Raw genomic sequence first — 115,343 nt, 5'->3', positions numbered from 1 at the left:
CGCATCTGCTCGAGCAGTTGCAGCGACAGCCGCACGATGTACGACTGCTTGTGCTTGGTAGCGGCGACCGTCACATCGCCGACGAGTTTCGGCAACTGGCTGGTGAGTTCGCCAATTTTCTATTTATCGATGGCTACAACGAACCATTATCGCTGCAGGTTTTCGCTCAGGGCGATCTGTTTTTGATGCCCAGTTCATTCGAGCCCTGTGGCTTAAGCCAATTGTTGGCGATGCGAGCCGGGCAGGTCTGTTTGGTGCACTCAGTTGGAGGTCTGAAAGATACCGTGGTGCCGCAGCAGCACGGTTATGGATTTAATGGCGATGATCTTGACCAGCAAAGCCAGCAACTGCTGGCCACGGTTGAATTGGCGCTGCGTCAATTTGGCAGCGACACCTTTTCCGAGTTACAGCGTCAAGCTCGGCAGCTGCGGTTTGATTGGCAGCGGCAACTGCCAATCTACATTGATAAGCTGTATGGCTAATACCATTCCCACAAAAATTATTTAACCTACTAATATTAAAGACTAAATCATTTAAAGGCTTAGATGTGGTTGGCGGTGAATGCAATTCCATTAGCGGTTCGTGTTGCGTTCAGCCTGTTTTGTTGGAATATCCATCTGAATTTATTAGACGGTAACCCAAATTGACTACAAACCCCGTCTATAGCCACAAAAGTAAATTATAATTTGCTCAGGATTTAGGGTGCAGCGTAGGCAAAACTGAGTCATGCGCAGTAATAGCTACTCTACGCTGATGCTAATTTGGGACAAGGACGCACCATGAAGCAACTCGCCACATTATTGTTAATCTGCTGTTCATTGCCACTTGCGGCGGATGTCTACAAGTGGATTGACGAAGGCGGTAACGTTCATTACAGCCAGATGGCGCCACTGGATGGTGACAAAGCGGTTGAACGATTCGTTGGCGCCGATGAACGCGGTGGTAATAAAACTGTGGTGATTCGCTTGCCGCCGTCACACCAGCGCTTAAGTAACAGCGCTACCGAACTGGCGGTTCGGGTAATGGAAGACAAACTGGGACTGGCGTACGACAGTGAAGCGTTAAATTGCCACGGTGCGGTAGATAACATCACCGCCAGTTTAGATAGTGTCAATCAAACTGCTCAAGCTCGGTTTAAAGAGGGGCTGATCAACGACATCGAACTGGAGCGGATCCAAAACATGGTGCGGGTGCTTAAGCGTCAAACCAGTATCCGTCATTGCCAAAACTCGGTGACCTCGCAAAAGGCGTTTTATACCTGCATGTCGAATGGCTATAGCCATGTAGTGGCTTGTTTGAACAAGCATCAGCCGACCTGATTTAGTAAACCTTTGTGGTGTTAAAACCGATGGCAATCGCCATCGGTTTTTTTATTTTTAGCCTTCGCCGTTGCGGTACAAATGGTACAGTTACCCGGGGCGTGTTGACGTTTTGTGTTCAGAATTTGGTCGAGGATAGCGGCTGTCAATCAAGGATTGCGATTGAAGGCCTAGTGGTTCTACGTCGAAATCGTATGACGAAGAGTGACACCTGCTGGTCCGACCCTGCAAGGCGCCCTTCAATGACGAATGAACAGTAAAGTTGCCTAACCAAGTTCAACTGACTGTCAAAATTAGCCAATGACGGGCGCAAAAATATATTGCAAAGGTCAACACGCCCCATTTTTTAACGCTTTCTTTGGCTCTGATGCCAACGCGATAGGAGTAACCGTGGCCCAAGCTGTGTTTACCACCGGCAGTACCCTGCGACATATCTTGGTGATGACCTTCACCAGCAGCATCGGTTTGATGACCATGTTCACCGTCGATCTGGCGGACATGTATTTCCTTAGCTTACTTGGCCAGCAAGAGTTGGCTGCGGCAATTGGCTTTGCCGGTACCTTATTGTTTTTACTGACCGCGATCGCCATCGGCTTGAATATCGCCATGGGCGCAATGGTCTCTCGCGCCGAAGGCGGCCGCGACCGCCAAGCGGCGGCGCGCTATTGCACCAACGTGGCAATTTTGAGTGCGATCATCGGTGTGGTTACCGCCATTCCGGTGTGGTGGTTCTTGCCGGAATTGTTGACGCTACTTGGCGCGAAAGGGCTGACCCATCAATACGCCTTGGAATACGGTCGGATCCTGCTGCCCAGCAATGTGTTTTTAGCGGTCGGGATGGGTGGTGCTGCGGCACTGCGGGCGGTTGGCGCTGCCAAGTTGTCGATGTATGCCACTATGGTTGGCGGCTTGGTTAATGCGGTACTCGATCCGCTGTTTATCTTTACCTTCGATTGGGGCTTACACGGTGCGGCATGGGCATCGGTGGTGGCGCGGGTGGCCATTGTGGCAATGGCGTGGATCCCACTGTATCGCCGCTTTGGTTTGGTTGCGCCGCCGTCGTGGTCGCGCTTTGTGGCTGATCTGCGGCTGGTGATGACCATTGCCTTGCCGGCAATGCTTACCAACCTGGCTACACCGATTGGCAGTAGCTACGTGATGAAGTCGATGGCAGCCTATGGCGATTCGGCGGTGGCAGGTGCGGCAATCATTGGCCGCTTAGCGCCGGTGGCGTTTGGCTTTGTGTTTGCTTTAAGCGGTGCCATTGGCCCCATCATCGGCCAAAATGCTGGCCAGCAAAATTATCAACGTGTGCGTGAAGCGATCCGCAACGCATTGTTGGTCAACCTCTGTTACGTTGCTGTCGTATGGTTGCTGTTGATAGTGGCAGCTGAACAGATTGTGCAGCTGTTTGATGCCAGTGGTGACGCGGCGGAGTTGATAACGTTCTACCTTGATTTTTTGGTTGGCGGTTTTGTGTTCGCCGGCACGTTATTTATTACCAACGCCTGTTTTAATAATTTGAATCGTGCCCACATCGCTACGGTATTTAACTTCGCTCGCGCCTTCTTGGGTACCATTCCGGCGGTGTATCTGTTGTCTGCGCTATTTGGGGCCAAAGGGGTAATGGCCGGAGAGATGGTCGGCGTGGTGGTGTGGTCGCTGCTGGCGGTTTGGTTGGTGCACCGCACCGTCAATCAGATAGAAGCGGGCGTAACGCCGGAGAAGACCGAGGTTGACGAACTGTTCGAGCCGCTGGAGCGGGATGAAACCTGCCCTTGGGCGTACAGCTCTGGGCAGACCCAGTTACACCAGCAATGTCATTCACACAGCGACTGCGAAACCGCTGAACGCCCTGCAAGGTAGAGTATTTCGATGAATTTAATGACCTGGTTGTCGTTGGCGACCATCTGTGTCTTGGGGGCGGTTAGCCCTGGCCCCAGCCTAGCGTTGGTGATTAACAATACCGTTGCTGGTGGTACCCGTCGCGGTCTAATGACGGCAATCGGGCATGGTGTTGGGGTCGGTCTGTACGCCCTGATCACAGCTTTGGGGTTGGCAGTAATCATCAAACAAACGCCGATGCTATTTAGCGCCATCCAATATGGCGGTGCGGCGTTTCTGCTTTATACCGCGGCACGGATATTGCTTAGTAAATCGCAACCGCAAAGCGGCGATAACTCGACGGCGGCAACAGCGCACTCTGCCAGTCGATTTGTTGGCTTTGGTGGCGGCTTTATGGTGGCGTTTTTAAATCCTAAATTGGCGTTATTTTTCTTGGCGCTGTTTAGCCAGTTTGTGTCACCGGAGCAAGGGTGGTGGCAGCATCTGATTATGATGCTGACCGCCGGCGGTATTGATGCCCTCTGGTATGCGGTAGTGGCCTTAGGGATTGGCGGCACGGGCTTGTTGGCGATACTGAAGCGCCATCAAGTTTGGGTTGACCGACTCAGTGCGATGCTGTTTATCGCCCTAGCGTTGGTGGTGATCATCAGCTCCTAAGGCGATAAAGGATGATTCAAGGAGAGAGTAGTTGATGGTAAACGTGAACCAAGCGCAAGCCTTAGCTCAGGTTAAAGCGCCAGTAACGACCGATTGTTGTGGTGCTAAATCGAGTGCCGTGACTTTGGCGCCGCCGGTGTCAGCGGCGGCGGATACGGTGACCTTAAGTGCCGAGGCTCAAGCGTTGGCCAAAGCGGATGTGGATAACCGGGGCGTAGTAGAGGATGCCAAGATGTTCACCTATGCCGCGCTTGGCATCGATCATCCAGAGCCGGCGCTAAAAGCTGAAGATGACGCTTACAAAGCCGGTCAGGCGGTTGGCGCTGCAGCCAGTGTGGTCGGTATGGGATTACTGTTGTAATTTGGCTTTAGATTTGAAAACGCCCCGCTGGCGATAACATCAGCGGGGCGTTTGTTTTTGGAGATTGAAGCTCAGTTATGACGATACTTAATTGCCGAGGCGATGAACCTCACGGTAGTGGTCTACCCAATACGCGGTAGCGCCACAAATCGCCACTGGCATTAAGATCAGGTTAACCAGTGGGATCATCGCTAACAGTGCGCAGGTTGCGCCGAAGCTAAAGGCACGCCAGCGCTGCATCTTAAGCGCCGCTTTCATCCGGTCAAACGGTACCTTGTGGTTATCAAATGGGTAATCTAAGTACTGGATTGCCATCATCCATGCGGTGAAGGCGAACCACAAAATGGGGCCGACTACCGGGATCAAAAACAGCAGGATCAAAAACAGCAGCGCTCGCGGCAAGTAATAGCCGAGTTTAGTCAGTTCGCGGCCAATCAATCGTGGCGTATCTTTTAATAGGTCGACCATCCCGCCGCTGGAGAGATCTTCTCCGGTCAGTTTTTTCTCAACCTGTTCGGCCAGCAGACCATTAAACGGCGCGGCGATAAAGTTCATCACTGTGGTGAACAGGTAAGAGGCGGAGATCACAATCGACAAGAACACCAGCGGCCACAAAATGAAGTCGAGCCATTGCAGAAACTCCGGTAACCACGCCACCAGTTGCGCCATCCACAGATCGATCTGTTGAAACAAAAAGAAGAAGGCGAGGGAGAACAGCAGCAGGTTGATGGTTAGCGGGATCATCACGAATCGCTTCAGTCCCGGTTGGCGGATAAGTTCCAACCCCTTTAACAGATATTGCACCCCACTGGCGCCGGCCGGTAGAACAGATTGCATACAAACAACTCTAAAACAGACAGATATCCAACATTGTGGTGTTCGGGTGGGCAATCGGTCAACGGCAAGCTGTTACAAAAAGATCCGGCTAGTGGTATCTTGGCCGCTGATTTTTCTCTTGTAGTTTCGGTTATTTTCCCTTCTTCGCATGCGGCTCAAACAGATAAAACTTGCTGGCTTTAAATCCTTCGTCGAGCCAACCAAAGTAGCCTTTCCCGATCCGATGACGGCGATTGTCGGTCCCAACGGTTGTGGTAAATCCAACATCATTGATGCGGTGCGTTGGGTTCTAGGCGAAAGCAGCGCCAAGAACTTACGTGGCGATGCCATGACCGATGTGATCTTCAATGGCTCAACCAGTCGCAAACCGGTGTCCTTGGCTTCGGTCGAGCTGGTGTTTGATAACAGCGATGGCCGGCTTGAAGGCCAGTTTTCCAGCTACAGTGAAATCTCGGTCAAACGTCAGGTTAATCGCGAGGGGCAGTCGTTCTATTTTCTGAACGGTGGCAAGTGCCGTCGTCGCGATATTACCGATCTGTTTATGGGCACCGGTTTGGGGCCGCGCAGCTATGCGATTATTGAACAGGGCACGGTGTCTCGCCTGATCGAGTCTAAACCACAAGAGCTGCGGGTGTTTATCGAAGAGGCGGCGGGGATCTCACGCTACAAAGAGCGTCGCCGCGAAACCGAAACTCGCATTCGCCATACCCGCGATAACTTAGAGCGGTTAAATGATATTCGTCATGAACTGGATGAGCAGATCGTTAAGTTGCAGGCGCAAGCGACCACCGCCAGTCGCTATCGAGAGCTTAAAGCCGATGAACGCCGTCTGCATGGTGAGGTGTTAGCGCTGCGCTGGCGGCAAGCGGATCACCAGAGCAAACAGCTGGATCAGCAGATCGTTAATCTACAAGGACGCCAGCAGCAACTGCAGCAGCACCAAAGTGGTGATCAGCATCGACTGGAGTTACTGCAAGCCCAGCAGCGCACGCTGACCGCCGATGAGCAACAACAGCAACAGCAGCAATTGCAGTTAACCGCTGCCATTAGCGCCGCCGAGCAGCAGCAACAGCATCAGCAGCAGCGCCAATTGCAACTGCAAGCGGAGATTGAGCGCGAGCAGCAGCATTTTGCCAATTTGGCCCAGCAGCAACAGAACTTGCAGCTAAGCCAACAGGCACTTGAGCAAGCGTTGCAACAATCGGCACCGCTGCAGCAGTTGCTTTGCGCCAATGAACAAAGCTTGCGGCAGCAATATCAGTTGCTGGAGCAGCAGCAAGAGCAAGCCGAAGCGCAGCGTGATGACGCCCGCACCAAACGTGAACAGGCGCAGCAACAGCAGCAGCAACTCGAAAACCAAACGGAATCGGTGCAGCGCGACATTGAACGCTTAACGGCGGCGCAGGTTCGCGCTTCGCAACAACTGACACTGTTGGATCTGGCGACGCTGGAAAGCGCCATTGAGGTGGCACAGTTTTCCATTAGTGATGCGGAACAGCAGCACCAGCAGGCGCAGCAACAGGTTGACCAATTAACCGTAGAAGTAGCGGCTGTCGATCAGCAGCGACTGAGTGCCAATGACGAGTTGTTGCAACAGCAGCAACAACTGTCGTCGAGTCTGGCGGAACAACAAGCATTAACCACGCTATTACGTAATCGGCAACAGGCGTTACCGCCAGAGTTAGCGGCGCTGCCACGACTTTGGCAACAGCTGAATATCGAGCCGCAGTGGGCTGCGGTAGTGGAAGCGTTGCTACAACAGCCGCTGCAAGGGGTAATTAGTGCCGAATCGCCGCAATTAAGCACAGGTGTGTTCTGTTTTACTGATGCGCCAGCGCCAATCGAAGTGGCGGCGACGTCACTGCTTAATCGGGTGCGTTGTGGTTACAACTTGGCGCCGTGGTTGGCACCGATCCACTGCGCCGACAGTGAGGCTGAGGCGCAGCAATTGCTGCAGCAGTTGCCAGCGTCACAGGCGGTGGTATTAGCCGATGGCCGCTGGTTTGGCCATGGGATCTGCGGCTTGCTTGGCGATGGTGAGCAACAGCCGTTAACTCAACTGCAAGCTCAGCTTGAGCAAAACCAACTTGCCGTTAGCAGTCAGCAACAGACGGTCGCTGCAGGTAAAGCGCAGCAGGCGCAGTTGCAGCAGCGGTTAACGGCATTGCAGCAGAGCCTTAAACAGGCCCAGCAAACGCAGCAAAGCAGCTATCAACAGTTGCTTAGCCAGCAAGGTTCGCTGGATAAATTAACTCATCAGCTGCAACTGGCACAGCAGCAGCAACAACAACTTAAGCAGCAACTTTCTGCCACTAGCGAAGAGCTGGCTAAGGCTCAAGGTCAGCGGCAGCAACTTACGCTAGAGCTGCAGCAGGCCAGTGTCAGTCAAACCCAAGCGCAGCAGCGCTGGCAGCAACGGGCTGATCATCTGGTGGAGTTGCGCCATCAATTGAAACAGCAACGACAAAAACTGGATGATCTGAATCAACAGGTGCAGCAAGCGCAGTTGCAGCAGCAGCGGGATCAGGCGCAATTGGCGGCGCTGGCGGACCAACTCGCCAGTACCCAAGGGCAGAGCCAACAGCTGCAACAGCGAATTAATGACGCTAAGCAACAGTTAGATGATCTGCTGGCACCGCAGCCCCAGCAACGTGCTGAATTGCAACAGCTGCGGCAGCAACAAAGTGAGCAGCAACAGCAGTTGCAACAGCTGCAGCAGCAACAGGCGCAGTTGGATGGTCAAGTTAAAGCGTTGCTGGGGGCAAATCGCGATCAACAGGGACAGCAATCGAAGCTGCAGCAGCAGTGCAATAAGCTGGAACTGCAGCGCGAAGGCTTGCGGGTACAAGCCCAAGGCTATCTGGATCTGTTGGCGGAAGCGCAGTTATCACTGAATGAGCTGCTGCCACAACTCGCCAGTGACGCCACCTTAACCCTGCGCAGTTCGCAATTGTCGGAAGTTAAAGTGCAAATTGAGGCGTTGGGGCCAATTAACTTGGCGGCGATCGAGGAATTTGACAGTCAGCAGCAGCGGCAGAACTACCTAACGGCGCAAGACAGTGATCTGCGGGAAGCACTGGATATGTTGGAGGGCGCTATCCGCAAAATTGACCGCGAGACCAAAGCACGCTTTAAGGCAACCTTTGATGCGGTCAATCAAGATTTGGCGGGGTTGTTTCCGAAGGTATTTGGGGGCGGCAGCGCCAGTCTGGAACTCATCGGTGACGACTTACTCGACGCCGGTGTGACCATCATGGCGCAACCGCCTGGTAAGAAGAATAGTACAATTCACCTGCTGTCGGGTGGCGAGAAAGCGCTAACAGCGTTGTCATTAGTGTTTGCAATTTTCCGCTTAAATCCGGCACCATTTTGTTTATTAGATGAAGTAGATGCGCCGCTGGACGACGCCAACGTAGGTCGCTTTTGCCGATTGGTTAAAGAGATGTCGGAAACGGTGCAATTTATCTTCATCAGTCACAATAAGGTGTCAATGGAGATGGCAGATCGTCTCACCGGCGTTACAATGGCAGAGCCGGGATGCTCTCGCATTGTGGCGGTGGATATAGAAGAGGCCGCAGCATTGGCCCAAATCGAATAACGACAAGGTTTAGCGTCTTTATGGATGACATGCGTATCGTCTTTCTGGTGGTTGGCAGTATTGCCATCACCGCTCTGATGATCCACGGCTTTTACACCGTGCAGAAGAACAAGCCCAAGCCACAAAATCGGCGTACCCCGCCGGCCAAAGGCAAGCGCAGTGACGCCAAGCCAGTGCAGCAACCAACGGTTAAAGCAACGGCCAACCGCAGCCATGAGCCATCAATTAATCTAAGCGACGACACGCTGGATGAGCCAAGCAAACCGGTGCAAGCCAGTTTGCTAAGTGAAGAGCAAGCGCCGGTGCCAGAGCAGCAGCCAGAGCAAGTGGTTGTCCGTGCAGCGGTTCGCCAAGAGCCAAAATTAGTTGAGGCGGTGCCAGAGGAGCAGATCGAACTGGAACTGCCACCGGCGCCAACCGCTGACATCGCCGCCACCGAGCCAGTCACAGAAGATGCGCTTGCAGCGCAAGTCGATGAGCCACAGGCTGCTGAAGAGCAGCAAGGCGATGTGCTGGTGCTGTACGTTGTTGGCAGCGAAGGCGAGCCAATTCGTGGCGGTGAGTTGCTGCCAAATCTGATCACCATGGGCTTTAAGTTTGGCGATATGGATATTTTCCATCGTCATCAACACAGTGGCGGTAACGGTCCGGTGCTGTATTCACTGGCGAACATGCATCAGCCAGGGGTGTTTGACCTTGACTCGATGGAGCAGCTGACCACCAACGGGGTGGTGTTGTTCCTGCAGTTGCCAAGCAGCCACGATGCCCGCGTGGTGTTCTCCACCATGCTTGGCAATGCCCAAGGGTTGGCGGATATGCACGGCGGCCATGTGCTTGATGACCAAGGTCAGCCATGGACCGATGCCGCCTACGAAAGTTACCTACAGCGGATCAAGCAGACAGAGTGTGTCTCGGCCTGATCCCCAGACTTTACAAAGGCCGCTGCATGCGGCCTTTTTGCTATTTGAGATGACCCCATGAGCCAATCCGTGCAACAGCAGATTGATGCGCTGTGCCAACAACTGACCGAATACAACTACCAGTACTATGTGTTGGACAATCCAACCATTCCCGATGCTGAATACGATCGTTTGCTGCGTGAGCTACAGCAGCTAGAACAACAGCATCCGCAGCTGCTGCGTGCCGATTCGCCAACCCAGCGAGTCGGTGGTTTGCCGTTGGCACAGTTTACCCAAGTCACTCACTTGCGACCGATGTTGTCGCTGGATAATGCCATGAACGAGGCGGAGTTCAGCGCCTTCCATCAGCGCTTGGTTGATCGTCTTGGTAGCAGTGAGGTGGCGTATTGTGCCGAACCTAAGTTAGATGGTATTGCGGTCAGTTTGTTGTATCGCGATGGCGTGCTAGAGCGGGCGGCCACCCGGGGTGATGGCACCACCGGTGAAGACATTACCCACAACGTTAAGACCATTGGCGCGGTGCCGCTGCGCCTGCACGGCGATGACTACCCTGAACTGCTGGAAGTTCGCGGTGAAGCCTTTATGCCGAAGGCTGGCTTTGCGGCGATGAACCAAAAAGCCCACGCCGCTGGCGAAAAAACTTTTGTTAATCCACGTAATGCCGCCGCTGGCAGTTTGCGTCAATTGGACAGTCGCATTACCGCATCACGACCGCTGGCGTTTTATGCCTATGGCGTCGGCGAAGTGGCGGGAGCGCGCACGCCAATGGCCGATGGTCACTATCAGCAGCTGCAACAACTGAAAGGCTGGGGGTTACCGCTGTCGTCGCTGGTGCAACTGGTTGATGGTGAGCAGGGTGCCTTGGAGTTCTTTCGTCAAACCGGTGCCGAGCGCGATCAACTTGCCTACGAAATCGATGGGGTGGTGATCAAAGCCAACCGCATCGATCAGCAGCAACAACTTGGCTTTGTGGCGCGGGCACCGCGCTGGGCTATTGCCTGTAAGTTTCCGGCGCAAGAAGAGCTGACCACCCTGCGTGATGTTGAATTCCAAGTGGGCCGTACCGGTGCGGTAACGCCAGTGGCACGACTGGAACCCGTGTTTGTCGGCGGCGTGACCGTCTCTAACGCGACCTTACATAACGCCGATGAGATCGCCCGTCTTGGGGTGATGATCGGCGATACGGTGATCATTCGCCGTGCCGGTGATGTGATCCCGCAGATTGTGTCGGTGGTGCTTGAGCGTCGTCCTGCGGATGCCAAAGCGATTGAGATCCCAACCGCGTGTCCGGTGTGTCAGTCGAAAGTGGAACGCTTTGAAGGCGAAGCGGTATCACGCTGTTCTGGCGGCTTGTTCTGCGAAGCCCAGCGCAAAGAAGCGATCAAACACTTTGCCTCACGTAAGGCGTTGGACGTTGACGGTTTGGGCGACAAGCTGGTGGAACTGTTGGTTGACCGTGAACTGGTGCAAACCCCAGCGGATCTGTTCAAGCTGTCGGCATCCACCTTGACCATGCTGCCACGGATGGGGATCAAATCCGCCGAAAAGTTGGTAAAAGCGCTTGATGCCGCCCGTGAAACCAGCTTGCCTCGATTCCTATACAGCTTGGGTATTCGCGAAGTGGGTGAAGCGACCGCCGCCAACCTGGCGCGCCACTTTAAACAGTTGGATGCCATCGCCGCGGCCGAGGTCGATACCCTTGTTGAGGTTGATGATGTCGGTGATGTGGTGGCGAAACACATCTACTACTTCTTCCGCCAACCGCACAACCAAGAGGTGATTGCGGCGTTAACAGCAACCGATGGTGCCAACATTCATTGGCCGGAGATTGCCGAAGTGGCCGCTGATAGCCAACCACTGCAAGGACAGACGTGGGTGCTGACCGGTACCTTAAATCAGATGGGCCGCACCGAAGCCAAAGCCGCGCTGGAAGCTCTTGGTGCTAAGGTATCCGGCAGCGTATCGAAAAACACCCATACGCTGGTGGCTGGTGAAAAAGCCGGTTCGAAGCTAACCAAAGCCAGTGAACTAGGGGTTGCGGTGCTGGATGAACAAGGCTTGCTTGACCTGCTAGCGCAACACAACTGATGGTAACTACCGCATTGATGGCAACGTCAATGCGGTTTTTTTAAGGAAGAAATGATGTCTCACAATGCGTTGGCTATCACAGGCTGCGGTTGGCTTGGGCTTGAGTTAGCCCTGCAACTGAAGCAGCAGGGCTGGCAAGTCAGTGGTTGCAGCCGTAACCCTGAAACCTTGGCCACCCTTGATAATGCCGGGGTGACTCCAATAAAGCTGGATCTGGGGATGGCGCTGGACTGCGACAACCCGCAGGCGCTGTTTTGCTGCGATACCTTGCTGATAAATCTGCCGCCAGGGCGCCATCAACAGGACAACCGCTATAGCGATCGGCTCCAGCTGTTGTGTGATGCGGCCAAGGCTCATGGCGTAACCCAAGCACTGTTTGTTAGTTCCACCGCGGTTTATCAAGATGGCAGTGATTACCCCGTAGTAGATGAGGGCAGTCCGCTGGCTGACAACCCGCGAGCGCTCACCATGCTCGATGGCGAAGCGGTAATTGAGGCCAGTTTTGAGCGGTGGATGATCCTCCGCCCCGGTGGCTTGGTTGGCGGTCAGCGCCACCCGGGCCGGTTCTTGGCGGGACAGCAACATCTGGCCGGTGCCGCCGCACCAGTTAACCTAGTCCATCGCGATGACGTTATCGCGGCAATTAAGTTGCTGTTGAGCCAACCGCAATGGGGGGAGATCTTCAATCTTGCTGCGCCGAAGTGGCCAAGCCGTGGCGAGTTTTATCCCGCTGCTGCGCTTAAACTGGGGCTTACGCCACCAAGCTTTAGTGATCAACGACAAACTGGTAAGCGGGTAAGTTCAGCCAAGCTACAGAGCCTTGGCTTTGAGTTTAGCTACCCCGAGCCGCTGTCGATGCCACCGCTGACAAACGCTTAACGTAAAGGATTGGTAAAGGCCGGAACTTCACGGGCTGCACCAGTCTAAGCCAGTGTGATTAGATAGTGTTGAGGTAAAACCGATGAAACAAACGTTGCCTATTTTGGCACTGACTTTAGCGTCGTTATTCAGTGTCAACGCGCTGGCCGGTTATATTGAAGTCTCCGGCAGTGCGGCCATCGAGTTAGTGCCAACCACGGCGCAGTTAACTGGCAGTGTGGTGATCACCGCCGCCAATCCTACGGCGGCGAAAGAGGGCGCCGATGCGGTGATCGCCAAAGTGCTTAACGCGTTTGATCAGCAGGGCATTAGCCCACAGCAGTATGATGCCGGACAGCTGCAACTGGGGCCGCAGTATCAATACGACAAACAAACTCGCGAGTTGGTGGGCTACCAGGCTAATCGTGAAGTGAACTTACAAGTACCGACCAGTGATGTCGGGATCTGGCTGGCACAGTTTGCCGAGTTGGGGCTAACCCAGATTGATACGCCGCGATATCAGGCACAACTCAGTCAACAACAACGGGCGCAGCTGCTGCAAAGCGCTCTGGCCGATGCTCGTAGCAAGGCCGAAGTGTTGGCGTCAGGCAGTCAGCAGCGTTTAGGCGCGGTCGAACAGATTGAAGAGGTAAGCTTTAGTGCGCCAAGACCGATGCTGAAGGCAACCATGGCCAATGCCGAAAGTTATCGTGCCGGCAGTGAAACCGAGCAAGTGCAGCTTCGAGTACGCTTTGAATTGAATGACTAAGACGGTCAACTTGCCTAAAAAAGCCGCGATAGCGTAAGCGTCGCGGTTTTTTATTGGTTAGCTTGATCTGAATGGGTATTAGCTGTTGGCGGTGGCACTAAAGTGGTAAACAAGATTCAAGTTGTAATGGAAGACCACGATGTTGAATAACACCACAACACTCCCAGAGACCATGATTGCGGTGCGGTTGATAGGCCACGGTGGCCCTGAAATGCTGCAATACGTAACCGACCAACCGCTGCCAGCACTGCACGATGATGATGTGCTGGTTAAAGTCGCTGCTGCTGGTGTCAATAACACCGACATTAATACCCGTACTGGCTGGTACTCTAAGGGCGATCATAACGATGCAGACGCCGGCTGGAATGGCAATGCCCTGCAGTTGCCGCGGATCCAAGGGGCAGACGTCTGCGGTCAGATTGTGGCAGTCGGTCGCCACGTCGATAGTAGTCGTATTGGCCAGCGGGTGTTGATTGAGCCCTGCATTCGCCACAACGATGGCCAAGCTTTGGCGCATCCTTGGTACTTTGGTTCGGAATGTGACGGTGGTTTTGCCGGTTACACCAAAGTCGCTTCAGTACATGCGCACGCCATCACCAGCCCATTATCCGATGTTGAGTTGGCTTCGTTTCCCTGTTCCTATTCCACTGCCGAAAACTTGCTGACTAAAGCGGCGGTACAACGCGGTGATCGAGTGTTGATCACTGGTGCGTCCGGCGGTGTTGGCTCGGCGGCGATTCAGTTAGCGAAAGCCCGTGGGGCGCAGGTGATTGCACTAACCTCAGCAGCCAAAGCGGCGGAGTTGCAGCGGATCGGCGCGGATCGCACCGTTGAACGCTCTCAGTCACTGCTTGAGACATTGGGTTGTAACCAGGTTGATGTGGTGATTGATCTGGTCGCAGGGCAGATATTCCCACAACTGCTGGAGGTGCTTAAGCCGCACGGCCGTTATGCCGTGGCTGGTGCCATTGGCGGCGCCGAAGTGAGCTTGGACGTGCGCACGCTGTATCTGAAAGATTTAAGCTTTTACGGTTGTACGGTGCTGGAGCCTGAGGTGTTTGCCAACTTGGTAAAACGCATTGAGGCGGGGCAGCTGCAACCCTTGGTGGCGCACACTTTCGCGCTGGCTGAAATTAGTCAAGCGCAGGCGCTGTTTCAGCAAAAAGGCCACATCGGCAAGATTGTGCTCAAGGTCGACTGATACTAGGGCGTGTTGACGTTTGGTGCTGAGAATTTGGTCGAGGATAGCGGCTGTCAATCGAGGATTGCGATTGAAGGCATAGTGGCTCTACGTCGAAATCGTATGACGAAGAGTGACAGCTGCTAGTCCGACCCTGCAAGGCGCCCCTTCGTGACCATCGAACAGTAAAATTAACCGATCAAGTTCAATTTGCTGTCAAAAGTGGCCAATAATGGGCGCAAAAATATATATCAAAGGTCAACACGGCCTAATAATTAGGGCGCTCAATCGAGCGCCCTAGCTTATGCGGAAAAACGAGTCGGTTGATGGCGCTGCCATGCTTCTTCATAAAGAGCGCGGCTGTAGCGCTTTAATCGAGTGATCTTGGCTTGCTCCCACGGGGTTAACTCACGTCGTTGCTGCGCGGCTTTGCGTTCAATATCTTGGCGCTGCATGTAGGCGCGGTGTTCTTCCCCGGTTTTGATCTGCTGGATCGCTTCGAGGTGAATTTGCACCTCAGCCACCATCTGTGAGTCTTGTAGGCGTAACAATACTTTTAAATCCCGATAACCGTTGGCTTTGGGATCTCGAAAGCGATTGAGCAGCGAGATCACATTCGCTTGTTGGCGCAACTGCTCGTAGATGGCGATTACGCCACACAGATCCCGAGCAACTAGGGTACCGCGGGCTAAATCGGTAAGTTTTCGGTGTTGGCCGTTGAGTTCACCAATAACCTTATCTCGCGCTCGGGTTAAGCTTTTGACCCCAGGGATCACCGCTTGCGATTGGGTTGCTTGGGCAATGTGATTCAGCAGTTGGTTGAGCTCTCGCTGCGCCATAAACGCCAGATGATGCAGTTGCGCAAAGCTCAGATCAGGTTGCAGCAGATTGGTCGTATCAAACGAATGAAACTGATACAGCCGCTGGCTGGCACTGTGAAAACGTTCAGCGATGGCCGTTGGCCATGGATGACTCAGTGCTAAAGAGTGTACGGAGTTCAAAACGACACCATTTAAATGACGCCAAAGGCGTGGATATCGTTAGCTTATCGGCGACTAAGTTTGTTGCAATGTTGTGATGGTGGAACTTTGAAGTGCGACTCAGAAAGACAGAAAACCCGTTTTATCGGGCAAATTAACTTGATTGTCACGACACTATTAACACGGTGCTGTGGTGGCACCGTGTTGTTGTGTTTGGCTCGAGGGGTTTAAATTATTTTTTTAGCCAATTCCAATTCTTGCAGAGCGATAACCGCTTGGGTGCGATTGCGCACGCCCAGTTTTCGGAAAATGGCGGTGGCATGAGCTTTGATGGTCGCTTCAGAGACATCGAGATCGTAGGCGATCTGCTTGTTAAGCAAGCCCTCGGCAAACATCTGCAACACCTTGTACTGCTGCGGTGTTAGATCGGCAATGCGGCTGCCCATGTCTTGTTCAGCAGCGACGGCGGCGTGATTAAACCCGGGCGGTACGTAGTTATCACCATCAAGCACTTGGCGAATCGCGTTGGCAAATTCAGTTGGTGGTGCGGACTTGGGGATAAAGCCCTGACCATCGTACTGCAGCGCTTTGCTGATGGTGGCATCGTCTTCGTGAGCCGAGATCACGACGACTGGGATCGCCGGGTAGTGGCTGCGTAGATGGATTAGGGTCGAGTAACCGTGACTGCCGGGCATATCCAAGTCCAACAGCACCAGATCCGGTTCAATTTGGCCTAGGCGTTGGTCAAGGGCGTCGGCGCTGTCGGCTTCGGTCCAAATTGCGTCAATTTCGCCGCTAAGCGCTTGTTTCAGGGCATTACGAAACAGTGGATGGTCGTCGGCGATAACGATAGAGAGGGCGTTTTCGGTCATGGGCAGTCTTTTTTGATTGTTCTGCCCTTAGTTGAAACTAATTTGCATAAAAAGTCACCCCGTGCGACTGCAAAGGGTGACTGATTTTAATACGCCTTTAGTCTAATGCGATTAGCTCTGATTGCGGCGGTTCCGGCTGGCGCTGGCCAGCTTTTCCAGCAGCTCGGCGCTCTCGTCCCAACCTAAGCAACCATCGGTGATGCTTTGCCCGTAGGTTAATGGCTTGCCCGCTTCAACTTGTTGTTGGCCTGCAATTAAGAAGCTTTCGGCCATGATCCCGGCGATTTCGCGGCCGTGAGGCGCTTGCATCTGTGCCATTACGTCGTCGGCTACCAGCAGTTGACGCTGGTGCTGCTTCAAGCTGTTGCCGTGGGAGAAATCGATCACCAATCGCGGTAATACGCCACTGGCAGCCAGTCGTTCACTGGCATCAATCACATACTCTGCTTGGTAATTTGGTTGTTTGCCGCCGCGCAAAATGACGTGACCGTATGGGTTACCGTGAGTGCGGTAAACGCTCATCAGGCCATCTTTGTCTGGTGAGTAAAAGATGTGCGGTTCACGAGCGGCGCGAACGGCATCAATGGCGATCTTCATATTGCCATCGGTACCATTTTTAAAGCCAACTGGGCAGGACAGCGCCGAGGCCATTTCGCGGTGGATTTGACTTTCGGTGGTGCGCGCGCCGATGGCGCCCCAAGTGATCAAGTCGGCGATGTACTGACCGTTGACCATATCCAAGAATTCGGTGGCAATTGGCAGCTGTTTCTCGGCGATCTGCACCAGCAGTTGCCGCGCCAACCGCAGCCCTTTGTCGGCGCAGTAGCTGCCGTCCAAGTCTGGATCGGAAATTAGCCCCTTCCAACCAACCGTGGTCCGTGGCTTTTCGAAATAGACTCGCATTACCACCAAAAGATCATCGCGATACTTCTGCTGCAAGGTGACGAGTTTATCGGCGTAGTCAAGCGCCGCCTGAGGATCGTGAATAGAGCAGGGGCCGATGATTACCAGTAGCCGGTCATCCTTGCCTTCAAGGATCGCCTCTACGTCGCGTCGGGCCCGTACCAGATTGTCGGCGGCAGCGTCGGACAGCGGAAACTCCGCAGCCAGTTGTGCCGGCGAAATCACCTTCGACAACAGCGTTGTCCGAAGTTCGTCGGTTTTTATGGTCATGGTATGTACAGAATCTTGCTAGCCGCAGCGTTGCGGCAAAATTGCAACCAGTATACCCAATGCCAATGTAAACAGCCGCAGTTATCTTCGTTTGGGTTAAGAACTGGCTAAGAACCGTGCGACATTGACCGCAGTTGGCTAAGTTAGTAGCAGACCTAACCTTAAGGAGAGCAAGATGAAACGCTGGATAGCTGGATTGATTATGACCTTTTCGTTACTGCCTGCTACCGCACTGGCACATTGTCAGGTGCCTTGCGGGATCTATGATGATTATGCGCGGGTGATGTTAATGTTGGAGGACGCGGCCACCATTGAGAAGGCCAGTGCGCAGATGAAAGCGCTGGCGGGCAAAACCGATCCGCAGTCGGTTAATCAGATGGTGCGTTGGGTAAATAATAAAGAAAGCCACGCGCAAAACGTGATTGCCACCATTTCCGATTACTTCTTAACCCAACGGGTTAAACCATCACAAAAGGATTATGCCGAACGGTTAGCCAAACACCATGCGGTGATTTTGGCGGCGATGAAAGCTAAGCAACAAGCGGATGGCAAAACTGCCGCTGCACTGACCGCAGCGGTGGCGGAACTGAAAGTTTATTACCCCGAGCATAAGCATTGATGATTAGTCAGCAGTGGACAGTTGTAAGTTATTAGCTGACAGCTGTCAGTTGTCGGTTGCGCTGACGGGGCGGGTTACCGCTGAGCTACTGATAACTAATGTCTATCAAGTATCAGCTGCCTAGAAATAACAAGGGCACCGTTAATGGTGCCCTGTTTGTTTGGCTTAGAACATCTTCCGTTCAAGTCCGGTCTCGGACAGGATCTTGGTGGCGATCTCTTCGACCGAATGGAAGGTGGTGTTGATAAACGGAATGCGGTGTTTGCGGAACAGCATCTCCACCTCTTTTACCTCCATTCGGCATTGGCGTAACGAGGCATAGGTACTGCCTTCTAGTCGCTGATTGCGAATTTCATGCAAGCGCATCGGATCGATGGTTAGGCCAAAGATCTTATGCTTGAACTTCAACAGATCTGCCGGCAGCTTCAGGTTATCCATATCTTCAGCAATAAACGGGTAGTTGGCCGCTTTGATGCCGAACTGCATCGACAGGTACAGGCTCGATGGGGTTTTACCGCAGCGTGATACCCCAACCAGAATCACATCAGCCCGATCAAGGTTTTTTAAGGTGATGCCATCGTCGTTGTCCATCGCGTAGTGGATGGCATCGATGCGATCGTTGTAGGCCGCGTTGGCGATAGAGTGAGTGCGATGGGTCTTCGGCTCGGCTTTAACGCCTAATTGCTGCTCAAGTGGCGCCACAAAAGTGTTAAGGAAGTCATAATCTAGCGCTTCCGAGGAGTAAATAATGCTTCGGATCTCCTGATTTACAATGGAATGAAACACCAGAGGGCGCTCTCCCGTTGTAATAAAACAGTCATTTAGTTGCTTTTTAACCTGTTCTGCTTTTTCGATAGTTTCTACAAAAGGGATGGTTGTTTGTTCAAATTTGATAGGAAATTGCGACAAAACGGCATGTCCGAACACCTCTGCTGTGATCGCTGTCCCATCTGAAATATAGAAGACCTTACGTCCCATGAACCCCTCTCTTAGGAATATGTAGTAATAAAATTACAAGATAAATTAGGCATTTACCGTCGCTTTTTGGGGAGTGTAGAATGCCAGCGCCCAACAGTGAATGGGCACCAACTAAAACTGCGGTTATTGAGGATAGAACTGTGACCCAATATGTACTCTGGTATCAGGAACTTGGCATGCATGATGTCAACCAGGTTGGCGGTAAGAACGCTTCTCTGGGTGAAATGATCAGTAATCTGGCCAGCGCTGGTGTACAGGTACCGGGTGGTTTCGCGACCACTGCCGATGCATTCAACGAATTTCTTGAGCAAAGCGGCCTGAACGAGAAGATCTATTCCGTTCTGGACACTCTGGATGTGGACAACATCGAGGCGCTGACTCAAGCCGGTAAACAGATCCGTCAATGGATTATCGATACCCCGTTCCAAGCTAACCTGAACGACGCCATTGAAACCGCCTACGCAGAACTTTCTGCCAACGGTGGTGATGAAGTGTCGTTTGCGGTTCGTTCATCTGCCACCGCCGAAGATATGCCAGACGCATCCTTTGCGGGTCAGCAGGAAACCTTCCTCAACGTTCGCGGCATCGCGGCGGTTAAAGAAGCCATTCACCACGTATTTGCTTCTTTGTTTAATGACCGTGCGATCTCCTACCGTGTACACCAGGGCTACGACCATCGAGGCGTAGCCCTTTCTGCAGGTGTTCAGCGCATGGTGCGCTCCGACAAGTCTGCCTCTGGTGTGATGTTCTCCATCGATACCGAATCCGGTTTTGAAGATGTGGTGTTTATCACCTCTTCTTACGGTTTGGGCGAGATGGTGGTTCAGGGCGCGGTAAACCCTGATGAATTCTACGTACATAAGCCAACTCTGGCGCAAGGCTTTAACTCAATCGTTCGTCGTAACTTGGGTTCTAAGCTGGTGCAGATGGTGTACTCCGGCGATGAAGCTCACGGCAAACAGGTTGAGATCATCGACGTTGAGCGCGCAGCTTCTACTCAGTTCTCTATCACCGATCAAGAGGTGATGGACTTGGCTAAGCAAGCGGTAATCATCGAGAAGCACTACGGTCGTCCAATGGATATCGAGTGGGCCAAAGATGGCTTGGATGGCAAGCTGTACATCGTACAAGCGCGCCCAGAAACCGTACGTTCTAACGAAGACGCCAAAGTAATCGAACGTTTCAACTTGGCATCCCGTTCTGAGGTGCTGGTTGAAGGCCGTGCCATTGGTCACAAGATTGGCGCCGGTACCGCGAAGGTATTGGACTCGATCGAACAGATGGACATGATCCAACCTGGCGACGTGTTGGTTACCGACATGACCGATCCAGATTGGGAACCAATCATGAAGCGCGCGGCGGCGATCGTAACTAACCGTGGCGGTCGTACCTGTCACGCGGCGATCATCGCTCGTGAACTGGGTATTCCAGCCGTTGTTGGTTGTGGCGATGCCACTGCTAAGATCGCCAATGGCAGCCAAGTGACTGTATCTTGTGCCGAAGGCGACACCGGCTTTATCTACGACGGTAAACTGGAATTCGCCGTGACTGAATCTCGCGTTGATGCGCTGCCTGAGCTGTCGATGAAGATCATGATGAACGTTGGTAACCCAGATCGTGCTTTTGATTTTGGTCGTTTGCCAAACGAAGGCATCGGTTTGGCTCGCTTGGAGTTCATCATCAACCGGATGATCGGTGTGCACCCGAAAGCGCTGCTGAACTTGGCGGATCAAGACGCGGCTACCCAAGCTGAAATCGCGGAAATGATGCACGGCTACGACGACCCACGTAACTTCTACGTGTCGCGTCTGGCAGAAGGGATCGCTACTCTGGCGGCGTCGGTATACCCGAAACGCATCATCGTTCGTATGTCTGACTTTAAGTCTAACGAATACGCTAACTTGGTTGGTGGTAGTCGTTACGAGCCACACGAAGAGAACCCAATGCTGGGCTTCCGCGGCGCTTCTCGTTACATCGACGACAGCTTCCGTGACTGTTTCGCACTGGAGTGTGAAGCGGTTAAGCGTGTCCGCGATGAGATGGGTCTGACCAACGTTGAAGTGATGATCCCATTCGTTCGCACCGTGGCTGAGGCTGAAGCGGTGATCGCCGAGATGGCCAAGAACGGCTTGAAGCGTGGCGAAGATGGCCTGAAAGTACAGATGATGTGTGAACTGCCATCAAACGCCTTGCTGGCGGATCAGTTCCTGGATCACTTCGATGGTTTCTCTATCGGCTCTAACGACATGACTCAGCTGACTCTCGGTCTGGATCGTGACTCCGGTATCATCAGCCACCTGTTCGATGAACGCGACCAAGCGGTGAAAGCGCTGCTGTCGATGGCCATCAAGGCCTGTAAGGCACGCGGCAAGTACGTTGGTATTTGTGGTCAGGGTCCATCGGATCACGAAGACTTCGCCCAGTGGCTGTACGAAGAGGGGATCGACTCGGTATCTCTGAACCCAGACACCGTGGTGGACACCTGGTTGTACCTAGGCAAGAAATTTAAATAATCCAGATTGATTATTTGATAATGCTGTAAGCACAAAAGAAGCCGCGCTATCGCGGCTTCTTTTTTTTATTCTATCGGACAGAATTTAGAAACTGGGTGAGGCACTGCATTCAACCCAGACGTACTGATCGCCGCGTAGTAAAGGCGATCGGCAAGGAAGTGATATGTTACCGGCGTTACACCCAGAGGCGGCGCTAAAGCCGCAGTACCAAGCCTACCTGACCGCCCTAAAAGGGGCCGGTTTCAGTGGGGTTATTGAAAGTCGCTATGGCCATCGCATCAATCATGCGACTGACAACAGCATCTACCAGCTGTTGCCGCAAGCGATCATCGCCCCGAAATCCGTTGAGGATCTGCAGATCGCGCTGCGTCTGGGGCAAACCCCAGCTTACGCTGACATCACCTTTAGCGCCCGTGGTGGTGGTACTGGTACCAATGGTCAAGCGCTCAACGATGGCATCATCGTCGATACCGCACGATTTTTAACTCAGGTGATTGAGGTTGATGGCGAATCTCACCAGGCGCAGGTTCAGTGCGGGGTGATTAAAGATGCGCTGAACGATCAGCTAAAACCCCATGGGCTGTTTTTCTCTCCGGATCTGTCGACCTCCAACCGTGCCACTATCGGCGGGATGATCTCCACCGATGCCTCCGGTGCCGGTTCTCTAGTGTACGGCAAAACCTCGGATCATGTACTTGGGATCACTGCGGTGCTGGACGATGGCTCGTTGCTGGTTACCGAACCGTGGGATGCGGAGGCTCGTGCTCAGCTGACCGGTCGCGCCAAGCAATTGGCCGAGTCGGTGCTGCTGTTGTGTCAGCAACAGCAAGCGGCAATCGAAGCGCGCTTTCCCAAACTCAACCGGTTTCTGACCGGTTACGATCTGAAGCACTGCTACGATGCCAACAATGACGTACTGGATCTGACTCGGCTGCTGTGTGGCGCCGAAGGCACTTTAGGGTTTGTTGTTGAAGCGCGGCTGGGGTTGACCCCAATTCCTGAATCACGGGTGCTGGTGAATATTCAATACGACAGTTTTGATAGCGCCTTACGGGATGCGCCGGCGCTGGTTAACGCCAGTGCTACGGTGGTGGAGACCATCGATGCCACGGTGCTTGGTTTTGCCAAGCAGGACGTCAGTTGGCACAGTGTCGCTGAATTGATCGAGCCAAGCGACCACAGCGACCGCTTTGATGGCATCAATATGGTCGAGTTTGCCGGCGAGCCGGATCAGGTCAACGCCAAAGTGGCTAACCTGCTGGCGCGGCTAGACAGTAAACCGCCGTCGATTTTAGGCTATCGGGTATGTCGCGACCTGGGGGAGATCAGCCGCGTTTACGCGATGCGCAAAAAAGCCGTTGGCTTACTTGGGGCGGCCAAAGGGGCGCGTAAACCAATCGCGTTTGCTGAAGATACCGCGGTACCACCAGAACATTTGGCGGATTTTATCGTCGAATTTCGCGCGTTGTTGGACGCGCAGCAGTTACGTTATGGGATGTTTGGTCACGTTGATGCGGGCGTGTTACACGTGCGTCCTGCACTGGATCTGGCCGATCCGGCCGATGAGCAACTGCTGTATCAGTTGTCGGATCAGGTGGCAGAGTTAACCCAAAAATATGGTGGGTTGATGTGGGGCGAGCATGGTCGTGGCATTCGCTCTAAATATGGGCCCGAGGTGTTTGGCGAACTGTTTATTGAGCTGCGGCGGATCAAAGGCTGGTTTGATCCGTCTAATCGCCTAAATCCGGGTAAAATTTGTACGCCGCTTGGCAGCGATGCCGAGATCCTGCCGTTGGAGACCAGCAGTCGTGGCAGCTTTAATCGGCAGATCAGCCCAATGAGCCGCGAACAATATGAACGGGCGATCCGCTGTAACGGCAACGGTTTATGTTTTAACTATCAAAAACAGACGCCGATGTGCCCATCTTATATGGCCAGTGGTGATAGGGTGGAAAGCCCGAAAGGCCGCGCCGATTTGATGCGTGAATGGCTGCGACTGCTGGCTGAGCGAGGCGTCGATCTAAGTGCCTATCCGCCGCGGCCAGCAAGCTTTTGGCAGCGGGCGAAAAATACCTTGCAGCACAGTGATGATTTTTCCCATGAGGTATATCAAGGGATGCAAAGCTGTTTGGCTTGTAAAGCCTGTTCTGGGGCTTGTCCAGTCAAGGTTGATATTCCAACGTTGCGCTCTGAGTTTTTGCATCACTACTACCGCCGTTATCTGCGACCGCTGAAAGATCACTTGGTTGCTGGGCTGGAAGATACCTTGCCGCTGCAAACCAAAATGCCCAAGCTGATTAATGCACTGAGCCAAAATTGGTTGAGCCGCTGGGCATTAAAACATTCGCTTGGCTACGTTGATGCCCCGGCGTTAAGTGTGCCGATTTTACGCGATCGCATCGCCGCGCAACCGCAAACCCTAGGCGAGTTAGAAGCCGAACTTAAAGGGATGAGCGAGGCGCAAAAACAGCGCAGCGTGTTGTTGGTGCAAGATCCCTTTACCAGCCACTACGATGCGCAGGTGGTGGCGGATGCACTGGCACTGCTTAGTGCGTTGGGCTTTGAGGTGCGGTTAGTGCCGTACCTGCGGCACGGTAAGCCACAACACATTAAAGGATTTTTAGATCGCTTCCGCCATACCGCCGCGACGACCACTGAGGCGCTTAACCGGCTGGCGCAGTTTGGGGTGGCGATGGTCGGGGTCGATCCGGCGATGGTGCTGACCTACCAAGACGAGTACGTCGAGGCGTTGGGCGCTAGCGCTATCCGTTTTGAGGTGCAACTGCTGGCGCCGTTTTTGCTGCAGCACCTTGATAATTGGCAACCGCGCAGCGCCCATGGTCAACAGTTCCGCCTGATGGGGCACTGCACCGAGAGCAGCGTTGCGCCGCAAGGGGCAGGGCAGTGGCAGCAGCTATTTAGCCACTTTGGTGCGCAACTGGAAACGGTCAGCGTTGGCTGCTGCGGCATGGCAGGCACCTACGGTCATGAGATTGGTAATCTGATGCGCTCTAAGCAGTTGTACCAGATGCACTGGGCCGAGCGGTTGCATGGTGGTACCGGCGAAGCGCTGGTAAGCGGCTACTCTTGCCGCAGTCAGGTTAAACGATTGGACAATCGCCACCTGCGCCATCCATTGCAAGCGTTGTTGCAATTGGTCCAACAGGAGCGCGAATAGATGCTAGAGCGGCTGGTTAAACAGATTGGTGAGCACCCCAAGTTGGATCAATGGCAGCCGCCGCTGTGTGGTGACATTGATATTAATATCGATGGCGATGGTCGTTGGTACTGCCAAGGTGCGCCAATGCAGCGACAGCGGTTGGCGCAACTGTTTGCCAGCGTGCTGCGCTGCGAAGCCGATGGTCAATATTATTTGGTGACACCGCAGGAAAAATGGCGGGTGCAAGTGGCCGACCTGCCATTTGTATTAACCGATTATCAATGCGTCGGCGGCACGGTGCGATTCACTGGCACTATGGGCGTGGTGGTTGAACTGTCGGCGGCGCACCGTTGGCAACTGCGGGATGGCTTGCCGGCGGTTGAGTTATGGCATGGCAACTGGGCACGGTTGTCGCGGCCACTGTACTACCAGTTTGCCGAACAGGCCGAACTGCGTGATGGCTGTTACGGTGTAGATCTCAACGGCCACTGGTGTGTGTTGGGACTCGACTGAAATTCATCTATTTGAACTTGCGCCTGAATTACTGCCAAGTAGGTAGTGATTTAGATCACGGCGGTCAATCTATTAATACGATCCAATCGGTTATTTATTGGCATCCGTGAAGCGCCTCCCGTTGCTGAATTTGGCTCAAGCGACTGTGGCCAACTTCACGCATACTATGGCTATCGAATGAAGTTGATTAATCCGATAGTCACCCAAGCCGAGAGATCGTCATGCTTAGCAGTACCATTTTGTCGTCGATGTTCTGTTTTGCCAGCGCTGCCCGCCATCTGAGCTTCACCAAAGCAGCAGAAGAGTTGCACCTAACTCAAAGCGCGGTTAGCCATCGCATTAAAAAATTGGAAGACCAACTTGGTTTTAAGCTGTTCCTGCGATTTAACCGGCGGTTACAGCTAACCGAACAGGGGCAAGGGTTGCTGGCGGTACTAGATAGCTCCTTGGGGGAGCTTGACGGTGCCATTCGTGATCTGCGCCAGCAAGAGTTCACCTCAAACGTTAATGTCGCGGTGCCACATAGCTTTGCTCGTTGTTGGTTGGCTGAACGTTTGGGCGATCTGCATTCGCAGTACCCTAAGTTAACCTTGAGTGTCCGTGCCCAAAGCCGTGCTACCGACTTTTTGACCGAAAAAGTCGATGTGGCGGTGTATTACGATCGTCCAGAGCGTCATCATCTGCATCAGCAATTGCTGTTTGATGAATTGTTGGTGCCGGTATGTTCCAAAGAGTACGCTGACGAACACAACCTTTGGCAAAATCCCGATGCGCTCGGCAGTTGCTTATTGCTGCACGATGAGCGCGCCTGGCCAGGCGCCGATACCCACGATGAATGGCGCTATTGGGCCAGTCAGGCTGGGCTGGATCCGCTGGCGGTAGCGCGCGGGTTTGTGTTTAACCGCTCCGATCTTGGCTACCGGGCGGCGATGTCAGGACAGGGAGTTGCCATCGGTCGTTGGCGGATGGTGGCGCCTCAGGTAGCGCACGGTAATCTGGTGGTGCCGATCAATACCTTTGTTAAAGCGGAACAGGCTTACATCACCGTCTGCCACCCCGATCGCAAAGAGGTGCCTGCAATCAAAGCGATGTTTGATTGGTTGCATGAACAGTCGCAGCAAAGTGAAGCGGTGATGACCGCCTATAAGCAACAGCTAAGCTTTGATTAGGGCGTGTTGACCTTTGTCGTATATTTTTGCGCCCATTATTGGCTACTTTATGATAGCAAATTGAACTTGTCCGGTTTGTTTTGCTGTTCCAAGGTCACTGAGGGGCGCCTTGCAGGGTCGGACTAGCGGCTGTCACTCTTCGTCATACGATTTCGACGTAGAGCCCTGATTTTGATTTCAGAAGAGAGGGCCTTCAATCGCAATCCTCGATTGACAGCCGCTATCCTCGACCAAATTCTCAACACCAAACGTCAACACGCCCTAGTTAAGCGACAGCCGAAAACGCCGAGGTATTTGCCTCGGCGTTTTGGTATCTACATAACATTCTGATAGCGTTAGGGTAAATAATGCACAACAGGCGCCACTGGTCTGCTCTGTGTATGCCGTTCATGGCGTTAGCCTATGCGCCGTTTTATCGACAGCTTGGACCGTTATGCAGATTGAACTTCGCTACGCGCAGATCCCCTCAAACGTTGGCTTATTGTTAAAAGCCTTTCTAAAAAAAGCCAAAGGGGCACCACTGCCTGCTGCCAAAGTCGTGGTGGCTGATTTTCGTCTGGATGCGAAGCAGTTAGCCAGTTACAACAGTTACTGTGGTTTTGCCGCAGAGGCGATGCCGTTGAGTTTTCCGTTTGTGGCGACTCAGCCGCTGCAATTGATGTTGTTGTGCCAGCCGCAAGTTCCGGTAACGCCGCTGGGGATGATCCACCTTGGTGTCGCCTTCGAGCAGTTTAAGCCGTTTGCGCTAAATCGCAGCTACCGCTTTGAACTATCGGTCGGCGAGCAAGTTCACAATGAACGCGGCCTTGAGTTTGAACTGGTCGGTGAATTCTTTGACGACAGCGCTGACGATGCGGCGCTGGTTAGTCGTTATCAGTCGCGCTGTTTTATTAAGATCCCAGGCCCCAAGAGTGATACTCGCCCAGCCCGTGAACGTCGGGTTAACCGTGACTGGCAGATGTTGGCACCACTGCAGTTGGATGCGGCGCAGGCTCGGGGCTACGCTCGTCTATCTGGTGACTTCAATCCAATCCATCTGCATCGCTGGTTGTCTAAGCCATTTGGCTTTAATGAACCGATCGCCCACGGCATGTATATGGTTGCCAAGGTACTGGCGGCGGCGCCACAGGATCTGACCCAAGCGGCGTTCGAGTTTAAACGGCCGGCACTGCTGCCGATTTCAGGTGAGGTGGAACACAGCGATGGCGCACTGCGATTTGTCAACGATAAACGCAAACCGTTGCTGGAATGCGTTTGCGGTTAGCCGCGATGGCTAACTTGGCACATTAACAATGTTGCTGATTTCGGCGCTTGAATTTTCTTCTAACCTTTAGATTTTACTCGGTCGCAAGGATGTGAAGATGGCTATCCACTGTCCCACTTTTGATAATCCAATCAGCGCTACTTGGCTGGAGGAGTTAGTAGGCAGTCGGGGTATTGGCCGCTTAATGGCACCGCACAACAACTTGTTAGAGCAAAGCGACACCCCCAATCTGCGTCAGTGCTGGCAAGCGGTGGCCTCGGCCGAAGTGGTCGCCGCCGGTTACAGTAAAAACCACGCGTATCTGCCAAGCGCGGCCCGTCATTGGCTTAATCGGCGCCAAGGGCGCTATTCACGCCGCTGTAAAATTACCGCAACCCAAGTGAATTTGGCGCGTAACTCGTTAAAGCGGGCGATGGCCGCACCGTCAATGCGCGATTGGTGCGCCGCCCATCCAGACGATAACCGTTGGCAACAACAGTTGTTGCAGCGCCTATCAATTTAGAGGCTGTTTAGCTTTAGCCGACGACCGATCTTTCGACAGAAATTAACAAGCCGACCAGTTTGGTCGGCTTGTTGGTTGTTGGCCTTGGTTTAGAACGCCGAGCGTTTGTACTGGCGATATTCCGGCTGCCAGAAACTTTGCTCAATCGCTTCGCGCAGGTGATCCAGCTTTACTCGCATCGCCACGCCATCTTGCATTGCCGCTTTACCCACCGCAAACGCGATCTGTTTCGATACCTCTTGGATCTGTTCGAGATCCGGCAGCAATGGTCCTTCGCCTTTCATTGCCAGCGGCGAGCATTCCGCCAAGGCCCGACTGGCGGCCATCAGCATGTTGTCGGTAACCCGCTCGGCACTGGCTGCCAACACGCCCAAGCCAACGCCGGGGAAGATGTAGCTGTTATTGCATTGGGCAATCGGATAAACCTTGTCATCAACCACTACTGGCGCAAAAGGGCTGCCGGTGGCAACCAGTGCGCGGCCGTCAGTCCAGCGGAGAATGTCCTCAGGGGTCGCTTCAACGCGGCTGGTTGGGTTGGACAGCGGGAATACGATGGGCTGGGTGTGATTAACCGCCATGGTTTCGATGATCTGTTGGGTGAACAGACCAGGGGCGCCAGAGACGCCAATTAACACCGAAGGTTTGGCGTTTTCGACCACCTCTAGCAATGAGATATTGTCGCTGGCGGTCTGCCACTGGGCGGCCAGATCTTGTGGCTGCACCAACTGCTGCTGGAAGTCCAACAGATTAGGCATGCCATCTTGCAGCAAGCCCCAACGGTCCACCATAAAGATCCGCGCTCGGGCGGAGGCCTCATCCAGCCCTTGTGACACCATCTCGGCAATGATCGCCTCAGCAATGCCGCAACCGGCGGAGCCTGCACCCAAGAACGCGATGGTTTGCTCGGTCAGTTCCGAGCCCTGCGCTTTACAGGCGGCCAGCAAGCTGCCTACTGTCACCGCCGCCGTACCTTGAATGTCATCGTTGAAGCAGCACATTTGATCTTTGTAGCGATTCAGCAGTGGCATGGCATTGCGCTGAGCAAAATCTTCAAACTGCACCAAAGCATTAGGCCAACGGCGCTTGATCGCCTGCATTACGGTATCGACAAAGGCATCGTACTCTTCGCCGCTGATGCGGTTGTGGCGAGCCCCCATGTAAACCGGATCGTTTAACCGCTGTGGGTTGTCGGTGCCAACATCCAATACGATCGGCAGGGTGTAGGCGGGGCTGATACCACCACAGGCGGTGTACAGCGACAATTTGCCGATAGGAATGCCCATGCCGCCAATGCCTTGGTCGCCAAGACCCAAAATACGCTCGCCGTCGGTGATCACGATGACCTTAACGTTACGGCCGATGGCGTTGTACAGCACCTCATCAACGCGGTCGCGATCTTCATAGGCGATGAACAACCCGCGCGAACGACGATAGATGTTGGAGAACTGCTCGCAAGCCGCGCCCACAGTTGGGGTGTAGATGATTGGCATCATCTCGCTGATGTGATCTTGCACCAATCGGTAAAACAGGGTTTCGTTGGTGTCTTGAATGTTGCGCAGGTAGACGTGGCGATCCATGTCGTTGGTGAAGGCGCGGTATTGTTCAGCGGCACGCGTTACCTGTTCGTCGATGGTTTCTACCGCCTTGGGCAGCAGGCCGTGCAGGTTAAAGTCGCAGCGTTCGTCGTCGGTAAATGCCGAGCCTTTGTTAAGCAGTGGTGATTCCAGCAGTACGGGGCCGGCGTAGTGGATAAACAGCGGCCGTTTATTATCGTCCATGTCGAGCCTTGATGGTTCAGAAGCGGTGGTGGGGAAGTGGGCGGATCTTACCATGGGGAGTTACTCGCTGGGATCGTCAGTGGCTATCGAATTGATCAGCTAGCGGACTGATCTGTTTCCAAATTTATCAATCGATACGCTGCTGTAATTAAGGCGGCGAAGAATAATAAAGTTCGGCTGGACAAGGAACATTTAGTCGCGGTTAACCATGCCATTGGCGCCTCAACTGGCGCTTGTTTGTGCAGTGACTGGTGCCGTAGCCGTCACAACACCGGTGGCAGCGGCCGACTGTAGCCCCGGCGCTGTGGCCCCAAAATCGACGGTGGCGATTCAGCTTGCGGTAGGACGTTGTCTGGGTGCCGCTGATAGGCGCTGCGGTACCGCAGTTGCCACAGTTGTTGCTTGTCGTCGCGGTAGTCGACCTCTTTGGTATTGCTGAAGCTATCGCCACTGCGTCTTAGGGTGTAGCGTACGGTAATTGGCCGGTCGCCTTCGGTATCGTGGTGCTCCTGCACTAATATCCAGCTTTGTTGGCTTAACTGTTGTAACGCGACAGTTTGGCTTTGGAAGGTTTTCAAGCGCCCGCCGCGAACGTAGGCGACCTGTGCCGGGTTAGTTAGGGTACGAATGGTAAAGGTATCAATTGCCAGATCAGGTGAGCTGAATTGGCGATGGATAAACAGGCTGCTGTTATCAATGCTGGCACTTACCTGTAACTGCAGTGGCTGCCGCACCAGGCGGCCACTGCCCGGTTCGATGAATTCCATCTGCCCGAACCAGTGCCCTTGCAAGGAGAGCAAGCTTTGCTGCTGAGCATCAAGCGGTTTGGCTGCATACAAAGGCAGCGTGACCGACAGTAGCGCTAGTACAAACCAAAAAGACGGCATGGGCTGGTACTCCGATAGACCTGTGTTTAAGGGTAGTGGCAACAGCGATTTGTGAGGCAAATGATGACGGTCAAGGACAGACGGCATGCGCCAGTCAACAAACGACAACTCTTTGGTTGGGCGATGTTTGATGTCGCTAATTCAGCTTACACCACGGTGGTTATCACTTTGGTTTACAGCGCTTTTTTTGTCGGCTTCATTGTTCCGGCGGACAGTGGCTACGGCAACCGTTATTGGGCATTGGCGATTGGCATTTCCAGTCTATTGTCGATGGTGTTGGCGCCGCTGGTCGGCTGCATTGCCGATCAGTTTGGTGGTAAGAAACGCATGCTGTTGGCGACCATGTGGTTGTGCAGCTTAGCAACCGCCAGTTTGTACTGGGTTGAACCCGGTGCAGTGTGGTTAGCGGTGTGGTTGTTGGTGGTAAGCAACTGTTGCTGGATGTTGGGGGAGAGCCTATGTGCCAGTTTTCTTACCGATATTAGTGAGCCGCGCCATATTGGCTGGATCTCAGGCTTAGGTTGGGGCATTGGCTACCTTGGCGGTTTGGCCAGCTTGATGTTGGTGCTGTTTGTGGTGATAACCAGTAGCCCCAACCAATTTGATGCCTACGTTCATGATAACCAGCTGGCGATGGTGGTGGTGGCGGGGTTTTTTTATTGTCGCGTCGTTGCCAACCATGGTGTGGCTAAAAGAGCCCAAACCGTGGCAAGGCCAGGTGGCGACCTCGATACTAAAGCGTACCTGGCGGCAATTTGCCGCAACCACCACGTTGGTAAAACAGTTACCGGTGCTGTGGCGGTTTTTGTTGATCTTCACCGTATACAGCGCCGGTATGGCGACGGTGATTAAATTCTTTGGGATCTACGTTGAGGGGGAGTTAAGCCTTAGCGACAGAGAAAAAACCACGGTGTTTTTGGCGTTGCAACTGTCGGCGCTTGTTGGTGCCATCGGTTTTGGTTTGCTGGAACGGCTGGTGGGTTCCAAGCGGTTGGTGATTTATACGCTGTGTTGGTGGCTACTGGGACTTATCGCGATTCATCAACTGCAGGCGCTATCGATGTGGTTATCGGTCGAGTTAAATCGGCTATTTGTGATCTGTACGGTGATCGCCGGTGCCGGGTTGGGGGCGACTCAAAGCGCCAGTCGCACCTTGGTGGCACTGTTGGCCCCGAATGCGCATTCGGCGCAAATCTTCGGCTATTGGGGCTTGTTCTCTCGATTGGCCGCGGTGCTTGGCACAGGGGCGTTCGCGCTGGTGGCTGATCTATTGTCACTGCGACAAGGGCTGTTGGTGATAATGGCGTTTTTTGCGGTTGGGGCACTGTCGATGGTGATGCTGCCAGTGGCACAAGGACGGACTCAAGCATCGGCGTTCCCAGCTAAAATTAGCTAACCACAGTCAAATAGAGGGAAGGGCGTATGCTATTGCGTGAACAGCAAAGCGGTGACTTGGTCGAGGCAATCGGAGAACAGGATCTGATCAATCCATTTGTCGAACGGATAGAGGTGCAACTGAGCCCAGGCTCGCCAACGGCCAAGTTGCAGTGGTGCGACAAGGCCAATTTGACCTTTCCATCCGGCGAACCGTTACCCCAGTGTTGGCAAAATGGTCATCTGCTTGGCGACTAGGGGGTGTTGATCTTTGGCGTTTAGTGCCAACGATTGGATAGTCCAATCACCGTTATCGGCGTGATCTGGGTCGCAACAACTGGAGCCCCTGCCGAGGTTAGAGGTATGATATCTCCGAAATTTATTACATCGTCGGAACCCACCGGCGAACAGCCCTGCGGGCGGGATGCCCATCGGAGACAGATATGGCCGTTATTCGTAAGCAAGACTTTATCAGCTCGGTCGCTGATGCATTGCAGTACATTTCCTACTACCACCCTAAAGATTTTATCGATGCCTTGGCAAAAGCGCATGAGCGCGAACAAAACCCCGCGGCCAAAGATGCCATTGCGCAGATCTTAATCAATTCGCGGATGAGCGCCGAAGGGCGCCGGCCACTATGCCAAGATACCGGTATCGTCACCTGCTTCGTTAAAATTGGTATGCAGGTGCAGTGGGACAGTGATATGACGGTACAGCAGATGGTGGATGAAGGTGTTCGTCAAGCGTACTTGAATCCCGATAACCCATTGCGTGCCTCGATTGTGGCTGATCCGGCCGGAGCCCGAAAAAACACCCGTGATAACACTCCTTCGGTGGTTCACATCGAGATGGTTGCCGGCGGCGAAGTCGAGGTGATGTTGGCGGCCAAAGGCGGTGGCTCGGAAAATAAGTCGAAAATGGCGATGCTCAACCCTTCCGACAACATCGCTGATTGGGTAATTAAGACTTTGCCTACCATGGGCGCTGGGTGGTGTCCTCCGGGGATGCTCGGCATTGGCATTGGCGGCACCGCCGAAAAAGCTGCGGTACTCGCCAAAGAGTCGCTGATGGGGCATGTGGATATTCATGAACTGCAAGCGCGTGGTCCGCAAAATGCGGAGGAAGAACTGCGCTTAGAGATCTTCGAGCGCGCCAATCAGTTAGGAATTGGTGCGCAGGGATTGGGCGGCTTAACGACCGTTCTGGATGTCAAAATCAACTCGGCACCGACTCATGCGGCGTCCAAGCCGGTGGTGATGATCCCCAACTGTGCGGCGACTCGCCACGTGCATTTCCATCTCGATGGCAGCGGCCCGGCGCAGTTGCCGGTACCGGATCTTAACGATTGGCCACAGGTGACCCAAGAGATTGGCGATAACGTTAAGCGAGTAAACCTCGATAGCCTAACCCGTGAACAGCAACAGAGTTGGCAGGCCGGCGATGTGCTGTTGCTTAGCGGCAAGATCCTAACCGGTCGCGATGCTGCCCATAAGCGGTTAAAAGAGATGCTGGATAGCGGCCAAGGGATGCCAGAGGGCGTCGATTTTAGCGGTAAGTTTATCTACTACGTTGGTCCGGTGGATGCCGTTGGTGACGAAGTTGTTGGCCCAGCAGGGCCGACGACGGCGACTCGAATGGACAAATTCACCGAGCAGATGCTGGCTGAAACCGGTTTGATGGGGATGATCGGTAAGGCTGAGCGCGGCCCGGCAACGGTGCAAAGCATCGCCAAGCACCGCAGTGCCTACTTGATGGCAGTGGGCGGCGCGGCCTATTTGGTGGCGAAGGCGATCAAGGCGGCGCGGGTAGTGGCATTTGCAGATTTAGGTATGGAAGCCATCTACGAATTTGAAGTCAAAGATATGCCAGTAACGGTCGCGGTTGATGCCGATGGCAATAACGTACATGAGAGCGGACCGGCGTTTTGGCGTGGTGAGATTGCCAAGATGGCGTAAATGATAAGCAGGTTCTAACGAAAGCAAAACGGCAACCGTGGATCTGATAGCGGTTGCCGTTTTTAGTTGGAGTCGAGCAATACTGCGGTTTAAGCGCCGCAGGTAAGAAATTCAACGTACATGCAATGATGGAATACCCAAGCGGTAGCGACTGAGGTAATAACGGTAAGGCAAAATACGATAGCGGGTTTTAAATCACGGGTGGATAATAATAAAAAGGTCGCAACGCCAGTAACTAACGCCAAAATAGCGCTGAAAGTAATGATCGCAGTTTGCACCTTTTTAACCCCGTGGATATAAAACGTAAGTGTGCGTCATTAAAAAAGAAACGGGTTTGTCATGCTAGCTAACAAACCCGTTTCTGGGCGGTTTCTACCAAATTTAATTAAGATCCACGACAATTATTACCCTGGTGAATTGGCGGTCGTGATCTTACGCATCGACTGGTTATCGATTGCGCTATTTTGACAGCGTGGCGTTCAGTTCTAACACAGTTAGAGCGCCTTCGCGGCGTTCAATCTGACACTGCAAATCCTCTGGCGCAATGTCGACATACTTGCTGATCACTTCCAAAATCTCGCGCCGCAATGCCGGCAGATAGTCCGGCTGATCCCGCTGCGAACGCTCATGGGCGACGATGATCTGCAATCGCTCTTTGGCGGTCTGTGCACTGGTTGCTTGCTTGTCGCGTTTAAAGTAATCCAGTAAAGCCATGTTTAGTTCCCTCCAAACAGTTTCTTCAGCCAGCCTTTTTTCTCTACATCCAAAAAGCGCAGTGGTTTATCTTCGCCCAGCAGTCGCGATACCGCATCCTGATAGGCTTGGCCAGCGTGGCTGGTCTCATCCATGATCACCGGCAGACCTTTGTTGGAGGCGTTTAACACCGAGCCACATTCTGGGATCAACCCCAGCACTGGGATCGCCAGGATCTCTTCAACATCCGCCAGGCTAAGCATCTCTTGGGAGGCCACTCGTTCTGGATTGTAACGGGTCAGTAGCAAGTGTTCTTTGACTGGCTCAAGCCCCAGTTCGGCACGGCGAGAGCGGCTTTGCAGCATGCCAATGATACGGTCACTGTCGCGTACTGAAGACACTTCAGGGTTGGTGGTGACGATCGCTTCATCGGCAAAATAGAGCGCCATCATCGCCCCGTGTTCGATGCCAGCAGGGCTGTCACAGATGATAAAGTCAAACTGCTGTTTTAGCTGTTCAAGTACCTGTTCGACACCGGATTGAGACAGGGCGTCTTTGTCGCGGGTTTGGGAAGCGGGAAGGACATACAAGTTGTCGTTGCGCTTATCCTTGATCAGTGCCTGATTTAAAGTGGCTTCGCCGCGGATAACGTTGACGAAGTCATACACCACGCGGCGTTCGCAGCCCAAGATCAGATCAAGATTACGCAAGCCGATATCGAAGTCGATAACCACGGTGCGGTGCCCACGCAGTGCAAGGCCCATAGAGATAGAAGCGGAGGTGGTGGTTTTGCCAACCCCACCTTTACCGGAGGTGACAACAATGATCTTAGACATAGTGAGTTACTGCCGTAGTTGAATCGGTTGGTGGATCAGCGCTTGATCTTGGAGTGAAGTCATCAGCGCTTGTCCCCATTGGCTGGGTGCAAACTGTTCACTGAGCTGATAATGACCAGCAATAGAGAGCAGTTCAGCTTGTTGGTTGTGACAGAAGATCCGCGCTTGTTCTAGGCCATTGGCACCAGCAAAGGCACGGCCTCGCAAGGTGCCGTATACGTGAATACTGCCGTCGGCGACGATCTCAGCGCCGGTACTAACAGCGCCAAGTACAATCAGATCACCACCTTCGGCATAGATCTGTTGCCCAGAGCGCACCGGCAGGCTAATGACCTTGGGCGGAACCAGTGGTGTTTGAGTTTGATCGCGGCTGCGTTTGAACAGCGGCAAGCCGAGATCCCGCGCTTGCTGTTGCTGCTGTTGTTGTTGGCTCTCTATCGCCATTGGTGCTAAACCCGCTTGACGGGTCATGCTGATGACATCGCACAGGGGTATTTGTTGACTAAGGCGGTTAAGATCCAGCACCACTGGCATTTGCGCGAACAACTTCGGGGCTTTGCGAATATGATCCGCCAATTGTTGTTGCAGTGATTGCAGGTCGGCACCGCACAAGGTCAGCACCGATAGGGTAAAACCACCGCCCTTAAATTGGATTGCATTGGCATCCATCTGCTTTCAAAACCTCTGATAGCAATCAAGTACGCGAACGTGGTGGACGTGCAAGCGTAGGGTAATCAAGGGGACAAATTGGTCGTGCGGCAAAAGCGCTGCGAGCAGCGGCAACAACTAAGCTAAGTTGCTCAATAGCGGCGACAAAATTGCGATATCGCATGGTATAGTGGGGTTATCTTATTTCGCAAGGCCGAAGCAGCGTAAAATCGGTAAAATGATGATTTGTGCAGTATATAAAAGCAGCAAGAAGGCTGATACCTACCTTTACGTCAATAAACGTGATGATTTTTCTGATGTTCCAGAGCAATTGATGGCGCTGTTTGGGGTGCCAAAGTTTGTTATGGTGTTACCCATCGAAAAGCTGATGCAACTTGGTCAAGCTGACATAAACAAAGTGCGTAACGAATTGGCAGAAAAGGGGTTCTTTTTACAGTTGCCACCGCCAAAAGAGGATATGCTCAAACAACATCGGCGCCAATTGGGGCTGGATGATTTGCCCCGCAGAGACAACTAAAGTTGAGGACATGATGATCACAAGGATGCTGTTGGCCAGCAGTTTGCTGGCGACTAGTGTGGTTGCGGCAGAGCAGCCAAGCTTTGAAAGCTACGTGGCGCAGTTGAAGGTTGAGGCCAAGCAAAATGGCATCTCTGATGCCACCATCAACTCGGCGTTTGACGGCATCAAACTGTTTAAACGTGCCATCGCTGCCGATCGCAGTCAGCCTGAACACAAAAAGACCCTAGACACTTACTTGCCGCAAGCGGTGCCGCAATGGAAAGTAGAAAAGGCGATCAAGCTTTACAACGAGCATTTGCCGCTGCTCACTGAGATTGGCGAAAAATATGGGGTGCAACCACGGTTTATCGTAGCGTTGTGGGGCATTGAGACTAACTTTGGCAGCTATACCGGTAACTATTCAGTGGTTGGTGCAACTACCTCGTTAGCTTACGAAGGACGCCGTGAAGCCTTTTTCAAAAAGCAACTGTTCGCGGCATTGGAGATCATCGAAGCCGGTCATATCAGTGCCGATAAGATGAAAGGCTCTTGGGCCGGGGCGATGGGGCAGACTCAGTTTATGCCAACCTCGTTTTTAAGCTATGCCGAAGATTACGATGGCGATGGTCGCAAAGATATCTGGGGGACCTTGCCTGACGTGTTTGCTTCAGCGGCGAACTACCTGCAAAACGTCGGTTGGGATCCCGATAAAACTTGGGCTCGGCAAGTTTCGGTTACCAGTGAGATCGCCGAAGAGGTTAAAGGGCTCAAGGTTAAAAAGAGTCTGGCAGAGTGGCAACAACTGGGCGTTCGAAAGTGGGATGGTGGCGATCTGCCCAATGCCGACATTGAAGCGTCACTGGTGTACCCAGACGATGAATCTGGCCGTATCTACTTAGCTTATTCTAATTACGATGCGTTGATGCGTTGGAACCGCTCCAACTACTTTGCGGTGGCGGTTGGTTACCTGTCTGATCGGATTAAACTGGGACGATAGCAAACGCTACCTCTTAAGCAGAAACAACGCCGAGCTTGCTCGGCGTTTTTTGTGTTGAGGCGACGACAGGGCTGGAGTCGTCGCGGCTTTTCGCTATAATCTTCGCCCTCGTAAATTGCAGTAGAGTATCGCTATGTCTGAATCGACCCCGTTTTGGCACAAACCCTTGTCAGAGATGACCGAAGAGCAGTGGGAATCGCTGTGCGACGGCTGCGGCAAGTGCTGCCTAAACAAGTTGATCGACGATGATACCGACGAAGTGTACTTCACCAACGTCGCTTGCCAGTTGCTGAACCACAAAACCTGTCGCTGTAATAAGTATCCACAGCGATTTAAGTATGTGCCTGAGTGTCTGAAAGTGTCGGTCGAGAACCTTGAGGAGTTGTACTGGTTCCCGCCAAGCTGCGCCTATCGTCGTCTGCATGAAGGCCGTGGCTTGCCAAGCTGGCATCCGCTGTTGACCGGCAGTCAATCGGCGATGCACGCCAGCGGCATGTCAATTCGCAACAAAGTCTTGGATGAGCGTGATGTTGGTACCGACAGTCAAGTGTTGATGGGCTGTATCGCCAGTTGGCCAGCCAAAGATCTTGATTAACGTGATAGAAACCGGCCAGTTGGCCGGTTTTTGTTTGGCATTAACGGGGAGCGAGGTTTGCGGCAGGTTGGCGAAACGGCTGGCTTAGCAATACCAGCAACGCAATCACCAAGTAGACGATAAAAGTAATCGCCATCCACTGCGCCATAGTTAATCCCAGTAACAGCCAGCTGTCTTCGCCACATTGGGCATTGGGCAGAAAAAATTGCGGTAACCACTGATGCAAAGGTGCCCAATCGGGGAAGTTGGGGATGTAATCGCAGGTCGGGCCAAACAGGCCAAAATCAGCAGTGCCGGCTTGTTTTTCGATAAGGGCAAGCGACTCTCGTAAGCCAAAGCCTGAACTGATCAACCATCCTACAAGACCAATTAGTCTAGCCCCAAGATAGTGCGGCATCATCAAGGCGATGGCGCTGGAGACTAACACCCCTAACACCGCGACGCGAATGTAGACACACAGTAAACAAGGTTCAAGTTGCTGGTAGTGTTGAAACCACAAAGCGGTGACAAACAGCGAAAGCGCAGAAAGCAGTAGCAATCCCCAACTGACGCGGCTTTTGCTGAACTGTCTTAGTTTTTGTAGCGGCAGTTTCATAATTACCAAATGTAAACAATATGTATCTGTTGTGACCGCAACTTTATCATTTGGTTCGTAAGTTTAGGTAATAAAAAAGGCGCCAATAGGCGCCTTTTTGTGTGCAACTTTGAGTTTGCCGACAGAGATTAGTGGCCGCTAGAGATAGCGCCTGGGATCTCAGTAGCCATCTTCAGGATGCCAGAGTCGTACATCGCCTGAGTAGCAAAGTCTAGGAAGCCAGTCTGGATTGCCAGCAGACCAACCAGGGTCAGAACGATGGTGTAAGGCAGAGCCAGAATTACCATGCGACCGTAAGACAGGCGGATCAGCGGTGCCAGAGCGGAGGTCAACAAGAACAGGAATGCAGCCTGACCGTTCGGGGTAGCAACGGATGGCAGGTTAGTACCGGTGTTGATTGCAACTGCCAGCTTTTCAAACTGTTCCAGAGTGATGCGACCGTCCAGCAGGGCGGCTTTCACTTCGTTGATGTATACGGTACCAACGAATACGTTGTCGGAAACCATCGACAGCAAGCCGTTAGCCAAGTAGAACATCACCGCCTGAGTTTTACCTTCGAAGGTCAATACCCAAGTGATCACCGGGGTGAACAGGCCTTGATCGATGATCACGCCCACAACCGCGAAGAATACTGCCAGCAAAGCAGTAAACGGCAGCGCTTCTTCAAACGCTTTACCCAGAGAGTGCTCATCGGTGATGCCGTTAAAGGCAGTACACAGAATGATCACCGACAGACCGATTAGACCCACCGCTGCCAAGTGCATCGCTAGACCCAGAACCAGCCACACGCCAACGATCGCTTGCACGATCAACTGCATGTTCTCTTTGTTGGTGCGTTTGGCGTCTTCATATTCTGCGAATTGAACCAGGATCTGACGAACAGAATCTGGCAGTTGCGCACCGTAGGTGAACACTTTGAAACGTTCAACCAGCACACAAGTTAGTAGACCGGCAGCCAGAACTGGCATAGAAACTGGCGCCATACGCAGGAAGAACTCACCAAAGCCCCAGTTCGCTTGTGCCGCGATGATCAGGTTTTGTGGTTCACCTACCATGGTACATACGCCACCCAGTGCAGTACCAACACCGGCGTGCATCATCAGGTTACGCAGGAAGGCACGGAAGTCTTCCAGATCTTCTTTGCTGGTCTGGATGCTTTCGTCATTACCGTGATCGTGGTTCTGGCTAAAGTCTTTGCCAGAGGCCACTTTGTGGTAGATGGAGTAGAAGCCTACTGCCACGCTGATAACTACCGCGATTACAGTCAGTGCGTCTAGGAACGCAGACAGGAACGCCGCAGACGCACAGAACGCTAGAGATAGCAGAGTTTTAGAGTGGATCTTGGTGATCAGCTTGGTAAATACGAACAGCAGCAGCTGCTTCATAAAGTAAATACCGGCCACCATGAAGACCAACAGCAGGATTACTTCCAGGTTGGCTTGGATCTCATGCAGTACCATTTTCGGCGAGGTCATGCCGATGGCAACCGCTTCGATTGCCAGCAAACCGCCAGGCTGCAGCGGGTAGCACTTCAGTGCCATTGCCAAGGTGAAAATAAATTCAATCACCAGTGCCCAACCCGCGATAAACGGATCGATGTAGAACAGCACTGGGTTGATCAGCAAGAAGCACAAAATTGCAGCTTTATACCAACCTGGGGCATTGCCCAAAAAGTTATGTATAAAAGCTTGGCGCATAGTTAAGGCCATAACTTCCTCAAGAGTGAAACTAAACGTTCGAAATTTTAGGGTGCAGAGGTTACCCCAATGGCTAGGAGAATATAACTGGTTACTGGGTGATTCGTGACCAAAGCGGTCATGAGGTGCTTCACAAATCCAGTTAAAAAACCATTTTTCTGGTTCGCTGTAGCAAAAAGGAACATTAGTTCAGATATATCTGTCTATCGAAAGGTCAGCGCGGCGGATTGCTTACTATTGGACTTTGGTCTGTTATCATCACCAGTGACAATAACGATAAAAATCGTAGACGATAACAATTACATAGGCTGTATAACATGATCATCAATGCCCAAAGCCCAGCCAGCTTTGCCGAGGAATACATCGTTAAATCGATATGGAACAACAAGTTCCCACCCGGCACAATCTTGCCTGCTGAGCGTGAACTGTCCGAGTTGATTGGGGTTACTCGCACCACGCTAAGGGAAGTATTGCAGCGCTTAGCTCGGGACGGATGGCTGACCATTCAACATGGTAAACCGACTCGGGTGAATAATTTTTGGGAAACCTCTGGGCTGAACATCTTGGAAACCATCGCCAAGCTGGACCAGGACGGCGTGCCTGATCTGATGGATCAGTTGCTTTCGGCGCGAACCAATATCAGCTCGATTTATATCCGTTCGGCGGTGCGAAATAGCCCTGAAAAAGTGACCCAGTTGTTTGCCGAAGTCGATCAGTTGGCCGCCACTGGTGAAGCCTTTGCTGATTTCGACTACCGCTTGAACCATTCGCTGGCGTTTATTTCCGGTAACCCGATCTACACCTTGATTCTTAATGGCTTTCGCAAACTGTATAGCAGCGCCGGTAGCTATTACTTCAGCAATGAAGAAGCCCGTCAGTTAGCATTAACCTATTATCGCCAATTAGCGCAGTTGGCGCAGCAGGGCGACCACAACGCGGTACTGCCGCTGATCCGTAAATACGGTAAAGAGTCTGGGCAGATCTGGGCATCGATGCGCGATGATCTGCCGACCGACATCATCGAACTGGTGTAACCACCAGCCGGTAGGGTACTAGCTTTCCGTATTGGGGCAGCGAGCTAACACCTCGACTGCCCCATTTTCTTGAACCTGCTCCAACACCACTTCAAAGCCCCACAGTCGATGCAGATGGCGTACCACCTCGGCAAAGCCGGTTGCCAATGGGGTGCGGTTCTGTGGGGTATAGCGTAAAGTCATGCTACGATCGCCGCGCACTTTGACATCAAACACCTGAATGTCCGGTTCCAGGTTACTCAAGTTGTATTGTCGAGCGAGTGATGCGCGGACATCACGATAGCCTATCTCGTTATGAATGGCGCCGACTTCCAGATAGTTCTTGTGGTCATCATCGTGGATCTGGAACAAGCGGAACTGGCGAATAAGCTTGGGCGACAGGTACTGGGCAATAAAGCTTTCGTCCTTAAAGTTCGCCATCGCAAAGTGCACGGCATCAAGCCAGTTGCTACCCGCAAGCTCTGGGAACCACTCTCGGTCTTCGTCGTCCGGCTGTTCGCAGATGCGGCGTATGTCCTGAAACATCGCAAACCCCAGTGCATAAGGGTTGATCCCTGAATAATGAGGGCTGTTATAGGCAGGCTGCGCCACCACATTGGTGTGGTTGTGGAGAAACTCCAGCATAAAGCGATCGGTCAGTTTCCCCTCGTCATAAAGGTGGTTAAGGATGGTGTAGTGCCAGAAGGTCGCCCAGCCTTCGTTCATCACTTGGGTCTGTTTTTGCGGATAGAAGTATTGCGAGATCTTGCGGACAATCCGTACTAACTCTCGCTGCCAAGACTCCAGCAGCGGTGCATTTTTTTCAACGAAGTAGAGAATGTTCTCTTGGGGCTCTTCGGGGAAGCGAACTTCGCTTTGCTGCTCCTGTTTGTCGTTGTTAAGCGGCAGCGTTCGCCACAGATCGTTGACTTGGCTTTGTAGGTATTCCTCGCGCTCTTTTTGCCGTTGTTTCTCTTCGCGCAGTGAGATCTCCGATGGCCGCTTGTAGCGATCGACACCCAGGTTCATCAACGCATGGCAGGAGTCGAGAATATCTTCGACCGCATCAATGCCGTGTTGGCGCTCGCATTCAGCGATGTAGTTTTTAGCAAACACCAAGTAATCGATAATGGAATCGGCGTCGGTCCACGTTTGGAAGAGATAGTTGCCCTTAAAAAAGCTGTTGTGGCCATAACAGGCATGCGCCATCACCAAGGCTTGCATGGTGATGGTGTTCTCCTCCATCAGATAGGCGATACACGGATTGGAGTTGATGACGATTTCGTACGCCAGTCCCATTTGGCCGCGCTTGTAGTGTTGCTCGGTTTCGATAAACTTTTTGCCAAATGACCAGTGGGCGTAGCCAATTGGCATGCCGACACTGGCATAGGCGTCCATCATCTGCTCGGCGGTAATCACCTCAATCTGGTTGGGGTAGGTGTCCAACCGGTAATGTTCCGCCACGTGGGCGATGTGGTGTTGGTACTCTTCAAGCAGTTCGAATGTCCAATCTGGGCCGTCCGGCAGGGGCTTGCGGGTCGTCATGGCAACTCCTTTGTCGCTTAGGCGGCTTGCTGCTTACGGAACAGTTCGCGGAATACCGGATAGATATCTTCAATGCCGCGGATATGCTGCAGGGCAAAGTGGGGGGCGGTTGCCGCCAAACTGTCGTATTCACGCCATAAGGTCTGGTGAGCGCGATTGGTGATCTCGATGTAGGTGTAATAGCGACACACCGGCAAGATCTGTTTTTCCATTATTTGTCGGCACTGCGGTGAATCATCAGCCCAGTTATCGCCATCGGACGCTTGGGCGGCATAGATGTTCCACTCGTTTTCTGGATAGCGCTCTTGCTGGATCTGGTGCATCAGTTTCAGCGCGCTAGAAACGATGGTGCCGCCGGTCTCTTGGCTGTAGAAAAACTCGTGCTCATCGACCTCTTTCGCTTGGGTATGGTGGCGAATAAACACCACATCCAACGACTTGTAGGTTCGTGTTAAAAACAGATAAAGCAGGATGTAAAAGCGTTTGGCCATATCTTTGGTGGCCTGATCCATCGAGCCGGATACGTCCATCAGGCAGAACATCACCGCCCGTGAGGTCGGCACTGGTCGTTTAACAAAGGCGTTGTAGCGCAGATCGAAGGTATCGATAAAGGGCACGGCGGCGATCTTTCGCTGTAGCTGTTCGATCTCCGTTTGCAGTTGCGCAATGGTCTCAGCCGACGAACCAGGGGTTGCCAACAACTCACTCAATTGCTGTTCAAGTATCTTGAGTTTGCGCCGTTTTCCGCCGGTCATCGCTGTACGCCGGGCCAGTGATTGGCGCAGCGAGCGCACGATATGGATATTGGCGGGAACCCCGTCGGTGGTGACTCCGGCGCGAAAGGTCTTAAACTCGACCAGTTTATCTAAGGTGTTTTGCTGCAGGTTTGGCAGCGCCAGATCATCAAATAGGACGTCCAGGTATTCCTCTTTGGAGATGTCAAATACAAAGCTGTCTTGGCCTTCCCCGGAGTTTGACGCATCGCCGCTGCCACTGCCGCCTGCGCCACCCCCAGGTGGGCGTTCGATCCGGTCGCCGCTGCTGAACTGGTCATTGCCCGGATGAACCCGCTCGCGTTTGCCGCCACTGCCATGATGGAACACCGGCTCGTTGATGTTGCGGGCTGGGATCGAGATCTTCTCGCCACTGTCGATGTCGGTGACACTGCGTTTGGTGACGGAGTCGGACACCGCTTTTTTAATCTGCTGCTGATAACGCCGCAAGAACCGTTGTCGGTTAACGGTGCTTTTGCCTTTGGCGTTTAAGCGTCGGTCGATAAAGTGAGCCATTTTACCTCCTTACTGCCAAAGCGCGGTTAGCTGGATTTGCGTACGCGCAAATACCACTCTGACAGCAGTCGCACCTGTTTACGGGTGTAGCCTTTCTCCATCATTCGGTCGACGAAGTCGTCATGCTTCTTCTGATCATCGGCAGAGGTTTTGGTATTGAATGAGATCACTGGGAGCAGGTCTTCGGTATTGGAGAACATCTTTTTCTCAATGACTGCTCGGAGTTTCTCGTAACTGGTCCAATTGGGATTCTTGCCGTTGTGATTGGCACGGGCACGCAGTACAAAGTTGACGATCTCATTACGGAAGTCTTTGGGGTTACTGATCCCAGCGGGCTTCTCGATCTTTTCTAGCTCCGCATTGAGAGCGGCGCGGTCAAACAGTTGGCCGGTTTCTGGATCGCGATACTCTTGGTCTTGGATCCAAAAGTCGGCATAGGTAACGTAGCGATCGAAGATATTCTGGCCGTACTCAGAGTAGGACTCCAGATAAGCGGTTTGGATCTCTTTGCCGATAAATTCGACGTATTTGGGGATCAGGTAGCCTTTCAGGTGTTCCAGATAACGTTCTGCCACTTCATTGGGGAACTGCTCTCGTTCAATCTGCTTCTCCAGTACGTAGAACAGGTGAACTGGGTTAGCCGCCACTTCGGTGTGATCGAAGTTAAACACCCTTGATAGGATCTTAAAGGCAAAGCGGGTTGATAGGCCGTCCATCCCTTCATCGACGCCAGCGAAATCGCGATATTCTTGGTGCGATTTAGCTTTGGGATCAGTGTCTTTTAAGGTTTCGCCGTCGTAGACCCGCATCTTGGAATAAATGGATGAATTTTCAGGATCTTTCAGTCGCGACAGCACGCTAAATTGCGACAGCAATTCCAGGGTACCCGGTGCGCATTGCGCCTGCGCCAATTCAGAGTTATCCAGCAGTTTTTGATAGATGTGCTGCTCTTCCGACAGTCGCAAGCAGTACGGCACCTTAACGATGTAGACTCGGTCGAGGAACGCTTCGTTGTTTTTGTTGTTGCGGAAGGTTTGCCACTCCGATTCGTTTGAGTGTGCCAAAATGATGCCGCTGAAGGGTAGGGCGGACAGCCCTTCGGTACCGTTGTAGTTGCCCTCTTGGGTGGCGGTAAGCAAAGGATGCAGCACCTTGATTGGCGCTTTAAACATCTCGACAAATTCCATAATACCCTGATTGGCTTTACAGAGCGCGCCAGAGTACGCATAGGCGTCGGCGTCATCTTGGGCAAAGTGTTCGAGCTGTCGAATATCCACCTTGCCGACCAAGGAACTGATGTCCTGATTGTTCTCATCGCCCGGTTCCGTTTTGGCGACGGCAATTTGATCCAATACCGATGGATAAACTTTGGCTACGCGGAAACGGCTGATGTCGCCGCCAAATTCGTGCAGTCGTTTCGCAGCCCAGGGCGACATCACCGAGCGCAGGTACCGTTTAGGCACGCCATATTCATTGCTGAGAATCTCGCCGTCCTCTTCGACATCAAACAGGCAAAGTGGCGAGTCGTTCACTGGGCTGCGAACGCCGTCGGCGGTAAGCACGTAGATTGGTACCCTGGTGATCAGTTGCTTCAGCTTTTCTGCCAGCGATGATTTACCGCCGCCGACTGGGCCGAGCAGATACAGGATCTGTTTGGACTCTTCTAAGCCTTGGGCGGCATGTTTGAGGTAGGCGACAATTTGCTCGATAGCCTCTTCCATGCCATAAAATTCGGCGAAGGCAGGGTAGCGAGAAATCACTCGGTTGGAGAAGATCCGCGACAGCCTTGGGTCAGTGGCGGTGTCCACCATTTCTGGCTCGCCAATGGCCAACAGCAGCCTTTCGGCGCCGCTGGCATAAGCACTGCGGTCGTTGCGGCACAGTTCAAGGAAGTCTTGCAGGCTGTAGTCTTCGTCTCGAGTTTGCTCGTAACGATGTTGATAGTGGTCGAAGATACTCATGTGCTACCCCCAAAATCGATTGGATACCGGTCTTTGTTTCCTACGCATCAAGACCCTGTTTGGACTAAGCGTAGACCCAAAACCACTAACCTATTCAAGCAATAGCGAAAAATTCGACTGATTTGTTTTCCTCAAAAGAGTGGCTGAATTGTGGTCGATGGCCTAATAACTTCGACCGTTTATCGCCGCCAATGTTTCCAATTTTTGGATGGCGAAATAACTTAGCTGTTGCCAGAAATAAGAAAAGGAGCTCGATTGAGCTCCTTTGGGGCAATGTGTTGCGGTTTTTAGCCGGCGAAGTTCTGGTTTACGAATTCCCAGTTTACCAAGTTCCAGAACGCTTCCATGTAGTTTGGACGAGCGTTGCGGAAGTCGATGTAGTAGGCGTGCTCCCACAGATCGACAGTCAGCAGTGGCGTGTCGTCGCCGCTGATTGGGGTAGCGGCGTTGCTGGTGTTGACGATCGCCAGTGAACCGTCGGCTTTCTTCACCAGCCAGGTCCAGCTGGAGCCAAAGTTGTTGATGGCAGACTCGGTGAACTGCGCTTTGAACTGCTCAAAGGAACCGAATGCGGCGTCGATAGCAGCAGCGATTGCGCCAGTGGCAACACCGCCCGCATTAGGTGCCAAACAGTGCCAGTAGAAGGTGTGGTTCCAGATCTGCGCGGCATTGTTAAACACGCCACCTTCAGAGGTCTTAATGATCTCTTCCAGAGTCTTGCTCTCCAGATCGGTGCCCTCAATCAGACCGTTCAGCTTAACTACGTAGGTGTTGTGGTGTTTGCCATGGTGGAAGTCCAGCGTCTCGGCTGAGATGTGTGGTTCCAGTGCGTCCTTGGCGTATGGCAGAGCCGGTAGTTGAAAAGCCATGCTAATCTCCTGATCAGATTGTGGTTATATCGTTTTTGATGGCGGTTATAGTAACTAACCGCTGCGTGACACGCATCAACAAAGCGTTTCGGAAAAGTCGATTGGTTATATCGTCAATCCACCAACGACAACATTAGCTGCATCAACGCTTTTCCCGTAGAATGAGACACAATCCACGTTTGAGGAATGACGCCGGTCATGGAAACCATCGAAAAGATTAAAAGCCAAATTGAACAGAACGCCATCATTTTGTACATGAAGGGTTCGCCAAAACTGCCAAGCTGCGGTTTTTCCTCGCAGGCGGCGCAAGCACTGATGCAGTGTGGCCATCAATTTGCCTACGTTGATATTCTGCAAAATCCTGACATTCGCGCCGAGCTGCCGGCGTTTGCCAACTGGCCAACCTTCCCACAACTGTGGGTTGAGGGCGAGCTGATTGGCGGCTGCGACATCATTATGGAGATGTTCCAAAAAGGCGAACTGCAGCCACTGATCAAAGAGGCCGCAGAGCGCGCCGCTAGCAACGACTGATCGGTTTGTTGAGTAACAAAAACGGAGCTTCGGCTCCGTTTTTTTGTGGCTAAATTCGAAGCAACAACCGTCAACACCCCCTAACTTGAAAGAGTGGCTAGCCAAAGTCGAGGTGAACGATGTGGCGATGGGTTCAGATGGTGACGTTGTTGATTACCGTGGTTGTGGGGAATGGCGGCTGCAGCACTACTGACAGCATGCAAGAACCACCGGTATTGCTTGATAACAGCTTGGATAAAGGTGATTTTTACGCCCACAAATTGGTACAAGCACTGAATCAACAGGATGAGCTGTTGTTGCTCAGTGCGTTTACTCCGGCGCATCCATTGGCACAGGTCGACAGCGGCTTTAGTGACGATCCGGCGTGGCAAAAAATGGCCAGTGGTTGGATGCAAGATATCATCAACCATGGCCTCAACGGCCAGTGGCAGCTACGTCATGTTGAGCCGCTAGCGTCGGGGGCCAACCGTTATCAATTACGGTTGATACACAGTGATTTCAGCGTTGAGTATTTCTACTTTGATGGTCAGTTCGATCAACGCGGCTTGCGGTTAGAGGATATGGGCAATCGCCTCTACCGCTTTAGCCAGGTACGAATGATGCAGCAACTTTATTTGCGGATTGCGTTAGATGATTCTGAACTAGCAGACGCATTTGGCGATTTCTTTGATTCGTTGTCGCAGCTAAGCAGTGGTAACGATCCGGCGCAGGCGGTACTTGCGCACTATGGCTCGGCGCCGGTCGTGCTGCAGCAGGATCGCTTGTTAAAAGAGATGTTATTGCGGTCTTTAATGAGCCAATCTGACCGTTGGATGGACAACCTTAATGCGCCGCTGCAACAGGCGTTGCTGGCGGATGATTATCCGCTGATGATGGCGGTGATCTGTCTGCAACAAGAGCAGCAGCAATGCCATCAAGCATACCAACAGTTGCCGCCGGATCTGCGTGGTGATGTCGCTTTAGCGACCGAGATTGGCATCCGCCAACTGCATCGCGCTGACTATCAACAAGCACAGCGCTACGCCGACGTTGCCTTGGCGTCTGAGGTTGATTATTTCCCCGCCTATTGGCTTGGATTACAGCTGGGGATTGTCAGTGGCGATCACCATGCGGCGCTGGCCAGTTTAGACAGTTTGGTGCGACGTTTCGATGTTGATGTTAACCGCGATATTGCCACTCAGCTGTATCCGGAATTGGGGAAGCAATTTTTGCAGTCGGCGTCGTTTCGGCGGTGGGCCGAGCGTTACTCAGAAGTTGAATCTAACTGAGCTTGCTTGCGTCGCGCCTGTTGGCTGGCGCCTTTCGGTGGCCGCTCTGGAATTGGCCGTTTGCGGTCGTACAGGTGGATGATCGCTTCAATCGGATGGTGCCACAGCATTTTCGGTCCAGCAAAGCGCATCGCTTGACGAGCACGCTCGCGCTCATCCGGTTTATAGCAGTGGATAGGGCAGCGGGCACAATCGGGTTTGCTGTCACCGTAAGGGCAGCGATCAAGCTTTTGTTCGGCGTAGCCTGCCAGTTGGTTGCAGGCCTCACACAAGCCATTGTTCTTTTGCCCTTGATGATGGGCTTGGCAGTAGATCTGCAGCATATGGACAATGGTTTTATGCTCTTTGGCCAAGCGACCGGTCAGTAGCGTCGAGCTCATCAGCCTTCCTAAAGCGACGTTTTGAGTACCTGTTTAAATCCTAGTGCTGTGCTCGGTTTTGCTCAATGATGATAGTGATTCGAATCTGACTTCTGTGAGGTGGGTCAAAACGACAAAGGCCACCGCAATGCGATGGCCTTGATAACTCAAGTCAGAGCTTGATTACGCGTAGTACGCTTCTACTTGACCTTTGCGGGTCATCAGCATTGGCTGGCCGCGGCGATCCAGTGCTTTACCGGCTGGTACTTTTACCCAACCTTCGCTGATGCAGTACTCTTCAACGTTGTGCAGCTCTTTGCCATTTAGGCGTATACCGATCTCGTGCTCAAAGCACTCGGCCACGTGATGTGGGCTACGTGGGTTGGAGGACAGGTGGTCAGGTAGGGTTGGCTTAGAATCGCTCATGATCATCGTCTTTGAATAGAAAAAAACGCAGTGATTATAGAAGTGAGGCCACGCCACGGCAATCAAAACGGGCCGTTACCAAAGGGTTTGGCAACGGCCCGCCGAGTTGTTGAGCGCAGCAGCTAGGTTGTACTTATTTATCGAAGTACTCTTTGGTCAGTTTAAATACCACTGGGCTTAGCAGCAGCAGTGCGATTAGGTTGGGGATCGCCATCATGGCGTTCAGGGTATCTGCCAGTAGCCAGACAAAGTCCAGTGACGCGACGGCACCGATGGGCACCGCAAGAGTGAAGACCAACCGAAACGGCACCAGTGCTTTATCACCCAATAGGTATTGAACACACCGCTCGCAGTAGTAGCTCCAGCCTAAGATGGTGGTAAAGGCAAAGATCGCCAGTGAAATCGCGACGATATAGTTGCCAAAAGGTACCGCCGAGGCAAAGGCGCTAGTGGTCAGATCCACCCCTTGGGCACCGCTGGTCCACACGCCGGTCAGAACGATAGCAAGGCCGGTAATTGAACAAACGATGATGGTATCGATAAAGGTCCCCAGCATGGCAATTAACCCTTGTCGTACTGGGTTGTTGGTTTTGGCTGCGGCGTGGGCAATTGGCGCTGAACCAAGGCCAGCTTCGTTGGAGAACACCCCGCGAGCTACCCCAAAGCGGATGGCGGCCCACACTGCAGCACCGGCAAAGCCACCTTGCGCGGCTACCGGATTGAAGGCGCTGTCGACGACCAAGGCGATCGCCGCTGGAATTTCGCTAACGTGGGTGGCGAGCACCAGCAAGCCACCGACGATGTAAAACAGTGCCATCATTGGCACTAATTTACCGGCGACGGCGGCAATCCGTTTTACCCCGCCTAGCAGCACCGCACCGACTAACGCCATCAACAAGATGCCGGTGATCAGTGGTTCGATATTGAAGTTGGTATGCAGCGCTTGGGCGACTGAATTGGACTGGGTTCCATTACCAATACCAAAGCCGGCGATGGCGCCGAACAGGGCGAAGGCGGTGGCAAGCCATGCCCACTTGGCGGACAGGCCATTTTTGATGTAATACATCGGGCCGCCGGCGTATTCGCCGTTGTCACGGGTTTCGCGGTACTTGACCGCGCACACCGCTTCAGCGTATTTGGTGGCCATCCCAACCAACGCGGTGCACCACATCCAAAACAGGGCGCCGGGTCCGCCCATGGCGATGGCGGTGGCCACACCGGCGATATTACCGGTGCCAATGGTGGCTGACAGTGAAGTCATCAATGCGTTGAATGGCGAAATATCGCCATCGTCTTTGCTATCACGGCCGCGCCATAGCAGCGAAAACCCCAATCCCAGTTTGCGGATCGGCATCACTTTTAGGCCAAGTGTCAGATACAGGCCAACGCCTAAGATCAGCGCCAGCATCGGCACACCCCACACGATGCCATTAATGGTCCCAATCCATTGGGTAAGCGTTTCCATGCCTTATTCCTTGTAATTAATTGTCACCATTGTTTTTAACACACTGATCCACAGATCAAAAATTTGTTGGTGACGACAACCCTAGACAATTGGCAACAATCAGTTCAGCGAAACGATTGGCGGCAGGGCCGAGTTGTTCTGGACGAGGGATCACCAGCGACATTGGCACTACGGCGCCGCCGACGTTGCTGTTACGCAGGTGTACCAATTCGCCATCGTTAATGGCTTGCGCCGCCATTGCTTCAGGGACCCAACAAAAGCCGACATTTTGTTTGAGGATTGCCAGGGCTTCATGAAAATTTGACAGCGTCCACCGCTGCTCGGCTTTCAGCCAACCGAGCTCCTTGTTTGCTTGGCTGCCGGTATCGCGGATCACGATTTGCAGCTCCTGCGCCAATCGACTTTCATCAATAAATTCCAATGCGGCTAAGGGATGGTTGGCGCCGCACACTAAGATAAGCGCGACCGTTCCCAGAGGGGTGCCGTGATGGCCGGCAGGGATCCGACCGGTGATCACCAGATCAAATTGCCGATTATTGACCGCTTCGCTGCTACCAGATAGGACATTATCGGTGATCACCACTCGGCTGCCGCGGCTCTCTGGATAAAACTGAGTCAGCGCCTGATACAGTGCTGTGGTTGGGTAGAGGATCTCTCTTGAGAGGTGGATCTCTGGCTCCCAGCCCTGTTCGAGGTTACTGGCTAAGGTTTCCAGTTGTTCAATCTGGGCGGTCAACGAGCGTGAGCGGCGCAGCAGCACCAGCCCAGCTTGGGTGAGCACCGCTTTGCGGCCTTGGAGTTCGAGCAGTTGTACTCCCAGTACGGTCTGCAATTTGGCGACGGCGTGGTTCAGCGAGGATTGGCTTTTGTTGAGGGCGCTGGCAGCCTGAGCGTAGCCGCCGAAATCCACAACCGCTTGCAGTATTCGCCACTGTTCGACGGTGGAGTTGGCTCGATAGCGAGGGGTCAAAATAGCAGTCCTTTCGAATAAATCGAACGTTTTGGCCGTTATTATGCGCTATTTTTCCGAATTTATGGCGCTAATATCGTCAGTATCAATTCGAGATTATTGTTAAAACTGAAGGAATGACCGATGAAAAACCTGCTTGTTATTAGCGCTAGCCCAAACCCTGATACCAGTGTTAGTCGGCAGTTGGCGCAGTTCTATCAGCAACAATGGCAACAACAATATCCGCAGGGCACGGCGGTGCTGCGGGATCTGGCAACGTCGGCATTGCCGGTATTGGACCAAGCCACCATCAATGCCTTTTACACCCCAGCAGAGCAGAGAGATGAGCAAGCGAAGCAACTGCTTAGCTTATCGGATCAGCTGGTTGCCGAGCTGCAACAGGCGGATGAGATCGTGATTGCTACGCCGATGCATAACTTTTCGGTGGCCGCCAACCTTAAACTGTGGATCGATCTGGTGTGCCGAGTCGGGGTGACCTTTCGTTACGGTGCCAATGGCCCAGAGGGGTTGTTACTTAACAAGCAGGCAACGCTGATCGTCAGCCGTGGCGGGCGCTATGGCGCAGGCAGCTTCGGCGCAAGCATGAACTTCCAAGATCCGATGTTGGTGCAGGTTTTAGGGTTTATCGGCATCAATCAGGTTGCGGTGATTGCGGCAGAGGGGCTGGCAGGAAGCCAAGAAGGGGTAGAGCAGGCGAAAGCGCAGATCCTGCAGCAGTTCGCCCGCTAATTTGTTTATCAACTGTCGCTAGCGGTTGCCGGTGAACAGCGGTTGCTCGCCGCCAAACCACTGTTTGGCCAGTTCAACCCGCTGTTCAACGTCGTAATCCTGCTGCGGTAGCGACTCAATGTGACGCAGCCGTGGCAATAATCCCTGACCATTGGCGATCTGAATTGCCAGTCCTGGTCGGGCATTTAGCTCCAACAGCAGCGGCCCGCGCTCGCTATCCAGCACCATGTCGGTGCCAAGGTAACCAAGGCCGGACATTTCGTAACAGCCAGCCGCTAGGCGTAGCAGTTGTTCCCAGTGTGGTACTTGCATCTGCAGCAGATCGTTGCCGGTATCGGGGTGATGCTGCAACGGTTTGTCATGCTGAACCGCGCGCAGTGCCTTACCAGTCGCGATATCAACGCCGACGCCAACGGCGCCTTGGTGCAGGTTGGCTTTGCCGTCGGAGGCCGCGGTCGATAACCGCAGCATCCCCATTACCGGAAAGCCTTTGAAGACAATCAGTCGGATGTCGGGTACCCCTTCAAAGGAGTAGCCATCAAACACCGGATCGAACTGGATTAGTGCTTCAATCACCGCGACATCGCTTTTACCACCGAGCGAGAACAGGCCGGCGAGAATGTTGGAACAGTGACGTTCCATCTCAGCGGCGCTGATCTCATCGCCTGATGGCTTAAAGAAGCGGCCATCGACGACTTTGGTAATCACCAGAATGCCTTTGCCACCAGAGCCTTGGGCGGGCTTGATACAAAAACCGGCGTGGCCACGCACGCGATCGCCCACTTGGTCGACTTCATGCTGCTCACTGATCACTGAGATCAGCGCCGGGGTGGCGATTTTCGCTTTTACCGCCAACTGCTTGGTGATTAGCTTATTGTCCACCTGTTTGTATAGGCTGCGCGGGTTATAGCGGCCGATGTAACTGATATTGCGTCGGTTCATCCCCATGATCCCGCGACGACGCAGCACAAATGGGTTAACAAAGGAGACCATCAGTCCTCCTTAAGCGGTGAGAAACGACGCAGTTCCAGCAGACGGTAGCCGGTGTACTGACCAAGCAACAGCACGATCGCCAAAATCACCAAATGGATACCGAGGAAGTTGTACGCCCAGTGGCGCACCAGTTCGTTATCCATCGCCAGATAGGTGATGATCGCCACCAGTAGCGAGCCGCCACCTTGAACAAACACCTGATGGGCGCCTTCCTCTTCCCACAAAATCGACATCCGCTCGATGGTCCAAGCCAGAATAATCATTGGGAAGAAGGTGATGGTTAACCCCTCGTTCAGGCCAAGATTGTAAGCCAGCAGGGTAAAGCCGGCGATGATCCCCAGTACCACAATCACCACCGCCGATATTCGCGATATCAACAGTAGGTTTAGATTCGACAGATAGCTGCGAATGATCAGGCCACAGGCGACGATCAGTAGAAAGCCAACCAAGCCAGTAAGCAGTTTGGTTTGGATAAACGCCAAGGCGATCAATACCGGCATAAAGGTGCCGGAGGTTTTGATGCCGACGATCACCCGCAGCATCACCACCACCAAAACCCCGATTGGGATCAAGAACAGACCGCGCAACAGCGACTGCTCCTCCAGCGGCAGGTTGTACAGTGACAGGGATGAGTCGTTCATCATGTCCATCGCTGTCGCCAGTGCCGGGCGGGTGTCTTCAATCATCGCAAAGCTAACGCTGGAGTTGTTACCGCCACGAACGTCGAGGACGCCATCGCCAAAGCGTTGCCACAACAGCAAGTTGTCGGCACGGCCTTCAACGCCGGTGCGTGGGTTAAACAGCACCCAGCGCTGATCGCTGTAGACTTCAATCCACGCTTGCAGTTGCTGGCGGCGGCGGCCGTCTTCCAGCTCTAGTCCCATTACCTTAACCGCCGGAACCCCTTTGCTGTGCAGCATCTGTAAAAACAGATCGGCGTTGCTGAAATTGCTTTTCAGCAGCGCCAGGTTTTGATCGTCGTTAACGGTGGCGAGCTTAAACAGTTGCCGAGCAAACGACAGGTTGTCAGCGCTCTTGTCAAAAGCGTCAGCCAAAAGCGCTTGTACCGCCAGCTCTAGGCTTGGATCCCACTCTACCGGTGCTGGAGTCTGTGGTTCTCGGTCAACCAGTTGATGGCCGCCGTTAACCGCGAAGTTGGCGGTGTAGAACAGCTGCTGATTGCCATCGGCTTGGCGTCGGGTCCAAACCGCGCGGCGTCCCGCTTGGTCGTTGGTCATTGCCAGTCCGTAACCGTTGGAAGCAGCGGATTCGGAGATCAATTCAAAGTTTGGATCATCGGGCAGCGCTAACGACGCCTCTACCGCGCCATTACCATCAAAATTGATTTTGGCTTCCACCGACCAGATGGTGGTGGCCGTCGCTGGTAACAACGGAATGCCGTCGACGATATGGCGATAACCGGTGTAGCCGAAGCCGCTTAGCATCAGCACCAGAATCAGAAAGTAAAAAGGTTTACGAGACACCGCCGTTATTCCTCAGCTGATTGCACGTATTGTTTGGAGACATCCACCACCGCAATGTCTTTGAAGAACTTGCGTCCTAACAGCAGTGGGAACTCCATATGGCTACGGTCGGTCAAGTTGACTTCGGTGATGCCATTAAAGTCACCAATTTGCAGTCGCACTTCAATCACCGGACGGCGCTGTTTCTGGCCCTCGACCGCTTTTTTGATCTGCACGGTGCGCACTACTTTAGCTTCAAAATCGGTGCGTTTGTCATCCACTGCTGGCAGTTGAAACGAGACCCAGTTTTCGCCATCGCGTTCGAACTCGGCCAAGTTCTGAACCCCTAGGCTGCTGCCGGTAGCTCCGGTGTCGACTCGGGCGGCGAAGTTGCGTTCAAAATCTGGCGCGGTGACCATCTCGGCTTCGCCAAAAATCATCTTCTTTTGAGTCTCTTCAACAATCGCTGGGATGCACGCTGGCGCGTCGACCTGAATCGGTTCTACCGCCTCACTGGCCAGTGAATGGGCCAACAACTGCTGTTGTTGCATGGTGGTCAACTGCTGCTGCAACTGCTGCAGTTGTTCGAGTAACTGCTGCTGTTGTTGGGTGTGCTGTGCCGCTTGCGCCTGTTGTTGCTCTGCCCATTGCAACTGCAGTTGCTGTTGCTGGGTGCTAAAGGCGTTGCTTAGCTGCTCTGGAGTCACCGTGGCGGAGCGCTCGGTGATGGCGCAACCACTGGCAATAAAGGGGGTGAGGAGTAAAAGCCATTTACGCATTGTTATTCTTCGTTAGCTGGTTTGTTGGCAATAATTACCGCCCGTTTCGGCGCAGGGTAGCCTTCGACGGTTTTGCTTAAATCATCGGGATCCAAATAATCGGCAAGGGATTCATTGGTCATCCATTCGGTGCGGCGCTGCTCATGCAAACTGGTCACATCTTCATCCACCAAGCGTACATTGACGAAGCCGCATTTGCGTAACCATAACATTAACGCCGCTGACGATGGCAAAAACCAAACGTTATTCATTTTGCCGTAGCGATCGGCAGGCACCAGCACTTGGTTTTCATCGCCATCAATCACCAGAGTTTCCAACACCAACTCGCCGCCAGCTTTTAGTTGATCCCACAACTGCTCTAAATGGTCGATTGGGCTTTTACGGTGGTACAGCACCCCCATTGAAAACACGGTGTCAAAGGCGTGCAATGGTGGCAGTTGTTGGATCCCTAAGGGCAACAGATGGATATCTTGGACATCGCCAGAGAGTTTGCGTACGGCTTCAAACTGAGCCAGGAACAGATCCGAGGGATCAACGCCAATCACTAACTTGGCGCCGTCACCTAGCATCCGCCACATGTGGTAGCCACTGCCACAACCTACGTCCAGCACGGTGCGGTATTGCAAAGGGCTGATGTGATCCTTTAACCGATCCCATTTCCAATCGCTGCGCCACTCGGTATCGATATGGATACCATATAGATCAAATGGACCTTTGCGCCACGGGTGCAAAATCTTCAGCAGGTTGTGCAGTTTTTTCTGATCGCCGGCGGCAATTTCGTCGCTGCTGCCAAAGGCCACGCGGTCTTTAATATCGAACAGTTCTGGGGTGCGAACCGGCAGCTTATCCAACACCTTTTGCCACTTCGGGAAGTTGCCGTTTTTATGGTAACGGTTCCATTCGGCCAGTTGTGATGGAGCAGTCTCTAACCAGTGGTTTAGGCGAGTGCCAGCGATGCGTTTATAAAAATTACTAAAATCCATAGACGTAGAAAGCTCTATTTAATCGCGATCATCGAAGCGAAGCGGTAACACTGGTACCACACTTCGGATTCGCTGAAACCCGCCGCCGCAAAGCGCGCTTGGTGGGTTTCTAAGGTGTCGGGTTTCATGACGTTTTCAAGCGCGGTGCGCTTTTGGCTGATCTCCAGTTCCGAGTAGCCATTGCCGCGTTTGAAATCGAGATATAGGTCATCCAGTAACTGGTGAATTTTTGGCTGGCGGTAGTTCAGCTTCTCGGAAACCACCAGTAGGCCGCCGGGACGCATGCCTGCGTAGATTTTTGCGATCAGAGCGTCGCGATCCTCGGGCGCCAGAAATTGCATGGTGAAGTTCAGCACCACCATTGAGGCATCGCTAATGTCGACGGCGCGAATGTCGGCGCAGTGCAGTTCTACTGGAACCGCACTGACAAACGCCTGCAGATGTTCTTCGGCGCGACGGATCATCGCCTCAGAGTTGTCGATGGCCACTATCTTTACATCATCATGGCGAATGCCACGACGCATGGCGATGCTGGCCGCGCCAAGCGAGCAGCCTAAGTCATATACCTTGGAGCCTGGGGTGACAAAGCGATGGGCAAGCTGACCCAAGGTCGAAAGGATTTCGGCGTAGCCAGGGATGGAGCGCGAGATCATATCGGGGAACACCGCAGCCACTTTATCATCGAAGCGAAAATCGCTAACGCGTTGAGGCTGGGCAAAAATTTGGTCGTGTTGAGTGCTCATGAAGGCTCCTGTCGGCGAGGGCGCCGATTTTATCCCTTGGCTACAGAATTCAGCAAGGATGGGGCACTGATATCAGGCAGTGTAGTTAGCGAAATGAAATTGATGTTGCCAATTTGGGTGGTTTTGCTGGTGTCATCGCCAGCTTTTGCAAACAGTTACCAACATTTAAGCTGGTGGTTGGTGTTGTTGCTCAGTGCTACGGTGGTGCTGTTGGCCTTGGGGCTGTGGCGCATCGGCCAGCAGCGGCGACGGTTGCTGCGGTTGATGGGACTGTCGCACTCAGCCGATGCGATCACCGGCTTGTCTGGCCGCGCTATTTTGGATGACCGACTCAGCCAAGCGATAGGTCGCCATCAACGTCAGCAACAGCATCTGGCGGTGCTGTCGATTCGGTTGTTACCGCTGTCGTTGCGGGAATCGCATCGCCATGACGCCAATGCGGCTGAACTTGCTGGCGCGTGGCGGCGGTCATTACGGCGCAGCGATACTGTGGCTCGTTGGCATAGCAACGAATTCGTGGTGTTGCTGGAACAACTGCAGCAGCCGGATGCCGCCTTTGCGGTGGCCAACAACCTGATTGCCATTGCCGAAACCTACGGCTTTGGCAATGGCAAACAGCGGGTACACATCGGTATTGCGCTATTTCCCAATCACGGCGTTGAGGGGGTTGAATTGTTGCGCCAAGCACAGGCCAGCAGTCGTCAAGCCGAGCTTCGTGGCTGCAATGGGTATGCGATTGCTTGATTTGCCAGCAAAGTCAAGCAAGTTCCCTTTAGCTGTTTGGTGTTTTTCTCTATACTGCGCCATCTAAAAAATTATTCAGTGGGCCGATCTGCTCGGCTCACCTTGCTTTACAGAACAACAGGAACTGACGACGATGCGCAGCCATTATTGTGGAAACGTCACCGAGACCCTAGCCGGTCAGGAAGTAACTTTAGTTGGGTGGGTAAACCGCGCCCGTAACATGGGTGGCGTGGTGTTCCTTGATCTGCGTGATCGCGAAGGCATCGTCCAGGTGGTGTACGACCCAGATCTGCCAGAGGTGTTTGCTACCGCTTCTAGCCTTAAGAGCGAATTCTGTGTGCAGGTTAAGGGCGTGGTACGTCTGCGTCCTGACAGCCAAGTAAACAACAACATGACCACTGGCGGTATCGAAGTTCTGGGTAAAGAGCTGACCATCATCAATGCCGCTGCTCCACTGCCAATTGACTTCAACACTGACGTTTCTGAAGAGCAGCGTCTGAAGTACCGCTACTTGGATCTGCGCCGTCCAGAGATGACCGCAAAGATGAAGTTCCGCGCTAAGGTAACTTCTGAAGTGCGTCGCTTCTTGGATGACGCGGGCTTTATGGATGTTGAAACCCCAATCCTGACTGCGGCGACCCCAGAAGGCGCGCGTGATTACTTGGTGCCAAGCCGTACCCACAAAGGTCAATTCTTCGCACTGCCACAATCACCACAGCTGTTTAAGCAGCTGCTGATGATGGCGGGCATGGATAAGTACTACCAGATCGTTAAGTGTTTCCGTGATGAAGACTTGCGTGCTGACCGTCAGCCTGAGTTTACCCAGATCGATATCGAAACCTCGTTCCTGACCGCTGAGCAAGTGATGGCAGAAACCGAGGCGATGATCCGCACTTTGTTTAAGAAGATGCTGGACGTTGATCTGCCAGAATTCCCACACATGACCTACGAAGAAGCGATGCGTCGCTACGGTTCTGACAAGCCAGATCTGCGTAACCCGCTGGAGCTGGTGGACGTGGCTGATCTGGTTAAAGATGTTGAGTTCGCGGTATTTGCCGGCCCAGCAAACGATCCAGAAGGTCGTGTGACCACGCTGCGGATCCCAGGTGGTGCGTCACTGTCTCGTAAGCAGTTGGACGATTACACCAAGTTCGTTGGTATCTACGGTGCCAAGGGCATGGCGTGGATCAAAGTGAACGAAGCAGGCAAGGGGGTTGAAGGCGTACAATCGCCAGTAGCCAAGTTCCTGTCTGATGAGATCGTTAACGCTATTGTGGCGCGTAACAACGCCGAAGCGGGTGACATCATCCTGTTTGGTGCCGATTCTTACAAAGTGGTTACCGATGCGATGGGCGCGCTGCGTCTGAAAGCCGGTGAAGACTTTAACTTGCTGTCTGGCGACTGGGCACCGATGTGGGTGGTTGACTTCCCAATGTTTGAAAAAGCAGACGGCCGTTACTACGCACTGCACCACCCATTCACCGCACCACGTGATATGACCCCAGCAGAGCTGGAAGCCAACCCTGATGGCGCTATCTCTGATGCTTACGATATGGTTCTGAACGGCGTTGAGCTGGGCGGTGGCTCTGTACGTATTCACCGCGCTGAAATGCAATCTGCAGCGTTCCGCGTGCTGGGCATCTCTGACGAAGAAGCGAAAGAGAAGTTCGGCTTCCTGCTGGATGCGTTGAAATACGGTACTCCGCCGCACGCGGGTCTGGCGTTTGGTCTGGATCGTCTGATCATGCTGATGGTTGGCGCTGAGTCCATCCGTGAAGTGATGGCATTCCCGAAAACCACCACTGCCGCTTGTCCAATGACTAACGCTCCGGGCTTTGCTAACCAAGAGCAATTGACCGAGCTGGGGATCAGCCACATTAAGAAAGACGCTTAATCGTCGTCTTTGCTAAGCAAAACCCGGCATCGCGCCGGGTTTTTTGTTTAACTAAAGCAGAGTTAAGTTAGGGCGCGACGATGAGCATCATTTTAGGGATCGATCCCGGTTCAAGGATCACCGGCTACGGGGTGATCCAACTGCAGGGGCGTTATCAACATTATCTTGGCAGCGGTTGTATTCGCTTGCCGGAGGCGGAACTGCCGCAGCGGTTAAAGATCATCTACGACGGTGTGTCGGAGCTTATCGCCCAGTTTCAGCCGACGGAGTTGGCGATCGAGCGAGTGTTTATGGGGCGCAACGCCGATTCAGCGCTGAAGCTTGGCCAAGCCCGCGGGGTGGCAATTGTGGCGGCGATGAATCATGGCTTGCCGGTATCGGAATACTCGCCAACCCAGATCAAGCAAGCCACCGTGGGCACCGGTGCGGCCAAAAAAGAGCAGGTGCAGCACATGGTCGCGGCGATGTTAAAACTGCCGGGGACGCCGCAAGCCGATGCGGCGGATGCGTTGGCAATTGCCATTACCCATGCCAATACCCAGCGCGGTTTGGTGGCGCTGGCCGGGGCAAGCCGTCGCCGAGTCGGCGGTCGTTACCGCTAGATGGGGCAAATGGTGTTTGGTTGCTGGCGTAAATGACTCGCCGGTGGCTTTGGTTTTGCTGAAGACGGTTATGGTTTGCCATAGCCGTCTTTTTGTTTGAATTGAGTAAGTATTTTGGGCAAGTTGTCGAATTGATAAAAATTTGAGCGCAATTCATCAACGTTGGCAGATATTGTGTGACTTGAATTGAAATCTTAGATTTTTTTGGCCGTAACGCCTTGCATCAATGGCACTATTGACCGGCTGACCGACACGGTGTCAGTTTTGCTGAAGCGCCGCTTTAGCTTGCTGGCATATTCATACATTGGACTGTATCAATGACAACTCAAGTAAAATCTGAAGACGGGCGTTTAGCTCGCATTTTGGATGGCGTTGAGCGAGTAGGTAACAAACTGCCCGATCCCGCCATCCTGTTCCTGATCTTGTTGGTGGCGGTGTGGGTTATCTCCGCTGCGCTATCCACCATGACCTTTACCGAGATCGATCCTCGCTCCGGTAAAGAGGTGGTTATCACCAACCTGATGACCGCTGAATCACTGACCACGTTCTTTAGCAAGCTGGTGACCACCTTTACCTCTTTTGCCCCGTTGGGTGTGGTACTGGTAGCGATGCTGGGTGTTGGCGTTGCCGAACATTCTGGCTTCATCAACACCGCGCTGAAGAAGATGCTGCGTGTTACCCCTAAGAATCTGATGACTCCAGCGGTAGCGGTAGTAGGTATCGTTTCTCACACTGCTACTGATGCCGGTTACGTTGTCGTAATCCCGCTGGCGGGTGTGATTTTCTACGCCATTGGCCGTCACCCAATTGCCGGTATTATGGCGGCGTTTGCTGGTGTATCTGGCGGCTTCTGTGCCAACTTCATTCCATCGGCGATCGATCCACTGCTGCAGTCGTTTACCCAAGCGGCGGCACAAACTCTGGATCCATCGTTGGAACTGAACCCGCTGAACAACTGGTTCTTCGCGGCGTCCTCGACCATTCCAATCATCGCGGTGATCTGGTACCTGACCGATAAGGTTATGGAGCCTCGCCTGATGAAGTCCACCCCGCTGAACGACGACATCGAAGCGCCGCAAATGGACGAGATCTCTGATAAAGAGAACCGTGCATTCCGCTTTGCTGGTTTGGCAATGGTGGCGGCAATGGTGGCAGTGGCTGTCGCTTGTATGCCTGCAGATTCTACCTTCCGTGATGCCGCTGGTAACCTGTCCAGCTTTGGCGCACCACTGATGAAGTCGATCGTACCGCTGATCTTCGTGTTCTTCGTGATCCCGGGTGTGGTATTTGGTTTCATGAACGGCGTTTACAAAAACTCCGCTGATGTGATCAAGTCGATGACCAAAGCGATGGAAGGCATGGGCGCGTACATCGTAATGGCGTTCTTCTGTGCGCAGTTTATCGCGGCGTTCTCTCAGTCTGATCTGGGCGTACTGCTGGCGGTTAAAGGCGCTAACTTCCTGCAATCGCTTGGCCTACCTGCGATGGTTACCATTGTTGGTATGATCTGCTTGGTTGGTTTTGTGAACCTGTTTATGGGTTCCTCTTCCGCCAAGTGGGCACTGATTGGTCCAGTTCTGGTACCAATGCTGATGCAGCTGGGGATCTCCCCAGACTTGTCGCAAGCGGCTTACCGCATCGGTGACTCCTCAACCAACATCATCACTCCGCTGATGCCTTACTTCCCACTGGTGGTGGTGTACTGTCAGAAGTACGTTAAAAACACCGGTGTGGGTACCCTGATTGCAGCGATGCTGCCGTACTCTATTTCACTGCTGCTGCTTTGGACCGCGTGGCTGTTGATCTACTGGGGTATCGGCCTGCCGCTGGGTCTGGGCGCGAGCTACACCTACGGTTAATCGAATCTCGATTGATGAAAAGGGGCACTTCGGTGCCCCTTTTTGTTGCGCTTTTTGCCGATAACCATGGTGATTTAAGGCGTAAAAGTCGTTACTATTTGGATACTGTAAAAATAACCAGTGGTGCGCGATGGCGCAGCACCGAAAAAGGATTGGCTGTGATAGCAAGAGTACGCGGCGTGTTGGTGGAAAAAACCGCACCGGAAGTGGTAATTGAGTGTGGCGGCATTGGCTATGAGATCCAGATGCCGATGACCAGTTTTTATCAGCTGCCAGAGGTGGGCGTCGAGACCACAGTCATTACCCATTTTGTGGTGCGTGAAGACGCGCAGCTGCTGTACGGCTTTGCCTCGAAAGAGGAGCGAGCGCTGTTTCGTGAACTGATTAAAACCAACGGTGTTGGGCCGAAGATGGCACTGGGGATCATGTCCGGCATGTCGGCGGAGCAGTTCGTCGAGGCGGTGCAAGCGGAAAACGTCACCAGCCTGACCAAAATCCCTGGTGTCGGCAAGAAAACCGCCGAACGCTTGGTGGTCGAGATGCGCGACCGCTTAAAAGCGTTTGCGATGCCGCTGTTCACCCCGAATGCCGACCGCTTAGGTGCGGCTAACGGCATAGAGAATACCTTCGTGACCGCGCCGGATCCGGTTGATGATGCCATCGCCGCGCTAATTGCGCTGGGTTACAAATCCGCCGCAGCGACTAAAGTGGTGGATAAGGTGGCACGAGACGGTATGAGCTCGGAGCAGATCATCAAAGACGCCCTTAAGGCGATGCTGTAATCCAACGAGTAGGGCAGACCGATATGATTGAAGCGGATCGTTTGATTGCGGCGCCAGTGGCCAGCCGCGAAGAGGAAGTGATAGATCGCGCCATGCGGCCAAAAATGCTTGCCGATTACACCGGTCAAGCGGAAGCCAAGGGGCAGTTGGATATTTTTATCCAAGCGGCACGCAAACGCGGTGAAGCGCTGGACCATCTGTTGATCTTCGGCCCTCCTGGTCTTGGTAAAACCACATTGGCCAACATTGTCGCCAACGAGATGGGGGTTAATATCAAGTCGACCTCAGGTCCGGTGTTGGAAAAGGCCGGTGACTTGGCGGCGCTGCTGACCAACCTTGAGCCCCATGATGTGCTGTTTATCGATGAGATCCATCGTCTCAGTCCTGTGGTCGAAGAGGTGCTCTATCCGGCAATGGAAGATTACCAGCTGGATATCATGATTGGTGAAGGGCCAGCGGCGCGATCGATCAAATTGGATCTACCACCATTTACCCTGATTGGCGCCACCACCCGTGCTGGGGCGCTGACCTCGCCACTGCGAGCGCGCTTTGGCATTCCGCTGCGGCTAGAGTTTTACAACGTTAAAGATCTTACCAGCATCGTTACGCGCAGCGCCGAACAGTTGAATTTGATCATTGAGCCGCAAGGGGCGGTGGAGATCGCCCGTCGTAGTCGTGGTACTCCGCGAATTGCCAACCGCTTGTTGCGCCGTGTTCGTGACTTTGCCGAAGTGAAGTACGATGGTCGCATTACCGCTGAAGTGGCGGCGGCGGCGCTGGATCTACTGGATGTCGACAAAGAGGGTTTTGATTACCTCGACCGTAAATTGCTGACCACTATCATCGACAAATTCAACGGCGGCCCAGTGGGATTGGAAAACCTGGCAGCGGCGATTGGAGAAGAGCGGGAAACCATCGAAGATGTGCTCGAGCCGTTCTTGATTCAGCAAGGCTTTTTGCAGCGTACCCCCCGTGGCCGGATCGTCAGCGATCGCACCTATCTGCACTTTGGTTTAACTCGACCAGAATAATCATGCAGTGGTTACGGTGTCGCTTAACACCCACTACTTGGCCACTGAAAAAGTGGCTAAAAGAATTGCTGCTGATCGGCGTTATGACAGTGGTACTGGTATGGGCAGTGGGCTGGGCGCGTGCCAATTTGGGCGTGACCAACAGTGTCGATACCTTGCCGATTGCGATCAGTGCGCCACGGCTTGCGACGGACAACGGCGCCGTAACCCCACTGATAAATCCAGACGGCAATCAATTGCTGTATCTGTTCGCGCCGTGGTGCAGTATTTGCCAAATCACCTTTCCGTCACTGGCCGAACTTGATGATGACCATCGGATTATTACGTTGGCGCTTAGCTATCAGAACCTCAGTGAAGTGCAACGTTTTGTTGATGAGGCCGGCGGGGTGCGGCTGTCGCCAACCGTGCTGCTGGGCGATCAGCATTTAAGTCAACTGCTGTCAGTGAATCTGTTCCCAACTTATTTGGTGGTGTCGCCACAGGGCGAAATCTTATCGAAACGGGTAGGGTATATGCCGCAATGGATGCTGCGGTTGTATCTGAGATATTGGCAAACTTAATTTATACAGCATAAAAAACGGCAACCGAATGGTTGCCGTTGTTGTTTGCCAGCTTGCGATTAACCAAACATCAGTTTGGCTACTTGCGGGTAAGTCTCAGCAAAGTGCACTTCGACGCCCTCTTTAACATAATCAGGCAGTTCGTCGAAATCGCTGCGGTTGGCATCGGGCAGGATCACCGTGGTGATCTTCTGTCGTTTGGCGGCAATCACTTTTTCGCGAATACCACCAACCGGCATCACTTGCCCAGTCAGTGACAGTTCGCCGGTCATGGCGATGCCCTTGGCTGGCGCTTTGTTTAGCGCCAGCGACAGCAGAGCGGTGGCCATGGTTACCCCAGCTGAAGGACCATCTTTTGGGGTAGCGCCATCAGGCACGTGCAGATGAACAAAGGCTTTATCAAAGAAGTCGGCTTTGGCACCCAACTGCTTCAGTGCGCCGCTGATGTAGTTGTGGGCAATGCCGGCAGATTCCTGCATCACCTCGCCCAATTGCCCAGACACTTTTAAGGTGCGGGTTTGGCTGTGAACGACGCGGGCTTCAACCGGCAGCGTGGCGCCGCCCATCGAGGTCCAGGCCAAGCCGGTGACGATGCCTTTACCGGATAACACCTCTTCGTTTTTAAAGCGCGGCATCCCCAGCATCGGCTCAATCTCTTTGATGCCGATGCTGAGTTTGTCGAGTTGTTGCTCCATCAGTTTTACCACTGACTTACGCACCAACTTGGCCAGTTGTTTTTCCAGCGCTCGAACGCCGGATTCACGGGCGTAGCCTTCAATCACAATCCGCAGGGCCGGATCGCTGATCTTCAGTTGGCTACGCTTCAGGCCAGCTTTGGCCAATTGGCGTGGCCACAGATGGTGTTTGGCGATCGCCAGTTTCTCTTCAGCCAAATAACCGGACAGACGAATGACGTCCATACGATCCAGCAGTGGCCCAGGAATGCTGTCGAGAGTGTTGGCGGTACAGACAAACAGCGCTTTGGAAAGATCCAAGCGGACATCCAGATAGTGATCGAGGAACTCGACGTTTTGTTCTGGATCGAGGGTTTCCAGCAGTGCCGAGGCGGGATCACCTTGGTAGCTTTTGCCCATCTTGTCGATCTCATCGAGCATGATCACCGGATTCATCACTTCCGATTCTTTCAGTGCCTGCACCAATTTGCCGGGCATCGCCCCAATGTAGGTACGGCGGTGGCCTTTGATTTCAGCTTCATCGCGCATGCCACCGACACTGAAGCGGTAGAATGGTCGGCCTAAACATTCCGCAATTGACTTGCCGACTGAGGTTTTGCCGACCCCCGGTGGCCCCACCAGCAAAATGATGGAGCCGTCGATGGCGCCTTTAAAGGCACCAACCGCCAAAAATTCTAAGATCCGCTCTTTGACGTCGGTAAGGCCGTCGTGGTGTTTATCCAACACTTTACGGGCGTTGGCCAGATCAATGCTGTCGGCACTGAATACGCCCCATGGCACATGGGTTAGCCAATCCAAGTAGCTGCGAGTCACCGCATACTCTGGCGAGCCGGTTTCCAGCACCGACAGTTTTTGTAACTCTTCGTCAAAGCGCTTTTGCACCTGCTTTGGCAGGGTTTTGTCGGTCATCCGCTGCCGGAACTCTTCCACGTCTGAGGTTTTGTCGTCTTTCGACACCCCCAGTTCACGTTGAATTACTTTAAGTTGCTCGCGCAGGAAGAATTCACGCTCGCGTTTGTTGAGCTTTTTGTTTACTTCACCGGCGATCTCCGAATGCAGCTTAGCGGCATCCAGCTCTTTCTTCAGTAGCTCGAACACTTTTTGCATTCGCGGCAACAAGCTAACGGTGTCCAGCACCTGTTGCAGTTCGGTTACCGAAGCGGTGGTGATTGCCGCCCCAAAGTCGGTTAGCGGTGATGGCTCAGATGGGCCAAAGCGCTCCAGATACTGCTTCAGTTCTTCAGAGTACAGCGGGTTAAGCGGGATCAGCTCTTTTAGTGCCTTGATAATGGCAATGGCGTAGGCTTTGATCTCTTTGCTGTCTGGATGCTCTTCAATCGGGTAGCTGATCTCGGCCAGATAGGGCTGCTCTTTGGTGATCCAACGCAGCACCTTGGCACGCTCAACCCCCTCGGCGACAAATTGGAAGTGACCGTTGTCGGTCTGATCGATCTGATGCACGCGCACCACGCAGCCGGTGTCTGCCAGTTGCGCTAAATCTAGCTCGCCACGGGCAGCATCCGGTTGGCTGGTGTGAAATAGCACCATCAGCCGATGTTCGCTTTGCTCTACCGCTTCTAAAGTGGATTCCCACTCTTGGCCTTTTACTGCCACCGGCATCACCTGCGCCGGAAAGAATGGCCGATTTTGCAGCGGCATAACCGGCAGAACATCAGGCTTGTTGGTTGCAGGGATCAGCTCGGTCGGCGCATCGCCGTCGGTCGGCTTACCGTTACCGTCCAACGAGATAGTCCAGTTGGCGCTGAATTCATTGACTGGGTGATCGCTCATTGCAAATGCCACAAATAGGGTTGTTGTAGTCGATATGGGGCGCCGCTTTACGAATTACAACGGCAATTGTGGCTGAGTGCTGGATATTTCATCGACTTATCGACGAGTTAAATTGCTGCAATCGATGGCGTGATAGAGCCACGGTATGACCACTGAGCCAATTTGTGCGGTGGATCACGATTGTTGGGCCATTGTCTGAACTGCGTGTGACCAGCCTGTATTCTGTCGCCAATTTTGGGGTCAATGGATTGGCTCAAACCACAATATTGTTACGACTTTGCCTGCTAGGAACGGCGGGCATACAGGCAGGCGGTATGATTAAGGTTATTCTCGACTCGCAAGAGTTGCAGGCGCCAGAGGGCGTTCGTTTATTGGATTGGGCACGAGAGCAAGGGGCAACAATCCCGTCGCTGTGTGGTGACAATCATGGGGATCGTAAGACCCCTTGTGATCTCTGCGTGGTAGAGATTGATGGTGTGCAGGTTCGCTCTTGTGAGCACACCATCAGCCAGCCAATTACCGTAGTAAGCCATTCCGAGGCGTTGACTCAGCGCCGTCAGCAAGCGCTAAAACAGATTCTGTCCGATCACCACGCCGACTGTGAGGCGCCGTGCCGTACCGCGTGCCCAGCGGCGGTCGATATTCAATCTTACCTGTACCATATCGCCCAAGGTGATGAGGTCAAAGCCAACGAGATCGTTAAGCAAAGCCTACCGATGCCACTGTCGGTGGGTCGTGTCTGTCCAGCCTTCTGTGAAAGTGAATGTCGTCGTAGTCTTGTCGATGAACCGTTAGCGATCCGTCAGTTAAAGCGCCATGCCGCGGATATTGATCTGAACGGTGACGCGCCGCATTTGGCCGAAATCAAACCGAAAAACGGTAAAAAAGTGGCGATTATTGGCGCCGGCCCTGCGGGTCTAACCGCTGGCTACTTCTTAAGCCATGAAGGCTGTGACGTTGAAGTGTTTGAGGCAAGCCCGGAAGCGGGTGGTTGGTTACGCTACGGGATCCCGGAATACCGTTTGCCGAAAGCGACCTTGGCCAAAGAGATTGAACTGATGTGCCGTGCTGGCATGCAAGTTCACACCAATAAAGCCCTTGGTCGTGATGTTGATTTGGCACAACTGCAACAAGACTACGATGGCGTGGTGTTGGCGCTGGGTGCTCAGCAAGCGGTGAACATGGAATACACCGGTTCTGATCTTGATGGCGTACTGCTGGGTGTCGATTACCTTAAAGCGTTCTCGATGGGTGAAGAGGTTGTTGTTGGTAATAAGGTGGCGGTGATCGGTGGTGGTAACACTGCGATTGACTGTGCCCGTACTGCGCTGCGTCAAGGCGCGGAAGTAACCATCATCTACCGTCGTACCAAGGCCGATATGCCAGCGGAGGATCACGAGATCCACGATGCCGAACAAGAAGGGATCAACTTCCTGTTTATGGCGGTGCCGGTGGAAAACGTTGCCGATGAAAACGGCCGTGTTCATCAGGTCAAAGTGGAGGCGCTGCGGATGGGCGAACCGGACGCTTCTGGTCGTCGGAGTCCAGAGCCAACCGGTGAGTTCACTTGGCATCAATTTGATACCGTGATCCCGGCGGTAAGCCAAAAGCCAGATACCAGTGCTCTTGGTGATGCCATTGCTCTGACCCGTTGGAACACCGCCGACGCTTCTGATCAAACCTTCCACAGCGGCGGTAAGCTGTTCTCTATTGGTGATTTCCGTCTGGGACCTGCAACCGCGGTGGAAGCGATCGGCGAAGGTCGTCGCTGCGCCGAAGTAATGATCCGTTTCTTGGAGAATGGCGAACTGGCTGTTGCCGCCAAAGAGTTTAACTCTCGCAAGGCGGCGCGTTTGAAAGACGTTGAAGCTCGTTACTACGGCGAGATCCCATTTGCGCAACGGCTAAAAATGCCGGTACTGGACGGCATCGCCCGTGCCAGCAATTTCGGTGAGGTTGAGATCGGTTTTGATCGCGACCAAGCAATCATGGAAGCGGCGCGTTGTTTGTCCTGTGGCTGCCAAAAGAGCAAAAGCTGTGATCTGCGCGACTACGCCACCGAATACCGCATCAGTGACGAAGATCTGGCGACCACGCACTACAGCAAGTTTGCGGTAGATGAATCATCGGCCTTTATCCGCATCGATGCCAACCGCTGTATCGGGTGTGGCCAGTGTGTTCAGGCTTGTCGTGAACAGGGCGTTCATAACGTACTGGATCTGGCGGTTAGCGGTGAACGTTGCAAGGTTAAGATCGGCAATGGCGAATTGCTGTCTGCGTCCGATTGTGTCCAGTGTGGTGCCTGTGTGCAGGCTTGCCCCGTGGGAGCAATCACCGAGAAAAACGTCCATCAGCATGGTCAAAAAGTCACTTATAAGAAAGTGAACACCATTTGTACCTACTGCGGTGTTGGTTGTGGCATCACCTTGCACGTTGATGAAGCGGCCAACAAAGTGGTTAAGGTTTCTGGCGTTGAAGGCTCGCCAGTCAACGAGGGGATGTTGTGCGTTAAAGGCCGCTTTGGCTTTGACTTTATCAACTCGCCGCAGCGTCTAACCTCACCGTTGGTGCGGGTTGATGGCCAACTGCAGCCAACCACTTGGGAACACGCCATCAGTTTGGTGGCACAGCGCTTTAGTGATATCGCCCGTAAGCGCGGTAACCACACCTTAGCGGGCTTGTCGTCAGCGAAAACCACCAACGAAGACAACTTCTTGTTCCAGAAGTTTGTTCGGACCGTGTTTGGCAACAACAACGTCGATCACTGTGCGCGATTGTGTCACGCCACCACCGTTACTGGCCTTGAGCCAGCCATCGGCAGCGGCTCGATGACCAACGACATTCCAAGCATCAAGCACTCGGAATTGGTGATATTGATTGGTTCCGACACCGCCTCATCACACCCGGTGATCGCCTCCCACATCCGCCGTGCGGTAGCCAAGGGCACCACCAAGTTGATTGTGGTCGATCCGCGTAAAGTGGACATGGCATACCATTCAGATCTGTATCTGCAGCAGCGTCCCGGTACCGACGTGATGCTGATCAACGCCATCTGTCAGTTGATCATCGAAAACGGCTGGCAAAATCAGCAGTTTATTGATGAGCGTACTGAAGAGTATCAAGCGCTGTACAACGAAGTGATGCGGTTGGAGTATCGCCTAGAGAACGCCGCCGCGGTATCTGGGGTTCCGGCTGAGCAGCTGCTGCAAATGGCTAAGATGATCTCTGAGTCGAAAGCGACCGGGATCTACTACGCCATGGGCATTACTCAACATAGCTTTGGCACCAACAACGTACGGGCGATTGCCAACTTGCAGCTGTTAACCGGTAATTTGGGCGGTGAGGGCCGCGGCATCAATCCGCTGCGTGGCCAAAGCAACGTCCAAGGTGCCTGTGATATGGCGGCCTTGCCGAACTACCTGCCGGGTTATCAGAAACTGCCGAACCTGGACGTGGTTGATCGGTTTGAACAGCATTGGGGCGTGCGGATCAGCAATGAGCCGGGACTGAAATTGACTGAAATGATGAATGCCATCAGCACCGGTCAGTTGCACGGTATGTACATCATGGGTGAAAACCCGGTGTTGTCCGATCCGGATCAAGAGCATGTGCTCAAAGGCTTACAAGCTCTGGATTTCTTGGTGGTGCAGGACATCTTCCTGACCGAAACCGCCGCTTATGCTGACGTGGTATTACCGGCGTTCTCGTTTGCCGAGAAAGAAGGCCACTTTACCAACACCGAACGTCGCGTTCAGCGACTGCGAGCGGCGCTGCAAGCGCCAGGTGAAGCCAAGCCAGACTGGCAGATTATCCAAGCGATCGCCAATTCTATGGGAGCCGATTGGGATTATCAGCAGGTGAGTGACATCACTGCCGAGATCAACCGCGTCACCCCAAGCTACGGTGGCATCACCTGGCAGCGTACCGAAACCGAATCGCTGCAGTGGCCGTGTCCGCACGATAAGCACCCAGGTACTCGGATCTTGCATCAAACTCGCTTCAATCATATGGATAAAGCGCAGTTTGCGGCGGTGCCATACCGACTATCGGCAGAGTTACCAAATCCAGATTATCCGTTGACGTTAACCACCGGTCGGCAGTTGGCGCAGTTCCATACTGGCACCATGACCCGCAAGACCCCAGGGATGGATCTGCTGGCCAAACCGATGGTGATGATCTCGGTTACCGATGCTGAACGACTGGGCGTTGCCAACTCGCAAATGGTGCGTTTGGTGACTCGTCGTGGTTCGGTGGAAGTACCGGCGTTTGTGACCAAGCGGATGCGCCCTGGCGTGCTGTTTATGCCGTTCCACTTTGCTGAAGCGGCGGCCAACATCTTGACCAACGCCGCCTTGGATCCAGTGGCTAAGATCCCAGAATTTAAAGTCTGTGCGGTCAAACTGGAACTGGTGGAACAACCGCAAGTGGCATAAGGTTGCCAAGGTAACCTGACCGGCGCCTGTGATGCTTTGGAGTGTCACAGGCGTTTTTGTTAAGGTAGTGGCGACAACGACGTAAAGGCATTAGTAGTGAAACGCAGTTATATCTCGGCGCTGTTATTAACCATCGGGTTAGCGGCGCCACTACAGGCAGCGATCTATTCAGCGCCTAAAGGTGACAATCGATTGATCGGCTTTCCTCTGGAGCATCGGGTTGAAGCTGGTCAGACCCTTGATCAAATCGCGCAGATGTACAACATGGGCTTTTTGGCTTTGGCTGCCGCTAACCCCGAGGTTGACCCGCTGTTACCCGCACCGGGTACCATCTTACAGCTGCCGACTCAGATGCTGCTGCCAGATGTGCCGCACAAAGGCGTCGTTATCAACGTAGCAGAGCTGCGGCTGTATTACTTCGATAGCGACAACCAGCGCATCCATGTGTTTCCAATTGGCATCGGCGTGATTGGTCGGGAAACGCCGATCGGTTTGACCAAAGTCAGCCAGAAGCGCAAGAACCCAACGTGGACGCCAACCGAAACCACTCGTCGCAATCATTTTGCCGAGACTGGTGAACATATGCCACGCACCTTTCCGGCCGGGCCGGATAACCCACTTGGGCATCGGGCGATGCGCCTTGGCTTTGGCAACGGCGAGTATCTGATCCACGGCACCAATCAGGATTTTGGGATTGGTATGCGAGTCAGTGCCGGTTGTATTCGCCTGCGTCCCAATGACATCGAGTCACTGTTTGATATGGTTAAGTTGGGTGAGCAGGTGCGGGTGATCAACGAACCGATCAAACTGGCGCAAGTGCAAGGGGAGTGGCTTATCGAGGTGCATGAGCCATTATCTGGCGAGGTTGAACTAAGCCGCGATCAAAAGCAGTTGGCGTTCAGTTCGGCGCTGGCTAAACAGCTTGAACAAGCGGATGCCGATCCGGTGCGACTGCAACAAGCACTGGATGGTCAGCAAGGGATGCCAATGCGCATTCGCTGAACGGAAATTTTCGGAACAAAAAAGGCTCGCAATTGCGAGCCTTTCTTTTACGCAGGGCGATTACTTCTTACGGAAGTCAGAAGCCATTGCGTCGATACGGCTGTTAGCGCGAGCCGCTTCTTGTTGAGCGTCCATCGCTGCGCCTTTAGCGGCGTTGATGTCTGCGCCCATCTTGTCTTGGTCTGCGCGCATTGCACCGATTTGAGTGTTCAGGGTGTCAACTTTGTTGCTCAGAGCAGAAACTTGGGCTTCCAGATCAGCAGTGTTGGCACAACCGAACAGCATGGTGCTCATAGCCAGACCGGCCAGCAATTTGATTTTCATATCATCTCCTTTGTACGGATACGAACTCGCTAGTAGCGATATCTAATATTAGCGCAAGGAACCTAGCGAATAGCTTAGTTGAGGCGCTAGACGAAAGATTGGCATATTGCTCAACAGTTTGCGAGAAAAAATGTGTAATCCTCGGCAGTTATCGACGGTTGTGACTGTAATTTGGTCAGTTATCGACTTGGGCTAATTTTGTTACCGACTAATGATTAAGGTTGTTACTGCGATGGAATCACAAAAAGGGCAACGGCGACGCAGTGACAACTGGCCCCGGCAAGCACAAACAGGTGCCAGATCGCATGGAAGTAGGGCTTGCTTTTGATGGCGTAAAAAATGGTTCCAATGCTGTAACACAGACCACCAATCAGTAGCAGCATAAAGCCGCCGGTCGGCAGCACTTGCCACAATTGCCAAATCACCACCAAGCTCGACCAACCCATCAGTAGATAGGTTGCCAGTGCCAGTCGTTTGAAGCGATTGACAAACAGGGCCTTAAACACCACCCCCGCCAGTGCCAATGTCCAAATCAGTGCCAGTAGCCACAGCGCCGCACTATCCCCTAAGGCAATCAACATAAACGGAGTGTAACTGCCGGCAATTAGCAGGTAGATGGCACAGTGATCGATCCGTTTTAGTACCGCTTTGGCGCGATGATTAACGATGCTGTGGTACAGCGTCGAGGAGAGAAACATCAGCACCATGCTGGCGCCGTATATGCTGATGGCGACAATTTCATTACTGGAAAGTACCGGGATCCCTTTGGTGAGCATTAGGGTTAGGCCAACAATGGCCGCGGCCACGCCAATGCCATGGGTGACGGCGTTAGCGATCTCTTCGCCGGTACTGTAACTGCTGGTGGTCGACATAGTGATTGGGATCAGAAATTTTGCCCCTAGACTAATCAAACTTAACTCAGCGTACAACTGTACGCGTAATAATGGTGGGCAATTCTCAATGCGCTAACGTAACAGCAAGTTACAGATGTGCTGCGAAGACAGCACAGTCAGACTGCCGCTGGCGTAACCGGCGCCGGTATCGAGCCACACTCGCTTGCCAAAGCTGCGAAACATTGGCAATGGGGTATGACCCATGATCAGCGCATCGGCACCGGTAAATGGCATTGGTGTCTTACCGCGATCAATCGCTTTTAAGGTGTTACGCGACCATAAACACTCTTGCTGCTGCTCGGTGGGTAGTGAGTGGTACTGCTGTTTAAACTCTTGCCAGTCATCCAGTGGCAGATCGGCATGAACCATGGCGATGGTCAGTTGCTCATTCGGTAACTGCACTTCAAGGGCGATAGGCAGTGATTGCAGTCGTGGCAGATAACGCTGTTTTAGCTGTTGCTGTTGCTTGTCGTCGAGGTCGGAAAACCAGCTACCGCCAACCTTGTACCAGTGGCTACTGCGCTCATTACTGCCAGTGAGCGCCTCAATCATCATCGCTTCATGGTTGCCTAAAATGGCGTGAAACCACGACTGATTAAGCAGTTCTAAGCAGCGGATGCTATCTGGGCCGCGATCGATCAGATCACCAACGCTGAATAACTGATCCCCTCGGCTTGGCTCAAAACCCAAATGGTTCAGTGCTCGCTGCAACTGCTGGTACTCACCGTGAATGTCGCCAACGAAAAAAGCGCGACCTTCACAAACGACGGTTTCTATGGGACTGTCTTGGCTCAAGGGTCACTTCTCACTGATGCTGAGTAGATGGGGCTGTCATTCACGGTGGGGTTTCTAACCGGCGTTGTCAACGTCAACGGTGTTGAGGTTGATTGTAGTTGGCAACGCGAACCACAGGTTTTAAACGCAGGGATGATATGAAGCAAAAGTTGCTGCCATTGATGGCGCTCGTTGCGGTGTTTTGTAGCCATTTTGGCTACGCACAGCAGCCAAAAAACATTATCTTGATGATTGGTGATGGCATGGGGTCAAGCTATCTTGCGGCGCATCGCTATGCAAAGGGCTCTGGGCAATCGGGCGATAACGCTCAATATGTTGCGCCCACTCTGTTGGATGAGCTTTGGCGGGGAAATGCCACAACCTATCCAGCGACCGAGACCATCGTGACCGATTCTGCGGCGGCGGCCACGACTTTGGCGACCGGCATCAAAACTTACAATGGTGCCATTGGTGTTGATCCACAGCAACGGCCAATCCCCACCACCTTGGTGAGCGCGGCTAAGCGTCGTGGCTGGCAAGTGGGCTTGGTGTCCACCTCGCAGCTGAATCATGCAACCCCAGCCAGTTTTATCGCGAATCATCAAAGCCGACGTGCCTACCAACCGTTGGCGGATCAGATGCAGCAGGCGTTGTTGCAAGGGCAGGTTGATCTGCTGTTCGGCGGCGGTCGAGATTTCTTTGATACCAAAGCACTCGTGCAGCATAAGGTGGCCGTTGCGACCGAATGGTCACAGCTTGCCAGCCTAGAACGAACCCCTGCAATGGCATTGCTCGCGGACGTGGCGCTGCCGTTTGCTATTGATGCTAAGCGGGACGATCGCTTGGCACAGTTAACCACCCATGCTTTAGCGCTGTTGCGGCAGCCAGATAGCGGTTTGCTGGCGGTGGTCGAAGGCAGTTTGATCGACTGGTGCGGTCACGCTAACGATATCGCCTGCGTTCTGGCCGAGATGAACGACTTTGCCAATGCGGTTGCTGCCGCCAAAGCCTTCGTTGATGAGAACCCCGATAGTCTGTTGCTGGTCACCGCGGATCACGCTACGGGTGGCTTAACGCTGGGGGCCAATGGCCAATACGCTTGGGATCACCAACTGATTGCAAAGGTCGCCAGCAGCGCCAAAGTGATCGCTACAGCGCTGTTGGCTGCCGATCGCAGTGATCCGGCGATTGATAGGGTATGGCAAGCGCATGTCGACTTTGCGTTGCAGCCGCGCGAGCGGCAACTGCTGCAACAGGTCGAGCTTAATCAGCGTTCGATGGCCGCGGCGGTGGCGCGGATCATTGCGGCTCGTAGCCACACCGGTTGGACCACCAGCGGTCATACTGCCGAAGATGTACCGGTACTGGCCTACGGTGTCGGCGCCGAATGGTTTAACGGCTTACAAGATAACAGCGACATCGCCAGCAAGTTACTGATGCTAATTTCATCACCGTGATTGGACTGCTGGATTGATCGGCAAATCTGTGAATTTTTAGCTGATTGTCGTTCAGCTTTTGTGCCGGATTTGCCTATCTAAAAAACGCATTGTTCAGATCCAGATTTTTGCTCAAATTTGACAGATCAAGCTTGATTTTCTGATCCGGTGATCCCGTCCGAATATCTTAAAAAATTCCAAAAAATCGCGCTGCTTGGGTCGCGGTCAATGCGCTATAGTCGCCGCACAGATGAGAGCTAGGTCACACCCTTTAGCACCAAGCGGTGAACCGCGTCAATCCAGATTTGTTTGATCTGGATCCGATTCCTGCCTCGAGATATTTATCCCCAAGACCTAGATGTTGTGTCAAAATCTCACGCCAGATTCAATATATAGTGTTGTTGTCATTTTTTAGGAGTAGTTGATGATGCCAGTTGTAATCAAACGGGACGGAACCCGGCTGCCTTTTGACAGTGCCCGTATTACCCAAGCGGTGATGCGTGCGGCAAAGGCAATCCATTGCGAGGATCAGGTTTATGCCGTGGAAGTGGCCTCGGCGGTGACCAAGCAGCTGGCCCAGTTTGATGAGGTTGGGATCGATTCGATCCAAAGCGCGGTTGAAGTGCAGCTGATGGATGGCCCGCACAAAGAATTAGCTCGCGCCTACATCGAGTATCGTCACGACCGTGATGTGGCACGGGAAAAAAGCAGTCGCCTTAATCAAGAGATCCAAGGTCTGGTGGATCAGTCCAACAACGATCTGTTGAATGAAAACGCCAACAAAGACGCCAAAGTGATCCCAACCCAGCGTGACTTGCTGGCGGGCATCGTCGCCAAACACTACGCCTGTCGCCACTTGCTTCCTCGTGATGTGGTGCAAGCTCACGAGCGTGGCGAGATCCATTACCACGATTTGGATTACGCGCCATTTTTCCCAATGTTCAACTGTATGTTGATCGATCTGCAAGGGATGCTTACCGGCGGCTTTAAGATGGGCAACGCCGAGATCGACACGCCAAAGTCAATCTCTACCGCAACTGCGGTGACCGCGCAGATCATCGCTCAGGTGGCGTCCCACATCTACGGTGGCACCACCATCAACCGCATTGATGAAGTGTTGGCTCCTTATGTGACAGCCAGCTACGAAAAGCACCTAGCGGTAGCCAATGAGTGGCAAGTACCAGATGCCGAAGGTTTTGCCAAAGCCCGTACTGAAAAAGAGTGTTATGACGCCTTCCAATCGCTGGAATACGAAGTAAATACCCTGCATACCGCCAATGGCCAGACCCCGTTTGTTACCTTTGGCTTTGGTTTGGGCGACAGCTGGCAAGCGCGTTTGATTCAACAATCCATTTTGAAAAACCGGATTGCCGGTCTTGGCAAAAACCGCAAAACCGCGGTGTTCCCGAAATTGGTGTTTGCGATCAAATCTGGCCATAACTTGGCGCCAACCGATGCCAACTACGACATCAAGCAATTGGCACTCGAGTGCGCCTCCAAGCGGATGTATCCAGACATTCTTAACTACGACAAAGTGGTTGAGGTGACCGGGTCATTTAAAAATCCGATGGGCTGTCGTTCATTCCTTGGGGCCTATGAGGAAGATGGCGTACTGCAACACGAAGGCCGCAACAACTTAGGTGTGGTCTCGATCAACCTGCCACGGATCGCCATCGAAGCCGAAGGCAATGTTGAACGCTTCTACCAGATCCTTGATCAGCGCCTAGCGGTCAGTCGCGCGGCATTGATGACCCGCATCGAACGTCTGCAGGGCGTGAAAGCCAAAGTGGCGCCGATCCTTTACCAAGAGGGTGCCTGTGGCGTGCGTTTGCAGCCAGAAGATGACATTTCGGTGATCTTCAAAAATGGCCGTGCGTCAATCTCGCTCGGTTACATTGGTTTGCATGAAACCATCAACGCGCTGTTTGGCGATGGTACCCACGTTTATGATGATGCCAAGTTGCGTCAACATGCGCTGGATGTCGTACGTTATTTGCGTGATGCGGTTGAGCAGTGGAAACAAGAGACCGGTTACGGCTTCAGCTTGTACTCGACCCCAAGTGAAAACTTGTGTACTCGTTTTTGCAAGTTGGACACCAAATCCTTCGGGGTTATTGATGGCGTAACCGATAAAGGCTACTACACCAACAGCTTCCACCTCGACGTAGAGAAGAAGGTCAATCCATACGATAAGATCGATTTCGAACGCGATTACCCAGCGATCACCTCTGGTGGCTTTATTAGCTACGGTGAGTATCCAAACATGCAAAACAACGTTGAAGCGTTGGAAGATGTGTGGAACTACGCTTACGACAAAGTGCCTTACTACGGCACCAATACGCCAATTGATGAGTGTTACGAGTGCGGTCATACCGGCGAGTTTGAATGCACCAGTAAAGGCTTTGTTTGCCCCGCTTGTGGTAATTCCGATTCCACTAAGGTTTCGGTAACCCGACGAGTCTGTGGCTATTTGGGCAGCCCGGATGCGCGACCATTTAACTCTGGTAAGCAAGAAGAAGTGAAACGCCGAGTTAAACACCTGTAAGGTTAAATGGCGCCAGCGAAAGCTGGCGCCTTATTGTTTTGAGCATAAAATGAATTATCACAACTACTACCCCGTGGATGTTGTCAATGGACCGGGCACTCGCTGCACCTTGTTTGTTGCAGGGTGCGTGCACAACTGCAAAGGTTGCTACAACCAGTCCACCTTAAATCCCAACAGCGGTCATCCCTTTGATGATACGCTGGCGGATCAGATCATCGCCGATCTTAACGACAGTCGTATTCGCCGTCGTGGCCTGAGTCTCTCCGGTGGGGATCCGCTGCATCCGGCTAACGTGGCGGATGTATTGGCATTGGTACAACGGGTTCGGGCAGAAGCACCGGGCAAAGATATCTGGTTATGGACCGGTTATCTGCGCAGCGAACTCAATACCGAGCAGCAGCAAGTGCTGGACTTAATCGATGTGTTGATCGATGGCCCTTTTGTTAGAGAACAGCACCACCCGGGGCTTAAATGGCGTGGCAGTAGCAATCAAGTTATCCACTATTTGACGGCAAACGGATGATGACCAATCGATGAGAAGGATTTTGGTGGCAGGCGCTACAGGAGCGGTAGGTGAGCAACTGGTGATGCAACTGCTTGAACAAGATCAAGAGGTGACGGTGCATCTGCTCAGCCGTCGCGCTACCCGTTGGCATCAACATCCGCAGGTGATTGAACACATCCTGCCGCTCAGTCGCATCGCGGATCTGCAAATAGCCGAACCGGTTAACGCGCTGTTTTGCTGCCTTGGCAGTACCATTAAGCAAGCCGGCAGTGCCTCCGCCTTTAAAGCGGTTGATCTTGAGGCGGTGCTGGCGCTGGGGCAGTGGGCAAGCAGCAATGGCTGTCAGCAGTTTCATGTGATCAGCAGCATTGGCGTCAGTGACCGAGCACGCGGTTTGTATCTGAAAACCAAATGGCAGATGGAATCGGGGCTCGAAGCACTAGGGCTTAATAATCTGGTTATCTATCAACCGTCGTTGTTGGTGGTAAAACGCTATCCACGCCGCTTGGCCGAATCGGTTGCGGCGCAGTTTTCTAAGTTGCTGTCTTGGCTTCCTGGTGCGCGGGCATGGCGACCGATACCGGTGTCGTTAGTGGCGACAACGATGCTGCGTATTGCGCGGCAAATCGCTGCACAACCAAACCAAGCCGCGGTGCAAACACGGCGGCTTGGTTCGAAGCAGATGTGGCAATAGCTTCGGTTAGTCTGGATAGCCCGGTGCGACAAAGTCATTAGCAACAATTGGGCTGCGATTATCCGCTTGCGGCACATGACATTGGGTACAAAAGTTGTAGGCCGGATTTAAGCTGCCATCGTCTAGGTGATGCGAAGGGTGGGTAACGGGCACATCGGCCTTGGCCTTACGGCCGTGGCAACTTTGGCAACTGTTGCGTTTCGCGGTAATTGGATAGAGGTTGTGTGGCATCAGCGGCGGCTGATTTTGAAATGCCCTTGGCAGCGTATGGCCTTTGCTAGGGTAGGTGGCAAACGGCGCTGGATCCGGGGTGGCTTTTAGCGCGACGTCGCCGCGCAATGAATAGATCGGGGTGGCTTTAACCGGTTTGACCTCTTTGGCATCGGACTGATTGCAACCAACTAGCAATGGCGTCAGCATGAGTGCCGCCAACGATAAAATTCTCATCACGCTTTCCTCACGTTAACGGCACACTTCTTAAAGTCGGTCTCTTTAGAGATCGGATCGGTGGCGTCAATCAGCAGTTTGTTGACCAATCGACTGGCATCGAAAAACGCCATATACACCAATCCTTGCGGTGGCTTATTTCGGCCCTTGAGATCGACTTGCGTTTTAACTGAGCCACGGCGACTGGTGATCACCACCTCATCGCCATGTTTTAAATCGCGTGCTTTGGCGTCAGCGGGGCTCATATAAAGCAACGCGTCTGGCATCGCTTTTTTCAGCTCTGGCACTCTGCCGGTCATGGTGGCGGTGTGCCAATGTTCCAGCACTCGGCCAGTGGTCAGCCATAGATCGTACTGTTCATCGGGTACCTCGACCGGCGGTTCGTAGCGGTTAGCGATGATCACCGCTTTGTGATCTTTATGGCCGTAAAAATCGAATTTGGCCTTGGCGTAGGGGTCGTCATCATTGGTAAAGCGGTAGCGGGTCTCTTGCCCATCGACCACCGGCCAGCGTTTACCGCGATTGTTGTGGTAGTTGTCAAACTTATCTAAATCGTGGCCGTGACCACGGCCAAAGAAGGCGTACTCTTCAAACAATCCCTTTTGCACATAGAAGCCGAAGTGATCGGACTCTTGGTTCAGCGGTGAGGTGCATTCAGAACGTGGGTATTTATCGACCTTACCGTTGGCAAACAACACCTCGAACAGGGTCTTACCTTTAAGATTTGGCGCCTTGGCTACCAACTCTGCTGGCCAGATCTCATCGGTAGTAAAGCGTTTCGAGAACTCCATCAGTTGCCACAGATCCGAACGTGACTGGCCCGGTGCGTTGACCATCTGGTGCCAAAAATGGGTTCGACGTTCGGCGTTACCGGTAGCGCCCTCTTTCTCGACCCACATCGCCGTGGGTAAGACCAGATCCGCAGCCATTACGGTTGCGGTCGGGTAGGGATCGGAGACCACGATAAAGTTATCTGGATTAAGGTAACCCGGCAGCGTTTCGTCGTTGAGATTCGGCGCGGCTTGCAGGTTGTTGTTGCATTGGATCCAATAGACGTTGGTTTTGCCGTCTTTCAACATTCGGCTTTGCAGCACCGCGTGATAACCCGGTTTCGGGTTTAAGGTGCCTGCTGGCAACTGCCACTGTTTTTCACAGATCTCTCGGTGTTTGTCATTGGTGACCACCATATCGGCTGGCAATCGGTGCGAAAAGGTGCCAACTTCGCGAGCGGTGCCACAGGCCGAAGGCTGCCCAGTCAGTGAAAACGGTGAGTTACCCGGTTGTGAAATTTTGCCCATCAACAAGTGGATGTTGTAGATCGAGTTATTGGCCCAGACGCCGCGCACGTGTTGGTTGATGCCCATGCACCACAGGCTCATGGTTTTGCGCTTGGGATCGGCATAGGCTTTGGCGAGCGCTTCCAGTGCCGGCTTAGGCACGCCAGAGATCTTGTGAGCATGTTCTAGGGTGTAATCGGCCATCATTTCGGCGTAGGCATCAAAGCCGATCTTTTCGGTTTTGCCACTGCCTGGATTCTTGGCTGATTTCTCCCGGGGATCCTCCGGCCGTAATCCGTAGCCGATGTCGTCGGCAGTGACCGCGAAATTTACATGTTTATCAATAAACTCTTGGTCATAGGCTTTGTTTTGGATGATGTAGTTGGCGATATAGTTAAGGATCACCAGATCCGATTGGGGCGTCATCACCATGTTGTTATCGCCCAAGTCAAAGCTGCGATTGTGGTAGGTGGATAACACATGAACTCGACAGTCGGGATGACCCATCCGCCGCGCGGCGAGTCGTTGCCACAGCACTGGGTGCATCTCTGCGGCATTGGAGCCCCACAGGATAAAATCGTCGGCGTGTTCAAAATCGTCGTAACAGCCCATCGGTTCATCAATGCCAAAGGCTCGCAGCATGCCGACCACCGCCGATGCCATGCAGTGGCGCGCGTTGGGTTCGATGTTGTTCGACAAAAATCCCGCTTTCATTAGTTTAATCGCGGCGTAACCTTCCCATATGGTCCACTGGCCCGAGCCAAACATGCCAACGCCATTTGGCCCTTTCTCTTTCAGCGCCTGCTTCCATTTTTGCGCCATGATGTCGAACGCTTGGTCCCAACTGATTGGGGTAAATTCACCAGATTTGTCGTACTTGCCATCTTTCATCCGCAATAGCGGCTGGGTGATGCGATCCTCGCCGTACATAATTTTTGGCAGGAAATAGCCTTTGACGCAGTTCCGACCTTGGTTCACCGGCGACAGCGGATCGGCTTGGGTCGAAACCACTTTATTGCCTTGGGTACCAACCAGCACCGAACAACCGACGCCACAAAAGCGGCATGGTGCCTTTTGCCATTTGATCCGGCCAGGGGCACTGGCACCAAGAGTGGGAACCGGTAAGCTGATCCCCACCACCGAGGCCGCAGCAGCGGCGGCGTTAGCTTTCAAAAATTGACGACGGTCGAGGCTCATGATTTTCCTCTATTTGGTTGGTTTATTTGGGCGGGTTTGGTAGTACTACTTCAACGGCTCACTGTGGTGGCTAACCAAACTGACGGAGAGCACCCCAGGGATGGTGTGCAGCGAATCAATAGCGACCGTTTGGCCTTCACTTTCTAGGGTAACCACCATCTGGCCGTCGGCGGTTTCGGCATGGATTTCGGCACCGTCAATGCTGTGTAGATACTGCAATACGGTATCTCGCTGATCTGGCTGGGTTTGTAAGATCAGGCTGGTGACCTGATATTCCATAAGTGCCTCTCTATGCTGCCGATTGGGATCGCTGATGGTCGATAGAGTAAGCGTAGGATATTGCGCTATATCTGCGCGTTTTCTGGGGGTATAAAAACGCCCACATAAAGTGGGCGAACAACGAACTAGAGGCGGCTTTAGATGCAGCGCGCCGGTTTGGGTAAGCCGGCAATTTTGGTTGCTTGCTTGGCTGGGCCTTTAGGGAACAACTTATACAGGTACTTGCTGTTGCCTTTATCTTCACCAAGCTTTTCGCCAATGGCTTTAACTAACACTCGGATCGCGGGGCTGGTGTTGAATTCGATATAGAAATCGCGGACAAAGTTGACCACTTCCCAGTGAGCATCCGTCAACTGGATGCTCTCCTCGGCAGCCAGCAGCGGTGCCAGTTCCGGCTGCCACTCTTGAGCGTTCAGCAGATAGCCTTGCTTGTCGGTGGCAATCTCTTGGCCATTAAACATCATTGGAGTTACCACGCAATTTGTTGGTTGGTGTCCAAGCACAGTTGGACGAATTGATTGTAATCGATCGGCTGTGCCGACAGTTCCGGCAGCGGGGCAGTACCGCGAGCGCTAAGATCGTCAGCAAGCAGATAGACCGGCATACGGTTTAGTAGCGCGGCAAAACGAGGCTGGCTGGCGGCCAGTACGGCATCTTGCATCAGCAAAACGGGGTCGTTTTCGCCACGATATTGCAGCATTTGCGCCAGTTGCTCAGGGCTATTCGGCAGCGTGGCGATGGTGTGCAGCGTACTCAAAATCGTAATACCTCAGTACTTTGGCCAATCACATCGGCGATCTGGCTTGGCGTACATAACTCCACATCCAAAATCAGTTGCTCGCGAGTTAGGCCTCGTTGTGCGAGCGAATCCTGGCAGATTAGGATCTGTTCGACGTCATACATAGGCAACGCGCGAAAGGTGGCAATGTAATTTTTGCCGCCAACCAATTCTGGCTGTTGGTTGGCAAGCAATTGATAGACACCGTCGCCAACGAACAGCGCCGCACTGGGCATATCGTAGCTGGCGCTTAACAGCAGCAGATCTAACCCTTCACGACCGGCGGCGCTGCCATGGGGCGCTTTACTAAAGATCACTAAGCGTTGAATGAGATTAGCCAAATTGCACCACCCGATCTGCGGTTGCGGCCGCGGTAACGTATTCGCCAAGCCCGCCAAGGGTAAAGGCGGGATCAAGGTTACCTGCGACTTGGTCTAGATCCTGTGCTGCTTCGGCATCGACCACCCCTCGGCGAAGTGCGGCGGATGCGCAGCAAACCAGCGCTACCCCTTGTTGGTGCAGCGCGCGCCACTGTTTATTGATGGCGAATTCATCGCTGGCGGGGGACAGCAACGACGAGGCGTTATGTACACCATCTTGATAGAAAAACACTTGAGCCAGTTGATGGCCCTGTGCCAGTACCGCCTCGGCAAAGCGCAGCGCCGAATAGGCGTGCTGGCTACCATAAGCGGGACCATTAACGAATATGACAAATCGACTCATGACGGGTCTTACAAACTCAGGCCATAAAAAAGGCCCCAAACGATGGGGCCTAATTGTAACTGAAATTGCGCTAGCGCAAAGGCAGATTAATCGTCGCCGCCCATGCCCAGTAGGCTCAGCAGGCTAACGAAGATGTTGTAGATGGAGACAAACAGGGTCACGGTCGCGCTAATGTAGTTGCGCTCGCCGCCATGAATGATGGCGCTGGTTTGCATCAGGATGGCACCGGAAGAGAACAGGATGAAGATGGCGCTTAGAGCCATGCTCAGAGCTGGAACCTGCAGGAACAGGTTGGCGATAAACATCGCGATAATTACCCAGAAGCCCGCCTGCATCATGCCGCCCATAAACGACATATCTTTGCCGGTCATCAGTACATAAGCGGACAAACCGAAGAATACCAGGGCGGTACCGGCGAATGCCGTTAGCACCACATCGCCCATGCCTGCACCCAAATACATGCTCAGGATCGGACCTAAGGTGTAACCCATAAAGCCGGTCAGAGCGAATACCGCAGGAATACCTGCAGCGCTGTTTTGGGTTTTGCTCACTAAGAACAGCAAACCGTAAAAACCAACCAAGGTGATGATAAGCCCAGGGTGAGGCAGGTTCAGCGCCATGGCGGTGCCGGCGACCACTGCAGCGAACAGCAGCGTCATCGATAGAAGCATGTAGGTGTTGCGCAGTACGCGGTTAATAGCGACCCCTTGGGTCTGGGTCGTTTCAAAACGACGGGTTTCCATAAATGCTTACTCCTTTGGTTGGCGCATTACAGATGTATTAAAGGTAAGACTACCGCAGGGAGGATAAGTTGCACCAGATCCGTACTGGTTACAACGTATGTCCGCCGCAAATTTCAGCTAACCGATTAATTTAAAAGCAAACAATCTCTTTTACGTAGGAAAGTGCTTTACAGTCCAAAGGCCGATGACTATATTGCACCTCGTCGGAGGGATGGCAGAGCGGTTGAATGCACCGGTCTTGAAAACCGGCATAGGTTTGTAGCCTATCTAGGGTTCGAATCCCTATCCCTCCGCCATATATCAAACCCCAGCCTTAGTGCTGGGGTTTCTCGTTTTAGGCGGTTCAACACTTTGACCGCTAATGGGATAGGGTGAGGAACCTAGACAACGGTTCGAACTCGCGAAGCGTAGTCGCGATGCGAAGCATCGACTTTGCCTAGCAAGGGATCAACTAGCGAAGCGTAGTGCGGCACGATGTGCCGAGGGCGAAGCCCGAACCATCCTATCCCTCCGCCGCTATGCCAAATTAGCCAAACCCTAGCCTTAGTGCTGGGGTTTCTCGTTTTCGGCGTGCAAAAGTTATCAGTATTTAGTCGCTAGTCACCAGTTAAAAGCGGCGGGCTATTGATGGCGTGGATTCAAATCAACAACCTGCTCTTGCTCTGGCCGACAACTAAACACTATCAGCTGAATGCTGTAAGTAAAAAGCAAAAACCCGCCGATTGGCGGGTTTTATCAATCAGTGGTAACGATTAGGCTTACTTGCCCAATACCCACAGTTGATTGATGGTGACTACTGCCACAAACGCCACATCACCCATCTCGGCGCGGGACTCTGCGGTTTGCAGTTTAGCTAGCCAGTTGTCGAACTCGGCCAGTTCCACCACGGTGTTGGTCACTGGACAAAGGATCTGCTGATCCTGCTGTTCAAAGATCTCCTCAAACTGGCTGGTGATATCTTGGCGGTATAGGGTTTTCGCGTTGATCAGATGCTGAGCATGCAGGATCAGGCACACCAATTCATCGTTGGCTTTGGTTTCAAATAGAGCGTCCATAAGTTTCCAGTGCGAGTTGAACTGAGCCAATGCTAGCAGTTTGCACCCAGAAAAACTGCGCTTAGTACGACATGGTGTGATCGATTGCTGGATTGTCAGCCAGTTGCCGCGTTCTGCAGCCTTGATTGATTTCAGGTAAGCTTGCGCAGCTATCTGAAACTATGAGCCTTATATGAAACCTGCCCTGCGTTTGTTGCCGTTACTTGGTCTGCTTCCGTCATTAGTTCTTGCTGCACCAGAGCGGATTGCCGCGCTGTCGCCAAGCTCGGTAGAGATGGTGTTTGCGCTGGGCGCAGGGGAGAAGATTATCGCCACGGTGGCTTATGCCGACTTCCCTGAAGCGGCGAAAGCGATTAAGCGGGTGGGCAGCTACAACCATTTGGATATCGAGCAGTTATTGCTGTTGGCACCGGATGCGGTGGTGTTGTCGCTGGCCGACACCGCGCCGCAGCAACTGCAGCAGCTTGCGTTACTCGATGTGCCGATCATCGACAGCGGGGCGGCAACGATGCGTGATTTGCCTAAGAAATTGATTGAGCTTGGACAAGCGCTGGGAAATGAAACCACGGCGCGGCAACTTGCGTCAGAAGTTGAAACCAAGCTAGCGGCGCTGATTGCTGCGGCGCCGACCACCCCCGTACCATTGTTTTACCAAGTTTGGCCGGAACCACTGACGACCGTATCTAATGGTTGGCTGGCGGATATGCTGATCCTGTGTGGTGGCGATAACATCTTTGCCGGTTCGCTGGCGGACTATCCGCAGGTCAATATTGAGCAGGTGATTGATCGTCAGCCGCAGTTAATCATCAAACCAACTCATTCAGAGTTTGCCAACCAAGAAGCGGTGTCGTGGTCGCAATGGCCGGAGATCCCGGCCGTGGCCAAACAGCAGATCCATACCATCGATGGCGATCTGGTGCACCGAATGGGACCGCGCACCATCGAGGGAATGGCACAGCTGTGTCACCTAATTAAGCACGCCGCCGCATCGCAGTTAGAATCACCATAAGCTGTAAAACCCAGTGACAGCGGGCGATGTGCTAAAGTGCCACGCATCACAAATCGTTAGGCAAGTTTGATGCGCGGCGCCCGTACCAATGTTCATTACTCCGAAGTTAATTGGCGAGTTCTTGGACAGCTTTTTCCCTACCTATTAGAGTTTCGTGGCCGAATTGCGCTGGCGATGAGTTGTTTGATTGCGGCCAAACTTGCCAGTGTCGGCCTGCCATTTCTGCTTAAAGAGGTGATCGATAACCTCGACGGTCAACGATTAGCGCAAACCCTGGCGTTGCCGCTGGGATTGCTGTTGGCCTACGGCGGCTTACGCTTTCTAAACGTACTTTTGGGTGAGATCCGTGACACCCTGTTTGGCCGGGTTACCGAGCGGGCGATGCGCCGAGTCGGTCTGCAGGTCTTTGAACATCTGCACTCGCTCGATATGGCGTTTCACTTAGATCGCCAAACTGGCGGTCTCTCTCGTGATATTGAGCGCGGCGTCAATGGCATCAGTTTTTTGATGCGTTTTATGGTGTTCAATATTGTGCCAACTCTGCTGGAAGTGGGCTTGGTGATCGGCTTGTTGTGGTACAACTACCATGCAGGTTTTGCGGTGATCGTCGCCACTGCGGTGGTGATCTACATCGGCTTTTCGCTGGTGGCGACCGAATGGCGTACCGGCTTTGTCCGCAAGATGAATGAAGCGGAGTCCGCCAGTAGCACCCGTGCCATCGACAGCTTGATCAACTTTGAAACCGTTAAGTATTTCGCCAACGAGCGGTCGGAAGCGGCGGCCTACGATCAGGGGTTGGCGCAGTGGGAGCTTGCCCGCCGCCAAAACCGCTTAAGCTTGTTTGCCCTAAATGCCGGTCAAAGCCTGATTATCGCCATCGCCATGACCGCTGCACTGGTACTGGCCGCCAACGACGTACTTGCGGGCAGCATGACCCTTGGCGATTTTGCCTTGATTAATGCCTTTATGATGCAGGTGTTTATGCCACTGGGGTTCCTAGGCTTTGTGTATCGAGAGATGAAAGGCAGCCTCGCCAACATCGAAAAGATGTTTAACCTGCTGGCGGTGAAACCGCAGGTGGCCGATGCCGTCGATGCAAAATCGCTCGCTGCCGGAGCGGGGCAGGTTGAGTTTCGCGATGTTCAGTTTGGCTATCACAGCGACCGCCAAATTTTGAGCGGCTTAAGTTTTACCGCCAAACCGAAACAGAAGATTGCGTTAGTGGGCGCCAGTGGGGCTGGCAAATCGACCATCGCTAAACTGTTGTTGCGGTTTTACGACTGCGATAGCGGTACGGTGCTGATTGATGACCAACCGGTCACTGCGGTAACCCAACATTCGCTGCGCCGCGCTATTGCGGTGGTGCCGCAAGACACCGTGTTGTTTAACGACTCGATCCTAGAAAATGTCCGTTATGGCCGGCTTGATGCCAGCGATGACGAGGTGATGCAGGCGCTAAAAATCGCCCATTTAGATCAGTTTGTGGCGCGCTTGGTCGATGGCGTCAATACCAAAGTGGGTGAACGCGGCCTGAAACTCTCTGGTGGTGAAAAACAGCGGGTGGCGATTGCTCGAGCGGTGCTGAAACGACCACGGGTGATGTTGTTTGATGAGGCCACCTCATCATTGGATAGCGACTCGGAGCGGGCGATCTTAACGGCCCTGAGTGAGGTGTCGCAGCGACAAACCACCTTGGTGATCGCCCATCGTTTGTCGACCATTGTCGATGCCGATGAGATCTTGGTGATCGATGCGGGACAAATTATCGAGCGCGGTAACCACCAGCAGTTGCTGGCCGCTGGCGGTGCCTATCAACGATTATGGCAGTTGCAACAGTCGTCGATTAGTTAATCCGATACAGATGAAGGCGCGGGATCAGTTGTTCACCCTTGGCTTCGGGAAACGCTTTTTGCTGCCAGTTTGGCAGTGATACCACCTCAATCGGTGCATCTTGCGCGCACAGCAGTGGCAGGTTGGCCGGTGTCTGCCAGCGACGGCCATCGGTATATTGCACAAAGGCAGTTGGCCGCAAACCGCCGGGACGATCGATGCGCAGTTCAACATTGGCTGGCAGCGACTGAATGGCGCGAATTTCGTCACTAACGCAGCGATTCCAAGCTGGAATGTCATGGATCAGTTTACCCGGATGCACCAAGCTGTTTTCTAAGCGCTGCAATATCTCGGCCTTGGTGGTTTTGGCGATAATCCGCTTACCAACCCATGCAAACCGTACGCGCCGTACCTCAGCGGCAAGCATCACCGGGGCGCGATAAAAATGCATGGTGATTAGGTTCGGCGCGAATTGGTGCAGCAGTTCAAAGCGCAGATCTTGCTTGTTGCTATAGGGCGCGGTGGCTTGATGAAGGTGCTCTTTAAATTCGGCCAGTGATTGCTGTAACTGTTGTGCATCAGCGATCAGTGACTGTTGCTGCACTGCGGCAAAGCGAACCAAGCCGGGATAACGCCGCACTTTTTGGCTTTGCAGATCATCATCGCGCCGATAGAGATCATTCAGGGCACTGATAAGTGCCGGATGGGCATCAATGCCGGCAATTTGCTCTGGGACGATCTGTTCAATTTTCTCCAATGGCCGAGTTTGCAGCCACAATGGCAACTGCTGCAGTTGCGCTTGGGCTGGTGCGTGGCTGGCGAGGGTATCAAGCAGGGTGCGTCGATGATTAAGGGCGTGCTCAAACTGTCGCTTAAGTAAAGATAATTGAGATTCGCTGACTGAATTCACGAGACTGTATAAATGTACATATGTTGGCTTTAGCTTAACCGTTGACCGGCAAAAAACAATAAACCCCGCACGGGGCGGGGTTTAGTCAGCGATAATTTCACCGATTAGGCGGTAAATACGCCGTTTAGCCAAGGCAGCATCTGCTTCTTACGGCTTAGGCACTTTTCAAACACCAATTCGTTGTTGGCATCGATCAGCATCTGCGCCGCCGGACCGGCAACCAGCAGGCGAGTCTGTTCGCTGCGGATGTTGGTTAGCATCAGCACGGCAACGTCTTTACCATTGCTCGCCGCGGTTTGCTCCAGCGCCGCTTGCAGTTCAGGCAGCAGCGCTTCGGTTTGGGCGAAGTCCGCCAGTTCCAGCTGGCCAACAGTCAGAGTCTTGCCACCAAACTCAAAGCCTTTTACGTCTTTGTTCAGCAGTTCTTCAACAGACATGCCGTTGATGTCGGTCTTCGCTACCAGCAGTTCTGCGGTGAACTGTTCAACGTTAACGTCGGCAATTGGCGCTAGCAGATCAACCAGTTCGATGTCACGTGGGGTGGTGGTTGGCGACTTCAGACCAACGGTGTCAGACAGCAGCGCACCCAGCATCAACGTTGCCAGTGGCTTGGTCAGCTCAACACCGTGGATCTGGTACAACTCGAACAGTACCGATGCGGTAGAACCCAGTGGCATCATCCACGCTTCTAACGGACCATTGCTTTGCAGGGTGCCCATGCGGTGGTGATCCACCAAACCAACCAGAATCGCCTCGGCCAGATCGGCAGGGCCTTGCTCTTGCTCACAGAAGTCCACCAGGTAAACGCGCTCGCCCGCCAGTGGCTTGTTCAGTTCTTGTGGCAGCTCAACGCCAGCGGCTTCGAAAATAAAGCAGGTTTCACGGCTGGCTTCGCCAGGACGGAAGGCGGTGGCATCAAAACCACGGTGGTTTAGCCAGTTAGCGGCGATAACAGCACTACAGATGCTGTCGCTGTCTGGGCTCATATGGCCGAATACGTGAACCATCGGTACTCCTAGAATGAACACGGGTAGGGCAGGAAGCCCCAGTAAATCTGAGTTGGCGGAATCTACTTGCGTTTCTGTGCACTGTCTAGCAATGACCGCAAAGAGTGTTAACTCGACCAATATTTGCCGATCATTGCGCTTGATTATCAAATGAAGAGGCGGGTGATTTGAAAACCCTTTGACATGCAATGAGTTGTTGTCAAAATGTTAAATCGAAGCGGGAGCCAATCAAGGAACCGAAAAAATGGGACAACCGGTAACAACACTGCAGTCAGAGAACAGGGAAGGTGATCATGCAGGGTTTGCTGGCGACAAGATGGCAGTACTGTTGTATCAGCAGTTGCGTCTACGAGCTCGTTCAGTCAAAAGCCGCTTGCCCTATTGCGCCACGTTAGATTCGCGCGCGCTGATCCATGAAGCCTATGCCAAATTTGCCGCTGGCAGCCATCGATACAACAACGAAGGTCACTTCCTGGCGGCAGCCAGCAAGGCGATGCGCCACGTTTTGATCGATTATCTGCGGCAAAAGCAGGCGGGCAAGCGCGACAGCGACGGCGTTGATTTAAGTCAATTTATTAGTCAGAGCCAACTTGACCAGATTGCCGAGATTGACGATGCCCTGAAACGCTTTCAAGAACGTTACCCGCGGGAACACGATGTCGCGGTTTATCGGATCTTCGGCGGCCTTACCTTGGCCGAGACGGCAGATGCGATAGGCGTTTCGGTGGCGACGGTTAAACGAGATTGGAGCTTTGCGCAAACGTGGTTGTATAAAAACGTAACGCAACAGTAATGACAGGTTGGATGCATGGAACGCACCACACAGATCAAAAAGCGCTTCAATCAAGCGCTAACTGTCGCGCCAGAACACCTATCCCAGTGGTTAGAGCAAGTTGAACCGGAGCTTAGGGATGAGCTTGAGGGTTTACTTGCAGTCAGTGACAGTGGCAGTAAATATTTCGAACAGTTTCATTGCCAACTATTTGGCTTAGATGAAGCCGATGGTGATGACATCTACGATTTAGTCGGCACCAGCATCGGCCATTATCAAATTCGTCGGGTTATTGGCCACGGCGGTGTTGGCGTGGTTTATGAGGGGTGGGACAAACGGCTTCAGCGTGAAGTCGCCATTAAGCTGTTGGCGCCCAATTCGGCGTTATCGGCGGTTGGCCGAACCGGCTTGTTGAAAGAGGCGCGGATCACCAGCCGCTTATTGCATCGCAATATCGGCACCATCTACGAGGTCACCCAAACCAAGCTGGGGCAAGATGTCATTGTGATGGCGTTTTATCCAGGGCAGACGCTGCAGCAATGGCTCGATTCCGACTCGATGACCGAGTCTCAAGTGCGCCATTGGATGCGACAGCTGCTTGCTGGTCTTCGAAGTGCCCACGCCAGTGACGTAGTACACCGCGATATTAAGCCAAGTAATCTGATGATCCTGCCGGATAATTCGCTGAAAATTCTGGATTTCGGTGCGGCGGTCGCGGCACAAGCCGACGAATTTAGCCATACCGTGATAGGCACCACCAGTTACATGAGCCCAGAGCAGATCCGCGGTGAGGAGTTGGGGCCAGCCAGTGACTATTGGTCAGCCGGGGTGGTGTTATTGAATGTGGCGCAACAGCTGGGCTGGATTGATAAGGTCAACGCCTTTGTGTGGGCGCAAAATCCCGCCGCTTCGAAGCAAGCCGGCCCAGAGTGGGTTAATCACGCGCTATTGGCGCTGTTGACTGTTGATGCTGACGAACGATTAGCGGCGGTGGCCAAATTAACCTTTAACGATGATCAAGGTTGGCGGCGCCGCCGAGTTAAGCAGACAGCTGTTGCCAGTATGGTCGTAACCGGTTTTGCTTTAGCCGCGTGGCTCTGGTCACTGCAACCGCAATCACTGCCGCAACATCCGCGATTGAGCATCGAGATCAGTGATACGCCGCTGGCACTGGAGCAGGCGCTTGCCGATGATCTTGACCAGTGGCTTAAAGCGATTGACGCTAATTCCGCCGCGCTAAGCTATCTTGGCCAAGAGTGGCAGAACCAGCCAATTGCAGGGGAAAATTTGGCTGTCAGAGTTAATCTCACCACCGAAAATGATGGCTATCTGGTCGAACTGGCTCTGAAGCGGGGCTTACTGCAACGTGCGATTTGGCAACGGCACTACAGCCAACAGCAACGTCACCGAATTAGCGCCGATCTGCGCTTGCAGTTAGCCGATTACTTGGGGGTTGAACGAGTCAGCCAGCGCTTGGTTAAGCTGCAGTTTCAAAATCCTCGCGCCTACGAGCTTTTTGTGCAAGCCAAAGCGTTGATTGGCGGTGCTGAGCGACCACTCAATTTGGACACCGCGGCCTTAGAGCAAGCTCAGGCTAAATTAGCCGCGTCAATGCAGCTAGAAAGTAACCCTGCGGCACAGGTCTTAAAGGCGACCGTTTATCGGTTGCAGTTCGAGCAACTGGGTTCACCATCATTGCTCGACAGTGCCATGCGCTGCCTAAACTTAGCGCTAGAGCAGGAAAGCCAGCTGCTTGGCGCTTACTTGGAACTGGCCGAGATTTACACCATTAAGCAGGAATATGGTTCAGCGCTGGCGGCTTATCAGATGGCACGGGAGCATAATCCTAACCACGTCGACGTGCTGTATGGCATCGTTCGCACGCATCTGCGTCAAGGCAATGTGCCACGAGCGCAGCGTTATCTGCGCGAGTTCGAGTTGGTCGCTCCGTACGATTGGCGAGTACCTAATTTAGCAGGGGTATTGGCCTCAGAAAGGGCGGACTATCGACAGGCGTTGAAGCACTTTAAGCAGGCGTTAGCGCTATTGCCCGATGATCTTAAACTGCGCACCAATGTAGCCAACACATTGGTGAACTTAGGCCAAGTGGAGCAGGCGCAACAGCAGCTTCAGGTTATTGCGCTGGAAGCCAATGATTTTAGCGCCTATTCCCACTTAGGCTTGTTGGCGCTAAATAATGGCGACTTTCGGTTAGCCGTCGATTCATTTCAACGGGCGCTGTTATTGCGGCCCCAAGATCGAGGCGCTTTAAGTGGTTTCGTGCTTGCTTCCTACTATCGACAGCCTGACGCTAACGAGTCGCTGCAAAGCGTGCTTACTCAAGCCATTCAATTGCATCAACGCGCTCATCAATCGATGCCGCTGGATTTAACCACCATTGAATCATTGGCACTGTTGCATGCTATTGCGGGCGATCACCACCAGTCGAAACGTTACATCGCTAAGCTAATCGATTACAGCGTACCGGAGCAGATTAACCACTTTGCCCTGATAGAGTCCTATGAAGTGCTGGGCGAGCGCCGTTTGGCCCTGCAGTGGCTTGAAAATTGGCGCGACCGCGGCATTGATTGGCGCCGGCTAGAACACCATCCGACTTTTGGCGACTTGCGTGCGGATGAGAAATACCAAAAGTTAAAACAAGGCAATGACGCCAGTTAGATACATATCACCGCCGTTTTATTGAGCTAGATTGATTAACAATTGCGTTGCAATAGAGGCTAGACAGATAAAGGAATAGAGGTAACGCAATGGATACTGCAACCCCAACGACACCGCCAAATAAGAAACAAGATAAACTGCTTTGGCCACTTATTACTTTGGTGCCTGAAGGACGAGTGAACGGATTGCGTAGACAGGAGTGTGAATCGCAGTTTGAGTGCCACTACGTTCGAGACGTCAACGACATCATTAAACTGGCGACTGCTAATGGTCGTGGTATCGTGCTGGTTGAATCGTGCAACACCGGTTCGCTCGTCAGTGATGTGGTTAACCGTTTGAATAAGTCGATCTCATTGCCAATCGTGGTTATCTCTTCAGCCGATTTTGCCAGTGGCCGATTGACTTGCTGGCAGGCGGGCGCAAGCCAGGTGCTGGCACCAAATTGTTCCTCGGAAGAGGTGCTGTGGGCCTGCCGCAATGTTGAAAAATTGCAACATCGCACCGTTGCGCCAGTGATGAAGAAATCCAGTGATACTTGGACCTTTGATCAAGGCAGCTTTCGTATTGTTTCTAAACAGGGTCATTGGGTGCGATTAAGCCGCAATGAAGCGCAGATCATGAATGCCCTATGTGAAGCCACCAATCAGGTGGTTCGTCGTGATACCTTGTGGGCGATCTTAGATAAAGCCGACTGGCGCTATAGTGACCGTACGCTTGATGTTTTGATTGCGCGGATCCGCGCTAAGATGCGCCGCATTAAGATCGATCCCAGCGTGATTTTGACCCATTACGGTGCTGGATACGAACTGCGGATCAATAGTTAAGCGGGTTTTGTTGGTTACTTGTGCAAACGCGCCGTTTGCCCTGTTTTTTAATAAAAACGGGCTTTACAGCGAATCGAAGAATCCATATTATTCGCCGCATCGGAGGGATGGCAGAGCGGTTGAATGCACCGGTCTTGAAAACCGGCATAGGTTTGTAGCCTATCTAGGGTTCGAATCCCTATCCCTCCGCCACTTTCTTGCTGAATAAGCTGACAAAGCCCACCCAACGGTGGGCTTTGTCGTATTCGTTGCTATGAAAAAAATACAGGGATAGGGCGAAAACCCTAGACAAGGGTTTGAACTAGCGAAGCGTAGTCGCGATGCGAAGCATCGACTTTGCGTAGCAAGGGATCAACTAGCGAAGCGTAGTGCGGCACGAAGTGCCGAGGGCGAAGCCAGATCCATCCTATCCCTCCGCCGCTGTGCCAGATTATTCAAACCCCAGCCTTAGCGCTGGGGTTTCTCGTTTTAGGCGGTTCAAAAAGTTATTAGTTTTCAGTCGTTAGGTACCAGTTAAGAGCATCGGGCCAGTGAGCGCACTCGCCTAATCCGACAACTGGCATTCGTTCTGACTGAAGACTGAGAACTAATTACTGAAAACTGTTCCATAAAAAACGCAAAAACCCGCCAAGTGGCGGGTTTTATGGTGCTGGCGGCAACGCTTACGCTTCGTTGTCGGCCAACTCTTTAGCGATGGTGAATGGATCGATCTCAGCGCCAGTCAGTTCAGCGTCCCAATCGATGCCGATCAGTACGCCATCTTCATCCAAGCTTGGCAACCACTGTTCGAAAAAGTCGTCCAAGGCAATTTTAGCAACGGTGTAACCCGCCCAATCTTCAATACACAGCGCCTGCGCGGCTTGCTCGCTGGAAAACAGCGGCATCACATCGGTATTTTCAAACTCAATAGAGTCGACCACAACGTATTCGTTGTCGTCGCTTAGCACCCACAGATGACCATTTTCGGTCACTGCTTTAATAAAGGCAGATAGATTGCTGTCGACGTTTGACATGGTTTACTCCGTAACTGATTTGTGCGGATCCTCCCCCAATGGTAGTTGTGGTGCAACCAATAATTGTCTGAATTCTCGAACTGAATCGTTGATTTTGGAGAAAGATCTGAAAAGATCGACGCAATGCAATGAGATAGGGTTGAGATATGGATGGTTTGACCCCCAAGCAGCGGGTATTGATCCTGTTGGATCAGTGTCTTGCTACGGGCGTAAAAGGACGAGTCGCTGAGATTGTTCGACGGGCGCGTGACGAGGTGGATCAGCGCAGCGATTTTAGTGACAGCTATTTTGCCAACGCCGCCGCAGACGTTTCCGATCCGCGTTATCCGGGGCTGGTGTTTAAAGTTGGTAAACGCAGTCGCCGCTGGATCTACCGTTATACCCCTCGCGGTCAGCGTTCAACCAAGCAACTGACCCTTGGTCACTTTCCAACTATGACGGCAGCCGAGGCACGCCTAGCCTGGCAACGCCAGCGCGAGCCTGATGGCCAAGATAGAGCCGAAATTGAGGTCAGCACTGTGGCGCTTTCGATCGCCGAACTAATTAATCGATATCGGCATTATGCCAAACAATTTCGACCGGATTGGCGCCGTGAAATGGCACTGCTGGAGCAGCATTTGGGTGATCGTTTTGGTCAATGGGATGCGTTAGCGCTAAGCCAAACCGAGGTCAGCCAACTGTTAACGATGGCACAGCAGCAGGCGCAGCAGCGGGGTGGCCATGGCCAAGGGGCGAAAGAGAAGTTGCTGGCGGTTATCCGTCATCTGTACGACGTTGCTCGTGGGATCAGCGATTATCAAGACAGCAGTCTGCCGTGGCTAGATCGGCAACATGCCAATCCCACCGAGGGGCTCAGTGTCAGTCGCCCGACCCCAATGCGGATCCCGCTGTTTGCCAGTGATGTTGGTCGCTATCTAAAAGCGCTGACGGGCTTACCACTGAATGAGGATGTTAAAGCACTGCTGCAATTGCAGGTGAGCAGCGCCGCGCCATTTTCAATGCTGTGTCGCTTGCAGTGGCAGCAGATCGATTGGCAGCAGCGCCTGATCCGTTTCCAACAAGCCAATGGCAGCGTGGTGTGGCAACCATTATCGCAGCAGGCACTGCAGATGTTAGATCTGCGCCGTCGTCAGCAGCGACAATCAAGCGTATGGGTGTTCACTGCAATTTCTCAGCAGCATAAGCCGATGCCACTGCGTTACCCAAGTCAGTTATTGGCATCCCTGCGCGAGCATCTGCAACTGCCAAGCCACTTCACAGCAACCGCATTGGTGCGTTTTGCCTTAGAGTGGCATCGCCAACAGGGTGGTGGAATTGGGCAAGTTGGTCTTCCAGTTAGTGACAGTCACATCAAGCTGATACCGGCCTCATCACTGACTGATGGGGCAGAGCAGTGGCAGCAATACCTCTCTAATCTTCGCCATTTTGGCTAATTTCCATTGTAACCAATGCTGTAACGTATTGGTTTTTGTATGGCTTGAGTTGGTGGTTTTGGTGGTTGTGGTGCTTTGATATGGCGATTGGGCAGGTTAGTGTTTGCTGGGTCGCTGTTGTCGTGATAATGGCGTTGGCGTCTTTGTCCGTTCGACGGCGGAGCCAAGAACAGTGGCACGGCGCTGATGATTAGCTAAGAGCGGGTTATGAAATTGCTAGAAATAGGCAGGCTGGGTTTAACTTGGGAAAACAAAAAACCGACGCCTCAAGCGTCGGTTTTCTTCCGGTCGTGGCGACCAATTACGCTTTGAACGGCGCGATCAATTCGTTACGCAGTGGCATGTCGCGACGGGCGGCTTTCAGATCCTTAACCATCATCTTGATACCTTGAGCGAACAGCTGTTGCATCAGTGCTTGCGCTTGCTCTTCGTTAGCTTGGTTATCTTCCTCGTTGGTCTTTTCGATCATCTGCAGCAGCTCTGCACATGGGCCAACTAGGGTGTAAGCGACAACCGCTTGGAACTGCTCGAAAGAGGCCATAACGTTGTGGCAGCTGCCTGGCAGTTTGTCCCACTCGTGACGCAGAGGCATTTCGATGGCGTTGTAGATGCTCAGAACGCCTTCGTGGGATTCTGGTGCCGCTTGCATAAAGTTCAGAACTTGTTGCAGCTCGGCTGGGATCTGGATTTCGTTGCTCATGGTATTACTCAAGGTTGAGGCAAAGGCGGCTATGATAGCGGATCTTAAGCTGATGTAACCGTTTATCTGCGGCAAACGACGAAAATAATCAATGATGCCTACATACCTTATTGGCATTAATAAAAAAGGCAGCCGTATCAATCAAGACCGTCGCTGCCTAAAGCGGATTAAACGCTTAACTCACCGCGTATTGCGGTCTGCATCAATTCACAGCGTTTGGCAAAGCTGAATGGCTGCGATAGCAGGTAGTGCAGTTTGGTTAATGCCGCCTCTGTGGTCATGTCGAAGCCGGACAATACCCCCACACGAGACAGCGCTTTACCAGTGGCATAACCCGCCATATTAACCTTACCCTGCAGGCATTGGGTTAGGTTAACCACCATGATCTCTCGCTGGTTAGCCAACTCGAGTAGCTCCAGCAGATCTTGGCGCTCTGGGGCATTGCCGACACCAAAGGTCAGTAAAATCAGCGCTTTTACCGGTTGCTGCAGAATGTTGGCAATCACCTCAATGCTGATCCCCGGATAAAGGGTAACCACGCCAATCGCTTGGGTTTCAATCCGAGCCACATTGAGCACACTATTGGCTACCACTGGCAGCGACGGTTCGCCGACGCAAATGTCGATACCGGCGTTTAATAGTGGCGCTAAGTTAGGGCTGTCAAAGGCGGCGAAGCCGTCGGCGTGCACTTTGGTGCTGCGGTTTCCGCGCAGCAGCACGTTGTTGAAGAACAAACACACCTCGGCAATTTGGTAATTGGCGGCGATGTATAGGGCGTTCAGCAAATTCGTTTGGCCGTCGGAGCGCAGTTCGACCAACGGGATCTGTGATCCGGTGACAATCACCGGTTTCGCTAAGCCTTCGAGCATAAACGACAGAGCCGAGGCGGTGAATGCCATGGTGTCGGTGCCGTGTAAAATCACAAAGCCGTCAAAATTATGGTAGTGGGCGGCGATGTCATCGGCGATCCGCTGCCAATCGCTGGGCGAGGTATTGGCGGAATCGATCAGCTGTGGGTATTCGTGGATCTCAAATTCCGGCATCTCCGGTCGATGAAATTCGGGATTAGCGTTGACCGACTCGGTCAGAAAGCCGGCGACCGGTGCGTAACCGTTATCGGTCTTCTGCATGCCGATGGTGCCGCCGGTGTACGCAACATAAATTCGTTTACGTGGCATTGGCTAGGGTAGTGCGAGTAAATGTTGGCGCGAGTATAACGCTTCAGGCAAAAGAAAGCCCAGCGACTGCTGGGCTTTGCTTGTTCGATGTTGTTGTTTAGCGTACTGAATCGCACTCTAGGCAGAGGTAATACAACTGGTTGGGATCGTCCAAGCGCAGTTGCTCTGCAATCGGATCCAGCATCGATTGCAGTTGCCACATCAGTTTGGTCTGATGGTTCGGCTCTGGTAGGTAGGCTTGCACGCCCTGCATCAGTTCCCGCAAAAGCTGCTGCTCTGGTGACAGTTCGTGGCCGATGACCGTCGTTTGGTAGTCGTTAAGGCCGGCAAGTTCAGCGGCGCTGGCCACCGCATCATCAAGGCTACCAAGCTTATCGACTAAGCCTAACCCTAAGGCGTCGCTGCCACTCCAGATCCGACCTTGAGCAACCTCGTCAACCTGCTCAATGGTCATATCGCGCGCTTCGGCGACCAAGGAGATAAAGTCGTGATAGCCCTTGTCCATCAATCGTTGGATGATTGGGCCAACCTTGTCATTTAGCGGTGCGAACAGACTCAATTGTTTGATGTCGCTGTTGGCGACGCCATCTTGATGGACGCCAATAAACTCCGCAGCACGCTCGAAGGTTTGGAACAAACTAATGATGCCGATGGAGCCGGTGATGGTGTCGGCTTGGGCGTAGATCTGATCGGCGCTGGCTGAGATCCAATAGCCGCCAGAGGCGGCGACCGATCCCATCGATGCCACCACCGGTTTGCCTGCCGCTTGGATCGCCAGCAACTCTTGGCGGATCTGCTCCGAGGCGTAAGCGCTGCCGCCACCACTGTCGACCCGCAGCACCACCGCCTTTACGTCGTCATCTTGGCGAGCTTCGCGCAGCAGTTTGGCGGTTGATACCCCACCAATGGTGCCGGCGGGTTGTTCACCATTCAAAATGGTGCCTTTGGCGACAATCACCGCCACGGTGTCGTCAACCAGCGGATTAACCATAGGGGCCACTTGCGGCGCGTAGTCGGCGTAAGCGATGGCGTTGATCTTGTCGGCATCGACTGGATCAGAGCCAAATTGGTCACGCATCCGCTGGCGCATCTCAACATCGGTATTCAAGGTATCAGCCAAGCCGCTTGCCACGGCCATCTTGGCGGTATCGTTACCGTTTTCCGCCAATAGCTGACTTAAGTTATCAAAGCTTGGCGCCAGCACTCGTGGGTCGATGTCACGATTCGCGCTGACGGTCGTGCGGTAACTGGCCCACAGATCATCAATCACCGCTTGGCTGGCCTCTTTGGCTTCGGCGGACATATCGTTGCGGGTGTAAGATTCGGCAAACGATTTGTATTTACCAACGCGATACAGGTGGCTGGTGACCAACAGATTATCCAGTGCCTGTTTGTAATACAGGCGGCTCATGCCTAGGCCTTCGATAAACACACCGCCACCGGGATTGATGGTGATCTCATCGGCAAAGGAGGCCAAATAGAAGTTGGTTTGATCCATGCCGCCGCCGTACACCAGTAGTGGCTTGCCGCTGCTTTTATAGTCCTTAAGCGCCTGGCCAATATCTTCCAGTTTGGCCATGCTGGCGGCCAAATTTCCTGGTTTTAAGATCAGGCCACCGATGCGCTCGTCATCGCCGGCGTGACGAATGGTGTGCAGCAGTTCGGCCAATAGGATCTCTTGCGGTTGATCGGCGTCTTGGCCGGTCAATGCCGCAAATGGATCCAGTTCGGTCAGTTCCTCAACCACGATGCCATCCATCGGGATCACCAGTGCACTGCCGTTTTGGATTGGGGCGATACCACTGTCTTGGCTTATGGCGACGATGAGCACCGCCAGCAAACCAAAAAAGATCAGATTCAGAAAAAACTTGCGGATGTTGTTGATTACCGAGAACAACAAGCCAACAAAGCGACCGAATAGTGAGGGCGTTTTTGCCATGAAATTCAATTCCTTTATTACGTTAACGATCATGCTAACTGATTGCTGCTGGTACTTGCACTGGCAATTGTAAGTTGGTTTATCGACGGCCCCCTTGAGTCAATACTCTATGGGCGCTAACCTGCTGATAATTACAACAACTAGGTGTTTATGGATGAACGCACACTATCCCAATATGTTAGCGCCGCTGGACTTGGGTTTTACCTCGTTACGCAATCGCGTGTTAATGGGCTCGATGCATACTGGCCTCGAAGAAGAAAAGGGCGGTTATCACAAGCAGGCGGCGTTTTTTGCGGCTCGGGCAAAAGGCGGCGTTGGCCTTATCGTAACCGGTGGCATCGCGCCGAACTACGCCGGTCGAGTACACGCCTTTGCCAGTCAGTTGTCGTTTCCATGGCAAGTGAAGCACCACCGAATCGTTACCGATGCGGTGCATGCCGAAGGCGGTAAGATCTGTATGCAGATTTTGCATGCCGGCCGCTACGCTTATCACCCAATCTCGGTGGCGCCGAGCAAAATCAAATCGCCGATTACCCCGTTTAAACCATTTGCGTTATCGGCTCGCGGCATTCGTAAGACGGTTCGTGATTACGCCAATTGTGCCGCACTGGCGCAGAAAGCCGGTTATGACGGGGTTGAGGTGATGGGCTCGGAAGGGTATCTGCTTAATCAGTTCCTTTGTGCTCGCACCAACAAGCGCGATGATGACTATGGCGGCTCGTTGGAAAATCGGGCACGACTGCCGCTTGAGATCGTTCGTGCCATCCGTGCCAAGGTCGGTGACAACTTCATCATCATTTTCCGCTTGTCGATGCTGGATCTGGTTGAGGGCGGCAACGATTGGGACGAGGTGGTGCAGCTGGCCAAGTGGCTTGAACAAGCTGGGGTGACCATCATCAACACCGGCATCGGTTGGCACGAAGCTCGGATCCCGACCATTGCAACCAGTGTGCCGCGTGCTGCCTTTGCCGGGATCACCGAGCGTTTGCGTGGTGAAGTTTCGGTGCCGTTGATCGCCACCAATCGGATCAACACCCCAGAAGTGGCCGAGCAGATCTTAAGCTCCGGTCAAGCGGACATGGTGTCGATGGCACGGCCACTGCTGGCCGACGCGGACTTTGTGGTGAAATCCGAAGCGGGACAACGGCAGCAGATCAACGTCTGTATTGGTTGCAACCAAGGCTGTCTTGATCACACCTTTAAGATGAAGCGGGCCACCTGTTTGGTTAATCCACTGGCGTGTTATGAAACCGATTTGCATCTGACGCCGGATAGCAGCGGTCGCACCGTCGCGGTCGTTGGCGCCGGTCCTGCCGGGATGGCTGCGGCTTGCTATGCTGCGGAGCGCGGCTTTGACGTGACCCTGTTTGAAGCCCGCGATGAACTGGGCGGCCAATTTAATCTGGCGGCTAAGATCCCAGGCAAAGAGGAGTTTCAAGAAACCCTTAACTACTACCGCAACCGACTTAAGCAATTTGGGGTCACGGTTAAACTTAATCACAGTGCCAACTGCGAGGAGCTCAAACAGTTTAATGAGCGGATCATCGCCACTGGCGTGGTGCCACGAGTACCACCAATCGAAGGCATCGAGCGCGCCAATGTGGTGACCTATCAGCAAGTGCTGCGCGGTGAGGTGGAAGTAGGCCAACGGGTGGCCTTGATCGGCGCCGGTGGTATCGGTTTTGATATGGCTGAATATCTATCGGAAGCCCATCAAAGCCCAACGCTGAATGCGCCAAAGTGGCTGGCACAGTGGGGCGTTGATCTGGCTTATCAGCAAGGTGCAGGGCTGAGCGAACGTGATCCGTCGGCATTTGAATCGGCGCGGGAAATTTACCTGCTACAACGCAAATCGACGCGGCCGGGTAAAGATTTAGGCAAAACCACCGGTTGGATCCATCGGGCGGTATTGAAAGATCGCCAAGTCAAGTTCGTTACCGGCGCCAACTACCACAAGGTTGATGATCAGGGTTTGCACATTAGCCAAGAGGGTAAATCATCGCTGATTGCGGTCGATACCGTGGTGCTGTGCGCAGGACAGGAGTCTAACCGCAGTTTAAGCGAGCAACTGACGGCGGCAGGAGTAAGCTTTAGCTTGATTGGCGGCGCAGAATTGGCCGCTGAGCTCGATGCCAAGCGCGCCATTCGCCAAGCACTGGAGGCAGTGGTCGCACTGTAAGTTATCCAGTCAAAAAACGGCGCGAACCACTAGGTTCGCGCCGTTTTTTATGGCTTCGCCGATTAGTATTCGACCGTCAACTTGCTGGTTGGGGTGCAGCAGCAGGGCAGGATCTCATTATGCTGTAAGCGCGCCATCGGCTCGGCCAAGTAGCGCACAGTGCCGCTGATCACTTTGGTTCGACAGGCACCGCAAAAACCTTGCTGGCATTCGCTGTAAAGGCCATTTTCCTTTAACAGCTTCAGTAACGGCACCCCCTCTTGATGTGTGTGCTGCTTACCATCCGGCAAGGTGACGGTATGATTCATAGGGTGAATTCCGCCAAGTCTTGGGCATGAATGTGGCTGTCGATCTGATTGGTCAGATAGGAGCTTACCTCCACTTCCTGAGGCGCAACTTGTACCGAATCAGACTCCAACCATTTGCTCATCCATGGCAGCGGATTAGAGCGCTTTTCAAACAGCGCAGGTAGCCCGATCGCCTCCATCCGTTGGTTGGTAATGAACTCGACATAGTCGGCCAAAATGGTTTTGTTCATCCCCAGCATCGATCCGTCTTTAAACAGATAGTCAGCCCACTGTTTTTCCTGCTCGGCGGCGCGGCGGAAGATCTCGACCGCTTCTTGGTGACATTCCATCCCGATCGCTTGCATCTCTGGATCGTCTTTGCCATCGAGCAGGCTATTGATGATGTATTGGGTGCCTTGCAGGTGCAGTTGTTCATCACGGGCGATCAGACGAATGATCTTGGCATTGCCTTCCATCTTCTCTTGCTCGGCAAAGGCGAATGAACAGGCAAACGATACGTAGAAACGAACCGCCTCCAGCACGTTGACCGACATAATGCACAGATACAGTTTCTTTTTAATATCGCGTTTACGGATACTAATGGTTTCACCATTAAGTTGATGCTGTCCCTCGCCAAACTGTTGATACAGCTGGGTCAGTTCGATCAGTTCGTCATAGTACTTAGAGATATCCTCGGCGCGCTTAACGATCTGTTCGTTGACCACGATGTCATCAAACACCTCGCCGGGATTACCAACGATGTTGCGGATGATGTGCGTATAGGAACGAGAGTGAATGGTCTCGTAGAACGACCAGGTTTCAATCCAAGTCTCCAGCTCTGGCAACGACACCAGCGGCAACAGCGCCACGTTGGGGCTGCGGCCTTGAATGGAATCCAGCAGCGTTTGGTACTTTAGATTGGAGATAAAAATATGCCGTTCGTGCGGTGCCAACTTGTTGTAGTCGATGCGGTCTTTTGATACATCCACTTCCTCAGGGCGCCAGAAGAACGACAACTGTTTTTCAATCAGTCGCTCAAAATGTGGATGGCGCTGCTGATCGTAACGGGCAACGTTAACCGGGTTGCCAAGGAACATCGGCTCTTTCAGGGCATCGTTGGCGATGCGAGAAAAGGTGCTGTATTTATGAGTCATGATTATTCACTTTCGCGGTTAAATCTTACAAGCGCCGCCAGCACAATCATCGTCGCTGGCTTTATCGTTAGAGGCGTCGGTTTGACCGTCGCGGGTGTTTTGGTAATACAGGGTTTTTAAGCCGTACTTATACGCCAGCAGCAAGTCGGTCAGCAGGGTTTTGATCGGCATCCGGCCATCAGGGAAGCGTGCTGGATCGTAATTGGTGTTGGCCGAAATCGCTTGGTCGACGAACTTTTGCATCAAGCCCACCAACTGCAAATAGCCGGTGTTGGATGGGATATTCCACAGCAGCTCGTACTGTTTGGCTAAGGTCTCAATGCCCGGCACCACCTGCTTCATGACCCCATCTTTAGAGGCTTTCACCGACACCAAGCCGCGCGGCGGTTCGATGCCGTTGGTGGCGTTGGAGATTTGTGACGAGGTCTCCGATGGCATCAGCGCCGACAGGGTTGAATTGCGCAGCCCGTAACGAACGATGTCGGTACGCAGCGATTCCCAATCCAGATGCAGGGGCTCATCGCAGATCTCATCTAACGACGATTTATAGGTATCGATTGGCAGCACACCTTGGCTGTAGGTGGTCTCGTTAAAGGCTGGGCAAGCGCCTTGCTCCTGGGCTAACTCATTAGACGCTTTAAGCAGGTAGTACTGGATCGCTTCAAAGGTTTTGTGGGTCAGGTTATTGCCGCTGCCATCACTGTAACGCTTGCCGTTTTTGGCCAAGTAGTAGGCGAAGTTGATAACGCCGATGCCCAAGGTGCGGCGGTTCATGGTGCTGATCTTGGCTGCTTTAACCGGATAATCTTGGTAATCCAGCAGGCTATCGAGCGCCCGTACTGCCAGTTGCGCTAGCTCTTCGAGTTCATCCAAGCTTTCAATAGCACCCAAGTTAAAGGCCGACAGGGTACATAGGGCAATTTCGCCGTTTTCGTCGTCGAAGCTGTTCAGGGGCTTGGTTGGCAGCGCAATTTCCAGACACAGATTAGATTGTTTAATCGGCGCTACGCTTGGATCAAACGGGCTGTGAGTGTTGCAGTGATCGACATTCTGAATGTAAATGCGGCCGGTAGAGGCGCGCTCTTGCATCAGCAAACTAAACAGTTCAATTGCTTTGACCTGACGCTTGCGGATCGACTCATCTTGTTCGTACTGGGTGTAGAGCTGTTCGAACTTCTGCTGATCGGCAAAGAAGGCGTCATACAGCCCCGGCACATCCGATGGTGAGAATAGGGTGATCATGCCACCGTCGATCAGGCGCTGGTACAGGGTACGGTTCAATTGCACGCCATAATCCATATGACGGATGCGATTGGCTTCGGTACCCCGGTTGTTTTTCAGTACCAGCAGATCTTCCACTTCCAGATGCCACAACGGGTAGAACAGGGTAGCAGCACCGCCCCGAACCCCGCCTTGGGAGCAAGACTTAACCGCGGTTTGGAAGTGTTTAAAGAACGGCAGCAGGCCAGTATGGAAGGCTTCGCCTTCGCGAATTGGGCTACCCAGTGCGCGAATTTGGCCAGCATTGATGCCAATGCCCGCTCGTTGGCTGACGTATTTAACGATTGCCGATGACGTCGCATTGATGGAATCGAGGCTATCACCGCATTCAATCAATACACAGGAACTGAATTGACGGGTAGGGGTGCGGACGCCACTCATGATCGGCGTTGGTAGGGAGATCTTAAAGGTCGAGACCGCGTCATAGAAGCGCTTAACGTAGTCCATCCGCGTCGTGCGAGGGTAATTAGCGAACAAGCAAGCCGATACCAGCATGTACAGGAACTGGGCGCTCTCGAACACTTCACCGGTGACTCGGTTCTGTACTAAGTATTTGCCTTCCAACTGCTTGACCGCAGCGTAAGAGAAATCCATATCACGCCAGTGATCGAGGTAGTCGTTCAGCTCATTCAGCTCTTCGCGGCTGTAATCGGCCAAAATGTGCTGATCATAACGGCCTTTTTCGACCAACTTAGTGACGTGATCATACAGATGCGGGGGCTCGAACTGCCCATAGGCCTTCTTGCGCAAATGAAACACCGCCAAGCGCGCTGCCAAGTATTGATAATCGGGAGTGTCTTCACTGATTAAGTCTGCCGCCGCTTTGATGATGGTTTCGTGAATGGCTTCGGTTTCAATGCCATCGAAAAAGTGGATGTGCGAGGCCAGTTCAACCTGCGATACCGAGACGTTATCAAGATCCTTTGCCGCCCAAGTGATCACTCGATGGATCTTTTCCAGATCGATCGGTTCTTGGCGGCCGTTGCGCTTGGTTACAAGTAGAGAGCCATTCATAGGGTTTTATTGTTATCCATCAGATTGTGGTGCCGTAAAGTGAAGGCAGTGCGGTCATATCGGCTGCCAACGCGGCGACTAAGCAAATTGTGGTAGATGATTAACCAAACCACAATATGTAGTGTTTGTTGTAGATTGGGATACAAGATAGGGCGTTCGCTGGCATCGATCAAGCCCGACAATTGTGATCATTTTGTGGATAAACTGGGTGTGGATCCGTTTGGTTAGTAGCGCCTTACGACGTTGCTCCCATGCTTAGGCGAGTTATTAAATTTCAACAAAAAAAACGGCCATCGATAAAAAAAGTTATCGATGGCCGATCGAATAATGATCAAGCAAAACCCGTCTGGTCGGAGCAGTCGCTATCGGATTAATTTAGCACCAGCCCATCAAGATCGCTCACTTGCTGGCATAGATAAGTGGCTTGCCAGTCCTGTGGTCTATCCGTTGGCAGGAGATAACCCCACAGCGCCACCGCAGAGTCCATATTACTGTTTTGCGCCGCTTCGATATCACGTTTAGCGTCGCCAACGTAGAGGATCTGTGGCGCTGGCAACGCCAGTAACTGTGCTGCCGCTAACATCGGTTTAGGATCGGGCTTGGCTACGCCAACGCTGTCGCCGCTGATGGTGGCCATGCGACTTTTCAGTTCTGGGAAGTGCTCTAGTAGCGGATCGGTTAACCAGCCCGGTTTATTGGTGACAATTCCCCACGGGATCCCGGCTTGCTCAAGGCGACTGATTAGTGCCGCAACCCCGGGATACAAACAGGTATGCTGGCAAATGTGATTGGCGTAAAAATCCAGCAGACGTTGTCGCAGGGGGGTGACATCGGTGCGACCATAGCGCTCGCCAAGGCCAGCTTGCAACAAACCGGTGGTTCCGTATGAGGCAACCTGAGCCGCTACCTCATCGCTGATTGGTGGATAACCAAAAGCGGTTAGGGCGTCGTTGGCGGCGGCGCCGAGATCTTTGGCGGTATCCAGTAGGGTGCCGTCGAGATCAAACAAGATCCCTTGATATTGATTCATTGATGATGCTCTGGCTTCTGGGCGTGCAGGATGTAGTTAACTCGCATCGATTCAATCAGCGACACGGTTTTGGTCAATGGATTGTAGAACAGGCCACTGGCGTGCTTCATTTGCGCGCCGTTGGCTTCACACCAATGGCTTAGCTGTGAAGGTCGCAGGTACTTATTAAAGTCGTGGGTGCCTTTGGGCAGGGCTTTAACAATACGTTCAGCGCCGACGATGGTGGTTAGATAGGCTTCTGGGGTTTTATTGATGGTCGACAAAAACAGATGGCCACCGGGCTTAAGCATCTTGATGCAAGCGGCAACTACCGATTGTGGATCCGGTACGTGCTCCAGCATCTCTAGGCAGCAAACCACATCGTACTGTTCAGCAAAACCATCGGCGTGTTGTTCGGCGGTGCTATTGAGGTAATCGACTTCAACGCCGCTTTCTAGGGCATGCAGACGGGCCACTTCCAGTGGCTCTTCACCCATATCAAGACCAACCACTTTGGCGCCGCAGCGGGCGAGGGCTTCGCTAACCAAACCGCCACCGCAGCCGACATCGACCGCCTTTTTGCCGAATAAACCGTCGGCGTGGCGTTCAATAAATGAAACCCGGACTGGATTCATCTTATGCAGTGGCCCTGAATGACCTTCTGGATCCCACCAGGTTGCTGCCAATTGTTCAAATTTAGCCACTTCCTGCGGATCTACGTTTGTCTTGTTATTCATGTTGTTAGCGTCATTCCATTACTTCTCTGCGACTGGGTCGATTATATCGACAGCAAGCGGTGGGGCAAACGCCAATGAGCCCTACTAATGGCAAATCCTTGTGTTATTATCCCAAACCACTGAATTAACCAGAACTACTGGGGCGACCTCCGTTGGGGAGGGCGCTGTGAGGGGATCGCGCATTTTATGACTGATCTGGCCAAAGAAATCACGCCAATTAACATTGAAGAAGAGATGCGCACGTCGTATCTCGATTACGCCATGAGCGTAATCGTTGGGCGTGCTTTGCCTGATGTACGTGACGGTTTGAAACCTGTTCACCGCCGCGTACTGTTTGCAATGAATGAGTTGGGCAACGACTGGAACAAGCCCTACAAAAAATCCGCCCGTGTGGTCGGTGACGTAATCGGTAAATACCACCCTCACGGTGATAGCGCGGTTTACGACACCATCGTACGTATGGCGCAGCCATTCTCGTTGCGTTACACCCTGGTAGATGGTCAGGGTAACTTCGGTTCCGTTGACGGTGACTCCGCCGCAGCAATGCGTTACACCGAAGTGCGCATGGATAAGATCGCTCACCAGCTGTTGGCGGATCTAGACAAAGATACCGTTGATTTCGTACCGAACTACGACGGCACTGAGCAGATCCCAGCGGTATTGCCAACTCGCGTACCAAACTTGCTGGTTAACGGCTCCTCCGGTATTGCGGTAGGTATGGCGACTAACATCCCGCCACACAACCTGACCGAAGTAGTGGATGGCTGTTTGACTTTGATTGAACGTCCAGAGACCACTATCGATGAACTGATCGAAGTGATCCCTGGTCCAGACTTCCCGACCGGCGGCGTAATCAACGGCCGTAAAGGCATTTACGATGCCTATCGCACTGGCCGTGGCAAGGTCTACATCCGTGCGGTAACCGAAGTTGAAACCGATAAAAACGGCCGCGACGCGATCATCGTTAACGAGATCCCGTATCAGGTAAACAAAGCCCGTCTGATCGAAAAGATCGCCGAGCTGGTTAAAGATAAGAAGATTGAAGGGATCAGCGGCCTGCGTGACGAGTCTGACAAAGACGGCATGCGCATTGTAATTGAGCTGAAGCGTGGTGAAGTGCCAGAAGTGGTACTGAACAACCTGTACGCTCAGACTCAAATGCAAACCGTGTTTGGTATCAACATGGTGGCGTTGAACAACGGCCAGCCAAAGATCTTTAACTTAAAAGAGACTCTGGAAGCCTTTATCCGTCACCGCCGTGAAGTGGTGACCCGCCGTACCGTATTCGAGCTGCGTAAAGCCCGCGATCGTGCCCATATCTTGGAAGGTCTGGCCATTGCACTGGCCAACATCGACCCAGTTATTGAGTTGATCCGTAACGCTGGTACTCCTGCAGAAGCGCGTCAGCAACTGCTGGAGCGTGGCTGGGAGCTGGGCAACGTTGCCGCAATGCTGGAAAAAGCCGGCGATGACGCGGCACGTCCAGAGTGGTTGGAGCCAGAGTATGGCATTCGCGATGGCCTGTACTACCTGACCGAAGAGCAAGCCAAAGCCATTCTGGATCTGCGTCTGCACAAGCTGACCGGTATGGAGCACGAGAGCATTCTTGGCGAATACCGCGAGCTGCTGCTTCAGATCGCCGAACTGCTGCACATTCTGGCTTCCACTGAGCGCCTGATGGAGGTGATCAAAGAGGAGCTGGAAGAGGTTAAGCAGACCTTTGGTGACGAGCGTCGTACTGAGATCAGCGCTTCTTCTGCTGACATCAACATGGAAGATCTGATCACCCAAGAAGATGTGGTAGTAACCCTGTCTCACGAAGGCTACGTGAAGTACCAGCCACTGAGCGATTACGAAGCTCAGCGTCGCGGTGGCAAAGGTAAGTCTGCCACCAAGATGAAGGATGAAGACTTCATCGAGCGTCTGCTGGTGGCCAACACCCACGACACCATCCTGTGCTTCTCCAGCATTGGTAAAGTGTACTGGATGCGCGTATTCCAGCTGCCATTGGCGTCTCGCGCTGCCCGTGGCCGTCCAATCGTTAACTTGTTGCCACTGGGCGAGGGCGAGCGTATCAACGCCATCCTGCCGGTTGCCAGTTACGATGCCGACAAACACATTCTGTTTGCTACCGCGAAAGGTACCGTGAAGAAGACCTCGCTGTCGGCCTACAGCCGTCCGCTTTCTTCTGGTATTCGAGCGATCAACTTGGCCGAAGACGATCAGCTGATTGGCGTTGATATCACCAACGGTGATGACGAAGTAATGCTGTTCTCTAACGCCGGTAAAGTCGTGCGCTTTAACGAAACCAACGTTCGTTCCATGGGCCGTACTGCTACCGGTGTGCGCGGTATTAACCTGGATGATGGCGATCGCGTGGTGAGTTTGATTGTTCCTCGTGGTGACGGTGCGATTCTGACCGTAACCGAGAACGGTTTTGGCAAACGTACCCCGCAAGCGGAATACCCAACGAAGAGCCGTGCTACCAAAGGCGTGATCTCCATTAAGGTGAGTGAGCGAAACGGTGAGGTAGTCGGTGCCGTTCAGGTCAATGCCAACGACGAAATCATGATGATCACCAACGGTGGTACTCTGGTTCGTACCCGTGTGGCTGAAGTCTCTGAAGTTGGTCGTAACACCCAAGGTGTGCGTCTGATCCGTACCGCTGAGGATGAACAAGTAGTTGGTCTGCAGCGTATCGACGAGATCGAAGAGGATGAATTGGAAGCGCTTGCCGAAGGCGAGGCACCAGCCATCGACGCTGAACAAGCTAATACCGATAACTCCGACGCGCCAGATACTGACGCCCAAGAGTAATTTAAACGGGCGCCGCAAGGCGCCCGCTTTGTTTTCATGGAAAGACGATGACGATTTACAATTTCTGTGCTGGCCCAGCCATGCTGCCGACTGAGGTGTTAGCCCAAGTGCAACAGACCTTAACCAATTTTGATGGTTTAGGTGTGTCAGTAATGGAGATCTCTCACCGCAGTCCAGAGTTTATGGCGGTGGCAGAAGAGGCTGAGCAGAACCTGCGAGATCTGATGCAGATCCCCGCGAACTACGCGGTGCTGTTTATGCACGGTGGCGCTCGCGGCCAGTTCGCCGCAATCCCGCAAAACTTGCTGCACGGCAAAGCACTCTATCTGGAGACCGGCCAGTGGTCGGTGGCCGCCGCAGAGGAAGCGCAAAAGTTTGGCCAGATTGAGCGTCGTGATCTGCGCGATGGCAACGGTGGTTTGGATTTGAGCCTTATTGGTGACAGCGCCGGCTTTGATTACATTCATTATTGCCCGAACGAAACCGTTGATGGGGTAGCGATGTTTGAGGTGCCAGAGGTGCAATCGCCGCTGGTGGCGGACATCTCCTCTTGCATTTTGGGTCGTGAGTTCGACGTATCTAAATTTGCCCTGCTGTACGCTGGTGCCCAGAAGAATGTGGGTCCAGCAGGATTAACGTTGGTAGTAGTGCGCCGCGATCTATTAGGGCAGGCCGCCAAGTCGACCCCAGCGATTTTGGATTACCAACTGACCCAAGATAACGATTCGATGTACAACACTCCGCCAACCTTTGCTTGGTATCTCTCCGGTGAAGTGTTTAAGTGGCTGAAGCAACGTGGTGGTGTGGCAGACATGGCGGCGGTTAACCGTGACAAAGCCGATCTGCTGTATCGCTACATTGACGATTCCAGCTTTTATCACAATGGCGTTGCTAAGGCGTTCCGTTCAGAAATGAACGTTACCTTTCAACTGCGCGATCCGGAATTGAACCATCGTTTCCTGACCGAAGCAGAAAGCCAAGGTTTATTGGCGCTCAAAGGTCACCGTATTGTCGGTGGCATGCGCGCTAGCCTCTATAACGCCATGCCGCGTAGCGGCGTTGAAGCATTGGTGGCCTTTATGGATCACTTTGCTCGTACCCACCGCTAACTTCGCGGCAAATAATCAGATTAAGAACAGTTAAAACTGTCAACCTACAGGAAGAATAACAAAATGACTCTGGATCTAAGACAACTGACTAATGCTGGCGTAAACGGTCTGCACCCATACCAGCCGGGTAAACCAGTAGAAGAATTGGAGCGCGAACTCGGTATTAAAGATATCGTCAAGCTGGCGTCGAATGAAAACCCATTAGGACTTAGCGCCAAAGCCGCCGCGGCGATCAGTAAGGCAGCGGTTGAACTGGCTCGTTACCCAGACGCTAATGGCTTTTATCTTAAGCAAAAGCTCTCTAGCTACTGTGGGGTTAAGCCTGAGCAGATCACCCTCGGCAATGGTTCTAACGAAGTGTTGGAGATTTTGTTCCGCACCTTCGTGGGTGAAGGCGATGAGGTCATTTTTGATAAGCACGCCTTTATCGTTTACGCCTTGCTGACCCAGAGCAGTGGCGCCACTGCGGTGCCGATCGACTCTACCGATTGGGGTCACGATTTGGATGCAATGTTGGCGGCAATCACGGCTAAGACCCGGATGATCTGCATCGCTAACCCGAACAACCCAACCGGCACTTATTTGCCACCAGCACAGATTGAAGCGTTTTTGGCTAAGGTGCCAGAGCAGATTCTGGTGGTGCTGGATGAAGCCTATTTCGAATACGTGCCAGCGGATCAGCGTGCCAATGCGGTAACGTGGTTGGCGCAGTACCCGAACCTATCGATTAGCCGTACCTTCTCAAAAGCCTTTGGTCTGGCTGGCCTGCGTATCGGTTACCTGCTGTCCAGTGCCGAGATGGCGGATCTGCTCAACCGCGTTCGCGAACCTTTTAACTGCAACTTGTTGGCGTTGGTGGCCGCCGAAGCGGTGCTGGATGATCATGATTACGTTAATCAGAGCGTGGCACTGAACCGTGAACAGATGGCTCGTTATGAAGATTGGTGTCAGCAGCATGGCATTGGCTACATCCCAAGTCATGGCAACTTCATCACTATTGAAGTGGCTAACGCCGCTGAGGTCTATCAAGCACTACTGCAAAAGGGCGTGATTGTCCGTCCAATTGCCGGTTACGGCATGCCAAACCACTTGCGAGTCAGCGTCGGTACGGCGGCTGAGAATGATCGCTTTATGCAGGCCTTTATCGAAGTTAAACAAGGACAATAAGTCGGAACTCTCTGAATCAATATGAAGCAACTTACCCTCGAACCGATCAATCGAGTCAGTGGTGAAATTCGCCTTCCTGGCTCAAAAAGCATCTCT

Annotated in this window: 101 protein-coding genes, 2 tRNA genes and 1 pseudogene (2 of these 104 cut by a window edge); 55 read left to right on the top strand and 49 right to left on the bottom strand. The window is 53.1% G+C overall.

Annotated features, from left to right (window positions below; translation table 11 throughout):
* The 5 genes from G506_RS0102920 to G506_RS18570 form a co-directional block, all read left to right on the top strand.
* Positions 1–482: the 3' end of a glycogen synthase gene (locus G506_RS0102920; protein WP_035386902.1), read on the top strand. 1,042 nt of this gene lie to the left of the window's left edge; only the last 482 of its 1,524 coding nucleotides appear in the window; the start codon falls outside the window, past its left edge; the stop codon is at positions 480–482.
* 297 nt (positions 483–779) lie between these two features.
* Positions 780–1,319 (top strand): DUF4124 domain-containing protein, encoded by a 540-nt coding sequence (locus G506_RS0102915; protein ID WP_028115571.1) that lies wholly within the window; start codon positions 780–782, stop codon positions 1,317–1,319.
* A gap of 390 nt (positions 1,320–1,709) precedes the next feature.
* Positions 1,710–3,185, top strand: coding sequence for an MATE family efflux transporter (locus tag G506_RS18575; RefSeq protein ID WP_084631131.1), 1,476 nt, complete (start codon positions 1,710–1,712; stop codon positions 3,183–3,185).
* A 9-nt stretch (positions 3,186–3,194) separates the two neighbouring features.
* Positions 3,195–3,821: a LysE family translocator gene (locus G506_RS0102905; protein ID WP_028115570.1), complete on the top strand. Its 627-nt coding sequence runs from the start codon at positions 3,195–3,197 to the stop codon at positions 3,819–3,821.
* A gap of 34 nt (positions 3,822–3,855) precedes the next feature.
* Positions 3,856–4,182, top strand: coding sequence for a hypothetical protein (locus G506_RS18570; protein ID WP_035386901.1), 327 nt, complete (start codon positions 3,856–3,858; stop codon positions 4,180–4,182).
* Positions 4,183–4,269: 87 nt separating this feature from the next.
* On the opposite strand, the gene cysZ is transcribed toward G506_RS18570, so the two are convergent.
* The gene (gene cysZ / locus G506_RS0102895) at positions 4,270–5,019 is read right to left on the bottom strand and encodes a sulfate transporter CysZ (protein WP_028115569.1); all 750 of its coding nucleotides are present in this window, start codon (positions 5,017–5,019) and stop codon (positions 4,270–4,272) included.
* A gap of 148 nt (positions 5,020–5,167) precedes the next feature.
* Here cysZ and smc point away from each other — a divergent pair, with 148 nt between their 5' ends.
* From smc to G506_RS0102865, 6 genes are all read left to right on the top strand, one after another.
* On the top strand, positions 5,168–8,617 hold the full coding sequence (smc, locus tag G506_RS0102890) for a chromosome segregation protein SMC (protein ID WP_028115568.1): 3,450 nt from the start codon (positions 5,168–5,170) through the stop codon (positions 8,615–8,617).
* A gap of 20 nt (positions 8,618–8,637) precedes the next feature.
* Complete coding sequence (gene zipA, locus G506_RS0102885; protein WP_028115567.1) at positions 8,638–9,537, top strand: cell division protein ZipA; 900 nt, start codon at positions 8,638–8,640, stop codon at positions 9,535–9,537.
* Positions 9,538–9,594: 57 nt separating this feature from the next.
* Positions 9,595–11,625: an NAD-dependent DNA ligase LigA gene (gene ligA / locus G506_RS0102880; RefSeq protein WP_028115566.1), complete on the top strand. Its 2,031-nt coding sequence runs from the start codon at positions 9,595–9,597 to the stop codon at positions 11,623–11,625.
* Between the two features lie 54 nt (positions 11,626–11,679).
* Positions 11,680–12,504 carry an SDR family oxidoreductase gene (locus tag G506_RS0102875; RefSeq protein ID WP_035386982.1) on the top strand — a complete coding sequence of 275 codons (825 nt, stop codon included), beginning with the start codon at positions 11,680–11,682 and terminating at the stop codon, positions 12,502–12,504.
* 82 nt (positions 12,505–12,586) lie between these two features.
* A complete protein-coding gene (locus G506_RS0102870) occupies positions 12,587–13,252 on the top strand; it encodes an SIMPL domain-containing protein (RefSeq protein ID WP_028115564.1) in 666 nt (221 codons plus the stop codon).
* Positions 13,253–13,391: 139 nt separating this feature from the next.
* Positions 13,392–14,453, top strand: coding sequence for an alcohol dehydrogenase family protein (locus tag G506_RS0102865; RefSeq protein ID WP_028115563.1), 1,062 nt, complete (start codon positions 13,392–13,394; stop codon positions 14,451–14,453).
* A 281-nt stretch (positions 14,454–14,734) separates the two neighbouring features.
* On the opposite strand, the gene G506_RS18565 is transcribed toward G506_RS0102865, so the two are convergent.
* The 3 genes from G506_RS18565 to G506_RS0102850 all read right to left on the bottom strand — a co-directional run bounded on the left by G506_RS18565 (position 14,735) and on the right by G506_RS0102850 (position 17,457).
* Positions 14,735–15,433, bottom strand: coding sequence for a nucleotidyltransferase family protein (locus G506_RS18565; RefSeq protein ID WP_051201844.1), 699 nt, complete (start codon positions 15,431–15,433; stop codon positions 14,735–14,737).
* 206 nt (positions 15,434–15,639) lie between these two features.
* The gene (locus G506_RS0102855) at positions 15,640–16,284 is read right to left on the bottom strand and encodes a response regulator (protein ID WP_028115562.1); all 645 of its coding nucleotides are present in this window, start codon (positions 16,282–16,284) and stop codon (positions 15,640–15,642) included.
* Between the two features lie 111 nt (positions 16,285–16,395).
* The gene (locus G506_RS0102850; RefSeq protein ID WP_028115561.1) at positions 16,396–17,457 is read right to left on the bottom strand and encodes a 3-deoxy-7-phosphoheptulonate synthase; all 1,062 of its coding nucleotides are present in this window, start codon (positions 17,455–17,457) and stop codon (positions 16,396–16,398) included.
* Between the two features lie 175 nt (positions 17,458–17,632).
* On the opposite strand from G506_RS0102850, the gene G506_RS0102845 reads away from it, so the two are divergent.
* On the top strand, positions 17,633–18,076 hold the full coding sequence (locus tag G506_RS0102845; protein ID WP_028115560.1) for a superoxide dismutase [Ni]: 444 nt from the start codon (positions 17,633–17,635) through the stop codon (positions 18,074–18,076).
* A 165-nt stretch (positions 18,077–18,241) separates the two neighbouring features.
* Here G506_RS0102845 and ppsR read toward each other — a convergent pair whose 3' ends face one another.
* Positions 18,242–19,054, bottom strand: a complete 813-nt coding sequence (gene ppsR, locus G506_RS0102840; RefSeq protein ID WP_028115559.1) for a posphoenolpyruvate synthetase regulatory kinase/phosphorylase PpsR — start codon at positions 19,052–19,054, stop codon at positions 18,242–18,244.
* Positions 19,055–19,194: 140 nt separating this feature from the next.
* Here ppsR and ppsA point away from each other — a divergent pair, with 140 nt between their 5' ends.
* The 6 genes from ppsA (at position 19,195) to G506_RS0102810 (ending at position 28,175) form a co-directional block, all read left to right on the top strand.
* Positions 19,195–21,567 carry a phosphoenolpyruvate synthase gene (gene ppsA, locus G506_RS0102835; protein WP_028115558.1) on the top strand — a complete coding sequence of 791 codons (2,373 nt, stop codon included), beginning with the start codon at positions 19,195–19,197 and terminating at the stop codon, positions 21,565–21,567.
* A 163-nt stretch (positions 21,568–21,730) separates the two neighbouring features.
* Positions 21,731–24,745 carry a D-2-hydroxyglutarate dehydrogenase YdiJ gene (gene ydiJ, locus G506_RS0102830; RefSeq protein ID WP_028115557.1) on the top strand — a complete coding sequence of 1,005 codons (3,015 nt, stop codon included), beginning with the start codon at positions 21,731–21,733 and terminating at the stop codon, positions 24,743–24,745.
* On the top strand, positions 24,746–25,240 hold the full coding sequence (locus G506_RS18560; protein WP_051201843.1) for a DUF1285 domain-containing protein: 495 nt from the start codon (positions 24,746–24,748) through the stop codon (positions 25,238–25,240).
* 221 nt (positions 25,241–25,461) lie between these two features.
* Positions 25,462–26,409, top strand: coding sequence for a DNA-binding transcriptional regulator DsdC (gene dsdC, locus G506_RS18555; protein ID WP_051201842.1), 948 nt, complete (start codon positions 25,462–25,464; stop codon positions 26,407–26,409).
* A gap of 433 nt (positions 26,410–26,842) precedes the next feature.
* Positions 26,843–27,673 carry a MaoC/PaaZ C-terminal domain-containing protein gene (locus tag G506_RS0102815; protein ID WP_028115556.1) on the top strand — a complete coding sequence of 277 codons (831 nt, stop codon included), beginning with the start codon at positions 26,843–26,845 and terminating at the stop codon, positions 27,671–27,673.
* Between the two features lie 97 nt (positions 27,674–27,770).
* On the top strand, positions 27,771–28,175 hold the full coding sequence (locus G506_RS0102810) for a DUF4259 domain-containing protein (RefSeq protein ID WP_028115555.1): 405 nt from the start codon (positions 27,771–27,773) through the stop codon (positions 28,173–28,175).
* An 89-nt stretch (positions 28,176–28,264) separates the two neighbouring features.
* Here G506_RS0102810 and G506_RS0102805 read toward each other — a convergent pair whose 3' ends face one another.
* Complete coding sequence (locus tag G506_RS0102805) at positions 28,265–29,953, bottom strand: NAD-dependent malic enzyme (RefSeq protein WP_028115554.1); 1,689 nt, start codon at positions 29,951–29,953, stop codon at positions 28,265–28,267.
* 263 nt (positions 29,954–30,216) lie between these two features.
* Positions 30,217–30,840, bottom strand: a complete 624-nt coding sequence (locus G506_RS0102800; protein WP_028115553.1) for a hypothetical protein — start codon at positions 30,838–30,840, stop codon at positions 30,217–30,219.
* 60 nt (positions 30,841–30,900) lie between these two features.
* Between G506_RS0102800 and G506_RS21335 the strand changes: the two are divergent.
* The 4 genes and pseudogenes from G506_RS21335 to G506_RS0102780 form a co-directional block, all read left to right on the top strand.
* Positions 30,901–31,311, top strand: a pseudogene (locus G506_RS21335) (MFS transporter); the annotation flags it as partial.
* Between the two features lie 133 nt (positions 31,312–31,444).
* The gene (locus G506_RS21330) at positions 31,445–32,236 is read left to right on the top strand and encodes an MFS transporter (protein WP_084631103.1); all 792 of its coding nucleotides are present in this window, start codon (positions 31,445–31,447) and stop codon (positions 32,234–32,236) included.
* A 26-nt stretch (positions 32,237–32,262) separates the two neighbouring features.
* Complete coding sequence (locus G506_RS0102785) at positions 32,263–32,472, top strand: hypothetical protein (protein ID WP_028115550.1); 210 nt, start codon at positions 32,263–32,265, stop codon at positions 32,470–32,472.
* A gap of 185 nt (positions 32,473–32,657) precedes the next feature.
* Positions 32,658–34,169 (top strand): fumarate hydratase, encoded by a 1,512-nt coding sequence (locus tag G506_RS0102780; protein WP_028115549.1) that lies wholly within the window; start codon positions 32,658–32,660, stop codon positions 34,167–34,169.
* Positions 34,170–34,628: 459 nt separating this feature from the next.
* On the opposite strand, the gene minE is transcribed toward G506_RS0102780, so the two are convergent.
* From minE to minC, 3 genes are read right to left on the bottom strand one after another with little or no spacing between them, the layout of a single operon-like run.
* The gene (minE, locus tag G506_RS0102770; protein ID WP_028115548.1) at positions 34,629–34,883 is read right to left on the bottom strand and encodes a cell division topological specificity factor MinE; all 255 of its coding nucleotides are present in this window, start codon (positions 34,881–34,883) and stop codon (positions 34,629–34,631) included.
* A gap of 2 nt (positions 34,884–34,885) precedes the next feature.
* Positions 34,886–35,698, bottom strand: coding sequence for a septum site-determining protein MinD (gene minD / locus G506_RS0102765; RefSeq protein ID WP_028115547.1), 813 nt, complete (start codon positions 35,696–35,698; stop codon positions 34,886–34,888).
* A gap of 6 nt (positions 35,699–35,704) precedes the next feature.
* Positions 35,705–36,367 carry a septum site-determining protein MinC gene (gene minC, locus G506_RS0102760; protein WP_028115546.1) on the bottom strand — a complete coding sequence of 221 codons (663 nt, stop codon included), beginning with the start codon at positions 36,365–36,367 and terminating at the stop codon, positions 35,705–35,707.
* Positions 36,368–36,587: 220 nt separating this feature from the next.
* Here minC and G506_RS0102755 point away from each other — a divergent pair, with 220 nt between their 5' ends.
* From G506_RS0102755 to G506_RS0102745, 3 genes are all read left to right on the top strand, one after another.
* A complete protein-coding gene (locus G506_RS0102755; protein WP_028115545.1) occupies positions 36,588–36,884 on the top strand; it encodes a YcgL domain-containing protein in 297 nt (98 codons plus the stop codon).
* A gap of 13 nt (positions 36,885–36,897) precedes the next feature.
* Positions 36,898–37,863: a lytic murein transglycosylase gene (locus tag G506_RS0102750; RefSeq protein ID WP_028115544.1), complete on the top strand. Its 966-nt coding sequence runs from the start codon at positions 36,898–36,900 to the stop codon at positions 37,861–37,863.
* Positions 37,864–37,996: 133 nt separating this feature from the next.
* The gene (locus G506_RS0102745) at positions 37,997–38,458 is read left to right on the top strand and encodes a YcgN family cysteine cluster protein (RefSeq protein ID WP_084631101.1); all 462 of its coding nucleotides are present in this window, start codon (positions 37,997–37,999) and stop codon (positions 38,456–38,458) included.
* Between the two features lie 40 nt (positions 38,459–38,498).
* On the opposite strand, the gene dsbB is transcribed toward G506_RS0102745, so the two are convergent.
* Positions 38,499–39,053: a disulfide bond formation protein DsbB gene (dsbB, locus tag G506_RS0102740; RefSeq protein ID WP_035386900.1), complete on the bottom strand. Its 555-nt coding sequence runs from the start codon at positions 39,051–39,053 to the stop codon at positions 38,499–38,501.
* Positions 39,054–39,181: 128 nt separating this feature from the next.
* Positions 39,182–40,762, bottom strand: coding sequence for a sodium/proton antiporter NhaB (gene nhaB / locus G506_RS0102735; RefSeq protein ID WP_028115541.1), 1,581 nt, complete (start codon positions 40,760–40,762; stop codon positions 39,182–39,184).
* Positions 40,763–41,067: 305 nt separating this feature from the next.
* Between nhaB and fadR the strand changes: the two genes are divergently transcribed.
* Entirely contained in the window at positions 41,068–41,784 is a 717-nt protein-coding gene (gene fadR, locus G506_RS0102730; protein ID WP_028115540.1) for a fatty acid metabolism transcriptional regulator FadR, read from the top strand.
* Between the two features lie 18 nt (positions 41,785–41,802).
* Here the strand turns inward: fadR and G506_RS0102725 are convergent, their stop codons facing one another.
* The 4 genes from G506_RS0102725 to sodB all read right to left on the bottom strand — a co-directional run bounded on the left by G506_RS0102725 (position 41,803) and on the right by sodB (position 47,427).
* On the bottom strand, positions 41,803–43,308 hold the full coding sequence (locus G506_RS0102725) for a SpoVR family protein (protein ID WP_028115539.1): 1,506 nt from the start codon (positions 43,306–43,308) through the stop codon (positions 41,803–41,805).
* A gap of 17 nt (positions 43,309–43,325) precedes the next feature.
* Positions 43,326–44,597, bottom strand: coding sequence for a YeaH/YhbH family protein (locus G506_RS0102720; protein ID WP_028115538.1), 1,272 nt, complete (start codon positions 44,595–44,597; stop codon positions 43,326–43,328).
* Positions 44,598–44,623: 26 nt separating this feature from the next.
* Positions 44,624–46,558, bottom strand: coding sequence for a PrkA family serine protein kinase (locus G506_RS0102715; RefSeq protein WP_028115537.1), 1,935 nt, complete (start codon positions 46,556–46,558; stop codon positions 44,624–44,626).
* Positions 46,559–46,845: 287 nt separating this feature from the next.
* A complete protein-coding gene (sodB, locus tag G506_RS0102710; protein ID WP_028115536.1) occupies positions 46,846–47,427 on the bottom strand; it encodes a superoxide dismutase [Fe] in 582 nt (193 codons plus the stop codon).
* A gap of 198 nt (positions 47,428–47,625) precedes the next feature.
* Here sodB and grxD point away from each other — a divergent pair, with 198 nt between their 5' ends.
* Both grxD and G506_RS0102700 read left to right on the top strand, forming a co-directional pair.
* Positions 47,626–47,958, top strand: a complete 333-nt coding sequence (gene grxD / locus G506_RS0102705; protein ID WP_028115535.1) for a Grx4 family monothiol glutaredoxin — start codon at positions 47,626–47,628, stop codon at positions 47,956–47,958.
* Positions 47,959–48,077: 119 nt separating this feature from the next.
* Complete coding sequence (locus G506_RS0102700) at positions 48,078–49,226, top strand: hypothetical protein (RefSeq protein WP_028115534.1); 1,149 nt, start codon at positions 48,078–48,080, stop codon at positions 49,224–49,226.
* On the opposite strand, the gene G506_RS0102695 is transcribed toward G506_RS0102700, so the two are convergent.
* From G506_RS0102695 to G506_RS0102680, 4 genes are all read right to left on the bottom strand, one after another.
* The gene (locus G506_RS0102695) at positions 49,202–49,606 is read right to left on the bottom strand and encodes a nitrous oxide-stimulated promoter family protein (RefSeq protein WP_035386899.1); all 405 of its coding nucleotides are present in this window, start codon (positions 49,604–49,606) and stop codon (positions 49,202–49,204) included. The genes G506_RS0102700 and G506_RS0102695 overlap by 25 nt on opposite strands.
* A gap of 162 nt (positions 49,607–49,768) precedes the next feature.
* Positions 49,769–50,011 (bottom strand): DUF3297 family protein, encoded by a 243-nt coding sequence (locus G506_RS0102690; RefSeq protein WP_028115532.1) that lies wholly within the window; start codon positions 50,009–50,011, stop codon positions 49,769–49,771.
* Positions 50,012–50,144: 133 nt separating this feature from the next.
* Positions 50,145–51,476 (bottom strand): alanine/glycine:cation symporter family protein, encoded by a 1,332-nt coding sequence (locus G506_RS0102685; RefSeq protein WP_028115531.1) that lies wholly within the window; start codon positions 51,474–51,476, stop codon positions 50,145–50,147.
* Positions 51,477–51,531: 55 nt separating this feature from the next.
* A complete protein-coding gene (locus G506_RS0102680; protein ID WP_035386898.1) occupies positions 51,532–52,446 on the bottom strand; it encodes a LysR family transcriptional regulator in 915 nt (304 codons plus the stop codon).
* Between the two features lie 123 nt (positions 52,447–52,569).
* On the opposite strand from G506_RS0102680, the gene G506_RS0102675 reads away from it, so the two are divergent.
* Positions 52,570–53,175, top strand: coding sequence for an FMN-dependent NADH-azoreductase (locus tag G506_RS0102675; protein WP_028115529.1), 606 nt, complete (start codon positions 52,570–52,572; stop codon positions 53,173–53,175).
* A gap of 18 nt (positions 53,176–53,193) precedes the next feature.
* Here the strand turns inward: G506_RS0102675 and G506_RS0102670 are convergent, their stop codons facing one another.
* Genes G506_RS0102670 through cmoA form a run of 5 tightly spaced genes read right to left on the bottom strand, consistent with a single transcriptional unit; the run spans position 53,194 to position 58,136 of the window.
* Entirely contained in the window at positions 53,194–54,168 is a 975-nt protein-coding gene (locus tag G506_RS0102670) for an alpha-L-glutamate ligase-like protein (RefSeq protein ID WP_028115528.1), read from the bottom strand.
* A complete protein-coding gene (locus tag G506_RS0102665) occupies positions 54,168–55,613 on the bottom strand; it encodes a UUP1 family membrane protein (protein ID WP_051201870.1) in 1,446 nt (481 codons plus the stop codon). Before G506_RS0102665 ends, G506_RS0102670 begins: the two co-directional genes overlap by 1 nt.
* Before the next feature lie 44 nt (positions 55,614–55,657).
* Positions 55,658–56,410 (bottom strand): ATP-dependent zinc protease family protein, encoded by a 753-nt coding sequence (locus tag G506_RS0102660; RefSeq protein WP_028115526.1) that lies wholly within the window; start codon positions 56,408–56,410, stop codon positions 55,658–55,660.
* 2 nt (positions 56,411–56,412) lie between these two features.
* Complete coding sequence (gene cmoB / locus G506_RS0102655) at positions 56,413–57,393, bottom strand: tRNA 5-methoxyuridine(34)/uridine 5-oxyacetic acid(34) synthase CmoB (RefSeq protein ID WP_028115525.1); 981 nt, start codon at positions 57,391–57,393, stop codon at positions 56,413–56,415.
* A 14-nt stretch (positions 57,394–57,407) separates the two neighbouring features.
* Positions 57,408–58,136 (bottom strand): carboxy-S-adenosyl-L-methionine synthase CmoA, encoded by a 729-nt coding sequence (gene cmoA / locus G506_RS0102650; RefSeq protein WP_028115524.1) that lies wholly within the window; start codon positions 58,134–58,136, stop codon positions 57,408–57,410.
* A 93-nt stretch (positions 58,137–58,229) separates the two neighbouring features.
* Here cmoA and G506_RS0102645 point away from each other — a divergent pair, with 93 nt between their 5' ends.
* The 7 genes from G506_RS0102645 (at position 58,230) to G506_RS0102610 (ending at position 65,608) form a co-directional block, all read left to right on the top strand.
* The gene (locus G506_RS0102645) at positions 58,230–58,880 is read left to right on the top strand and encodes a diguanylate cyclase domain-containing protein (RefSeq protein ID WP_028115523.1); all 651 of its coding nucleotides are present in this window, start codon (positions 58,230–58,232) and stop codon (positions 58,878–58,880) included.
* 133 nt (positions 58,881–59,013) lie between these two features.
* Positions 59,014–60,774, top strand: coding sequence for an aspartate--tRNA ligase (gene aspS, locus G506_RS0102640; RefSeq protein WP_028115522.1), 1,761 nt, complete (start codon positions 59,014–59,016; stop codon positions 60,772–60,774).
* A gap of 80 nt (positions 60,775–60,854) precedes the next feature.
* A complete protein-coding gene (gene ruvC / locus G506_RS0102635; RefSeq protein WP_028115521.1) occupies positions 60,855–61,376 on the top strand; it encodes a crossover junction endodeoxyribonuclease RuvC in 522 nt (173 codons plus the stop codon).
* A 317-nt stretch (positions 61,377–61,693) separates the two neighbouring features.
* The gene (locus tag G506_RS0102625; RefSeq protein ID WP_028115520.1) at positions 61,694–63,235 is read left to right on the top strand and encodes an AbgT family transporter; all 1,542 of its coding nucleotides are present in this window, start codon (positions 61,694–61,696) and stop codon (positions 63,233–63,235) included.
* Between the two features lie 158 nt (positions 63,236–63,393).
* Positions 63,394–64,017 (top strand): Holliday junction branch migration protein RuvA, encoded by a 624-nt coding sequence (ruvA, locus tag G506_RS0102620; RefSeq protein WP_028115519.1) that lies wholly within the window; start codon positions 63,394–63,396, stop codon positions 64,015–64,017.
* Positions 64,018–64,040: 23 nt separating this feature from the next.
* A complete protein-coding gene (gene ruvB, locus G506_RS0102615) occupies positions 64,041–65,048 on the top strand; it encodes a Holliday junction branch migration DNA helicase RuvB (RefSeq protein ID WP_028115518.1) in 1,008 nt (335 codons plus the stop codon).
* Between the two features lie 2 nt (positions 65,049–65,050).
* Positions 65,051–65,608 (top strand): TlpA family protein disulfide reductase, encoded by a 558-nt coding sequence (locus G506_RS0102610; protein WP_028115517.1) that lies wholly within the window; start codon positions 65,051–65,053, stop codon positions 65,606–65,608.
* A gap of 59 nt (positions 65,609–65,667) precedes the next feature.
* On the opposite strand, the gene lon is transcribed toward G506_RS0102610, so the two are convergent.
* A complete protein-coding gene (lon, locus tag G506_RS0102605; protein ID WP_084631099.1) occupies positions 65,668–68,094 on the bottom strand; it encodes an endopeptidase La in 2,427 nt (808 codons plus the stop codon).
* A gap of 314 nt (positions 68,095–68,408) precedes the next feature.
* On the opposite strand from lon, the gene fdhF reads away from it, so the two are divergent.
* Positions 68,409–72,527 (top strand): formate dehydrogenase subunit alpha, encoded by a 4,119-nt coding sequence (fdhF, locus tag G506_RS0102600; protein WP_028115515.1) that lies wholly within the window; start codon positions 68,409–68,411, stop codon positions 72,525–72,527.
* A gap of 96 nt (positions 72,528–72,623) precedes the next feature.
* The gene (locus G506_RS18550) at positions 72,624–73,529 is read left to right on the top strand and encodes a L,D-transpeptidase family protein (RefSeq protein ID WP_035386897.1); all 906 of its coding nucleotides are present in this window, start codon (positions 72,624–72,626) and stop codon (positions 73,527–73,529) included.
* Positions 73,530–73,589: 60 nt separating this feature from the next.
* Here the strand turns inward: G506_RS18550 and G506_RS0102590 are convergent, their stop codons facing one another.
* The 3 genes from G506_RS0102590 to G506_RS18545 form a co-directional block, all read right to left on the bottom strand.
* Positions 73,590–73,853 carry an Lpp/OprI family alanine-zipper lipoprotein gene (locus G506_RS0102590; RefSeq protein WP_028115514.1) on the bottom strand — a complete coding sequence of 88 codons (264 nt, stop codon included), beginning with the start codon at positions 73,851–73,853 and terminating at the stop codon, positions 73,590–73,592.
* A gap of 224 nt (positions 73,854–74,077) precedes the next feature.
* Positions 74,078–74,725, bottom strand: coding sequence for a PAQR family membrane homeostasis protein TrhA (gene trhA / locus G506_RS0102585; RefSeq protein ID WP_084631097.1), 648 nt, complete (start codon positions 74,723–74,725; stop codon positions 74,078–74,080).
* Positions 74,726–74,818: 93 nt separating this feature from the next.
* Positions 74,819–75,541, bottom strand: a complete 723-nt coding sequence (locus G506_RS18545; protein WP_084631096.1) for a metallophosphoesterase — start codon at positions 75,539–75,541, stop codon at positions 74,819–74,821.
* 137 nt (positions 75,542–75,678) lie between these two features.
* Between G506_RS18545 and G506_RS0102575 the strand changes: the two genes are divergently transcribed.
* The 4 genes from G506_RS0102575 to G506_RS18540 all read left to right on the top strand — a co-directional run bounded on the left by G506_RS0102575 (position 75,679) and on the right by G506_RS18540 (position 80,700).
* Complete coding sequence (locus G506_RS0102575; protein WP_051201840.1) at positions 75,679–76,977, top strand: alkaline phosphatase; 1,299 nt, start codon at positions 75,679–75,681, stop codon at positions 76,975–76,977.
* Between the two features lie 406 nt (positions 76,978–77,383).
* The gene (gene nrdD, locus G506_RS0102570) at positions 77,384–79,501 is read left to right on the top strand and encodes an anaerobic ribonucleoside-triphosphate reductase (RefSeq protein ID WP_205619465.1); all 2,118 of its coding nucleotides are present in this window, start codon (positions 77,384–77,386) and stop codon (positions 79,499–79,501) included.
* 49 nt (positions 79,502–79,550) lie between these two features.
* Complete coding sequence (nrdG, locus tag G506_RS0102565; RefSeq protein WP_028115510.1) at positions 79,551–80,024, top strand: anaerobic ribonucleoside-triphosphate reductase-activating protein; 474 nt, start codon at positions 79,551–79,553, stop codon at positions 80,022–80,024.
* 10 nt (positions 80,025–80,034) lie between these two features.
* Positions 80,035–80,700: an NAD(P)H-binding protein gene (locus G506_RS18540; RefSeq protein WP_084631094.1), complete on the top strand. Its 666-nt coding sequence runs from the start codon at positions 80,035–80,037 to the stop codon at positions 80,698–80,700.
* Between the two features lie 6 nt (positions 80,701–80,706).
* On the opposite strand, the gene G506_RS0102555 is transcribed toward G506_RS18540, so the two are convergent.
* The 8 genes from G506_RS0102555 to G506_RS0102520 form a co-directional block, all read right to left on the bottom strand.
* On the bottom strand, positions 80,707–81,147 hold the full coding sequence (locus G506_RS0102555; RefSeq protein ID WP_084631092.1) for a nitrate reductase cytochrome c-type subunit: 441 nt from the start codon (positions 81,145–81,147) through the stop codon (positions 80,707–80,709).
* Entirely contained in the window at positions 81,147–83,621 is a 2,475-nt protein-coding gene (napA, locus tag G506_RS0102550) for a nitrate reductase catalytic subunit NapA (protein ID WP_028115508.1), read from the bottom strand. The genes G506_RS0102555 and napA overlap by 1 nt, the downstream gene beginning before the upstream one ends.
* A 45-nt stretch (positions 83,622–83,666) precedes the next feature.
* Positions 83,667–83,900 (bottom strand): chaperone NapD, encoded by a 234-nt coding sequence (locus tag G506_RS0102545; protein WP_028115507.1) that lies wholly within the window; start codon positions 83,898–83,900, stop codon positions 83,667–83,669.
* Between the two features lie 137 nt (positions 83,901–84,037).
* Entirely contained in the window at positions 84,038–84,376 is a 339-nt protein-coding gene (locus G506_RS0102540) for a TusE/DsrC/DsvC family sulfur relay protein (RefSeq protein WP_028115506.1), read from the bottom strand.
* A complete protein-coding gene (tusB, locus tag G506_RS20290) occupies positions 84,370–84,657 on the bottom strand; it encodes a sulfurtransferase complex subunit TusB (protein ID WP_051201837.1) in 288 nt (95 codons plus the stop codon). Before tusB ends, G506_RS0102540 begins: the two co-directional genes overlap by 7 nt.
* Positions 84,654–85,019 (bottom strand): sulfurtransferase complex subunit TusC, encoded by a 366-nt coding sequence (gene tusC, locus G506_RS0102530; RefSeq protein ID WP_205619454.1) that lies wholly within the window; start codon positions 85,017–85,019, stop codon positions 84,654–84,656. Before tusC ends, tusB begins: the two co-directional genes overlap by 4 nt.
* A complete protein-coding gene (tusD, locus tag G506_RS0102525; RefSeq protein WP_028115504.1) occupies positions 85,012–85,401 on the bottom strand; it encodes a sulfurtransferase complex subunit TusD in 390 nt (129 codons plus the stop codon). Before tusD ends, tusC begins: the two co-directional genes overlap by 8 nt.
* A gap of 86 nt (positions 85,402–85,487) precedes the next feature.
* Positions 85,488–86,144: a Bax inhibitor-1/YccA family protein gene (locus G506_RS0102520; RefSeq protein WP_028115503.1), complete on the bottom strand. Its 657-nt coding sequence runs from the start codon at positions 86,142–86,144 to the stop codon at positions 85,488–85,490.
* 205 nt (positions 86,145–86,349) lie between these two features.
* Here G506_RS0102520 and G506_RS0102515 point away from each other — a divergent pair.
* Positions 86,350–86,440, top strand: a tRNA-Ser gene (locus tag G506_RS0102515).
* A gap of 462 nt (positions 86,441–86,902) precedes the next feature.
* Here the strand turns inward: G506_RS0102515 and G506_RS0102505 are convergent.
* Entirely contained in the window at positions 86,903–87,199 is a 297-nt protein-coding gene (locus G506_RS0102505) for a hypothetical protein (protein ID WP_028115502.1), read from the bottom strand.
* Positions 87,200–87,371: 172 nt separating this feature from the next.
* On the opposite strand from G506_RS0102505, the gene G506_RS0102500 reads away from it, so the two are divergent.
* Complete coding sequence (locus G506_RS0102500) at positions 87,372–88,208, top strand: helical backbone metal receptor (RefSeq protein ID WP_028115501.1); 837 nt, start codon at positions 87,372–87,374, stop codon at positions 88,206–88,208.
* Between the two features lie 69 nt (positions 88,209–88,277).
* Positions 88,278–90,059, top strand: a complete 1,782-nt coding sequence (locus G506_RS0102495; protein WP_028115500.1) for an ABCB family ABC transporter ATP-binding protein/permease — start codon at positions 88,278–88,280, stop codon at positions 90,057–90,059.
* Here G506_RS0102495 and G506_RS0102490 read toward each other — a convergent pair.
* Complete coding sequence (locus tag G506_RS0102490) at positions 90,052–90,948, bottom strand: DNA replication terminus site-binding protein (RefSeq protein ID WP_028115499.1); 897 nt, start codon at positions 90,946–90,948, stop codon at positions 90,052–90,054. The two genes, G506_RS0102495 and G506_RS0102490, sit on opposite strands and share 8 nt — an antisense overlap.
* Before the next feature lie 104 nt (positions 90,949–91,052).
* Positions 91,053–91,955 (bottom strand): manganese-dependent inorganic pyrophosphatase, encoded by a 903-nt coding sequence (locus G506_RS0102485; protein ID WP_028115498.1) that lies wholly within the window; start codon positions 91,953–91,955, stop codon positions 91,053–91,055.
* A 244-nt stretch (positions 91,956–92,199) separates the two neighbouring features.
* Between G506_RS0102485 and G506_RS18530 the strand changes: the two genes are divergently transcribed.
* The 4 genes from G506_RS18530 (at position 92,200) to G506_RS0102465 (ending at position 96,422) form a co-directional block, all read left to right on the top strand.
* Entirely contained in the window at positions 92,200–92,748 is a 549-nt protein-coding gene (locus G506_RS18530) for an ECF-type sigma factor (RefSeq protein ID WP_084631086.1), read from the top strand.
* A 15-nt stretch (positions 92,749–92,763) separates the two neighbouring features.
* Positions 92,764–95,406: a serine/threonine-protein kinase gene (locus G506_RS20285; RefSeq protein ID WP_051201834.1), complete on the top strand. Its 2,643-nt coding sequence runs from the start codon at positions 92,764–92,766 to the stop codon at positions 95,404–95,406.
* Positions 95,407–95,495: 89 nt separating this feature from the next.
* Complete coding sequence (locus G506_RS20280; protein WP_028115497.1) at positions 95,496–96,230, top strand: winged helix-turn-helix domain-containing protein; 735 nt, start codon at positions 95,496–95,498, stop codon at positions 96,228–96,230.
* A 101-nt stretch (positions 96,231–96,331) separates the two neighbouring features.
* A tRNA-Ser gene (locus G506_RS0102465) sits at positions 96,332–96,422 on the top strand.
* A gap of 470 nt (positions 96,423–96,892) precedes the next feature.
* On the opposite strand, the gene G506_RS0102460 is transcribed toward G506_RS0102465, so the two are convergent.
* The gene (locus G506_RS0102460; RefSeq protein WP_028115496.1) at positions 96,893–97,243 is read right to left on the bottom strand and encodes a DUF2750 domain-containing protein; all 351 of its coding nucleotides are present in this window, start codon (positions 97,241–97,243) and stop codon (positions 96,893–96,895) included.
* Positions 97,244–97,389: 146 nt separating this feature from the next.
* Between G506_RS0102460 and G506_RS0102455 the strand changes: the two genes are divergently transcribed.
* Positions 97,390–98,676 carry an integrase family protein gene (locus G506_RS0102455; protein WP_028115495.1) on the top strand — a complete coding sequence of 429 codons (1,287 nt, stop codon included), beginning with the start codon at positions 97,390–97,392 and terminating at the stop codon, positions 98,674–98,676.
* A gap of 301 nt (positions 98,677–98,977) precedes the next feature.
* Here the strand turns inward: G506_RS0102455 and G506_RS0102450 are convergent, their stop codons facing one another.
* From G506_RS0102450 to sppA, 3 genes are all read right to left on the bottom strand, one after another.
* Positions 98,978–99,376 carry a DUF3069 domain-containing protein gene (locus G506_RS0102450; RefSeq protein ID WP_028115494.1) on the bottom strand — a complete coding sequence of 133 codons (399 nt, stop codon included), beginning with the start codon at positions 99,374–99,376 and terminating at the stop codon, positions 98,978–98,980.
* Between the two features lie 167 nt (positions 99,377–99,543).
* Positions 99,544–100,554 carry an asparaginase gene (gene ansA / locus G506_RS0102445; RefSeq protein ID WP_028115493.1) on the bottom strand — a complete coding sequence of 337 codons (1,011 nt, stop codon included), beginning with the start codon at positions 100,552–100,554 and terminating at the stop codon, positions 99,544–99,546.
* A 97-nt stretch (positions 100,555–100,651) separates the two neighbouring features.
* Positions 100,652–102,493, bottom strand: coding sequence for a signal peptide peptidase SppA (gene sppA, locus G506_RS0102440; protein WP_028115492.1), 1,842 nt, complete (start codon positions 102,491–102,493; stop codon positions 100,652–100,654).
* Positions 102,494–102,647: 154 nt separating this feature from the next.
* Between sppA and G506_RS0102435 the strand changes: the two genes are divergently transcribed.
* Complete coding sequence (locus G506_RS0102435; RefSeq protein WP_028115491.1) at positions 102,648–104,672, top strand: NADPH-dependent 2,4-dienoyl-CoA reductase; 2,025 nt, start codon at positions 102,648–102,650, stop codon at positions 104,670–104,672.
* A 62-nt stretch (positions 104,673–104,734) separates the two neighbouring features.
* Here the strand turns inward: G506_RS0102435 and G506_RS18515 are convergent, their stop codons facing one another.
* From G506_RS18515 to ubiG, 5 genes are all read right to left on the bottom strand, one after another.
* The gene (locus G506_RS18515; RefSeq protein ID WP_035386895.1) at positions 104,735–104,980 is read right to left on the bottom strand and encodes a 2Fe-2S iron-sulfur cluster-binding protein; all 246 of its coding nucleotides are present in this window, start codon (positions 104,978–104,980) and stop codon (positions 104,735–104,737) included.
* A complete protein-coding gene (gene nrdB / locus G506_RS0102425; RefSeq protein ID WP_028115490.1) occupies positions 104,977–106,113 on the bottom strand; it encodes a class Ia ribonucleoside-diphosphate reductase subunit beta in 1,137 nt (378 codons plus the stop codon). Before nrdB ends, G506_RS18515 begins: the two co-directional genes overlap by 4 nt.
* Before the next feature lie 18 nt (positions 106,114–106,131).
* On the bottom strand, positions 106,132–108,408 hold the full coding sequence (gene nrdA / locus G506_RS0102420) for a class 1a ribonucleoside-diphosphate reductase subunit alpha (protein WP_028115489.1): 2,277 nt from the start codon (positions 108,406–108,408) through the stop codon (positions 106,132–106,134).
* A gap of 370 nt (positions 108,409–108,778) precedes the next feature.
* On the bottom strand, positions 108,779–109,438 hold the full coding sequence (locus G506_RS0102410) for an HAD family hydrolase (protein ID WP_028115487.1): 660 nt from the start codon (positions 109,436–109,438) through the stop codon (positions 108,779–108,781).
* Positions 109,435–110,154 carry a bifunctional 2-polyprenyl-6-hydroxyphenol methylase/3-demethylubiquinol 3-O-methyltransferase UbiG gene (gene ubiG / locus G506_RS0102405; protein ID WP_028115486.1) on the bottom strand — a complete coding sequence of 240 codons (720 nt, stop codon included), beginning with the start codon at positions 110,152–110,154 and terminating at the stop codon, positions 109,435–109,437. The genes G506_RS0102410 and ubiG overlap by 4 nt, the downstream gene beginning before the upstream one ends.
* A gap of 186 nt (positions 110,155–110,340) precedes the next feature.
* On the opposite strand from ubiG, the gene gyrA reads away from it, so the two are divergent.
* The 4 genes from gyrA to aroA form a co-directional block, all read left to right on the top strand.
* Positions 110,341–112,971: a DNA topoisomerase (ATP-hydrolyzing) subunit A gene (gyrA, locus tag G506_RS0102400; RefSeq protein WP_028115485.1), complete on the top strand. Its 2,631-nt coding sequence runs from the start codon at positions 110,341–110,343 to the stop codon at positions 112,969–112,971.
* A gap of 47 nt (positions 112,972–113,018) precedes the next feature.
* Positions 113,019–114,080 (top strand): 3-phosphoserine/phosphohydroxythreonine transaminase, encoded by a 1,062-nt coding sequence (gene serC, locus G506_RS0102395; protein ID WP_028115484.1) that lies wholly within the window; start codon positions 113,019–113,021, stop codon positions 114,078–114,080.
* A gap of 63 nt (positions 114,081–114,143) precedes the next feature.
* On the top strand, positions 114,144–115,247 hold the full coding sequence (gene hisC / locus G506_RS0102390) for a histidinol-phosphate transaminase (RefSeq protein WP_028115483.1): 1,104 nt from the start codon (positions 114,144–114,146) through the stop codon (positions 115,245–115,247).
* A 21-nt stretch (positions 115,248–115,268) separates the two neighbouring features.
* Positions 115,269–115,343 carry the 5' portion of a 3-phosphoshikimate 1-carboxyvinyltransferase gene (gene aroA, locus G506_RS0102385; protein WP_028115482.1) on the top strand. It continues 1,209 nt past the right edge of the window, so only the first 75 of its 1,284 coding nucleotides appear in the window; the start codon lies at positions 115,269–115,271; the stop codon falls past the right edge of the window.

The sequence above is a fragment of the Ferrimonas senticii DSM 18821 genome, from assembly GCF_000422665.1.
GTDB lineage: Bacteria > Pseudomonadota > Gammaproteobacteria > Enterobacterales > Shewanellaceae > Ferrimonas > Ferrimonas senticii.
Note: the sequence above shows the minus strand (reverse complement) of the source record. Positions and strands in the feature narration are given on the sequence as shown.

Excerpts from the sequence above, each read along its gene's own strand:
- G506_RS0102915 (WP_028115571.1), top strand. The coding sequence starts at position 780 with ATGAAGCAACTCGCCACATTATTGTTAATCTGCTGTTCATTGCCACTT.
- G506_RS0102905 (WP_028115570.1), top strand. The coding sequence starts at position 3,195 with ATGAATTTAATGACCTGGTTGTCGTTGGCGACCATCTGTGTCTTGGGG.
- G506_RS18570 (WP_035386901.1), top strand. The coding sequence starts at position 3,856 with ATGGTAAACGTGAACCAAGCGCAAGCCTTAGCTCAGGTTAAAGCGCCA.
- cysZ (WP_028115569.1), bottom strand. The coding sequence starts at position 5,019 with ATGCAATCTGTTCTACCGGCCGGCGCCAGTGGGGTGCAATATCTGTTA.
- smc (WP_028115568.1), top strand. The coding sequence starts at position 5,168 with ATGCGGCTCAAACAGATAAAACTTGCTGGCTTTAAATCCTTCGTCGAG.
- zipA (WP_028115567.1), top strand. The coding sequence starts at position 8,638 with ATGGATGACATGCGTATCGTCTTTCTGGTGGTTGGCAGTATTGCCATC.
- ligA (WP_028115566.1), top strand. The coding sequence starts at position 9,595 with ATGAGCCAATCCGTGCAACAGCAGATTGATGCGCTGTGCCAACAACTG.
- G506_RS0102875 (WP_035386982.1), top strand. The coding sequence starts at position 11,680 with ATGTCTCACAATGCGTTGGCTATCACAGGCTGCGGTTGGCTTGGGCTT.
- G506_RS0102870 (WP_028115564.1), top strand. The coding sequence starts at position 12,587 with ATGAAACAAACGTTGCCTATTTTGGCACTGACTTTAGCGTCGTTATTC.
- G506_RS0102865 (WP_028115563.1), top strand. The coding sequence starts at position 13,392 with ATGTTGAATAACACCACAACACTCCCAGAGACCATGATTGCGGTGCGG.
- G506_RS0102855 (WP_028115562.1), bottom strand. The coding sequence starts at position 16,284 with ATGACCGAAAACGCCCTCTCTATCGTTATCGCCGACGACCATCCACTG.
- G506_RS0102850 (WP_028115561.1), bottom strand. The coding sequence starts at position 17,457 with ATGACCATAAAAACCGACGAACTTCGGACAACGCTGTTGTCGAAGGTG.
- G506_RS0102845 (WP_028115560.1), top strand. The coding sequence starts at position 17,633 with ATGAAACGCTGGATAGCTGGATTGATTATGACCTTTTCGTTACTGCCT.
- ppsR (WP_028115559.1), bottom strand. The coding sequence starts at position 19,054 with ATGGGACGTAAGGTCTTCTATATTTCAGATGGGACAGCGATCACAGCA.
- ydiJ (WP_028115557.1), top strand. The coding sequence starts at position 21,731 with ATGTTACCGGCGTTACACCCAGAGGCGGCGCTAAAGCCGCAGTACCAA.
- G506_RS18560 (WP_051201843.1), top strand. The coding sequence starts at position 24,746 with ATGCTAGAGCGGCTGGTTAAACAGATTGGTGAGCACCCCAAGTTGGAT.
- dsdC (WP_051201842.1), top strand. The coding sequence starts at position 25,462 with ATGCTTAGCAGTACCATTTTGTCGTCGATGTTCTGTTTTGCCAGCGCT.
- G506_RS0102815 (WP_028115556.1), top strand. The coding sequence starts at position 26,843 with ATGCAGATTGAACTTCGCTACGCGCAGATCCCCTCAAACGTTGGCTTA.
- G506_RS0102810 (WP_028115555.1), top strand. The coding sequence starts at position 27,771 with ATGGCTATCCACTGTCCCACTTTTGATAATCCAATCAGCGCTACTTGG.
- G506_RS0102805 (WP_028115554.1), bottom strand. The coding sequence starts at position 29,953 with ATGGACGATAATAAACGGCCGCTGTTTATCCACTACGCCGGCCCCGTA.
- G506_RS0102800 (WP_028115553.1), bottom strand. The coding sequence starts at position 30,840 with ATGCCGTCTTTTTGGTTTGTACTAGCGCTACTGTCGGTCACGCTGCCT.
- G506_RS21330 (WP_084631103.1), top strand. The coding sequence starts at position 31,445 with ATGCCTACGTTCATGATAACCAGCTGGCGATGGTGGTGGTGGCGGGGT.
- G506_RS0102785 (WP_028115550.1), top strand. The coding sequence starts at position 32,263 with ATGCTATTGCGTGAACAGCAAAGCGGTGACTTGGTCGAGGCAATCGGA.
- G506_RS0102780 (WP_028115549.1), top strand. The coding sequence starts at position 32,658 with ATGGCCGTTATTCGTAAGCAAGACTTTATCAGCTCGGTCGCTGATGCA.
- minE (WP_028115548.1), bottom strand. The coding sequence starts at position 34,883 with ATGGCTTTACTGGATTACTTTAAACGCGACAAGCAAGCAACCAGTGCA.
- minD (WP_028115547.1), bottom strand. The coding sequence starts at position 35,698 with ATGTCTAAGATCATTGTTGTCACCTCCGGTAAAGGTGGGGTTGGCAAA.
- minC (WP_028115546.1), bottom strand. The coding sequence starts at position 36,367 with ATGGATGCCAATGCAATCCAATTTAAGGGCGGTGGTTTTACCCTATCG.
- G506_RS0102755 (WP_028115545.1), top strand. The coding sequence starts at position 36,588 with ATGATTTGTGCAGTATATAAAAGCAGCAAGAAGGCTGATACCTACCTT.
- G506_RS0102750 (WP_028115544.1), top strand. The coding sequence starts at position 36,898 with ATGATCACAAGGATGCTGTTGGCCAGCAGTTTGCTGGCGACTAGTGTG.
- G506_RS0102745 (WP_084631101.1), top strand. The coding sequence starts at position 37,997 with ATGTCTGAATCGACCCCGTTTTGGCACAAACCCTTGTCAGAGATGACC.
- dsbB (WP_035386900.1), bottom strand. The coding sequence starts at position 39,053 with ATGAAACTGCCGCTACAAAAACTAAGACAGTTCAGCAAAAGCCGCGTC.
- nhaB (WP_028115541.1), bottom strand. The coding sequence starts at position 40,762 with ATGGCCTTAACTATGCGCCAAGCTTTTATACATAACTTTTTGGGCAAT.
- fadR (WP_028115540.1), top strand. The coding sequence starts at position 41,068 with ATGATCATCAATGCCCAAAGCCCAGCCAGCTTTGCCGAGGAATACATC.
- G506_RS0102725 (WP_028115539.1), bottom strand. The coding sequence starts at position 43,308 with ATGACGACCCGCAAGCCCCTGCCGGACGGCCCAGATTGGACATTCGAA.
- G506_RS0102720 (WP_028115538.1), bottom strand. The coding sequence starts at position 44,597 with ATGGCTCACTTTATCGACCGACGCTTAAACGCCAAAGGCAAAAGCACC.
- G506_RS0102715 (WP_028115537.1), bottom strand. The coding sequence starts at position 46,558 with ATGAGTATCTTCGACCACTATCAACATCGTTACGAGCAAACTCGAGAC.
- sodB (WP_028115536.1), bottom strand. The coding sequence starts at position 47,427 with ATGGCTTTTCAACTACCGGCTCTGCCATACGCCAAGGACGCACTGGAA.
- grxD (WP_028115535.1), top strand. The coding sequence starts at position 47,626 with ATGGAAACCATCGAAAAGATTAAAAGCCAAATTGAACAGAACGCCATC.
- G506_RS0102700 (WP_028115534.1), top strand. The coding sequence starts at position 48,078 with ATGTGGCGATGGGTTCAGATGGTGACGTTGTTGATTACCGTGGTTGTG.
- G506_RS0102695 (WP_035386899.1), bottom strand. The coding sequence starts at position 49,606 with ATGAGCTCGACGCTACTGACCGGTCGCTTGGCCAAAGAGCATAAAACC.
- G506_RS0102690 (WP_028115532.1), bottom strand. The coding sequence starts at position 50,011 with ATGAGCGATTCTAAGCCAACCCTACCTGACCACCTGTCCTCCAACCCA.
- G506_RS0102685 (WP_028115531.1), bottom strand. The coding sequence starts at position 51,476 with ATGGAAACGCTTACCCAATGGATTGGGACCATTAATGGCATCGTGTGG.
- G506_RS0102675 (WP_028115529.1), top strand. The coding sequence starts at position 52,570 with ATGAAAAACCTGCTTGTTATTAGCGCTAGCCCAAACCCTGATACCAGT.
- G506_RS0102670 (WP_028115528.1), bottom strand. The coding sequence starts at position 54,168 with ATGGTCTCCTTTGTTAACCCATTTGTGCTGCGTCGTCGCGGGATCATG.
- G506_RS0102665 (WP_051201870.1), bottom strand. The coding sequence starts at position 55,613 with ATGCTAAGCGGCTTCGGCTACACCGGTTATCGCCATATCGTCGACGGC.
- G506_RS0102660 (WP_028115526.1), bottom strand. The coding sequence starts at position 56,410 with ATGCGTAAATGGCTTTTACTCCTCACCCCCTTTATTGCCAGTGGTTGC.
- cmoB (WP_028115525.1), bottom strand. The coding sequence starts at position 57,393 with ATGGATTTTAGTAATTTTTATAAACGCATCGCTGGCACTCGCCTAAAC.
- cmoA (WP_028115524.1), bottom strand. The coding sequence starts at position 58,136 with ATGAGCACTCAACACGACCAAATTTTTGCCCAGCCTCAACGCGTTAGC.
- G506_RS0102645 (WP_028115523.1), top strand. The coding sequence starts at position 58,230 with ATGAAATTGATGTTGCCAATTTGGGTGGTTTTGCTGGTGTCATCGCCA.
- aspS (WP_028115522.1), top strand. The coding sequence starts at position 59,014 with ATGCGCAGCCATTATTGTGGAAACGTCACCGAGACCCTAGCCGGTCAG.
- ruvC (WP_028115521.1), top strand. The coding sequence starts at position 60,855 with ATGAGCATCATTTTAGGGATCGATCCCGGTTCAAGGATCACCGGCTAC.
- G506_RS0102625 (WP_028115520.1), top strand. The coding sequence starts at position 61,694 with ATGACAACTCAAGTAAAATCTGAAGACGGGCGTTTAGCTCGCATTTTG.
- ruvB (WP_028115518.1), top strand. The coding sequence starts at position 64,041 with ATGATTGAAGCGGATCGTTTGATTGCGGCGCCAGTGGCCAGCCGCGAA.
- G506_RS0102610 (WP_028115517.1), top strand. The coding sequence starts at position 65,051 with ATGCAGTGGTTACGGTGTCGCTTAACACCCACTACTTGGCCACTGAAA.
- lon (WP_084631099.1), bottom strand. The coding sequence starts at position 68,094 with ATGAGCGATCACCCAGTCAATGAATTCAGCGCCAACTGGACTATCTCG.
- fdhF (WP_028115515.1), top strand. The coding sequence starts at position 68,409 with ATGATTAAGGTTATTCTCGACTCGCAAGAGTTGCAGGCGCCAGAGGGC.
- G506_RS0102590 (WP_028115514.1), bottom strand. The coding sequence starts at position 73,853 with ATGAAAATCAAATTGCTGGCCGGTCTGGCTATGAGCACCATGCTGTTC.
- trhA (WP_084631097.1), bottom strand. The coding sequence starts at position 74,725 with ATGTCGACCACCAGCAGTTACAGTACCGGCGAAGAGATCGCTAACGCC.
- G506_RS0102575 (WP_051201840.1), top strand. The coding sequence starts at position 75,679 with ATGAAGCAAAAGTTGCTGCCATTGATGGCGCTCGTTGCGGTGTTTTGT.
- nrdD (WP_205619465.1), top strand. The coding sequence starts at position 77,384 with ATGCCAGTTGTAATCAAACGGGACGGAACCCGGCTGCCTTTTGACAGT.
- nrdG (WP_028115510.1), top strand. The coding sequence starts at position 79,551 with ATGAATTATCACAACTACTACCCCGTGGATGTTGTCAATGGACCGGGC.
- G506_RS18540 (WP_084631094.1), top strand. The coding sequence starts at position 80,035 with ATGAGAAGGATTTTGGTGGCAGGCGCTACAGGAGCGGTAGGTGAGCAA.
- G506_RS0102555 (WP_084631092.1), bottom strand. The coding sequence starts at position 81,147 with ATGAGAATTTTATCGTTGGCGGCACTCATGCTGACGCCATTGCTAGTT.
- napA (WP_028115508.1), bottom strand. The coding sequence starts at position 83,621 with ATGAGCCTCGACCGTCGTCAATTTTTGAAAGCTAACGCCGCCGCTGCT.
- G506_RS0102545 (WP_028115507.1), bottom strand. The coding sequence starts at position 83,900 with ATGGAATATCAGGTCACCAGCCTGATCTTACAAACCCAGCCAGATCAG.
- tusD (WP_028115504.1), bottom strand. The coding sequence starts at position 85,401 with ATGAGTCGATTTGTCATATTCGTTAATGGTCCCGCTTATGGTAGCCAG.
- G506_RS0102520 (WP_028115503.1), bottom strand. The coding sequence starts at position 86,144 with ATGGAAACCCGTCGTTTTGAAACGACCCAGACCCAAGGGGTCGCTATT.
- G506_RS0102505 (WP_028115502.1), bottom strand. The coding sequence starts at position 87,199 with ATGGACGCTCTATTTGAAACCAAAGCCAACGATGAATTGGTGTGCCTG.
- G506_RS0102500 (WP_028115501.1), top strand. The coding sequence starts at position 87,372 with ATGAAACCTGCCCTGCGTTTGTTGCCGTTACTTGGTCTGCTTCCGTCA.
- G506_RS0102495 (WP_028115500.1), top strand. The coding sequence starts at position 88,278 with ATGCGCGGCGCCCGTACCAATGTTCATTACTCCGAAGTTAATTGGCGA.
- G506_RS0102485 (WP_028115498.1), bottom strand. The coding sequence starts at position 91,955 with ATGGTTCACGTATTCGGCCATATGAGCCCAGACAGCGACAGCATCTGT.
- G506_RS18530 (WP_084631086.1), top strand. The coding sequence starts at position 92,200 with ATGGGACAACCGGTAACAACACTGCAGTCAGAGAACAGGGAAGGTGAT.
- G506_RS20285 (WP_051201834.1), top strand. The coding sequence starts at position 92,764 with ATGGAACGCACCACACAGATCAAAAAGCGCTTCAATCAAGCGCTAACT.
- G506_RS20280 (WP_028115497.1), top strand. The coding sequence starts at position 95,496 with ATGGATACTGCAACCCCAACGACACCGCCAAATAAGAAACAAGATAAA.
- G506_RS0102460 (WP_028115496.1), bottom strand. The coding sequence starts at position 97,243 with ATGTCAAACGTCGACAGCAATCTATCTGCCTTTATTAAAGCAGTGACC.
- G506_RS0102455 (WP_028115495.1), top strand. The coding sequence starts at position 97,390 with ATGGATGGTTTGACCCCCAAGCAGCGGGTATTGATCCTGTTGGATCAG.
- G506_RS0102450 (WP_028115494.1), bottom strand. The coding sequence starts at position 99,376 with ATGAGCAACGAAATCCAGATCCCAGCCGAGCTGCAACAAGTTCTGAAC.
- ansA (WP_028115493.1), bottom strand. The coding sequence starts at position 100,554 with ATGCCACGTAAACGAATTTATGTTGCGTACACCGGCGGCACCATCGGC.
- sppA (WP_028115492.1), bottom strand. The coding sequence starts at position 102,493 with ATGGCAAAAACGCCCTCACTATTCGGTCGCTTTGTTGGCTTGTTGTTC.
- G506_RS0102435 (WP_028115491.1), top strand. The coding sequence starts at position 102,648 with ATGAACGCACACTATCCCAATATGTTAGCGCCGCTGGACTTGGGTTTT.
- G506_RS18515 (WP_035386895.1), bottom strand. The coding sequence starts at position 104,980 with ATGAATCATACCGTCACCTTGCCGGATGGTAAGCAGCACACACATCAA.
- nrdB (WP_028115490.1), bottom strand. The coding sequence starts at position 106,113 with ATGACTCATAAATACAGCACCTTTTCTCGCATCGCCAACGATGCCCTG.
- nrdA (WP_028115489.1), bottom strand. The coding sequence starts at position 108,408 with ATGAATGGCTCTCTACTTGTAACCAAGCGCAACGGCCGCCAAGAACCG.
- G506_RS0102410 (WP_028115487.1), bottom strand. The coding sequence starts at position 109,438 with ATGAATCAATATCAAGGGATCTTGTTTGATCTCGACGGCACCCTACTG.
- ubiG (WP_028115486.1), bottom strand. The coding sequence starts at position 110,154 with ATGAATAACAAGACAAACGTAGATCCGCAGGAAGTGGCTAAATTTGAA.
- gyrA (WP_028115485.1), top strand. The coding sequence starts at position 110,341 with ATGACTGATCTGGCCAAAGAAATCACGCCAATTAACATTGAAGAAGAG.
- serC (WP_028115484.1), top strand. The coding sequence starts at position 113,019 with ATGACGATTTACAATTTCTGTGCTGGCCCAGCCATGCTGCCGACTGAG.
- hisC (WP_028115483.1), top strand. The coding sequence starts at position 114,144 with ATGACTCTGGATCTAAGACAACTGACTAATGCTGGCGTAAACGGTCTG.